At 68.7% G+C, this 113,343-nt stretch carries 107 protein-coding genes, 1 tRNA gene and 2 pseudogenes (2 of these 110 cut by a window edge); 59 read left to right on the top strand and 51 right to left on the bottom strand.

The genetic code is table 11. The features are described 5' to 3' along the window. The 9 genes and pseudogenes from ACOCEP_RS08265 to folK form a co-directional block, all read left to right on the top strand. Window positions 1-772: the 3' portion of a WXG100 family type VII secretion target gene (locus tag ACOCEP_RS08265; RefSeq protein WP_482336678.1), read on the top strand. It extends 596 nt beyond the left edge of the window; 772 of the gene's 1,368 nt are visible here — the last part of the coding sequence; its start codon lies beyond the left edge, outside the window; it ends in the stop codon at window positions 770-772. A gap of 65 nt (window positions 773-837) precedes the next feature. After that, window positions 838-1,632 (top strand): ESX secretion-associated protein EspG, encoded by a 795-nt coding sequence (locus ACOCEP_RS08260; protein WP_482336677.1) that lies wholly within the window; start codon window positions 838-840, stop codon window positions 1,630-1,632. Window positions 1,633-1,818: 186 nt separating this feature from the next. Next, on the top strand, window positions 1,819-2,652 hold the full coding sequence (locus tag ACOCEP_RS08255) for an ESX secretion-associated protein EspG (RefSeq protein ID WP_482336676.1): 834 nt from the start codon (window positions 1,819-1,821) through the stop codon (window positions 2,650-2,652). Between the two features lie 190 nt (window positions 2,653-2,842). After that, window positions 2,843-5,260: an ATP-dependent zinc metalloprotease FtsH gene (ftsH, locus tag ACOCEP_RS08250; RefSeq protein WP_482336674.1), complete on the top strand. Its 2,418-nt coding sequence runs from the start codon at window positions 2,843-2,845 to the stop codon at window positions 5,258-5,260. Beyond that, a pseudogene (locus tag ACOCEP_RS08245) lies at window positions 5,229-5,501 on the top strand (GTP cyclohydrolase I); the annotation flags it as partial. The gene ftsH and the pseudogene ACOCEP_RS08245, both read left to right, overlap by 32 nt. A gap of 972 nt (window positions 5,502-6,473) precedes the next feature. Continuing rightward, a pseudogene (gene folE / locus ACOCEP_RS08240) lies at window positions 6,474-6,818 on the top strand (GTP cyclohydrolase I); the annotation flags it as partial. Next, on the top strand, window positions 6,815-7,657 hold the full coding sequence (gene folP, locus ACOCEP_RS08235) for a dihydropteroate synthase (protein ID WP_482336673.1): 843 nt from the start codon (window positions 6,815-6,817) through the stop codon (window positions 7,655-7,657). The pseudogene folE and the gene folP, both read left to right, overlap by 4 nt. Then, window positions 7,650-8,009 (top strand): dihydroneopterin aldolase, encoded by a 360-nt coding sequence (gene folB / locus ACOCEP_RS08230; protein WP_125694967.1) that lies wholly within the window; start codon window positions 7,650-7,652, stop codon window positions 8,007-8,009. The genes folP and folB overlap by 8 nt, the downstream gene beginning before the upstream one ends. Beyond that, entirely contained in the window at window positions 8,006-8,494 is a 489-nt protein-coding gene (folK, locus tag ACOCEP_RS08225) for a 2-amino-4-hydroxy-6-hydroxymethyldihydropteridine diphosphokinase (RefSeq protein ID WP_482336671.1), read from the top strand. Before folB ends, folK begins: the two co-directional genes overlap by 4 nt. Before the next feature lie 189 nt (window positions 8,495-8,683). On the opposite strand, the gene ACOCEP_RS08220 is transcribed toward folK, so the two are convergent. After that, window positions 8,684-9,625: a MerR family transcriptional regulator gene (locus ACOCEP_RS08220; RefSeq protein WP_482336670.1), complete on the bottom strand. Its 942-nt coding sequence runs from the start codon at window positions 9,623-9,625 to the stop codon at window positions 8,684-8,686. 60 nt (window positions 9,626-9,685) lie between these two features. On the opposite strand from ACOCEP_RS08220, the gene ACOCEP_RS08215 reads away from it, so the two are divergent. The 7 genes from ACOCEP_RS08215 (at window position 9,686) to ACOCEP_RS08185 (ending at window position 16,654) form a co-directional block, all read left to right on the top strand. After that, a complete protein-coding gene (locus ACOCEP_RS08215; RefSeq protein WP_126730147.1) occupies window positions 9,686-10,147 on the top strand; it encodes a DUF3180 domain-containing protein in 462 nt (153 codons plus the stop codon). A 69-nt stretch (window positions 10,148-10,216) separates the two neighbouring features. Continuing rightward, window positions 10,217-12,202 (top strand): DUF6779 domain-containing protein, encoded by a 1,986-nt coding sequence (locus tag ACOCEP_RS08210; protein WP_482336669.1) that lies wholly within the window; start codon window positions 10,217-10,219, stop codon window positions 12,200-12,202. Between the two features lie 28 nt (window positions 12,203-12,230). After that, complete coding sequence (locus ACOCEP_RS08205; RefSeq protein ID WP_482336668.1) at window positions 12,231-13,400, top strand: PrsW family intramembrane metalloprotease; 1,170 nt, start codon at window positions 12,231-12,233, stop codon at window positions 13,398-13,400. A gap of 134 nt (window positions 13,401-13,534) precedes the next feature. Then, window positions 13,535-14,461: a Rossmann-like and DUF2520 domain-containing protein gene (locus ACOCEP_RS08200; protein WP_482339643.1), complete on the top strand. Its 927-nt coding sequence runs from the start codon at window positions 13,535-13,537 to the stop codon at window positions 14,459-14,461. Further along, window positions 14,458-15,363, top strand: coding sequence for a pantoate--beta-alanine ligase (gene panC, locus ACOCEP_RS08195; protein ID WP_482336667.1), 906 nt, complete (start codon window positions 14,458-14,460; stop codon window positions 15,361-15,363). The genes ACOCEP_RS08200 and panC overlap by 4 nt, the downstream gene beginning before the upstream one ends. 12 nt (window positions 15,364-15,375) lie before the next feature. Continuing rightward, window positions 15,376-15,870: an aspartate 1-decarboxylase gene (panD, locus tag ACOCEP_RS08190; protein ID WP_016337767.1), complete on the top strand. Its 495-nt coding sequence runs from the start codon at window positions 15,376-15,378 to the stop codon at window positions 15,868-15,870. 4 nt (window positions 15,871-15,874) lie between these two features. Further along, a complete protein-coding gene (locus tag ACOCEP_RS08185) occupies window positions 15,875-16,654 on the top strand; it encodes a type III pantothenate kinase (protein WP_482336666.1) in 780 nt (259 codons plus the stop codon). Window positions 16,655-16,700: 46 nt separating this feature from the next. Here the strand turns inward: ACOCEP_RS08185 and ACOCEP_RS08180 are convergent, their stop codons facing one another. Together ACOCEP_RS08180 and ACOCEP_RS08175 are read right to left on the bottom strand one after the other, a co-directional pair. Then, a complete protein-coding gene (locus tag ACOCEP_RS08180) occupies window positions 16,701-17,465 on the bottom strand; it encodes a class I SAM-dependent methyltransferase (protein WP_482336664.1) in 765 nt (254 codons plus the stop codon). Beyond that, window positions 17,462-18,235: a class I SAM-dependent methyltransferase gene (locus ACOCEP_RS08175; RefSeq protein ID WP_482336663.1), complete on the bottom strand. Its 774-nt coding sequence runs from the start codon at window positions 18,233-18,235 to the stop codon at window positions 17,462-17,464. Before ACOCEP_RS08175 ends, ACOCEP_RS08180 begins: the two co-directional genes overlap by 4 nt. Before the next feature lie 96 nt (window positions 18,236-18,331). Between ACOCEP_RS08175 and lysS the strand changes: the two genes are divergently transcribed. Together lysS and ACOCEP_RS08165 are read left to right on the top strand one after the other, a co-directional pair. Then, a complete protein-coding gene (gene lysS, locus ACOCEP_RS08170) occupies window positions 18,332-19,843 on the top strand; it encodes a lysine--tRNA ligase (protein ID WP_482336662.1) in 1,512 nt (503 codons plus the stop codon). A 152-nt stretch (window positions 19,844-19,995) separates the two neighbouring features. Then, window positions 19,996-20,349, top strand: a complete 354-nt coding sequence (locus tag ACOCEP_RS08165; RefSeq protein WP_005165380.1) for a histone-like nucleoid-structuring protein Lsr2 — start codon at window positions 19,996-19,998, stop codon at window positions 20,347-20,349. 6 nt (window positions 20,350-20,355) lie between these two features. Here ACOCEP_RS08165 and ACOCEP_RS08160 read toward each other — a convergent pair whose 3' ends face one another. Beyond that, window positions 20,356-21,195 (bottom strand): AraC family transcriptional regulator, encoded by an 840-nt coding sequence (locus ACOCEP_RS08160; protein WP_482336661.1) that lies wholly within the window; start codon window positions 21,193-21,195, stop codon window positions 20,356-20,358. 66 nt (window positions 21,196-21,261) lie between these two features. Between ACOCEP_RS08160 and ACOCEP_RS08155 the strand changes: the two genes are divergently transcribed. Further along, a complete protein-coding gene (locus ACOCEP_RS08155; RefSeq protein WP_482336659.1) occupies window positions 21,262-21,843 on the top strand; it encodes a TIGR03086 family metal-binding protein in 582 nt (193 codons plus the stop codon). On the opposite strand, the gene ACOCEP_RS08150 is transcribed toward ACOCEP_RS08155, so the two are convergent. Continuing rightward, entirely contained in the window at window positions 21,840-22,598 is a 759-nt protein-coding gene (locus tag ACOCEP_RS08150) for a (2Fe-2S)-binding protein (RefSeq protein WP_482336657.1), read from the bottom strand. The two genes, ACOCEP_RS08155 and ACOCEP_RS08150, sit on opposite strands and share 4 nt — an antisense overlap. 406 nt (window positions 22,599-23,004) lie before the next feature. On the opposite strand from ACOCEP_RS08150, the gene ACOCEP_RS08145 reads away from it, so the two are divergent. The 4 genes from ACOCEP_RS08145 to ACOCEP_RS08130 all read left to right on the top strand — a co-directional run bounded on the left by ACOCEP_RS08145 (window position 23,005) and on the right by ACOCEP_RS08130 (window position 28,440). Then, window positions 23,005-25,563 carry an ATP-dependent Clp protease ATP-binding subunit gene (locus ACOCEP_RS08145; protein WP_482336656.1) on the top strand — a complete coding sequence of 853 codons (2,559 nt, stop codon included), beginning with the start codon at window positions 23,005-23,007 and terminating at the stop codon, window positions 25,561-25,563. 346 nt (window positions 25,564-25,909) lie between these two features. Next, window positions 25,910-26,275 (top strand): type II toxin-antitoxin system RelE/ParE family toxin, encoded by a 366-nt coding sequence (locus tag ACOCEP_RS08140; RefSeq protein WP_482336655.1) that lies wholly within the window; start codon window positions 25,910-25,912, stop codon window positions 26,273-26,275. A gap of 1 nt (window position 26,276) precedes the next feature. Next, entirely contained in the window at window positions 26,277-26,615 is a 339-nt protein-coding gene (locus tag ACOCEP_RS08135) for a helix-turn-helix domain-containing protein (protein ID WP_482336654.1), read from the top strand. A gap of 61 nt (window positions 26,616-26,676) precedes the next feature. Then, window positions 26,677-28,440: an Hsp70 family protein gene (locus tag ACOCEP_RS08130; protein WP_482336652.1), complete on the top strand. Its 1,764-nt coding sequence runs from the start codon at window positions 26,677-26,679 to the stop codon at window positions 28,438-28,440. On the opposite strand, the gene pcp is transcribed toward ACOCEP_RS08130, so the two are convergent. Both pcp and ACOCEP_RS08120 read right to left on the bottom strand, forming a co-directional pair. Beyond that, window positions 28,441-29,076: a pyroglutamyl-peptidase I gene (gene pcp, locus ACOCEP_RS08125; RefSeq protein ID WP_482336650.1), complete on the bottom strand. Its 636-nt coding sequence runs from the start codon at window positions 29,074-29,076 to the stop codon at window positions 28,441-28,443. Window positions 29,077-29,102: 26 nt separating this feature from the next. Next, window positions 29,103-30,518, bottom strand: coding sequence for a M1 family metallopeptidase (locus ACOCEP_RS08120; RefSeq protein ID WP_482336649.1), 1,416 nt, complete (start codon window positions 30,516-30,518; stop codon window positions 29,103-29,105). Window positions 30,519-30,758: 240 nt separating this feature from the next. Here ACOCEP_RS08120 and ACOCEP_RS08115 point away from each other — a divergent pair, with 240 nt between their 5' ends. After that, complete coding sequence (locus ACOCEP_RS08115; RefSeq protein ID WP_482336647.1) at window positions 30,759-33,944, top strand: ATP-binding protein; 3,186 nt, start codon at window positions 30,759-30,761, stop codon at window positions 33,942-33,944. 61 nt (window positions 33,945-34,005) lie between these two features. On the opposite strand, the gene ACOCEP_RS08110 is transcribed toward ACOCEP_RS08115, so the two are convergent. Beyond that, the gene (locus ACOCEP_RS08110) at window positions 34,006-34,797 is read right to left on the bottom strand and encodes an ABC transporter permease (protein ID WP_192743942.1); all 792 of its coding nucleotides are present in this window, start codon (window positions 34,795-34,797) and stop codon (window positions 34,006-34,008) included. Beyond that, window positions 34,794-35,771, bottom strand: a complete 978-nt coding sequence (locus ACOCEP_RS08105; RefSeq protein WP_378370214.1) for an ATP-binding cassette domain-containing protein — start codon at window positions 35,769-35,771, stop codon at window positions 34,794-34,796. The genes ACOCEP_RS08110 and ACOCEP_RS08105 overlap by 4 nt, the downstream gene beginning before the upstream one ends. A gap of 191 nt (window positions 35,772-35,962) precedes the next feature. On the opposite strand from ACOCEP_RS08105, the gene ACOCEP_RS08100 reads away from it, so the two are divergent. Continuing rightward, the gene (locus tag ACOCEP_RS08100; RefSeq protein ID WP_482339641.1) at window positions 35,963-36,937 is read left to right on the top strand and encodes an endonuclease/exonuclease/phosphatase family protein; all 975 of its coding nucleotides are present in this window, start codon (window positions 35,963-35,965) and stop codon (window positions 36,935-36,937) included. Between the two features lie 49 nt (window positions 36,938-36,986). On the opposite strand, the gene ACOCEP_RS08095 is transcribed toward ACOCEP_RS08100, so the two are convergent. Then, complete coding sequence (locus ACOCEP_RS08095; RefSeq protein WP_482336645.1) at window positions 36,987-37,814, bottom strand: SIR2 family NAD-dependent protein deacylase; 828 nt, start codon at window positions 37,812-37,814, stop codon at window positions 36,987-36,989. Continuing rightward, entirely contained in the window at window positions 37,807-38,115 is a 309-nt protein-coding gene (locus tag ACOCEP_RS08090; RefSeq protein ID WP_192743939.1) for an antibiotic biosynthesis monooxygenase family protein, read from the bottom strand. The genes ACOCEP_RS08095 and ACOCEP_RS08090 overlap by 8 nt, the downstream gene beginning before the upstream one ends. Before the next feature lie 40 nt (window positions 38,116-38,155). Here ACOCEP_RS08090 and ACOCEP_RS08085 point away from each other — a divergent pair, with 40 nt between their 5' ends. Beyond that, window positions 38,156-39,364 carry an FAD-dependent monooxygenase gene (locus ACOCEP_RS08085; protein WP_482336644.1) on the top strand — a complete coding sequence of 403 codons (1,209 nt, stop codon included), beginning with the start codon at window positions 38,156-38,158 and terminating at the stop codon, window positions 39,362-39,364. Window positions 39,365-39,523: 159 nt separating this feature from the next. On the opposite strand, the gene ACOCEP_RS08080 is transcribed toward ACOCEP_RS08085, so the two are convergent. Next, entirely contained in the window at window positions 39,524-40,681 is a 1,158-nt protein-coding gene (locus ACOCEP_RS08080; protein WP_482332473.1) for an IS30 family transposase, read from the bottom strand. A gap of 313 nt (window positions 40,682-40,994) precedes the next feature. After that, window positions 40,995-42,437 carry a M1 family metallopeptidase gene (locus ACOCEP_RS08075; protein WP_482336643.1) on the bottom strand — a complete coding sequence of 481 codons (1,443 nt, stop codon included), beginning with the start codon at window positions 42,435-42,437 and terminating at the stop codon, window positions 40,995-40,997. Between ACOCEP_RS08075 and ACOCEP_RS08070 the strand changes: the two genes are divergently transcribed. Further along, entirely contained in the window at window positions 42,436-43,218 is a 783-nt protein-coding gene (locus ACOCEP_RS08070) for an alpha/beta fold hydrolase (RefSeq protein WP_482336642.1), read from the top strand. The two genes, ACOCEP_RS08075 and ACOCEP_RS08070, sit on opposite strands and share 2 nt — an antisense overlap. Here ACOCEP_RS08070 and ACOCEP_RS08065 read toward each other — a convergent pair. The 4 genes from ACOCEP_RS08065 to ACOCEP_RS08050 form a co-directional block, all read right to left on the bottom strand. Continuing rightward, window positions 43,208-44,170 (bottom strand): peptidoglycan recognition protein family protein, encoded by a 963-nt coding sequence (locus tag ACOCEP_RS08065; RefSeq protein ID WP_482336641.1) that lies wholly within the window; start codon window positions 44,168-44,170, stop codon window positions 43,208-43,210. The genes ACOCEP_RS08070 and ACOCEP_RS08065 overlap by 11 nt on opposite strands. 88 nt (window positions 44,171-44,258) lie before the next feature. Continuing rightward, complete coding sequence (locus ACOCEP_RS08060; protein ID WP_482336640.1) at window positions 44,259-45,134, bottom strand: HhH-GPD family protein; 876 nt, start codon at window positions 45,132-45,134, stop codon at window positions 44,259-44,261. Between the two features lie 131 nt (window positions 45,135-45,265). Continuing rightward, window positions 45,266-45,757: a beta-class carbonic anhydrase gene (locus ACOCEP_RS08055; RefSeq protein WP_482336639.1), complete on the bottom strand. Its 492-nt coding sequence runs from the start codon at window positions 45,755-45,757 to the stop codon at window positions 45,266-45,268. Between the two features lie 51 nt (window positions 45,758-45,808). Continuing rightward, complete coding sequence (locus ACOCEP_RS08050) at window positions 45,809-46,909, bottom strand: LacI family DNA-binding transcriptional regulator (RefSeq protein ID WP_482336638.1); 1,101 nt, start codon at window positions 46,907-46,909, stop codon at window positions 45,809-45,811. Between the two features lie 200 nt (window positions 46,910-47,109). On the opposite strand from ACOCEP_RS08050, the gene ACOCEP_RS08045 reads away from it, so the two are divergent. The 3 genes from ACOCEP_RS08045 to ACOCEP_RS08035 are packed head-to-tail and all read left to right on the top strand — an operon-like array spanning window position 47,110 to window position 49,759. Next, a complete protein-coding gene (locus tag ACOCEP_RS08045) occupies window positions 47,110-48,039 on the top strand; it encodes a metal ABC transporter solute-binding protein, Zn/Mn family (RefSeq protein WP_482336637.1) in 930 nt (309 codons plus the stop codon). After that, a complete protein-coding gene (locus ACOCEP_RS08040; RefSeq protein WP_482336635.1) occupies window positions 48,039-48,872 on the top strand; it encodes a metal ABC transporter ATP-binding protein in 834 nt (277 codons plus the stop codon). The genes ACOCEP_RS08045 and ACOCEP_RS08040 overlap by 1 nt, the downstream gene beginning before the upstream one ends. Before the next feature lie 5 nt (window positions 48,873-48,877). Beyond that, window positions 48,878-49,759 carry a metal ABC transporter permease gene (locus tag ACOCEP_RS08035; protein ID WP_482336634.1) on the top strand — a complete coding sequence of 294 codons (882 nt, stop codon included), beginning with the start codon at window positions 48,878-48,880 and terminating at the stop codon, window positions 49,757-49,759. A 69-nt stretch (window positions 49,760-49,828) separates the two neighbouring features. Here the strand turns inward: ACOCEP_RS08035 and ACOCEP_RS08030 are convergent, their stop codons facing one another. The 3 genes from ACOCEP_RS08030 to ACOCEP_RS08020 are packed head-to-tail and all read right to left on the bottom strand — an operon-like array spanning window position 49,829 to window position 53,609. After that, window positions 49,829-51,052, bottom strand: coding sequence for a DUF445 domain-containing protein (locus tag ACOCEP_RS08030; protein WP_482336633.1), 1,224 nt, complete (start codon window positions 51,050-51,052; stop codon window positions 49,829-49,831). Window positions 51,053-51,102: 50 nt separating this feature from the next. Continuing rightward, window positions 51,103-52,329, bottom strand: a complete 1,227-nt coding sequence (locus tag ACOCEP_RS08025; RefSeq protein WP_482336631.1) for a DUF445 domain-containing protein — start codon at window positions 52,327-52,329, stop codon at window positions 51,103-51,105. Between the two features lie 50 nt (window positions 52,330-52,379). Next, window positions 52,380-53,609 carry a DUF445 domain-containing protein gene (locus tag ACOCEP_RS08020; RefSeq protein WP_482339639.1) on the bottom strand — a complete coding sequence of 410 codons (1,230 nt, stop codon included), beginning with the start codon at window positions 53,607-53,609 and terminating at the stop codon, window positions 52,380-52,382. Window positions 53,610-53,733: 124 nt separating this feature from the next. On the opposite strand from ACOCEP_RS08020, the gene ACOCEP_RS08015 reads away from it, so the two are divergent. Continuing rightward, window positions 53,734-54,687 carry a coiled-coil domain-containing protein gene (locus ACOCEP_RS08015; protein WP_482336629.1) on the top strand — a complete coding sequence of 318 codons (954 nt, stop codon included), beginning with the start codon at window positions 53,734-53,736 and terminating at the stop codon, window positions 54,685-54,687. 4 nt (window positions 54,688-54,691) lie between these two features. Here the strand turns inward: ACOCEP_RS08015 and ACOCEP_RS08010 are convergent, their stop codons facing one another. The 4 genes from ACOCEP_RS08010 to ACOCEP_RS07995 form a co-directional block, all read right to left on the bottom strand. Further along, window positions 54,692-56,131: an FGGY-family carbohydrate kinase gene (locus ACOCEP_RS08010; RefSeq protein ID WP_482336628.1), complete on the bottom strand. Its 1,440-nt coding sequence runs from the start codon at window positions 56,129-56,131 to the stop codon at window positions 54,692-54,694. Then, complete coding sequence (locus tag ACOCEP_RS08005) at window positions 56,128-57,462, bottom strand: MFS transporter (RefSeq protein ID WP_482336627.1); 1,335 nt, start codon at window positions 57,460-57,462, stop codon at window positions 56,128-56,130. The genes ACOCEP_RS08010 and ACOCEP_RS08005 overlap by 4 nt, the downstream gene beginning before the upstream one ends. Window positions 57,463-57,822: 360 nt before the next feature. Further along, complete coding sequence (locus ACOCEP_RS08000; protein ID WP_482336626.1) at window positions 57,823-58,617, bottom strand: DeoR/GlpR family DNA-binding transcription regulator; 795 nt, start codon at window positions 58,615-58,617, stop codon at window positions 57,823-57,825. A gap of 4 nt (window positions 58,618-58,621) precedes the next feature. Further along, window positions 58,622-59,239 (bottom strand): histidine phosphatase family protein, encoded by a 618-nt coding sequence (locus tag ACOCEP_RS07995; protein ID WP_482336625.1) that lies wholly within the window; start codon window positions 59,237-59,239, stop codon window positions 58,622-58,624. 77 nt (window positions 59,240-59,316) lie between these two features. Between ACOCEP_RS07995 and ACOCEP_RS07990 the strand changes: the two genes are divergently transcribed. From ACOCEP_RS07990 to ACOCEP_RS07965, 6 genes are read left to right on the top strand one after another with little or no spacing between them, the layout of a single operon-like run. Then, on the top strand, window positions 59,317-60,003 hold the full coding sequence (locus ACOCEP_RS07990; protein ID WP_482336623.1) for an HAD family hydrolase: 687 nt from the start codon (window positions 59,317-59,319) through the stop codon (window positions 60,001-60,003). Further along, entirely contained in the window at window positions 60,000-61,685 is a 1,686-nt protein-coding gene (locus tag ACOCEP_RS07985) for a dihydroxyacetone kinase family protein (RefSeq protein WP_482336621.1), read from the top strand. Before ACOCEP_RS07990 ends, ACOCEP_RS07985 begins: the two co-directional genes overlap by 4 nt. A gap of 1 nt (window position 61,686) precedes the next feature. Continuing rightward, entirely contained in the window at window positions 61,687-62,142 is a 456-nt protein-coding gene (locus ACOCEP_RS07980) for a ribose-5-phosphate isomerase (protein WP_063274682.1), read from the top strand. Between the two features lie 37 nt (window positions 62,143-62,179). Beyond that, the gene (locus tag ACOCEP_RS07975) at window positions 62,180-63,214 is read left to right on the top strand and encodes a 2-hydroxyacid dehydrogenase (protein ID WP_482336620.1); all 1,035 of its coding nucleotides are present in this window, start codon (window positions 62,180-62,182) and stop codon (window positions 63,212-63,214) included. Then, a complete protein-coding gene (locus ACOCEP_RS07970) occupies window positions 63,211-64,659 on the top strand; it encodes an FGGY family carbohydrate kinase (protein ID WP_482336618.1) in 1,449 nt (482 codons plus the stop codon). Before ACOCEP_RS07975 ends, ACOCEP_RS07970 begins: the two co-directional genes overlap by 4 nt. Window positions 64,660-64,661: 2 nt before the next feature. Continuing rightward, window positions 64,662-65,312, top strand: a complete 651-nt coding sequence (locus ACOCEP_RS07965) for a class II aldolase/adducin family protein (protein WP_482339637.1) — start codon at window positions 64,662-64,664, stop codon at window positions 65,310-65,312. A gap of 243 nt (window positions 65,313-65,555) precedes the next feature. Here the strand turns inward: ACOCEP_RS07965 and ACOCEP_RS07960 are convergent, their stop codons facing one another. The 5 genes from ACOCEP_RS07960 to ACOCEP_RS07940 form a co-directional block, all read right to left on the bottom strand. Then, window positions 65,556-66,248: an HD domain-containing protein gene (locus ACOCEP_RS07960; RefSeq protein WP_482336617.1), complete on the bottom strand. Its 693-nt coding sequence runs from the start codon at window positions 66,246-66,248 to the stop codon at window positions 65,556-65,558. A gap of 66 nt (window positions 66,249-66,314) precedes the next feature. Beyond that, entirely contained in the window at window positions 66,315-66,953 is a 639-nt protein-coding gene (locus tag ACOCEP_RS07955) for a hypothetical protein (RefSeq protein ID WP_482339635.1), read from the bottom strand. A gap of 40 nt (window positions 66,954-66,993) precedes the next feature. Beyond that, a complete protein-coding gene (locus ACOCEP_RS07950; RefSeq protein ID WP_482339633.1) occupies window positions 66,994-68,040 on the bottom strand; it encodes a hypothetical protein in 1,047 nt (348 codons plus the stop codon). 149 nt (window positions 68,041-68,189) lie between these two features. After that, window positions 68,190-68,795: a transglutaminase domain-containing protein gene (locus ACOCEP_RS07945; protein ID WP_482336616.1), complete on the bottom strand. Its 606-nt coding sequence runs from the start codon at window positions 68,793-68,795 to the stop codon at window positions 68,190-68,192. Next, entirely contained in the window at window positions 68,792-69,352 is a 561-nt protein-coding gene (locus tag ACOCEP_RS07940) for a TetR/AcrR family transcriptional regulator (protein ID WP_482336615.1), read from the bottom strand. Before ACOCEP_RS07940 ends, ACOCEP_RS07945 begins: the two co-directional genes overlap by 4 nt. An 87-nt stretch (window positions 69,353-69,439) precedes the next feature. On the opposite strand from ACOCEP_RS07940, the gene ACOCEP_RS07935 reads away from it, so the two are divergent. Further along, the gene (locus ACOCEP_RS07935) at window positions 69,440-70,159 is read left to right on the top strand and encodes an alpha/beta fold hydrolase (RefSeq protein WP_482336613.1); all 720 of its coding nucleotides are present in this window, start codon (window positions 69,440-69,442) and stop codon (window positions 70,157-70,159) included. On the opposite strand, the gene ACOCEP_RS07930 is transcribed toward ACOCEP_RS07935, so the two are convergent. From ACOCEP_RS07930 to ACOCEP_RS07880, 11 genes are all read right to left on the bottom strand, one after another. After that, window positions 70,087-70,566: an HIT family protein gene (locus ACOCEP_RS07930; RefSeq protein ID WP_482336612.1), complete on the bottom strand. Its 480-nt coding sequence runs from the start codon at window positions 70,564-70,566 to the stop codon at window positions 70,087-70,089. The genes ACOCEP_RS07935 and ACOCEP_RS07930 overlap by 73 nt on opposite strands. Before the next feature lie 9 nt (window positions 70,567-70,575). After that, window positions 70,576-70,920: a hypothetical protein gene (locus tag ACOCEP_RS07925; RefSeq protein ID WP_482336611.1), complete on the bottom strand. Its 345-nt coding sequence runs from the start codon at window positions 70,918-70,920 to the stop codon at window positions 70,576-70,578. A 12-nt stretch (window positions 70,921-70,932) separates the two neighbouring features. After that, window positions 70,933-72,366: an MBOAT family O-acyltransferase gene (locus ACOCEP_RS07920; protein ID WP_482336610.1), complete on the bottom strand. Its 1,434-nt coding sequence runs from the start codon at window positions 72,364-72,366 to the stop codon at window positions 70,933-70,935. 83 nt (window positions 72,367-72,449) lie between these two features. Then, the gene (rlmB, locus tag ACOCEP_RS07915) at window positions 72,450-73,406 is read right to left on the bottom strand and encodes a 23S rRNA (guanosine(2251)-2'-O)-methyltransferase RlmB (protein ID WP_482336609.1); all 957 of its coding nucleotides are present in this window, start codon (window positions 73,404-73,406) and stop codon (window positions 72,450-72,452) included. Window positions 73,407-73,441: 35 nt separating this feature from the next. Next, a complete protein-coding gene (cysS, locus tag ACOCEP_RS07910; RefSeq protein ID WP_482336608.1) occupies window positions 73,442-74,833 on the bottom strand; it encodes a cysteine--tRNA ligase in 1,392 nt (463 codons plus the stop codon). A 46-nt stretch (window positions 74,834-74,879) separates the two neighbouring features. Beyond that, window positions 74,880-75,566 carry an HAD family hydrolase gene (locus ACOCEP_RS07905; protein ID WP_482336606.1) on the bottom strand — a complete coding sequence of 229 codons (687 nt, stop codon included), beginning with the start codon at window positions 75,564-75,566 and terminating at the stop codon, window positions 74,880-74,882. Window positions 75,567-75,673: 107 nt separating this feature from the next. Next, window positions 75,674-76,069, bottom strand: coding sequence for a PPOX class F420-dependent oxidoreductase (locus tag ACOCEP_RS07900; protein ID WP_482336605.1), 396 nt, complete (start codon window positions 76,067-76,069; stop codon window positions 75,674-75,676). A 14-nt stretch (window positions 76,070-76,083) separates the two neighbouring features. Further along, complete coding sequence (locus ACOCEP_RS07895) at window positions 76,084-76,479, bottom strand: PPOX class F420-dependent oxidoreductase (RefSeq protein WP_482336603.1); 396 nt, start codon at window positions 76,477-76,479, stop codon at window positions 76,084-76,086. 28 nt (window positions 76,480-76,507) lie between these two features. After that, window positions 76,508-76,978, bottom strand: coding sequence for a 2-C-methyl-D-erythritol 2,4-cyclodiphosphate synthase (gene ispF / locus ACOCEP_RS07890; RefSeq protein WP_482336601.1), 471 nt, complete (start codon window positions 76,976-76,978; stop codon window positions 76,508-76,510). A 169-nt stretch (window positions 76,979-77,147) separates the two neighbouring features. Continuing rightward, window positions 77,148-77,783, bottom strand: a complete 636-nt coding sequence (locus ACOCEP_RS07885) for an IspD/TarI family cytidylyltransferase (RefSeq protein ID WP_482336599.1) — start codon at window positions 77,781-77,783, stop codon at window positions 77,148-77,150. Between the two features lie 74 nt (window positions 77,784-77,857). Beyond that, window positions 77,858-78,349, bottom strand: coding sequence for a CarD family transcriptional regulator (locus ACOCEP_RS07880; protein ID WP_005165253.1), 492 nt, complete (start codon window positions 78,347-78,349; stop codon window positions 77,858-77,860). Window positions 78,350-78,646: 297 nt separating this feature from the next. Here ACOCEP_RS07880 and ACOCEP_RS07875 point away from each other — a divergent pair, with 297 nt between their 5' ends. Together ACOCEP_RS07875 and radA are read left to right on the top strand one after the other, a co-directional pair. Continuing rightward, window positions 78,647-79,366, top strand: a complete 720-nt coding sequence (locus tag ACOCEP_RS07875) for a copper chaperone PCu(A)C domain-containing protein (RefSeq protein ID WP_482336596.1) — start codon at window positions 78,647-78,649, stop codon at window positions 79,364-79,366. A gap of 112 nt (window positions 79,367-79,478) precedes the next feature. Then, window positions 79,479-80,837 (top strand): DNA repair protein RadA, encoded by a 1,359-nt coding sequence (radA, locus tag ACOCEP_RS07870; RefSeq protein WP_482336594.1) that lies wholly within the window; start codon window positions 79,479-79,481, stop codon window positions 80,835-80,837. Here radA and ACOCEP_RS07865 read toward each other — a convergent pair. Both ACOCEP_RS07865 and ACOCEP_RS07860 read right to left on the bottom strand, forming a co-directional pair. Then, window positions 80,834-81,967, bottom strand: coding sequence for a CU044_5270 family protein (locus tag ACOCEP_RS07865; RefSeq protein WP_482336592.1), 1,134 nt, complete (start codon window positions 81,965-81,967; stop codon window positions 80,834-80,836). The genes radA and ACOCEP_RS07865 overlap by 4 nt on opposite strands. Further along, window positions 81,954-82,604, bottom strand: coding sequence for an RNA polymerase sigma factor (locus ACOCEP_RS07860; protein WP_482336590.1), 651 nt, complete (start codon window positions 82,602-82,604; stop codon window positions 81,954-81,956). The genes ACOCEP_RS07865 and ACOCEP_RS07860 overlap by 14 nt, the downstream gene beginning before the upstream one ends. 158 nt (window positions 82,605-82,762) lie before the next feature. Here ACOCEP_RS07860 and ACOCEP_RS07855 point away from each other — a divergent pair, with 158 nt between their 5' ends. The 4 genes from ACOCEP_RS07855 to ACOCEP_RS07840 all read left to right on the top strand — a co-directional run bounded on the left by ACOCEP_RS07855 (window position 82,763) and on the right by ACOCEP_RS07840 (window position 86,039). Beyond that, on the top strand, window positions 82,763-83,428 hold the full coding sequence (locus ACOCEP_RS07855) for a C39 family peptidase (protein WP_482336588.1): 666 nt from the start codon (window positions 82,763-82,765) through the stop codon (window positions 83,426-83,428). Window positions 83,429-83,544: 116 nt separating this feature from the next. Beyond that, window positions 83,545-84,501, top strand: a complete 957-nt coding sequence (locus tag ACOCEP_RS07850) for a glycoside hydrolase family 6 protein (RefSeq protein ID WP_482336587.1) — start codon at window positions 83,545-83,547, stop codon at window positions 84,499-84,501. A gap of 212 nt (window positions 84,502-84,713) precedes the next feature. Continuing rightward, window positions 84,714-85,766 carry a WD40/YVTN/BNR-like repeat-containing protein gene (locus tag ACOCEP_RS07845; protein ID WP_482336586.1) on the top strand — a complete coding sequence of 351 codons (1,053 nt, stop codon included), beginning with the start codon at window positions 84,714-84,716 and terminating at the stop codon, window positions 85,764-85,766. After that, window positions 85,767-86,039: a MoaD/ThiS family protein gene (locus ACOCEP_RS07840; protein ID WP_482336584.1), complete on the top strand. Its 273-nt coding sequence runs from the start codon at window positions 85,767-85,769 to the stop codon at window positions 86,037-86,039. A 184-nt stretch (window positions 86,040-86,223) separates the two neighbouring features. Here the strand turns inward: ACOCEP_RS07840 and otsB are convergent, their stop codons facing one another. The 3 genes from otsB to ACOCEP_RS07825 all read right to left on the bottom strand — a co-directional run bounded on the left by otsB (window position 86,224) and on the right by ACOCEP_RS07825 (window position 91,896). After that, entirely contained in the window at window positions 86,224-88,752 is a 2,529-nt protein-coding gene (otsB, locus tag ACOCEP_RS07835) for a trehalose-phosphatase (protein WP_482336583.1), read from the bottom strand. A gap of 36 nt (window positions 88,753-88,788) precedes the next feature. Beyond that, window positions 88,789-90,240: an alpha,alpha-trehalose-phosphate synthase (UDP-forming) gene (locus ACOCEP_RS07830; RefSeq protein WP_016337688.1), complete on the bottom strand. Its 1,452-nt coding sequence runs from the start codon at window positions 90,238-90,240 to the stop codon at window positions 88,789-88,791. Between the two features lie 81 nt (window positions 90,241-90,321). After that, window positions 90,322-91,896: a threonine/serine exporter family protein gene (locus ACOCEP_RS07825; RefSeq protein ID WP_482336581.1), complete on the bottom strand. Its 1,575-nt coding sequence runs from the start codon at window positions 91,894-91,896 to the stop codon at window positions 90,322-90,324. Window positions 91,897-92,045: 149 nt separating this feature from the next. Between ACOCEP_RS07825 and ACOCEP_RS07820 the strand changes: the two genes are divergently transcribed. From ACOCEP_RS07820 to ACOCEP_RS07800, 5 genes are all read left to right on the top strand, one after another. Continuing rightward, entirely contained in the window at window positions 92,046-93,617 is a 1,572-nt protein-coding gene (locus ACOCEP_RS07820) for an alkaline phosphatase D family protein (RefSeq protein ID WP_482336579.1), read from the top strand. A 44-nt stretch (window positions 93,618-93,661) separates the two neighbouring features. Beyond that, a tRNA-Thr gene (locus ACOCEP_RS07815) sits at window positions 93,662-93,734 on the top strand. A gap of 706 nt (window positions 93,735-94,440) precedes the next feature. Then, window positions 94,441-95,070, top strand: coding sequence for a hypothetical protein (locus tag ACOCEP_RS07810; protein ID WP_482336578.1), 630 nt, complete (start codon window positions 94,441-94,443; stop codon window positions 95,068-95,070). A 590-nt stretch (window positions 95,071-95,660) separates the two neighbouring features. Continuing rightward, on the top strand, window positions 95,661-96,788 hold the full coding sequence (locus tag ACOCEP_RS07805) for a hypothetical protein (RefSeq protein ID WP_482336577.1): 1,128 nt from the start codon (window positions 95,661-95,663) through the stop codon (window positions 96,786-96,788). Between the two features lie 486 nt (window positions 96,789-97,274). Beyond that, window positions 97,275-98,099 (top strand): hypothetical protein, encoded by an 825-nt coding sequence (locus ACOCEP_RS07800; protein WP_482336576.1) that lies wholly within the window; start codon window positions 97,275-97,277, stop codon window positions 98,097-98,099. A 240-nt stretch (window positions 98,100-98,339) separates the two neighbouring features. Here the strand turns inward: ACOCEP_RS07800 and ACOCEP_RS07795 are convergent, their stop codons facing one another. Next, window positions 98,340-99,104, bottom strand: a complete 765-nt coding sequence (locus ACOCEP_RS07795) for an alpha/beta fold hydrolase (RefSeq protein WP_482336575.1) — start codon at window positions 99,102-99,104, stop codon at window positions 98,340-98,342. Between the two features lie 118 nt (window positions 99,105-99,222). On the opposite strand from ACOCEP_RS07795, the gene ACOCEP_RS07790 reads away from it, so the two are divergent. From ACOCEP_RS07790 to ACOCEP_RS07775, 4 genes are all read left to right on the top strand, one after another. Beyond that, a complete protein-coding gene (locus ACOCEP_RS07790; protein WP_482336574.1) occupies window positions 99,223-99,570 on the top strand; it encodes a winged helix-turn-helix transcriptional regulator in 348 nt (115 codons plus the stop codon). Window positions 99,571-99,682: 112 nt separating this feature from the next. Then, window positions 99,683-100,474, top strand: a complete 792-nt coding sequence (locus ACOCEP_RS07785; RefSeq protein WP_482336572.1) for an ArsR/SmtB family transcription factor — start codon at window positions 99,683-99,685, stop codon at window positions 100,472-100,474. A gap of 33 nt (window positions 100,475-100,507) precedes the next feature. Continuing rightward, window positions 100,508-101,287 (top strand): DUF3800 domain-containing protein, encoded by a 780-nt coding sequence (locus ACOCEP_RS07780; RefSeq protein ID WP_482336571.1) that lies wholly within the window; start codon window positions 100,508-100,510, stop codon window positions 101,285-101,287. A gap of 106 nt (window positions 101,288-101,393) precedes the next feature. Next, on the top strand, window positions 101,394-103,541 hold the full coding sequence (locus ACOCEP_RS07775) for a terpene synthase family protein (protein ID WP_482336570.1): 2,148 nt from the start codon (window positions 101,394-101,396) through the stop codon (window positions 103,539-103,541). Window positions 103,542-103,629: 88 nt separating this feature from the next. On the opposite strand, the gene ACOCEP_RS07770 is transcribed toward ACOCEP_RS07775, so the two are convergent. Beyond that, window positions 103,630-104,817, bottom strand: a complete 1,188-nt coding sequence (locus tag ACOCEP_RS07770) for a glycoside hydrolase family 64 protein (protein WP_482336568.1) — start codon at window positions 104,815-104,817, stop codon at window positions 103,630-103,632. A gap of 305 nt (window positions 104,818-105,122) precedes the next feature. Here ACOCEP_RS07770 and ACOCEP_RS07765 point away from each other — a divergent pair, with 305 nt between their 5' ends. From ACOCEP_RS07765 to ACOCEP_RS07750, 4 genes are all read left to right on the top strand, one after another. Beyond that, entirely contained in the window at window positions 105,123-105,743 is a 621-nt protein-coding gene (locus ACOCEP_RS07765; protein WP_482336567.1) for a sigma-70 family RNA polymerase sigma factor, read from the top strand. 440 nt (window positions 105,744-106,183) lie between these two features. Further along, window positions 106,184-106,840: an ANTAR domain-containing protein gene (locus tag ACOCEP_RS07760; RefSeq protein WP_482336566.1), complete on the top strand. Its 657-nt coding sequence runs from the start codon at window positions 106,184-106,186 to the stop codon at window positions 106,838-106,840. A gap of 16 nt (window positions 106,841-106,856) precedes the next feature. Then, window positions 106,857-107,570, top strand: a complete 714-nt coding sequence (locus tag ACOCEP_RS07755) for a GAF and ANTAR domain-containing protein (protein WP_482336564.1) — start codon at window positions 106,857-106,859, stop codon at window positions 107,568-107,570. Window positions 107,571-107,622: 52 nt separating this feature from the next. Continuing rightward, entirely contained in the window at window positions 107,623-108,537 is a 915-nt protein-coding gene (locus ACOCEP_RS07750) for a LysR family transcriptional regulator (RefSeq protein ID WP_482336563.1), read from the top strand. Here the strand turns inward: ACOCEP_RS07750 and ACOCEP_RS07745 are convergent. Continuing rightward, window positions 108,519-109,508 (bottom strand): small ribosomal subunit Rsm22 family protein, encoded by a 990-nt coding sequence (locus ACOCEP_RS07745; RefSeq protein ID WP_482336561.1) that lies wholly within the window; start codon window positions 109,506-109,508, stop codon window positions 108,519-108,521. The two genes, ACOCEP_RS07750 and ACOCEP_RS07745, sit on opposite strands and share 19 nt — an antisense overlap. A gap of 152 nt (window positions 109,509-109,660) precedes the next feature. Between ACOCEP_RS07745 and ACOCEP_RS07740 the strand changes: the two genes are divergently transcribed. Together ACOCEP_RS07740 and ACOCEP_RS07735 are read left to right on the top strand one after the other, a co-directional pair. After that, the gene (locus ACOCEP_RS07740) at window positions 109,661-110,077 is read left to right on the top strand and encodes a YciI family protein (RefSeq protein ID WP_457959514.1); all 417 of its coding nucleotides are present in this window, start codon (window positions 109,661-109,663) and stop codon (window positions 110,075-110,077) included. Window positions 110,078-110,107: 30 nt separating this feature from the next. Continuing rightward, on the top strand, window positions 110,108-111,382 hold the full coding sequence (locus ACOCEP_RS07735) for an RNA polymerase sigma factor (protein WP_482336560.1): 1,275 nt from the start codon (window positions 110,108-110,110) through the stop codon (window positions 111,380-111,382). 56 nt (window positions 111,383-111,438) lie between these two features. On the opposite strand, the gene ACOCEP_RS07730 is transcribed toward ACOCEP_RS07735, so the two are convergent. From ACOCEP_RS07730 to ACOCEP_RS07720, 3 genes are all read right to left on the bottom strand, one after another. Then, window positions 111,439-111,834, bottom strand: a complete 396-nt coding sequence (locus ACOCEP_RS07730) for a sigma factor-like helix-turn-helix DNA-binding protein (protein ID WP_482336559.1) — start codon at window positions 111,832-111,834, stop codon at window positions 111,439-111,441. A 120-nt stretch (window positions 111,835-111,954) separates the two neighbouring features. Beyond that, on the bottom strand, window positions 111,955-112,827 hold the full coding sequence (locus ACOCEP_RS07725; RefSeq protein ID WP_482336557.1) for a nuclease: 873 nt from the start codon (window positions 112,825-112,827) through the stop codon (window positions 111,955-111,957). 107 nt (window positions 112,828-112,934) lie between these two features. Further along, on the bottom strand, window positions 112,935-113,343 hold the end of the coding sequence (locus ACOCEP_RS07720) for an L-lactate permease (protein WP_482336556.1). Its footprint extends 1,265 nt past the window's final position; 409 of the gene's 1,674 nt are visible here — the last part of the coding sequence; its start codon lies beyond the right edge, outside the window; it ends in the stop codon at window positions 112,935-112,937.

Below are 113,343 nucleotides of genomic sequence, written 5' to 3'. Positions count from 1 at the left end.
GTTCCTGGAGGCCTACACCAAGGAGATGAGCGAGGTCGACAGCTCGACCCCGAGCTTCGGCCCCGAATCCCTCGGCATGAAGCCGACCGCGACGCACAACAGCGCCGGGTTCAGCGGCGTCGGCAACCTCGGCGGCGGAGGCCTCAACTCCGGCGCCGTCTCGGGCACTCCCGTCTTCGCCGGCACGCACGGCTACGGCGCGCACGGCGCTGTCGGGGCTCCCGTCCACGCCGGTGCGGATCCGGGCATCGTCACGCAGGCCGGTTACAACCCGGCCGCGAGCCCGGCCGCCGGTGTCGCGCCGGGTGCGGGCGTCGCCTCCGGCGCCGGTGCCCCGATGACCCCGCACGCCCCGGCGAGCGGTGGCAACGGGCTCGGCCAGGCCCTCACCGCGGCCGCGCTCGGCGGCGGCCTCGGCTACGCGGGCGCCAAGGCGCTCGGCCAGGGCAACAAGTCCGGCGCCAAGGACGCCGACAGCACCGACGCCGCCGCGACCGAGAAGGGCGGGCCCGCGCAGAGCGCCGCGTCCCAGGCCGTTCCGCAGCAGGGCATCGTGTCCTCCAGCGGCACCATCGGTGGTGGCGCCACCCCGCCGATGCACGGCATGGGCGGCGGCATGGGCATGGGCGCACACGGCGCGCAGGCGGAGCAGGAAGAGGAGCACACGCACGCGTCGTTCCTCATCGAGCCGGACCCGGACGACGCCTTCGGCGCCAACGAGGCGACCCCGCCGCCGGTCATCGGCGCCTGGACCGAAGACGACGAACGCTAGAGCGGTTTTCACCGGGCGCGCGGCCGATCCGGCCGCGCGCCCGCTGACTTGTTTGGGGGCGGAAGATGGCGAACGGTGACCTGCTCACCCCGGTCGAGCTCGACTTCCTGTGGGAGAGCGCGAACGCCGGAGAGCTGCCCTATCCGCTGCGGCTGCGCTCGCACGGGGCGACCATGGACGAGCGTGGCGCCCTGCGGACGCAGACGCTCCAGTCGCTGAACCAGCGTCGCCTCGCCGACGAACGCGGACGCCCCGAGCCGCACATCGAGGACTACTTCGGCGTCCTCGCGAGGCCGGACCTGAGCCTGGACTGCGTCCAGCTCACCAATCCCAACACCGAACCGCTGCTCGCGGTCGCGTCGGTGCTCGGCGGCCAAGGCCTGCTGACCGTGCAGGATCCGCGCGGATTCCATTTCCACCCCATCGCCCCGGACGGCCTCGCGAGCGCGATCGTCTCCCTGCTGCCGCCGGGTTCGCGCGGTACCGAGAAGTCGATCACCCTGCCGCTGGACGGGCTCGTCGGCGCTTCGGGCGCGGACTTCCTCCAGCGCCGTCAGCCGCAGGTCGACGGCTCGGCGACGTCCGACGAGGACCGCAAGGCCCTGTCGAGGCTCCAGGCGCAGCCGCGGCTTCGCGGTGGCCAGTTCGGCGCCAACGCGCGCAGCAAACACGGCACGCGGAGCCGGTCTTCGGTGCTGAGCTGGTTCGACACGCAGTCCGGCCGGTACTTCACCCAGGCCACCCGCGGTTCCGACGGCCGGGACTGGATCACCGTCGCGCCCGCGGATCCGGCGACGTTGCGGCAGCGCCTCACGGAGCTGCTGGGGAAGATCGCTTCCGAGGCTTCCCTCGCGCGCTGACCGCTCTTCGAAATGTCATGAAAGGGTCGTTCCTGACATTTTTCGTCCTGAACGACCCTTTCATGACATTTGGCGACCCGGGCACTTAGCGCATCCGGACGACGACTGTCGTACCCCTTCGCTATCGTGAACCCGCTGGGCGTCCCGAGGCCCAGAAGCCGAGGTGCCGGGAGGGCACGGAGCAAAATGCACCAGGAACACTTCACACCGATGGCGTTCGACTTCCTCTGGGAGTCCGCCGAGCTCGGCGACCTGCCGTACCCGTTGCGCGTCCGGTCGCACGGAGCGACGGAGCTCGAACGCCGGGCCCTGCGCCAGCGCGTCGACAACGAACTCCAGGCCCGCGGCGTCCGCGACGGCCGGGGAAGGCTGGACCGCAAGATCGAGGACTGGCTGTACCTCCTCGCCCGCGGCTCGCTGACCATCGACGCGCTGCACATCCCCGAATTCCAGGCCCCGACGATCGCCGTGCTCGGCGCCACCGACGGCCGCGACGCCGTGATCGCCATCCAGGACCAGTCCGGGATCTGGCTGCGCGAAGCACCCGCCGACGGGCTCCCGACGGCGGTCGTCGACCTGCTGCCCCCAGGTCAGCGCGGTTCGGAGGCGTCCGTCACGCTGCCGATCGACGACGCCCGCCGCACCGAGCCGATCCGCGGCGCCATCAACGCCACGAAGCAGTCCGAAGAGCCCGAAGCGGCGAAGACCCGCCGCAAGGACAAGCCGCGCGTCTCGCTCAGTGAGCGCATCACCGCGGATCCGCGCGAAGCGTTCGGCAAGCTCACCGGCCAGCCGAGGCTGCGCGGCGGTCAGCTCGCAGCGAACAGCCGGTCCCACGTCGGCGCCAAACAGCGGTCCCGGGTCCTCGGCTGGTTCGACACCGCCAGCGGGCGCTATCTCAGCACGTCACAGGCCGGTCCGGACGGGCGCGAGTGGGTCACCGTCTCGCCCGCCGACATCAAGACGCTCCGGACGCGGCTGGGTGAGATGGCCGCCGGTGTGGCGGTCGACACACGCTAGGGTCCCGCTCCGGGAACCCTCACGAGGCGTCCGCCGTTTACGTCCGAGAGGCTCACCACCCTCATCCGTCCAGGCGGGCGGTATCCTGAGGGGCGGGTGTCGGAGCACCATGGGTCGTCAAGATCGTGATGGCGGGTAACAGCAGGAGCCGCCCAACCAGGAAGGGTCGAGGCCACCAGGGCCGAGTCGTATGAACCGGAAGAGCGTGCTCAGGAACCCAGTGCTCTGGATTCTCGCGGCGGTACTGGCGTTTCTCGCATACAACACGATCTTCGACAGTGATCGTGGCTACACCCAGGTGCCGATCTCGATCGCGAACCAGCAGATCACCGCGAACAACGTCAAGGAAGCCTCGCAGGAGGACAAGGAGCAGCAGATCAAGCTGCTCCTGAACAAGAAGATCGAGGTCGAGGGCCAGCAGGTCGACCAGATCATCGCGCAGTACCCGGCGAACGTCGCGGGCACCATCTACGGCCAGCTCATCGGCCTCAAGAGCGGTGACAACCCGGTCAAGTTCACCACCAAGGTCACCCAGCAGAACGTCCTCACCCAGATCCTGATCTTCGCCATCCCGCTGGCGCTGGTGCTGGGCCTGCTGATGTGGATGATGAACAACGCCCAGGGCGGCGGCAACCGCGTCCTCAACTTCGGCAAGTCGAAGGCCAAGCAGCTCAACAAGGACATGCCCAAGACGACCTTCGGGGACGTCGCGGGCGCCGACGAGGCCGTCGAAGAGCTGTACGAGATCAAGGACTTCCTGCAGAACCCGGCGCGCTACCAGGCGCTCGGCGCGAAGATCCCCAAGGGCGTTTTGCTCTACGGGCCGCCCGGTACCGGTAAGACGCTGCTCGCGCGCGCCGTCGCCGGCGAGGCGGGCGTGCCGTTCTACACGATCTCCGGTTCCGACTTCGTCGAGATGTTCGTCGGTGTCGGTGCCTCGCGAGTCCGAGACCTGTTCGAGCAGGCGAAGCAGAACGCGCCCTGCATCATCTTCGTCGACGAGATCGACGCGGTCGGCCGCCAGCGCGGCGCCGGCCTCGGCGGTGGCCACGACGAACGCGAGCAGACGCTGAACCAGCTCCTCGTCGAGATGGACGGCTTCGACGCGCGCGGCGGCATCATCCTGATCGCCGCGACCAACCGTCCCGACATCCTCGACCCGGCCCTCCTGCGCCCCGGCCGCTTCGACCGCCAGATCCCGGTGTCCGCGCCGGACATGCGCGGCCGCAAGGCGATCCTCGAGGTGCACGCCAAGGGCAAGCCGATCGCGCAGGGCACCGACCTGAGCAGCCTCGCCAAGCGGACCGTCGGCATGTCCGGCGCGGACCTGGCGAACGTGCTCAACGAGGCCGCGCTGCTCACCGCCCGCCAGAACGGGCACGTGATCACCGACGCCGCGCTGGAGGAGTCCGTCGACCGCGTCGTCGGCGGCCCCGCCCGCAAGAGCCGGATCATCTCCGAGAAGGAGAAGAAGATCACGGCCTACCACGAGGGCGGGCACGCGCTCGCCGCGTGGGCGATGCCGGACATCGAGCCGGTCTACAAGCTGACGATCCTGCCGCGCGGGCGCACCGGCGGGCACGCCCTGCTCGTCCCGGAGGACGACAAGGAGTTGATGACCCGCTCGGAGATGATCGGGCGCCTGGTCTTCGCGATGGGCGGCCGCACCGCGGAGGAGCTCGTCTTCCACGAGCCCACCACCGGTGCCTCCTCCGACATCGAGCAGGCGACCAAGATCGCCCGCGCGATGGTCACCGAATACGGCATGAGCGCCCGGCTCGGCGCCGTCAAGTACGGCCAGGAACAGGGCGACCCGTTCCTCGGCCGCTCCGCCGGTCGGCAGGCGGACTACTCGCTGGAGGTCGCGCACGAGATCGACGAGGAGGTGCGCAAGCTCATCGAGACCGCGCACACCGAGGCGTGGCACGTGCTGAGCACCTACCGCGACGTGCTGGACGAGCTGGTCATCGAGCTCCTCGAAAAGGAGACGCTGACCCGCAAGGACCTCGAACGGATCTTCGCGACCGTCGAGAAGCGCCCGCACATCACCATCTTCAACGAGTTCGGCGACCGCAAGCCGTCCGACAAGCCGCCGATCAAGACCCCCGGCGAGCTGGCGATGGAGCGCGGCGAGCCGTGGCCCCCGCCGGAGGAGAAGAAGGAACAGCCGGTGCTGCAGCCGGCGCCGACCCCGGTCGGCACCGCGCAGGGCGGCGGCGACCTTCCCGGTGGCCCGCCGTACGCGCAGCCCGCTCCGCCGCCGGACCCGAACGCGAACCCGTACGCCCCGCCGCCGCCGGGCGCCTACCCCAACGGTGGTCGCCCCAACGGTGGGCCGAACGGCACCGGTCACTGGCCCCAGGCATATGGTGGGCAGCAGCCGGGCGGACCGGCAGGCGGTTACCAGGGTGGGCCCGTAGGCGGCCCGCCGAACTACGGGGCTCCTCCCGGATGGACCCCGGCCACGCAGCCGGGCGGCCAGCCGAACCAGCCCTGGCGTCCCGCCGAAGACCGCCCGCGCGACGGCTGGTTCGCTGACCAGCCCGGCGGTCAGCAGGACGAAGGACAGCAACGGCGTGACGACGGACAGGACGACACCAAGCGGTAACGGCGCAAGCCCGGTCTTCGACCAGGACCGGGCCGAGAAAGCCGTACGCGAACTCCTGCTCGCCTGTGGTGAGGACCCGGACCGGGACGGTCTCTTGGAGACCCCGGCCCGGGTCGCTCGCGCTTACCGGGAAATGTTCGCCGGTCTCTACACCGAACCGGACCACGTCCTGGACCGCACGTTCGACGAGGCCCACGAAGAACTCGTGCTCGTGACGGACATCCCGATGTTCAGCACCTGCGTGCCCAGCAAGCAGACGGTGAACGCGGTCGGAGGCCGTAAGCAGGCGGCCGAGGTCGAAGTCGGTGACAAGCTGTGGACTCTGTCGGGTGGCAAGGTCGAGGAGACCACGGTCACCGAGATCAGCTCGCACCAGACTCGTGAGCTTGTCGAGGTCACGACCGCAGGCGGAAGTTTCAAGGTCACTCCTGACCATCCTTTGGCGACACCCAAGGGCTGGGTGGAGGCCAAGGACGTCGAGGGTTCTTTCATCGAGTGGACCCACGCGCGCAAGCTGAACCGGGATCGGTGGAAGCCGAAGTTCGACTACGACTTCGGTTATGTCATCGGTGCGACCTGCTCCGACGGGACCGTCGCCGAGCGTTACGTCTCGCTGGTGGTGAACGACCGCGACTTCGCGAAGAAGTACGCCGAGTCGCTCTACCGTGCCTTCGGGATCGAGGCGAAACTCGAACCGGTCACGCGGCCTTCGGGCTACCTGGAGCGCGATGTTCCGGGATTTCGGGTGCGAGTCGTCTCGTCGTTCCTCGCGGATCTGATGCGGCAGTACGTCGGTGGCGATGCCCACCATCAGCGACAGCGATTCCCCATGGTCGTACTCAACGACTTGAGCACCTTCAACGGCTTCCTCGACGGGTATGTGGACGGGGACGGCTTCCGTCACAAGAAGATCGCCGGCCGAACCGTCGTCAGCGCGAACGTGCCCTTCCTGGAGGATCTGGCCACGGTCATCGGCGCGCGTTTCACTCCCAAAAGTGGTGGGATCGCGTCGCAGTTATACATTGCCGACAGCTGGTTCCGGCGACACGGCTTCCCTCAAGACGACTACTCAACGGACCTGATCGAGTCGGAGTACGTGGAGGTAGAGTCCGTCCGACCCGTGAAGGCCACAGGAACCAAGCCCTATACGGTGTACAGCTTCAAATGCGAGCCACACCCGACCTTCCTGATCGCCGGGCACCTGACGCATAACTGTGAACACCATTTGCTTTCATTCCACGGCGTCGCTCACATCGGGTACATCCCCAACGAGCACGGCAAGGTCACCGGCCTGTCCAAACTGGCCCGCCTCGTCGACCTCTACGCCAAGCGCCCGCAGGTCCAGGAGCGGCTCACCTCCCAGGTCGCCGACGCGCTCATGCGCAAACTCGAACCCCGCGGCGCGATCGTCGTGGTCGAGGCCGAACACCTTTGCATGGCCATGCGCGGTATCCGCAAACCCGGTGCCAGGACGACGACGTCCGCCGTGCGCGGGCTGCTGCAGTCTTCGGCGTCCTCGCGGGCGGAGGCGCTGGACCTGATCAAGGGCCGTCGATGACCGCCCTGCCCCGGCCCGGCCGGTGTGCGGTGATGGGCATCTTGAACGTCACCCCCGATTCCTTTTCGGACGGTGGCCGCTACCTCGGCGTCGAGCAGGCACTGGAGCACGCGCACGAGATGTGGGCGCGCGGCGCGGATCTGATCGACGTCGGCGGGGAGTCGACGCGTCCGGGAGCGTCCCGGGTGGACGCCGCGACCGAGATTTCCCGGATCATGCCGGTGATCCGCTCGCTCGCCGCCGACGGTGTCGCGATGTCCGTGGACACCACCCGCGCCGAGGTCGCCCTCGCCGCCGTCGAGGCCGGCGCTTCCGTGATCAACGACGTCTCCGGTGGGCTGGCCGATCCGAACATGGCGAAGGTCGCCGCCGAGACGGGTGTCCCGTATGTGCTGATGCATTGGCGCGGGCACAGCAAGGACATGAACGCGCTGGCGTCCTATGAGGACGTCGTCGTGGACGTGCGTGCCGAACTGCTGTCCCGAGTGGACGAAGCGCTCGCCGCGGGCGTCGACCGCAGTGCGATCGTGCTCGACCCAGGGCTCGGTTTCGCGAAGAACGCCGAGCACGACTGGGCGCTGCTGAACGGACTGGATTCCTTCCTGTCACTGGGTTTCCCGGTTCTCGTCGGCGCGTCGCGCAAACGGTTCCTCGGGCGCCTTTTGTCCGGAAAGGACGGAAAGCCCGCTCCGCCGGACGGCCGGGAGAACGCGACCGCGGCCGTGTCCGCGCTCGCCGCGGCGGCCGGTGCCTGGGGTGTGCGGGTGCACGAGGTCGGCGCGAGTATCGACGCCGTGACCGTCGCGGCGGCTTGGCGGAAGGGGAGTCCCGTTGTCTGACCGGATCACGTTGACCGGATTGAGGGTCTTCGGCAGGCACGGCGTCTTCGACCACGAGAAGCGGGACGGGCAGGAGTTCGTCGTCGACATCGTGGTGTGGCTGGACCTCGGTCCGGCCGCCGCGTCCGACGACCTGACCAAGACCCTGCACTACGGCGAACTCGCGGAGCTCGCCGCCGGGATCGTGGCGGGCGAGCCGTACGACCTCATCGAGAGTGTCGCCGGGAAGATCGCCGACGAGGTGCTGCGCGACGAGCGGCTGTCCGCCGTGGAGGTGACGGTGCACAAGCCGTCGGCGCCGATCCCGCTGAACTTCGACGACGTCGCCGTCACGGTGCGACGCGAACGATGAGCCGCGCGCTGCTTTCGCTCGGCTCCAACCTGGGTGACCGGCTCGCGTACCTCCGGTCCGCCGTCGACGCGGTCCGGCCCTCGGTCGTCGCGGTGTCGTCGGTGTACGAGACCAAGGCTTGGGGCGTCGAGGACCAGCCGGACTTCCTCAACGCCGTCGTCCTGGTCGACGACCCGGCGCGCGATCACTGGGATTGGCTGCGCGCCGGGCAGGCCGCCGAGCAGGCGGCGGAGCGCGTGCGCGAACTCCGGTGGGGTCCGCGCACGCTGGATGTCGACATAGTGACCGTGGACGGGGTGCGCTCCGACGACCCCCAGTTGCTGCTTCCTCATCCCGGCACGCCGGAGCGCGCGAGCGTGCTGATCCCCTGGCTGGAGATCGAGCCCGACGCGGTGCTTCCCGGCCACGGTCCCGTCGCCGGCCTCCTCGCCGCCCGCCCCGCCTCGGACCGCGACTCCGTCCGCCTCACGCATTTCGTCCTCTAGTTGCGGTAGTTCGCGACGCGAACCACCGCAACTAGAGGACGAAACGCGTGGCGGCCACCCGGTGACCGTGTGGATTTTGGTGCGTTGGATGACCAGAAATCCACACGGTCGCGATCCAGGCCCGCGTTTCGTCCTCTAGTTGCGGTAGTTCGCATCGCCAACCAGCGCATTTAGAGGACGAAACGCGCGCTAGCCCAGCGCGGAGCGCAGGGCGGCGACGATCCACTCCGCCTGCGGCATCTGTGAGGGGAACGACGGCCAGCCGTTCATCTTCCCCAGCAGCAACCAGTACCGCTCGGCCCGCGGATCGGTGCTGATCGCCATCCCATCGGCCAGTCGCTTTCGCCAGGCGGGGTCGCCGGGGTCCCGGCCGTTGCGCGAAGACTGCGTGAAGATCGTCTCCGCCAGTTCGCGGCCCTCGGGCGAGTCCGGCGCGAGGCCGGCTTCGAGCGCTTCGGTCGCCCGAGCGCTCCACGCCATCCACAGCTCCTGCTGCTTCGCGCCGAAGTCCGCCCCGTCCTCTTTCCGGAGCTGCGAGTGCCACTCGCTCATCCGCCGGATCGACGCGCGGAACTCCTCGTCCCGCACGAGCTCGGCGAACTCGATCCACGCCTCCAGCTGCTCGGGCGTCGGGTCGTCGGGCAGTTCCGGTTTCGCCGAGACCATCCGCTCGTAGAACTGCGGATCCAGTTCGAGCCCCTCGACCATGTCCGCCCAGAACTCGTCCAGCAAACGTTTGCGGTCTTCGTCCGACATCGACGCGAGCTTGTTCATCAGTTCGACCTCCTCCAGTGGTGAGTCCCGTTTGGCCACCGCTCGCAGGACCGCGCGGCGCAGCTCCAGCCGCCGGATCTGCTCGTCCAGGGCGGCGACGTGCTGGACCGCGAGGTCCCCGATGGTCGCTTCCCTGGTCAGCGCCCGCTCCACGTCGGCGAGGCCCAGCCCGAGTTCCCGCAGTGTCCGGACCAGCTCCAGGCGCGCCATCGCGGTGGCGTCGTAGAGCCGGTAGCCGGAATCGGTGCGGTCGGTCGGCGGCAGGAGCCCTTCGTCGGAGTAGAAGCGGATGGTCTTCACCGGCAGGCCGGTCCGTTTGGCCAGCTCTCCGATGGTGAAAACCGCCGCGGTGCCCATATGCTTCATCGTCGACTCTCCAGTTGGTGGAGAGTCAAGCCTGCCAGGTAGCGTTGGACCATGCACTTCACCCGGCCACGTGAGCTGGCGGTGGCCGGCCTCCTGGGATTGGTCCTGGCCTATCTGCTCTTCCAGGTCGCCTACGGATCCATCCCCGCGCTTCCGCTCTTCGCCGGAATCACGCTGCTCGTCCTCGCGCTCTGCGAGTTCGTGCTCGCCTTCATCATCCGGTCGCGGATCAAGGAGGGCCGCGTGCTCTCCGCGATCTCCGTCGCTCGATCGGTGGCCCTCGCCAAGGCCTCTTCGCTCGCCGGATCCGCCATGACGGGCGTCTGGCTCGCGGCTTTCGCGTATCTTTTTCCGCGACGTGACGAACTCCTCGCGGCGAGCGGTGATCTCCGCTCGGCCACGGTCGGGATCGTCAGTTCGGCGGCGCTGGTAGCTGCGGCTTTATGGCTCGAACACTGCTGCCGGACCCCCGAGGGCGGTGATCGGGACACCGATCCCGAGCCGACCGGTTAACGCTCGAGAGCCACCGCTCGAAGTACCGACTAGGTCTCGTTCGGATTACTAGAAGGTACGGTGTTGGGCATGACCGGGGTGGGTGACGACTCGCGCGGCCGCCTTGCGGGTAGGCCGTGGCTTGTCGTCGGCTTGGTTCTCGCCGTCGGCGCGACTCTCGCATTGGTGCTTTCCGACGACCTCCGCTACTTGCGGCTGGGCATCGTCGCGGCGCTGTGGGCCGCCTTGATCGGTGCGTTCCTCGCGGTCCGCTACCGCAAGCACGTGTCGCAGAGCGAAGACGCCGTCGCCGAAGCGCAGGCCGTCTACGAGCTGGAGCTGGAACGCGAGATCGCCGCCCGCCGCGAGTTCGAGCTGGAGATCGAGGCGGAGACCAGGCAGGCCGCCGAGAGCCGCTCCCAGGAAGAGCTCGAAGCGCTCAGAGCCGAGGTGAGCGCCCTGCGGGAAAGCCTCCAGTCGCTCTTCGGCGGCGAGGTCCTCCTCGAACGCGTCGCGCTCACCGCGCAGGCCACCCGGATGCGGTCCCTCGACAACAAGCAGCTGATGAGCGCCGGATCCGAGAACGGCAACGGCAAACCCCAGCTCATGGCGGCCAAGGGCACCACGATCGACGTCGACGAGCGTGAACGCGAGCGCGAACGCCCGACGGAGATGATCGACCGCGTTCTCGAACCCGCCGCCGCGCGGGCCGGGACGCCGCCCGCCGCCCGCCGTAAACCGGCGAACGGCCAGGTCAACGGCGCGGGCGGCTACGGCCAGAGCAATCAGGTCCAGCGGCCGAAACCGGTCGACGAGTCGACTCGCCGCAGTATGCGCAAGGCGGACGCCCGCGCCTCGAAGGCGGCCGAAGCGCTCGCCGCCGAAGCCGCCCGCCGCGAGCGGATGGAGATGTCGAACCCCGGGATGTCGCCCGCCGAGGTCTCCCGGCCGATGCCGAGGGTCGACGCCCAGCGCAAGACCCCGCCGCCGGTGACCCCGGCCGAGGTGTCCCGCCCGTCCATGCCGGGGGTTTCGCGCGCCGAGGTCTCACAGCCCTCGATGCCCACCGTCGCCCGGCAGCCCCAGCGCAACGAGCCGCCCCGCCGCCCTCAGCAGTCGTCGCTGCAGCAGCGGCTCGACGCCGGCACCGTGCAGCGTCCCCCCGCGCCGCGGCCCGAGGAGCAGACCCGGAAGCAGACGCCGCCGGTGAAGCCGCCCGCGCCCGCGAAGCCGGTCAAGAAGGTCGAGCCGGACCGTCCCCGGCCGAATCGCGAGCTCGGCCTGACCCGCCCCGGGATGAAGCCGGTCGAGCGGTCCCGTCCGGCCGGCGGCACGCCGCCGCCCCCGAACAAGCCGGCCGCGCCGGAGCCCATGGAGGCCACCGGCGAGTGGAAGCCGTCGTGGACGCAGGAGCGCCCGGTCTCCGACCTGAGCGCGGCGTTCCCCAGGAAGGACGACTTCCAGGACAGGCTGCGTCCCAAGCCCCAGCAGCCGCAGCCTTCGGTGTCCCTGCCCCGGCCGGAGCCGCGTCCCGAGCCTCGTCGTGAGCCGGAGCCGCCGACCCCGCCGTCGATCCCGGCCGTGTCCGAGCCGCCTCGCCGGGCCGAGCCCGTGCGGAAGCCCGAGCCCGAACCGGTGCGCCGTCCGGCGGCCGAGGCGCCGTCGCGGCACGGCTCGCCGCCCGTCGAGGAGCCGCTCGCGGTCAACCCGACGCTGCCCGAAGAGATCCGCCTGGCGCAGAACGGCGGCGGTGGACGCCGTCGCCGCGCGGCGGAAGACTCCTCGGTTTCGCTCACCCCGGCCCCGAACGTTCCCGAGCCCACCGGTGGCGGTCGTCGCCGACGGCCGGACGGCGAGCCCCCGGCCTGGCAGAGCGCCGAGTCCTCGGGCGGCCGTCACGGCGGCAGGCGGGCGAAGCCGGACGACGAGACGCCGTCCCGCAACGGCTCTTCGCACAGCCGTCCGGAGACCTCCGACGCGGGTTCCCACGCGTCCGGCCGGTCGGTGATGGATCTGCTCGCCGCCAACGGCGCGAACGAATCCACTCCGCGGCGCAGGCGGCGTGCCGAAGACTGACCCCGTACCGACGGTAGGGTGACCCGCTGTGAGCGAGCCTTCCTCCCCGGCGCCCGGCCCCGGACCGACCCGCCGGTCCCGGTCGATCACCGTGCTGCTGCCGGTGCTCGGGCTGATCGCCGTCGCGTTGTGCGGGCTGTTCGTCTTCGGCACGGTGACCGAGAAGGTCGGCCCGCTCGCGGTGGGGATCGGCGTGCTCGCGGCGCTGGTCCCGGTCGCCGTGGTGGTCACCGCGTTCCTGTGGGTCGACCGCTGGGAGCCCGAACCGCCGAAGCTCCTGCTGCTCGCCTTCGTCTGGGGCGCGTGCGTCGCGACGATCATCGCGCTGCTGCTCAACAGTGGCGCCGAAGCCGTCGGTGATCTGCTGCTCGGTACCGGTGTCGGCGGCAAGATCAGCGGTCTCGTCTCCGCGCCGCTGGTCGAGGAGGCCGCGAAGGCCGCTTTCATCCTCTTGCTGTGGTGGCGCCGCCCGAGCGAGTTCGACGGCGTCGTGGACGGCATCGTCTACGCCGGGTTCACCGCGGCGGGCTTCGCCTTCACCGAGAACATCTACTACTTCGGCCGCGCCTTCGCCGAGCACGGCTTCGGTGACGGCACGAGCGCCGGTGTGCTCGCGGCGTTCTTCCTCCGCGGTGTGCTTTCGCCGTTCACCCATCCGCTGTTCGCCGTGATGACCGGGATCGGGCTCGGCGTCGCCGCGAGCAGCAAGGTGCGCTCGCTGCGGATCCTGGCGCCCATCGGCGGGTACGTCGTCGCGGTGCTGCTGCACGCGCTCTGGAACGGCGCCGCGCTGCTCGGCGGCGCGAAGACCTTCCTGAACGTCTACTTCCTGATCATGGTGCCGCTGTTCATCGGGGTCTTCTCGGTGGTGGTCATGCAGCGGCGCCGTGAGCAGCGGATCGTCGCGGCCGCGCTGCCCATGATGGTCGACGCGCGCTGGATCGCGCCGTCCGAGGTCCCGCTGCTGGCCAGCCTCTCCGGACGGCGGTCGTGGCGGAAACAGGCGCGGAAGCAGTCGGGACGGGAGGCGGCGAAGGCCGTCGGCCGCTACCAGGCCAGCGTGACCGAGCTCGCGTTCCTCCGGCGCGGACGGAAGCTCACCGACGACGCGAAACAGCGCCAACGTGAGCTGCTCCAGGTGCTCAAGACGTCGCGGGCCGAGGCCGTGCGGCTGGCCGACGGCGCGCCGCGCGGATGACCACTGTCAGGTGAAGCTGGTCACGGGGGCCGGTTCAGACCCGTGCCGGAGGGTTACCCTCGCGCCGTCGTCTGGTACCCGCGACCGCAGAGCGGGACTGGAACGAGTTGAGGAGTTTCGACCATGAGCGTCCACTGGCGCGCGCCATGATGAGGCCCGCTCGCCTGGCCGTAGGCGTCGTTTCCGCGGGGCGCGTCGGCAGTGTCGTCGGCGCCGCGCTCACCAGGGCCGGGCATACGGTCGTCGCCGCTTCGGGCCTTTCCAACGCTTCGGTGCGCCGGGCGGAGCAACTGCTCCCCGACGTGCCCCTCCTGCCGCCCGACGAGGTCGCCCGCCGGGCCGACCTGGTCCTGCTGGCCCTTCCGGACGACGCGCTCGCGGGGATGGTGCGCGGTTTCGTCGCCACCGGATCGCTGCGGCCAGGGCAGATCGTCGTGCACACCTCCGGCGCGCACGGGATCGACGTCCTCGCGCCCGCCGCCGAGGCCGGGGCGCTGCCGCTGGCCCTGCACCCCGTGATGACCTTCACCGGCCGCGCCGAAGACCTCGAACGGCTGGCCACCTGCAGCGTCGGCGTCACCGCGACGGAGGGTGACGAAGCGGCGTGGAACGTCGGCGAGGCGCTGACCGTGGAGATGGGCGCGGAGCCCGTCCGGGTCCCCGACCAGGCGCGGGCGCTCTATCACGCGGCGCTGGCCCACGGCGCGAACCACCTGATGACACTGGTCGCCGACTGCGGGGAACTGTTGCGGGAGGCGGGAATCGCCCAGCCCGAACGCCTGGTGGCTCCGTTGTTGTCGGCGGCGTTGGATAATGTTCTGCGACACGGGGACCGGGCGCTGACCGGGCCGGTGGCCCGTGGTGATCTCGGCACCGTGCGTAAGCATCTCGCGGTGCTGGCCGAACGTGGCCCCGACATCGCCCCGAGCTACCGCGCGCTGGCCAAGCGCACGCTGGCGCGCGGCGACGCCGCCGGGCTCCTGGACGCTTCGGCCGCCGCCGAGCTCACCGAACTCCTGAGTGATCCCGCAGATCCCGCCGAAGGGCAGCAAAACCAGTGACCACACCGAAATTCGCCCGAGGCACGCTGCACACCTTCCAGCCGCCCGAGCAGGTCAGCCAGGTGACGCGTGCCCTGCACGGCGTCGGCCGGAAGGTCGCGCTCGTGCCCACGATGGGCGCCCTGCACGCGGGGCACCGCGAGCTGATCCGCCGGGCGAAGCGCCTGCCGAACACGGTGGTCGCGACGTCGATCTTCGTGAACCCCCTGCAGTTCGGGGAGGGCGAGGATTTCGAGGCGTACCCGCGTCCGCTGGACAAGGACCTCGAGGTGCTGAAGGAGGACGGAGTCGAGCTGGGCTTCCTGCCCAAGGCGTCGGATCTGTATCCCGAGGGGGCCACCGTCACGGTGCATCCCGGCGCGCTCGGCGACGAGCTGGAAGGCGCGGCGCGGCCGGGGCATTTCGCCGGCGTGCTGACCGTGGTGGCGAAACTGTTCAACATCGTGCGGCCGGACTACGCCTTCTTCGGGGAGAAGGACTACCAGCAGCTGGTGCTGATCAAGAAGATGGTGCGTGACCTGAACTTCGACACCCGTGTCATCGGGGTGCCGACGGTCCGGGAACGCGACGGGCTGGCGTTGTCCTCGCGCAACGTCTACCTGACCCCGGAACAGCGCGAGGACGCGATCGTGTTGTCGGCGGCGCTCACCGCGGGTGCCTTCGTCGGACGCGACGGCGCGGAAGCCGTGCTGGCGACCGCCAGGCAGACCCTCGCCGCGCGTCCCGCGGTCGAGGTCGATTATCTCGAGTTGAGGGGAACCGACCTCGGGCCCGCGCCCGTGGACGGTGAAGCGCGGTTGCTGATCGCGGCCAGGGTGGGGAGTACCCGGCTGATCGACAACGTCGGCGTGGTGCTCGGCGCCGCCGACCATCCGGAACACGCGCTGGACGCAGGGGAATAGGGAGAGTCCACGATGTACCGCACGATGCTGAAATCGAAGATCCACCGGGCGACGGTCACCCAGGCCGACCTCCACTACGTCGGCTCGGTGACCGTCGACGAGGACCTGATGGACGCGGCGGATCTGCTGCCGGGCGAACAGGTGTCCATTGTGGACGTCACCAACGGCGCGCGGCTCGAAACGTACGTGATCGCGGGCGAACGCGGCAGCGGGGTGCTCGGTATCAACGGCGCCGCGGCGCATCTGGTGCACCCCGGTGATCTGGTGATCCTGATTTCGTACGCGCAGATGGAGAACGCCGAGGCGGCCGCGTTCCGGCCGCGGGTCGTCTTCGTCGACGCGGACAACCGGATCGTCGAGAAGGGCGCCAACCCCGGGCACGCGCCGGAGGGTTCGGGTCTGCTGAGCGGCACCGTGACACTGGCCGACGACGACACGATGACCTTCCCGGTCGCCGAAACCGCCGACGCCCGCCGTCTCGACGCGCTGTTGCACGCCGAAAGCTGAGCCCTTGCTGCTCACGGTCGACGTCGGCAACACCAACATCGTTCTCGGGCTGTACGACGGCCAAGAGCTGGTCGGCGACTGGCGCATGCGCACCGACGCGCGCATGACCGCCGACGAGCTCGCGCTGACCATGCGCGGGCTCCTCGGTTCGCACGCGGACGCGATCACCGGGATCAGCGCGCTGTCCACGGTTCCCGCCGTGCTGCGGGAGCTGCGCGTCATGCTTTCGCGGTACTACGCCAAGGTGCCGAAGATCGTCGTCGAGCCGGGGGTGCGCACCGGTGTGCCGCTCCTGGTCGACAACCCCAAGGAGGTGGGCGCGGACAGGCTGGTGAACACCCTCGCCGCGCACCATCTGCACCCGGACACCGCCTGTGTGGTGGTCGATTTCGGGACTTCGACCAATGTGGACGCCATCTCCGCCAAGGGCGAGTTCCTCGGCGGCGCGTTCGCGCCCGGGATCGAGATCTCGGTCGACGCGCTGGCCGCGCGGGCCGCGGCGCTGCGCAAGGTGGAGCTGGTGCCGCCGCGGTCGGTGATCGGGAAGAACACCGTGGAATGCCTGCAGTCCGGCATCCTCTACGGTTTCGCCGGCCAGGTCGACGGCCTCGTGAAGCGGATCAAGCGCGAGCTGTCGCCCGGCGGGACGGAGCCGGTCGCGGTGATCGCGACCGGTGGCCTCGCGCCCCTGGTGCTCGGCGAGTCCGAGACGATCACCGAGCACGCGCCCGATCTGACGCTCCTCGGCCTCCGCCTGGTCTACGAGCGCAACCACCGCGTTTAGTCCTCTAGATGCGGTCCTTGCGTGTGCAACTACCGCATTTAGAGGACTAAACGCGGCGGGAGGCGACCATCAGCACCCGCCGCGTCATCAGGTCCTGGTTCCGCAGCGTCTGTTCGAGGCTCGCCCGCAGCCGAGCCGGATCCTGCCCCGATTCCGCGGCCAATTCCTCCACCCGCGCGAGCGAGAGCTCGACGGTCCGCCGTTGCCGCGCCCGCCAGTCCGGGGTCTCCTCATAGGAGAGGACGTCGAACCCCGCCGCTTCCAGCAGCGGCCGGTGGTCGGCCACCTGAGGCGGCCGGTTCACCGGCTGCCCGTCGAAGTCCCAGGTCGTGACGAGCAGACGTCCGCCTGGCACGAGGATCCGCGCGAACTCCGCGCAGGCACGCCGTTTGTCGGGCGCGAACAGCAGCGCGTCGACGCTCATCACCGCCTCGAACGACGCGTCGTCCAGGCCGGTGTCCTGAAAGTCGCCGACCAGGAACTCGGTCGCTTCGACGTCCATCACCTCCGCACGACGCCGCGCCGCCGCCAGCGCCGTCTCGGCGATGTCGATGCCGGTGAGCGTCGCGTAGGTGCGCGCGGCGACCCACAGCCCGGGGCCGCCGCGCCCGCAGCCGATGTCGGCCAGCCGCCCACCCGGCTCCAGGCGGGCTTCGGCCGCGATGCGGCGCAGGTCGGTCCGGGTCACGAAGCTGTAGGTGTCCAGCTCCGCGGGGTACTCGTCGCCGTACGCCTCGGCCCAGATCCGCGCGGACACCGCCGACGCCGGAGCGCCGAACGTCGCGGTGAACGTCGCCTTCCAGTCGGTCATCGCTTACCCGCCCGGAAGACGGTGGTGGTGATCGGCAGGTCGAATTCCCCCGAGGCGGTTTCCGGATTCCGGTCGAGGAATTCCCGCGCCGTGCGAAGTCTGGCCTCACGTTCCTCCGCCGGGGCGACCAGCATGTGCGAATGGGTGGCGAGCGTCGCCACCAGGGTCTCCGCGGTCCTCGGCTGTTTGTGGCCGAACGTCTTCTTCTCGAACGGCTCGAAGGCCTCGTGTTCCGGCAACGATTCGTAGTCGCTCAGCCAGCGCCTGCTCGCCGAGGTCTTGATCAGGGCGTTCAGCTCCGCCAGCCAGCCGGACGACTCGTCGTCGTGATTCCACAGCGCGGCGACGACGCCGCCCGGTTTCAGCACCCTGGCCATCTCCGGATACGCCCGGTCGAGGTCGAACCAGTGGACGGCCTGGCCGACGACCACTGCGTCCACGGAGCCGTCCGGCAGCGGGATCTCCTCGGCCGTCCCGATGAGCGGGGTCACGGAAGGGAGCGCCTTCTTCAGTTCCGCGAGCATCTTCTCGTCCGGCTCCACCGCGGTGACCTCGACACCCAGCCCGAGCAGGCCTTCGCTGACCTTGCCGGTCCCCGCCGCGAGATCGAGTACCCGTACCGGCGCGTGCCGGGCGCCGGCCAGCCCCCAGGCCAGTGCCTTTTCCGGATAGTCCGGCCGGTGCGCGGCATAGGCGGCCGCTCTCGCGCCGAACGAGGCGGCGCGGCGGGCGTGCAGTTCGGGTTCGATGCCGGGACCGGATGAGTTCACGCGCTCAAGGTTAATGGACAGAAAACCGGCCGGTCCGGACCCGGAAAAGGTAATCCGGTTGGCGTAGGGAAGCGGCGGGTTCGTACGCTGTGCGCCATGACTGAAATCCCCGCATCCGAGGGCGTGAGCCCCGACGAAGACCTGCCGGAACAGATGCGGGTGCGCCGGGACAAGCGCGACCGGATAATCGCGGAGGGTATCGATCCGTATCCGGTAGAGGTGCCCCGGACGCACTCGCTGGCCGAAGTCCGCGCGAAGCATTCCGGTCTTCCGGCCGACACCGCCACCGGCGAGATCGTCGGTATCACCGGCCGGGTCATGTACATGCGCAATACCGGCAAACTGTGTTTCGCGAGTCTCCGTGAAGGCGACGGGACCGAGTTGCAGGCGATGCTCAGCCTCGCGAAGGTGGGCGAGGACGCTCTCGCGGCTTGGAAGTCCGATGTCGATCTCGGTGATCACGTATTCGTCTCCGGCGAGGTCATCACCTCGAAGCGTGGTGAGCTTTCCGTGATGGCCACCTCGTGGCGGATCACGTCGAAAGCATTGCGCCCGTTGCCCGTGGCGCACAAAGACCTCGCCGAGGAAACGCGGATCCGGCAGCGTTATGTCGATCTGATCGTGCGTCCCAAGGCGCGGGACGTGGTCCGCACCCGCGCCGGTGTGCTGCGTTCCCTGCGTGACTCGTTTCACGGCCGGGGATTCCTCGAGGTCGAGACCCCGATGCTGCAAACGCTGCACGGCGGCGCGGCGGCCAGGCCATTCGTCACGCATTCGAATGCCTTCGACCTCGACCTCTACTTGAGGATCGCGCCGGAGCTGTACCTCAAGCGTTGTGTGGTCGGCGGTATCGAGAAGGTCTTCGAGATCAACCGGAACTTCCGGAACGAGGGCAGTGACTCCTCGCACTCGCCCGAGTTCGCCATGCTCGAGTACTACGAAGCGTATGCGACCTATGACTCCAACGCGGTGATGACGCGTCAGCTCATCCAGGAGGCGGCGCAGAACGTTCTCGGTACTCAGGTGGTCACTCTGGCCGACGGTTCGGAGTACGACCTGTCCGGCGAGTGGACCACGCTCGGAATGTACGAGTCGTTGTCCGAGGCGTTGTCGGAAGAGGTCACTCCCGAGACATCGGCGGACAAGCTGCGTTCCTATGCCGAAGCGCGAGAGCTGGAGCTCGACCCGAAGTTAGGTCACGGCAAACTCGTCGAAGAACTTTGGGAACATCTCGTCGGCGATCATCTCCACGAACCTACTTTTGTCCGTGATTTTCCGGTCGAGACATCCCCGCTGACCAGGCAACATCGCAGCAAGCCGGGGGTCGCCGAGAAGTGGGATCTGTACGTGCGCGGATTCGAACTGGCCACCGGATACTCGGAGCTGGTCGATCCCGTCGTGGAGCGCCAGCGTCTGGTGGAACAGGCTCGGCTGGGTGCGCAGGGCGATAGTGAGGCCATGAACCTGGATGAGGATTTCCTCCGTGCGCTGGAGTACGGAATGCCGCCGAGCGGTGGTGTCGGAATGGGGATCGACCGGTTGCTGATGGCGCTGACCGGCCTTGGTATCCGGGAGACCATCCTGTTCCCGCTCGTCCGACCCGAATAACCCGTCCGCGTGACAGAGATACCTCGATCGTTCTCGTAAACAAGATTTGCGTTATGAGTCGGTAGCGGGTATTAATGTCGCTAGACAAAGTCTTCTGTCCGGGGCATGCCCCGTACCAGATCATTCGTGTAAGCCCCAGCAGGAGGAAACAGATGGCACAGAAGGTGCTCGTCTCGCTCGTCGACGACCTCGACGGCACCGAGGCGGAAGAGACCGTCGAGTTCGGTTTGGACGGTGTGAGCTACCAGATCGACCTTTCCGCGGAAAACGCGGAAGAGCTTCGTGACGCGCTGGCCCAGTATGTGGAGCACGCCCGTCGCGCGGGTGGCCGTAAGCGCACCGCCATTCGTCCGGTCGCCGGCGTGAAGGCCGCCGCCCGTCCCGCGACCGTGGACCGCGAGCAGAACCAGGCCATTCGCGCCTGGGCCCGCAAGAACGGCTTCCAGGTTTCCGACCGCGGACGTATCCCGTCCGAGGTCGTGGAGGCCTACCACAAGAAGAACTGAGGTCTTTCAGACTCCACGGCCGCCGGGAATCCGTTCCCGGCGGCTTTCTTGTTCTTGTACACGGTTCAACCGGGCGTACTCGGTGGGCGCCCATCCGGTCACGGAGCGGAAATCCCGGGTGAAGTGCGCTTGGTCGCTATAGCCCAGCGCGGTCGCCAGTTCCGCGTAGTCCGGCCGTTCCTCGGCGGCGATCCGTGCCGCCGCTTCGTTCAAGCGGTATACCTGAATCGCCCATTTGGGGGCGGCACCGACATGTTCGGCGAACAGGCGTTGCAGGCTTCGCTGAGACAGGCCGGTCCGGCTTGACAGCTCGCCGACTCTGGTAATGGCCGGATCGGCCGCGATTGTTTCCACCGCTTCGACGGCCGTCCTGGCCGCGGTGGTGAGCACGGGATCTCCGCCGAGTAGCAGTTCCTCGCAGCGGCGGACCATTTCGAAGTCGTCCGTCGCATTCCGTACCGATTCCGTCACCGGCCCGGCATCGGGGAAGAGATCGGTGAGCGGAACGGAACCGCCGGAGATCATCGAGACCGGACCGGTGAGGAATGCCCGGAAAGCCCCCGGCCGGAATCGCACGCCGATACCGTGGTCCCTGCCCGCGACGGTGTAGCGGAAAGGTCGTTTCCCGGGGCCGAACGCGCCGGCCGCGTCGCGGAAGAACGTGACGTTCACCGCGAGATTGGGCAGCACCACCTGTTCATGGGGCGGGCGGCCGGTCAGATCCCAGCGCAGCACCCAGTGATGGTCGACGAACGGGCGCAGCTCCGGCGCGGGCCGGTGCCGGACGAGGCTGAACTTCGCCTCCCGCAGGTTGACGATCCCCGCCGGGATCCGGTGCCCGCTCATGGGAGCAACCTAACCCTGTCGCGTTTCTTCAAGACAGCGCGCCGGGTTCCGTGAACTCATGCCCACATGTCCGAACACGCTGCCCTGATCGCCCCCGCCGCCGCGGAATTCGCCGGAATCCTGCGCGGGATCGGCGAGCCCGGCCTCTCCGCGCGCACCCCGTGCGCCGAATACGACGTCCGAGCGCTGCTGAACCACCTTCTCTACTGGGGCCCCTGGCTCGAAGCCGCCGGACGCAAGGCGGCGCCGCCCGAGGCGTCCTCCGGAGTGGCCGAGGCGGACCTCGTGGGCGCCGGATGGCTCGCCGCCATCGAAAAGCAGACCGCGCGGCTCGTGGACGTCTTCGGGGCGCCGGAGGCGTGGCGGGGACAGACCACCTTCGGCGGCAGCCCGATGCCCGCGTCGATGGCGGGATACATGGTGCTGGACGAGTTCGTCTTCCACGGCTGGGACCTCGCCAGGGCGACGGGCGCGAAGTTCTCCGTCCTCCCCGAAGTCGCCGACGCCGTGTACGCCATCGCGCTGGAGATCGGCGACCAGGCGCGCGCCATGAAGGTGTACGGCGAAGAAGTGACCGTCGCGGAGAATGCGACGACGTTCGAGCGCGCCTTGGGTGCGACGGGACGTGACCCCGGCTGGAAGCCTTAACGCGCTCTCGGGCAGCCGCCGCATTCCGATTCCGCGGGCAACAGATAGTTGAAACAGCAGCCCTCGCGGTTTCTCGTCCACTCGCGGCGTCCGTCGGCTCCCATGGTGAGCGTCAGCTTCGACGGCGAGGTCAGCGGTGGGAACCGGGCTTCGAGGACCAGGGCGGCGTCCGCGACGCCCGCGCCCTCGGACTCCGGGGTCCCGCCCAGCCGCCCGGCCGACCACAGCGCGTTGTCGAGCGCGTCCGTGGCCGCGGCCCACAACTGCCGTCGCCCGAGCCTCGTCAGCGGCCCGTAGACGTCGATGAACCGGCTCGCGTGGGCGACGTACCTGCCCCGCAGCACCGTCGCCAGCGCCCGCTCGTCCGGGACCACGACGGCCCGCGGATGCGCGGAGCCCGGGTCGGTCGGCAGGCAGTGGAACGTTTCGCCGAGGACGGCCACCGAATCGGGGTGGGGCCGGTCGGCGCCGATCCGGAACGCCAGCGCGGAGGGCGCCAGCGACGGGACGCGGCGTCCGTGATGGAGCAGCATCGCGCCGGCCAGGGCCGGGACGTGCAGGTACCAGGACAGGATCCAGCTCGCCGGGGTCCGCTCGGGGATCGTCTCCGCCTCGGGATACGCCTCGGTCAGCCAGCCGGAGAGCCGCTCCCGCCAGCGCACGAGCCGGGCCGGTTCACCGAGCAGATCGCCGCAGCGGACCCAGCCCGGCTCGCCTGCCGGCACGGCCGCGCGGAGCCGGGCGTCTTCGGGCATCCTGGAGAGGGAGTCCCGAAGCCCGCCTTCGGGTGACGTGAGTGTCCGAGGGTGCGACACGCCGGCCTCCCGTCATTAGGTACGCCTTACCTTACATACGGTCCGTGACTACTCCGGACGGGTGTCCATCCACTGGGCAGACCCGTGTTCGCGCTCAGCGGACAACGCTCGTCCGGCGGAATCCGAGCGCGCCTCCGCACGTTGGGCTTGACGTAAAGGTGCAGGGCAACCGGAAGATGAAAGAGCGCACGGCCGGAGAACGGCCGGGGCGCGAACGGGCCGCAATCAGCCGTAGTGGTACGCCAGCGCGACCGCATGGCTACTAGAGTGGTCTCACGGTGCTGAATCCATCGCGGTGAAAGCACGATGGAAACGGGCCGCCGTCGCAGCAGTCGAGGGAGTGCACATGTTTGAGAGGTTCACCGACCGCGCGAGGCGGGTGGTCGTCCTGGCCCAAGAAGAGGCCAGGATGCTCAACCACAACTACATCGGCACCGAGCACATCCTCCTGGGTCTGATCCACGAGGGTGAAGGTGTCGCCGCCAAGGCGCTGGAATCGCTGGGCATCGCGCTGGAGGGCGTCCGCCAGCAGGTCGAGGAGATCATCGGCCAGGGGCAGCAGGCCCCGAGCGGGCACATCCCCTTCACCCCGCGGGCCAAGAAGGTGCTTGAGCTGTCCCTGCGCGAAGCGCTGCAGCTCGGCCACAACTACATCGGCACCGAGCACATCCTGCTCGGGCTGATCCGCGAAGGAGAAGGCGTCGCCGCACAGGTGCTCGTCAAGCTCGGCGCGGACCTCAACCGGGTGCGTCAGCAGGTCCTGCAGCTGCTGTCGGGCTACCAGGGTGGCAAGGAGTCGACCGAGACCGGCTCCGGACGCGGTGAAGGCACCCCGTCGTCGTCGCTGGTGCTCGACCAGTTCGGCCGCAACCTGACCGTCCAGGCCCGCGAAGGCAAGCTCGACCCGGTCATCGGCCGGGGCAAAGAGATCGAGCGGGTCATGCAGGTGCTGTCGCGGCGCACCAAGAACAACCCGGTCCTCATCGGTGAGCCCGGCGTCGGCAAGACGGCCGTCGTCGAGGGGCTCGCGCAGAACATCGTCAAGGGCGAGGTGCCCGAGACGCTGAAGGACAAGCAGCTCTACACCCTCGACCTCGGCTCCCTGGTCGCCGGTTCCCGGTACCGCGGTGACTTCGAAGAGCGCCTGAAGAAGGTGCTCAAGGAGATCAAGACCCGCGGCGACATCATCCTGTTCATCGACGAGCTGCACACGCTCGTCGGCGCGGGTGCCGCCGAGGGCGCGATCGACGCCGCGTCGATCCTGAAGCCGATGCTGGCCCGTGGCGAGCTGCAGACCATCGGCGCGACCACGCTCGAGGAGTACCGCAAGTACATCGAGAAGGACGCCGCGCTGGAGCGCCGCTTCCAGCCGATCCAGGTCGGCGAGCCGTCGCTCGAGCACACGATCGAGATCCTGAAGGGTCTGCGTGACCGGTACGAGGCGCACCACCGCGTCTCGATCACCGACGGCGCGCTGGTGCAGGCGGCCACCCTCGCGGACCGCTACATCAACGACCGCTTCCTCCCGGACAAGGCGATCGACCTGATCGACGAGGCCGGCGCCCGGATGCGCATCCGCCGGATGACCGCGCCGCCGGACCTGCGCGAGTTCGACGAGAAGATCGCCGACGTCCGCAGGGACAAGGAGTCCGCGATAGACGCGCAGGACTTCGAGCGCGCCGCCCGCCTCCGCGACGAGGAGAAGACCCTCCTCGGCCAGAAGGGCGAGCGGGAGAAGCAGTGGAAGGACGGCGACCTCGACGTCGTCGCCGAGGTCGACGAGGAGCAGATCGCCGAGGTCCTCGCCAACTGGACCGGTATCCCGGTGTTCAAGCTCACCGAGGAGGAGACCACGCGTCTGCTCCGCATGGAGGAGGAGCTGCACAAGCGGATCATCGGCCAGGAGGACGCGGTCAAGGCCGTCTCCCAGGCGATCCGCCGCACCCGTGCCGGCCTGAAGGACCCGAAGCGCCCGTCCGGCTCGTTCATCTTCGCCGGCCCGTCCGGTGTCGGTAAGACCGAGCTGTCCAAGGCGCTCGCGGCGTTCCTGTTCGGCGAGGACGACGCGCTCATCCAGATCGACATGGGCGAGTTCCACGACCGCTACACCGCTTCGCGGCTCTTCGGTGCCCCTCCGGGCTACGTCGGCTACGAAGAGGGTGGCCAGCTGACCGAGAAGGTGCGGCGCAAGCCGTTCTCGGTGGTGCTGTTCGACGAGATCGAGAAGGCCCACCAGGAGATCTACAACACGCTCCTGCAGGTCCTCGAAGACGGTCGTCTCACCGACGGTCAGGGTCGTACGGTCGACTTCAAGAACACCGTGCTCATCTTCACCTCGAACCTGGGCACCTCGGACATCTCCAAGTCCGTTTCGCTCGGGTTCTCGTCCGGCGGTGACAGCACCAACCGGTACGAGAAGATGAAGCAAAAGGTCAACGAGGAGATGAAGAAGCATTTCCGGCCGGAGTTCCTGAACCGGATCGACGACATCATCGTCTTCCACCAGCTGACCAAGGAACAGATCATCGAGATGGTCGATCTGATGATCGCCCGCGTCGAGACGCAGCTCAAGGCCAAGGACATGGAGCTGGAGCTCACGCCCAAGGCCAAGTCGCTGCTCGCCAAGCGCGGCTTCGACCCGGTGCTGGGCGCGCGGCCGCTGCGTCGCACGATCCAGCGCGAGATCGAGGACCAGCTGTCGGAGAAGATCCTGTTCGGCGAGGTCCAGGCCGGGCAGATCATCCTGGTCGACGTCGAAGGCTGGAACGACGAAGAGGGCGAGAAGGACGACAAGGCGCACTTCGTCTTCCGTGGCGAAGCCCGGCCCTCGTCCGTCCCGGACGCCCCGCCGGTGAGCATCGGTGCCGGCTCGACCGAAGAGAACGGTGAAACCGAGGGCGAGTAAGTCCTTTCGGTTCCGGAAGTGCCCGTCGCGGTTCGCCGCGGCGGGCACTTCCGCGTTCGCGGCCGTGTCGTCCGTCTGATCACGTGAGTTACGCCTTCAATCACGCGAGTTCGCCTCCCAATCACGTGAGTTACGCCTTCAATCACGCGAGTTCCGTCTTTCCGTACGGACGCCATTCGTGTGTGGGTGGACGACACGCGTGATTGGGCGCGGGACTCACGTGATTGGAGGCGGAACTCGCGTGCGGTCCTTGCGGTTGCGGAAGGTGCCAAGGCGGAAGCGCACCTTCGTGGGAACTCTGGTCTTCGGGCCTCGACCGATATAAGGTCTACATTATGGTCGGCTGATGCAGTGGGAGATCGAACTTCACGAGGAAGTGGATCGCTGGTTCGCGGTGCTGTGTCGGGAAGAACCGCGTACGGCCGACCGGGTCGAAGAGGCGATCGACATGCTGGCTCGTGAAGGTCCCCGGCTCGGGCGGCCGCTGGTCGACCGGATCAGCGGATCGCGAAGACACAACTTGAAAGAGCTACGCCCGGCGTCGGCCGGGCATACCGAGATCAGGATCTTGTTCGTCTTCGATCCGGCGCGCAGGGCCGTGCTCCTGGTGGCCGGTGACAAGGCCGGAAACTGGAAACGGTGGTACGACATCAACATCCCGATCGCGGAGGAGCGATACCGGCACCATCTGGACGCGATGGAGGAAGGCTGAAATGGGTCGGTCCTGGAAAGAGGTCAAGGCCGAAAAGCTCGCCGCGGACCGTGACGCCGGCCGCGACGTCGAAGCAGCGCGGGCCGAGGCGCGAGAAGCCACTCAGGCGTACGTTCTCGGCTTCCGGCTGTCGCGACTGCGTGAGGACGTCGGACTGAGCCAGGCCGAGGTCGCCAAGCGGATGGGCGTCAGCCAGCCGCGGATCAGCCAGCTCGAGCAGGGTGATCCGAGCCAGATGGAATTGGACACGCTCCGCAGGTACATCGGCGCCTTGGGTGGCCGCATGCGCGTGGTCGCCGATTTCGACGATCGCGACGTCACCATTTCCACCGCCGTCTGAACCCGCCCCGGTCTCCCGATCTTCGCGTGAGACGATGCCCTCGGGTCCGGGAGGGGGACAGGTGGACGTTCTGGCGATCGATTTCGGTACCTCCAGCACGGTGGGGGTGCTTTCGATCCACGGCAGGGGGACGCAGGTCGTCGAGATCGACGGGTCGGTGACGATGTCGTCCGCGATCTACGCCGACAAGGACGGCACGGTCTTCGTCGGCCGCGACGCCGAACGCCGGGCCCGGCTGGATCCGAGCCGGTTCGAGCCGAACCCGAAGCGCCGCATCGACGAGGGCGCGCTCCAGCTCGGTGACCTCTCGCTCCCCATCGCCGACGCCTTCGCCGCGGTCCTGCGCCGGGTCGGCGAAGAGGCCGAGCTGCTGCTCCAGCGTCTGCCCGCCCAGGTGCGCATCTCGCATCCCGCGGGCTGGGGCCCGGATCGCAAGCAGATCCTCCGCGACGCCGCGCTCAAGGCCGGTTTCGGTACGACGATGCTCATTCCCGAGCCGGTCGCCGCCGCCGCGCATTACGCCTCGCTGAACAACGGTCACCGGCCGCCCGGTCCGATCGCGGTGTACGACCTCGGGGCGGGCACCTTCGACTGCGCGGTGGTCGGGGTCAGCGCGCAGGGTTTCGCCGTGCTGGCCGAGGACGGTCTGCCCGACCTCGGCAGTCTCGACATCGACCAGGCGCTCCTGGTGCACATCGGCCGCGAGGTCTCGCATTCCGAACCCGCGCGCTGGCAACGGATCCTGCGCCCGCAGTCGGTCAGCGACCGCCGGACGCGCCGGTCGTTGCTGCAGGACGTCCGTGACGCCAAGGAAAGCCTGTCCCGCCATCAGCAGACCGAGATCCCGATGCCGGAGCCGTTCGGCGACGTGCGGGTGACGCGGATGGAGCTCGAGGCGCTCGTCCGCCCGAGTTTCCTGCGCAGCGCCGAGCTGCTGGCCACCACGATCCGCCGTGCCGGGCTGTCCCCGGACCGCCTCGGTGGCGTCTACCTCGTCGGCGGGCCGAGCCGGATGCCGTTGCTCGCGAGCCTGCTGGCGAATCAGCTCAGGATCGCGCCGACGACCCAGGATCAGCCGGAGACGGCGGTCGCGTTCGGGCTGCTCCACGTGCCCGCCGGTGGCGAGGATTCCCAGCTGACGGTGCCCGCCTTCGCGCCGGTCGCGCCGCCGGTGCGGCAGCAGCCCGTTCAGCAACCGCCGCCGGTCCGGCAACAGCGCCCGCAGCCACCACGCTGGACGCCGCCACCGCCGGGCCGGAACTGGCAGAAGCCCACGACCTACGGCGTCGTCGCGCTCGCCCTCGCGGCGATCGTGACGACGATCGTCCTGCTCAGCGGCGGCGAAGACGAGCCGGTCGCCGGACCCGCCCCGGCGAAACCGGTGAGCTGCGATCAGCCCGGGACGAAGGACGCGCAGGGGTTCACGGACTGCCTCCGCCGGATCGCCGCCGTCATCCCGCAGCGGGACGAGTGCCGGGACGCGCCCGACGCCGCCGCCACGGTGGGCGCGTCGTCGGCGGTCACCTGCGTGTTCAAGGACGACAAGGGGTCGAACGCGATCAACTACTACCAGGGCGTCGCGATGACCGGCCTGGAGGACGGCGTCCGGCAGCGCATGACCAAGGGCAAACCCGCGGAGGGCACCTGGGCGGCCGACGGACTCCGAGGGCGCTACGTGGCGGGCGTAGGCGCGCGAAGCGGCATCGTGCTCTTCGGGACCGAAGACGCGCCGCTGAGCGCGATGCTCGTCTCGACCCGCAGCGACGGCTCCGCGCGGACGACCGCGGAGATGGTCGAGTTCTTCACCGCGCAGCTCAAACCTTGATCAGTGCAGGGTGCCCGCCGGTGTCGAAAGGTCTTCGGTCACCGACAGCGAGGTCTCCACGATGATCTCCAGCGCCTCGGCGGCGCGGTGCACGGCCAGGCTCGGCGCGGTCGTCCGCGCGGCCTGCTCCGGCGTGTACGGCACGTGCACGAAACCGCCGCGCACCCCGGGAAAATCGTTGTCCAGCAAGTGCATCAGCCCGTAGAAGACCTGGTTGCACACGTACGTCCCGGCGGTGTGCGAGACCGACGCCGGAAGCCCCGCGGCCTCGATCCCGGTGACACACGCCTTCACCGGCAGCGTGGTGAAGTACGCGTTCGGCCCGCCCGGGATGACCGGGACGTCGACGGGCTGCGACCCCGCGTTGTCCGGGATACGGGCGTCGATCAGGTTGATCGCGACCCGCTCCGGGGTGACGTCGGGACGCCCGCCCGCCTGGCCGACGCAGATCACCAGATCCGGGCGGTACTCGTCGATCGCGTCGCGCAAGGTGACCAGCGAACGCGAGAACACGCACGGCAGTTCGACGGCGACGGTGTCGTGCCGACGGCCGGTGAGCAGGGAAACCGCCTGCCACGACGGGTTCACCCGCTCACCGCCGAACGGTTCGAAACCGGTGAGGAGCACTGACGTCATGCCCTCACCCTAACGTGTGACGCGCCTCAGGCGGCCGGCTTGAGGTCCCCCGGGTAGAGGAACTCGGGCGCCGGTTTGGTGTTGCCGTAGAACCACGCGTCGAAGAAGCCCTGGAGGTTCTTGTGCGCGACGCGTTCGGCGAACTTCTGGAACTCCGGCAGGCTCGCGTTGCCGTCGCGGTGGATGGCCGGCCACGTCTTCAGGACGCGGTCGAACGGCGCCGCGCCGATGTAGTTCTTCAGCGCGTGCAGCGCCACCGGGCCCTTCGAGTAGACGTAGGTGAATTCGTTGCCGGGCCCCATGTCGTACAGCTTCCCGGCCCAGAACCGGTCCGTCGCCTTCTGCACGGCGGTCAGGTAGCGCGCCTTGAGGTCCTGGCCCGATTTCGCTTCCGACCACAGCCATTCCGCGTACGAGGCGAAGCATTCGTTGAGACAGACGTCCTTCCACTTGTCGACGGCGACCGAGTCGCCCCACCACTGGTGGGCGTTCTCGTGCACGATCGTCGGGACGTTGCCCGCCGCACCCGAATAGATCGGCCTGCTCAGCGTCTCCAGCGAGAACCCGATCGGCTCGGCGAGGAAGATGCCGCCCGCCGCGTCCACCGGGTAGCGCCCGAACTTCGACGCCAGGAAGTCGATGATCTCCGGCAGCCGCGCCTCGGCCTGCTTGGTCGACGCGGGGGTGCCGGGGGCGTAGGCGTTGACGACCGGGGTGCCGTCGGACAGCTTCGTCCGCTCGAACTCCCATTTGTCGATCGCGACGGTCGTCATGTAGGGAACGGCCGGGGTCTCCTCGGCCCAGACGTACGTGGTGTTGTTCCCCGAAGCGAACTTCCCGCGCTCGCGGCCGTTCGAGATGACACCCCATTCCGACGGCACGGTGACGGCGAGGTGGAAGGTCGCCTTGTCGCGCGGGGTGTCGTTGACCGGGTACCAGGTGGTCGCGGATTTCGGCTCGCCCGCGACGAACGCGCCGCCGGATTTCGCGTACTGCCAGCCGTTCTCACCCAGCGCCGGATCCTCGATCGGTTGCGGGACACCGTGATACGCGATTTCGGCGGTGAACCGCTCGTGGTTCCGCAGCGACCGCGCCGGGGTGATCACGAGTTCGTGGTCGCCGGTGCGGGTGAAGGCCGCCTTCCGTCCATTCACCTTGACCGAGTCGACGGTCAGCCCGCGCAGGTCGAGGTTGAACGAGCTCAGCGCCTGCGTGGTCCGTCCGGTGATCGTCTGCAAGCCGGTGAGCTGCTTGGTGGCGGGCTCGTAGCCGATTTTCAGGTTGTAGTCGCCGACGTCGTAGCCGCCGTTGCCGTCCTGCGGGTAGTAGCTGTCGCCCGCGCCGTCGGCGCCGGGTTTCCCGGTGTCGGCGAGGGCGGTCCCGCCGCCGAGGACACTCGCGGCCAGAACGGCGGCGATGACGGCCGTACTCCGGTACCTCATTCACGCTCCCAGTCGATCGGCTGTGACTCGGTCACGAACGTAGCGCCGTGACCACGGCCGTCCGCCCGGAAAGATCCTTCGTGCCCGGATAATCCCCACTTCCGTCGCCTGAAAGAGGTCTGGAGTCGAGAGCGCGCTCTGATGAACACAGCCTGAAAGAGGTCTGGAGTCCGAGAGCGCGCTCTGATGAACACGGCCTGGACGGGCTATCCGTTTGCGGCTTCTGGAAAGCTGGGGGTCGTGCGTGTGACGCTGCTGGGCCCGGTCGGTGCGGAGGCCGGTGACGGCACCCCGGTCGACATCGGCGGTGCTCGCCTCCGCATGCTCCTGGCCAGGCTCGCGCTGGAGCCCGGCCGTGCCGTCCCGGCGACGTCCCTCGTCGACGGTCTCTGGGGCGCGGAGCCGCCCGCCGACGCGGCGAACGCGCTGCAATCCCTGGTCTCGCGGTTGCGCAAGGTGCTGCGTGCCGACGACGTCACCCTCGACTCCGGCCCCGGCGGTTACCGCCTGGACGTCGCCCGCGAGGACGTCGACGTGTGCCGCTTCGAGCGCCTGGCCGCGGAGGGCCGCGCGGAGCTGGCGGCCGGCCGGGACGCCGGTGCGGCCGCGATTCTCGCCGAAGCGCTGGGCCTTTGGCGAGGTCAGGCGCTGTCCGACGTGCTCGATGCCCCGTTCGCGCGGGCACCGGCGACCCGGCTGGAGGATCTGCGTCTCGAAGCCGCCGAAGATCGTTTCGAGGCGGAGATCCGCCTCGGCGGGCACGACCGGGTCCTGGCCGATCTCAAGGAGGCGGCCACGCGGCATCCGCTGCGTGAACGCCTCGCCGGGCTGTGGATCCGGGCGTTGTGCGCGGCGGACCGGCAGTCCGACGCCCTCGCCGTCTACGAGGAGGTCCGGGCGGCGCTGGCCGATCAGCTCGGCGTCGACCCGTCGGCCGAACTCCGGGAGATCCATCTCGCCGCGTTGCGCGGTGAACTCGGCCCGCCGCCCGCGGCCGCCGATCATCTTCCGGTGCGGCTCACCAGTTTCGTCGGCCGCGACGACGAGCTGAAGCTGGTCGCGGAGCTGCTCGCGGGTGCGCGGCTGGTGACGCTCGTCGGGCCCGGCGGCGCCGGGAAGACACGGCTGGCCACCGAGGTCGCGACGCGGCATCCGGCGCACGCGCGCGGACGTGTCTGGTTCGTGCCGCTCGCCGGCGTCCGCGATCCGGGAGACCTGCCCGGCGCGGTCTTCGCCGCGCTGGAGCTGTGGGATCTCGGCCTCTCGCACGGCGGCGATCCGATGCGCCGCCCGGTGGACGCGCTGGCCAGGGTCGTGGAGACGCTGGGCGCCGGTGAATCGGTGCTGGTGCTGGACAATTGCGAGCATCTGGTCGACGCGGCCGCGGAACTGACGAACACCCTGTTGCGCCGCGTGCCGACTCTGCGGATCCTCGCGACGAGCCGGGAAGCGCTGGCCATCGACGGTGAGACGCTGTGCCCGCTCGGTCCGCTGTCCGTCCCGGAAGGCACACCGACCGTCTCCCAAGCGGCCGAGGCGGGCGCGATCCGGCTGTTCGTCGACCGTGCGGTGGCCGTCCGCCCGGACTTCGTGCTCGACGAGTCCACTGTGGACGACGTCGCGCAGATCTGCCACCGGCTGGACGGGATGCCGCTGGCACTGGAACTGGCGGCCGCGCGGCTGCGCTCGATGACGGTCGCGCAGATCTCGCGGCGGCTCGACGACCGGTTCCGCCTGCTGACCTCCGGCAGCCGCACCGCGCTGCCGCGGCAGCGCACGCTGCGGGCCGTCGTCGAGTGGAGCTGGGACCTGCTCGACGACGCCGAACGCGTGCTCGCGAGGCGGCTGTCGGTCTTCGGGGCCGGTGCCGAGGTGGAAGCGGTCGAGAGCGTCTGCGCCGGTGACGGCCTGCCCGTCGAAGACGCCCTGTACGTCCTCGGCTCGCTGGTCGAAAAGTCCATTGTGGACGCCATCGCCGGAGACCACGGCGAGCCGCGCTACCGCATGCTGGAGACCATCCGGGCGTACGCGGCGGAACGTCTCGACGAAGCCCAAGAGCGAGAACAGCTCACAAAGGCATACCACCGCTACTACGCCCAGCTCGCCGAGCGGCTGGAGCCGATGCTGCGGACGGCGGATCAGCTCATCGCGATCTCCCGCTACGACGCGGAGCACGGCAACATCGTGACCTCGCTCCGCCAGGCCATCGACGCCGGCGACGTGGAAATGGCGACCCGGCTGTACGGCGGCACCTTCTGGTACTGGCTGGTCAAGGGGGACAACGACCGGGGCGAGGCCTTCGTCGACGAAGTGCTCACCTTCGGAGAACGCCTGGAGGACGACTTCGCGGCCGCGTTCCGGGCGATGCGCGCGATCACCGGCATGGTGCCGGGTATCGGCGACCCCGAGGCCGTGCGGGAGCTCATCGACGACTGCGTGCGGACGAACGCGCACACCCGGTTCGCCGGGCTGGCGATCGGGCTGCCCATGCTGGCCTTCTTCAGCCAGAACAAGGAACTGGCGCGTCGTGAGGTCGAGCGGGCGCTGGCGAGCCCCGACCCGTGGGCCAGGTCGGCGGGGTCGTGGGCGCACAGTTTCCTGCTCGCGGACGACGGAGACCCCGACGGCGCGGACAAGGCCAGGGACAAGGCGTACGAAGGATTCACGGCCGTGGGCGATCGCTGGGGCACCGCGATGGCCGTGGGCATGAAGGCGGGCGACATCTCGATGTCGGGCGATCACGAGGCCGCGATCGCGCTGTACCGGCGAGGTCTCGCCCTCGCGCTCGAACTGGGGTCGCAGGACGACGTGATCCAGCAGCGCTGGCGGCTCGCGACGGAGTACGCCCGGGCCGGGGACCTCGAGACGGCGATGCGCGAGATGCGCGAGGCGGAGCGCTACGCGGTCGACACGGGCAACGACCAGCTCGCGGTGATGGTGCTGGTGGGCAAGGCCGATCTGCTCTGCCGCGCCGGGCGGATCGACGAGGCACGCGCGGTCGGCGCCCGGTTCCGGGAGCGGATGGCGTCGGTGCCGATGCCGGGCCTCTTCGGCGACGAGTTCGGCGGGTACATCGACACCGAGATCGCGCTGGCCGCCGGGGAGCTGGACGAGGCCGCGCGCGGTGCCGGGATCGTCGTGAAATCCACCGCGGAACGCGGTGACATGCCCGATCTCGGCCGGATCGTGGAGGTCTGCGGCCTGATCCGGTTCCGGCAGGGGAAGCCCGAGACGGCCGTCCGGCTGCTCGGCGCGGCGAACCTGCTGCGCGGCAGGCTGGACCTCGGGGAACCCGGTATCCGGCAGCTCATCGACGACCTTCGCGAGCATTTCGGCGAGGAGCGCTACCAAGAGCTCCTCGTCCAGGACGCCGGTCTGTCGCGCCCGGACCTGGTCGCCTGGATCCGTCAGGAGGCGAGCGCGTGAAGAAGAGCTCCTCGCCCGGCAGCGGCGAGGAGCCCTTCACGCGCGTTCCCCCTGACCCCCGTCAGACGCGCTTCCGGTAAGCCCACGTGGCGAGCGGGAAGAAGACCGCGATCGCGGCCGCCATCCAGATCAGCGAACCGGTCAGCGGCCCGGCGATCGGCCCGCCGTTCATCAGCCCGCGCAGGACGTCGGACATCTGCGTCACCGGGCTGATGTCGGCCCACGCCTTCAGCCAGCCGGGCATGGTGCCGGTCGGGACGAAGACGTTGCTGCCGAAGGTCAGCGGCATCAGCACCACGAACATCAGGCCCTGCACCGCGCCCGGGCTCTTCACCAGCATCCCGACGAACACCGAGGCCCAGCAGAACGACAGCGCGAACGCGATGACGAGCGCGATCGCCAGGGCGAACTCGGCAGGCCCGGTCTGGACGCGGTAACCCATGATCGTCGCGACGACCATCAGCACGACCAGGCACACCAGGTAGCGCACGATATCGGCCAGTACGGCGCCGATCAGCGGCGCGGACCTGGCGATGGGCATCGCGCGGAACCGGTCGAACACGCCCTTGGTGACGTCGGTGTTCAGCTGGACGCCGACGGTCATGCTGGCCTGCAGGATGTTGAACACCATGATGCCGGGCACGATCATCTGGAGATAGCCCTCGGTGCTGCCCATGATCGCGCCACCGAACAGGTAGACGAACATGACCAGGAAGATGATCGGCGCGATGGTGACGTCGGCCAGCTGCTCCGGGTTCTTGCGGATCTTCAGGATGCCGCGCCAGGCGAGGGAAAGCCCGTGCCGCACGCCGCTCGACGGTGAAACGCGCCGTGGTGCCGCGATGGTCGTCATACCAGGCTCCCTTCCGGAGTCGTGTCCTTGGTGGACTCGTCGGTCTTCTTTCCGGTCAGCGCGAGGAACACCTCGTCGAGGCTGGGCAGCCGCAGCGCCAGCTCGTCCGCGGTGATCCCGGCCTCGTCCAGCTTGCGGACCAAAGTGGACAGCAGGACCGGGTCGGCGACGGGCGCGGTGAGCAGCCCGGTGTCGTCGTCCCGGTGCGGCCGGGCCCCGGTGAGCCCGGCCAGGATGCGCTCGACGGCGTCGAGGTCGGCGAGCGCGGACGGCCGCACCTGCAGCGTCTGGCCGCCGGTCCGCCGCTTGAGCTCGTCGGCGCGCCCGTTCGCCACGACGTGCCCGTGGTCGAACACGGTGATCGTGTCGGCGAGCTGGTCGGCCTCCTCCAGGTACTGCGTGGTGAGCAGCACCGTCGTCCCGTCCGCGACCAGCGTCCGGACCACGGCCCAGACCTCGTTGCGGGCGTGCGGGTCGAGCCCGGTGGTCGGCTCGTCCAGGTACAGCACCTTGGGACGGCCGACCAGGCTCGCGGCGAGGTCGAGCCGCCGCCGCATCCCACCCGAGTAGGTCTTGATCGCGCGGCCGGCGGCGTCGGTCAGCTCGAACCGCTCCAGCAGGTCGGCAGCGCGCTTCTTCGCGTCCGCCCTCGAGAACTCCAGCAGCCTGCCGATCAGGACGAGGTTCTCCGTACCGGAAAGGTCCTCGTCGACCGACGCGTACTGCCCGGTCAGCCCGATCATGCTCCGGACCGCCATCGGGTTCTTGACGACGTCGTATCCGAAGACGCTCGCGTGGCCGCGGTCCGGCCGGATCAAGGTGGCCAGGATCCGGACGGCGGTCGTCTTCCCCGCGCCGTTCGGCCCCAGCACCCCGACCACCTTGCCCGCCGGGACCTCCAGATCGACCCCGTCGAGCGCCTTCGTCTCCCCATAGTGTTTGACCAGGCCCTCGGCCCTGATCGCGTGAGTCATCGTTTCCTCCTGTGGATCTCGCCCCGCGGATCAAGATGCGCCCCAGGCCTGGCAGACCGCGCACAGCGCGCTGGCAGCGGCTGACAAGACCTGACAGGAGCCGATATGCGCTGGTAGACGCGGTGTGGGGAGGTTGTGAAGGTGTTGTGGAGACGATCGCCGGAGTGCTCTTGATCGGCATACTCGACGGCATGGTGATCGAAGAACGCGTGGTGCCCCAGGGCGCCGGGCGGAAGCTGGTCAGCGGGCTGCTCATCGGGGCGGTCGTGCCGTTCGCGGTGCTGACGGCGTTACGGCTGGTGGGCTACGACGGCAACACGTACACGATCGCGGCGCTCGCGCTCACGCCGTACGCCGGGATCGCGACGCTGCTGCTCGCCGTCCTCGCGCTGGGGCTGCGCCGCTGGTGGATCGGCGTGGTCGCGCTGGTGCTGACCTGCACGATCGCGTCCCTGGTCCTGCCGAGGGCCTTCGCGAACGAGCAGAAGGCGCTCGACGGGAAACACGTGCGCGTGCTGGCGTCGAACATGCTCGGCGGGCAGGCGGATCCGGCGCGGATCGTCGGCTACGTGAAGGAGCACCGGGTCGACGTCCTGAGCCTGACCGAGCTGACGCCCGAGGCGATCACCGGTCTCGACCGGGCCGGGTTGTTCCAGGTCCTGCCGTATCACGTGCTGCACCCGGCCGAGTGGGCGTCGGGCTCCGGGCTGGTGTCGAGGTATCCGCTGACGCCGCTGAAGCTGAGCGGCGCTTCCGACTACAAGCAGCCCAGCGCGAGCGTGGACCTCGGCGACGGTGTCCGGATCGAGGTCGTCGCGGTCCATCCGGCGGCGCCGATGTGGGACCGGCACGTGTGGGTCGACGAGGCGAAGGACCTGCCGTACGCCGACGCCGAGCACGACATCCGGATCCTGGCGGGCGACTTCAACGCGAGCCTCGACCACGCGCTCTTCCGTGAGCTGCTGACCAGGGGATACGTGGACGCGGCCGATCAGCTGGGGAAGGCGCTGGAGGGCACCTGGACGAACGGGCTGGTGCCGCCGGTGCCGATCGACCACGTGCTCGCGGACAAGCGGACGGCCATCGCGGACTTCAAGGTGCTGGACACGCCGGGCAGCGATCACGACGCCGTCTACGCGGAAATCGTCCTGCCCAGAGCGGGCTGAAGGGAGCTTTCGCCGCATGACACGCGGCGAAAGCTCCCTTCGCCGCGTCTTATGCGGGCATGGTTCCCTTCAGCAGCGCGTCCAGTGCCTGGAGCGTTTCGAGACCGTTGGCAGCCAGGGAAACGCCGCGGCCGTGCCGGATCCGCGGCTCACGCGGATTGACCCGCACCAGGGCGCCGGTCGCGGCGCTGGCCAGCTCCGAGTACCGCCGCACCGTCGGCACGGCCTGCCCGGCGCCGAGTTCCACCACCACGAGGTCGCGATGCTCGCGGCGCCACGCGTTCAGCTCGTCGAGCTGGGCCTGGCTGCGCTGCCCGAGCCAGTCGTAGTCGCCGAACATCAGGATGTTGGGCCGGGCGAGACCGCCGCAGCGCGGGCAGGACGGCAGCGGCTCCAGCGCGCGCATGCTGTCTTCGTCGATCGGGACCGCGACGTCGTCCGCGGGCCAGATCTCCTTGGTGCACCTGTCGAGGCACTGCAGGTGATGGATGGACCCGTGCGCCTCGGCGACACCCGGGTAGCCCGCTTTCTGGAACTGTCCGTCCACATTGGACGTGAACGCGCGCGTGCCGCCCGGCTTGCGCGCGCCCCAGGACAGCAGGAGCCCGAAGCCGTCGTGCGGGACGGTAGCGCGGTACAACGCGAGCCGGTGCCCGTAGAAACCCCAGGCCAGCTCGGGATCTTCGGCGAAATGCCGCGGGTCGGCGAGCTCGACGAAGCTGATACCCAGCCGCTCGTACGGCGGATACGCCTTCCAGAAACCTTCGTCACCCCGGAAATCGGGCAGGCCGGAGTCGACGCCCATCCCGGCACCGGCGCAGACGAGCAGCGCGCCGGCGCCGTCGATCAGTTCCGCGGCTCGTTCGAGCTCACTCACCCGGCTTCGAAGCCTGGACGACCTCGAATTCCAGCAGGTTCGCACCGGTGGAAACCGGCTTCGCGCGCTCGCCCGCGTGCGCCTCGCGCGCCGGGCCGGATGCCCACGCCTGGTACGCCTCTTCGGACTCCCACTTGGTGTAGACGAAGTAGCGCGTCTCGCCGGAGACCGGGCGGAGCAGCTCGAAGCCGAGGAAACCGGGCTGATTGTCGACGGCGTGCAACCGCGCGGCGAACCGCTTCTCCAGCTCGGGGCCAGCGCCTTCGGGGACCTCGATCGCGTTGATCTTCACGACAGCCATGCCGCCAGCCTACGACGAAATCGTTTTGCGCCGCGATGTGATGCGTGGGACCTTCCCAAGGGTGGCCGACACCAAGATCCTCATCTCCGGAGCGAGCGTCGCCGGGCCGGCGCTCGCCTTCTGGCTCGCGCGGCACGGCTTCCAGGTGACCGTCGTGGAGCGCGCGCCGTCGTTGCGCCCCGGCGGCCAGGCCGTCGACCTGCGCGGAACGGCCAAGGAGGTCGCGCGCCGGATGGGCCTTGACGAACGTATCCGCGCCGCCTGCACGGACACGAAGGGCGAGACGCTCGTCGACCGCAAGAACCGCACGAAGGCCACGATCCGCGCCGACGACTTCGGCGGTGACGGCGCCGTCGCCGAGATCGAGATCCTGCGCGGCGACCTGACCGAGGTGCTCTACGAGGCGACCAAGGACACGACGGAGTACGTCTTCGGCGACCGGATCACCGCGCTGGACGAGCGGGCCGACGGAGTCGACGTCACCTTCGCCGGTGGTGCGCGGCGGACGTACGACCTGGTCGTCGGAGCGGACGGGCTGCATTCGGGAGTGCGTGCGCTGGCCTTCGGCGACGAGTCCCGGTTCGTCCGGCATTTGGGCTCGTACCTGGCGTTCTTCAGCGTGCCGAACCGGCTCGGGCTGCGGAACTGGGCCGTCGGCTACGACGACGTCGGCCGGTCCGCCGGGATCCGCGCGGTCCGCGACGGCGACGAGGCGATGGCCTACTTCGGGTTCGCCGCGGAGAAGGTGGACTACGACTATCGCGACGTCGAGGCGCAGAAGGCGCTGGTGCGCGGGTTCGCGGCCGGGATGGAGTGGGAGGCGCCCTGGCTGCTGGACCGGATGGACGAGGCCTCCGACTTCTACTTCGATTCGTGCGCGCAGGTGATCATGGAGTCCTGGTCGCGTGGCCGCGTCGGGCTGCTGGGTGACGCCGCTTTCTGCCCTTCGCCGCTCTCCGGACAGGGCACGAGCCTGGCGTTCGTCGGCGCGTACGTCCTCGCCGGGGAGCTCGCCGCCGGTCTCGACACCGGGCTCAAACGCTACGAGGCGGTCATGCGCGAGTTCGTCGAGAAGACGCAGGAGATGGGACGGGAGAACGCCGAGTCGATCTTCGCGAAGTCGCGTGCCGCGCTGCGGATGCGCTACGTGATGATGCGGGTGATGCGGCTGAAGCCGGTCGCCGCGCTGGCTTCGCGGAAGATGCGGGACGTGGTGAACGGCATCGACCTGCCCGACTACCGCGTTTAGTCCTCTAAATGCGGTAGTGGCGTGCCCCGAGAACCGCATTTAGAGGACTAAACGCGCCGGGCGCACGTCACCCGCGGGCCGTGTCGCGAAAGCCACTTTCGGGACGCCTGGTGTCCCGAAAGTGGGGCGGATTCATGCGGTGGTCGCAACGTGCTCTGTTTAGGACAGTAGCGTGGTGAGTTTTTCGAGTGGGGTGTGCCAGTCCAGTGTTTTGCGGGGGCGGCTGTTGAGTCGTGCGGCGACTGCGGTGAGGTGTTCTGCGGTGTGCTGGTGCAGGTTGGTCCCTTTGGGGAAGTACTGGCGAAGCAGGCCGTTGGTGTTCTCGTTCGTCCCGCGTTGCCATGGGGAGTGCGGGTCGCAGAAGTAGATGGCCAGGTCGGTGGCGAGGGTGATGTCGGCGTGACGGGCCATCTCGTTGCCCCGGTCCCAGGTCAGTGACCGCCGCAACTGGTGCGGGAGGGTCTGGATCGCGTCGATCATCGCGTCCCGGACCTGGATCGCATCGTGGCCGTGGGGCAGGTGCAGCAGTATGACGAACCGAGTGGAGCGTTCCACGAGGGTGCCGATCGCGGACTTGTTACCGGCACCGGTGATCAGGTCGCCTTCCCAATGCCCCGGGACTGCCCGGTCCTCGGCTTCGGCCGGCCGTTCGCTGATCTCGACGAGGTCAGGGATCCGTGACCGTCGTGCCTGTGCTTGCTTGCGCGGGCGGCGCAGCGCCCGTCCTGTCCGCAAACACGCGGTGAGCTCGCGGCGCAGCGCTCCCCGGCTCTGCACATACAAGGACTGGTAGATCGTCTCGTGTGACACTCGCATCTCCGGCCGGTCGGGGAACTCCATCGCCAGCCTGGCTGTGATCTGCCCCGGAGACCACTCCTGCAGCAACCGCGCCTGCACATGATCCCGCAACTCGCGATTACCGGCCTCGGCCAGCTTCGCGGTCTTCGGCCGCCGGGCCCGATCCCGCGCCGCCGACTCCGCCCGATGCGCTCGATACCCGCCCCGGCCACCGTTGTTCGTCACCTCCCGGCTGATCGTCGACGGGGCCCTGCCCAGCTGCCGAGCGATCTCCCGATACGAGAGACCCCCGGACAGACCACGAGAGATCTCCTCCCGCTCAGCCAAACTCAGATAGCGCTCACCCAACGAGCCAGGTGCGTTCCCGATCACCCCACCAGCCTGCGCGAACCACCGCCGCCCGGTCTCGTGCGACACATCCACCAAACGGGCGGCACGCTTAGGCAGACACCCCGCCCGCACCGCATCCCAGAACCGCACCCGCACCACACGCGGCAACACCAACCCACCAGCCACCACAACTCCCAGCTCACGAAGGATGTTGCAACGACCCCATGAATCCGCCTGGCTTTCGCGACATCCAACCTCGGTGCCCACGCGCGCGAAGGCGACACCGCCCCACGCATTTAGAGGACTAAATGCGTGGGGCGGGTGTTCGACCCACCCGGCCGATGCGCGCCTGTGGCCCGGTCAGCTGGGAAGGGTTGCGAAAGCCACTTTCGCAACCTTGAGCGTTGCGAAAGTGGCTTTCGCAACGCGCTCGCGTCGAGAGGGTGGTGGTGGGGACGACCGCCGCTTCCCGCATTTAGAGGACTAAATGCGGGAGGAGTGGTCAGCCGCGCAGGGTGCCGGGGAGGAGTTCGGCGTCCGGCGGGATCGTCGTGCCGTGGAACCACGCGTCGAAGAACGGCCGCAGGTCCTGCTCCGAAAGCTTGATGGTGAACGCCTCGAAATCCGCCCACGAGGCGTTGGCGTTCCGGTACGCCGCCGGCCATTCCTTCAGCAGCCGCGTGAACGTCCCTTCGCCGATCTTCCGCCGCAGCGCGTGGATGGCCAGGATCCCCTTGTCGTAGACGCCGTGGAACTCCTGCCCGGCACCCATGTCGACCAGTTTCGGCGTCCAGAAATCCTGGCTGCCGCGCATGATCTCGAGGGCGGCGCGGTAGCGGTCGTCCAGGTTCTCGTGGTCCCGCGACTCCTGCCACAGCCATTGCGCGTACGACGCGAGGCATTCGTTGAGGCAGATGTCGGACCACGATTTCAGGGTCACCGAATCGCCGAACCACTGGTGCGCGGTTTCGTGCACCACGGTGACCAGGTCGGCCCATTTCGCGTAGGTCGGCCTGGTCTGGGTCTCCAGCGAGAAATGGATGTCCTCGTCGAGATAGATGCCGCCCGCCGCGTCCACCGGGTACGGCCCGAATTTCGAGCTCAGGAAACCGATGATCTCCGGCAGCCGCCTGCCGGTGTCGCGCCGGTCCTCGGCGCCCGGCGCGTACGCGTTGACCACCGGGGTCCCGTCCGGGAGCGCCATCCGGTCGACGGTGAACTTGTCGATCGCCACCGTGGTCAGATACGACGCCACGGGCGTGCGCTCCTGCCAGGACGTCGCGGTCCAGCCGTTCGCCGAGCTCTTCTGGATCTCGCGCCCGTTCGAGATGACGGTCCAGCCGTCCGGCACGCGCGCGGTGAGGGTGAACATCGCCTTGTCACGCGGGGTCTCGTTGACGGGGTACCAGAACGACGCCGAATGCGGCTCGCCGACGATGAACGCGCCGCCGTCCTTCGACTTCTGCCAGCCGTTCTCGCTGCCGCCCGCCTTGGGCGTCGCCGACGGGTCGCCGCCGTAGAGGACCTTCGTGCGGAATTCGGTCCCGTTCCGGATCGGCTCGGCGGGCGTCACCACCAGCTCGAAGTCGCCCTCGCGCGCGAACTTCGCCGGTTTCCCGTCCACTTCGACCGATTGCACGGTCAGGCCGCGTAAGTCCAGGTTGTACCGATCGAGGTCCTGCGTCGCTTTCGCGATCACCGTGGTGTCGCCGTCGAGACGCCCTTTCGCGGGGTCGTAGGTGATCCCGACCTGGTATTCGGTCGCGTCGTAACCGCCGTTCCCGTCCATCGGGTAGTACGGGTCGCCCGCGCCCGAAGCGCCCGGAGCCGGGTTCATCGGCGGCGGCGGTGGGGGCGCGGCCGGCGCGGGATCGGCGGTGCAGCCGATAATCAGGGCGCAGACGGCCCCCATGACCAGACCGGCGGCGGGGACACGGCTGCGCATGGAGGGGAGCTTAGTGGTGATCCAGCGCGACGGGTTGATCACTTTCGGCGGTGACGGGCCGCCGATCGTCCTTCTGCACGGGCTGATGGGCAGGGCGACGACGTGGTGGCGGGTCGCGCGGAGACTCCAGCCGTACGGGCGTGTCCACGGCCTCGACGCGCGAGGTCACGGACGCGGACCACGCGGCGGGCCCTGGCGCACCGAGCGGTTCGCCGAAGACGTCGCCGCGGTGCTGCGGACCTTCGACGAGCCCGCGGTCCTGATCGGACATTCGATGGGCGGCCTGCACGCCTGGGTCACCGCGGCCACGTATCCCGGGCTCGTCCGCGCCGTGGTCTGCGAGGACTTCGCGCCGGACCAGCGCGGCCGGACCGTGGACACCTGGCGCGGGTACTTCGAATCGTGGCCGGTCCCGTTCCGCTCGCTGGCCCATGTGCGCGAGTTCTTCGGCGACACCGGTGACTACTTCGTCGAATGCGTCGAGGAACGCGAAGACGGCTACCACCTGATCGCCTCCCTGCCGGACCTGTACGAGATCGCGGCCGAATGGGGCAGGCGCGACTTCTGGGAGTTCGTCGAACGCGTGAAATGCCCGCTGCTCGCGATCGAAGGCGAACGGACCGCGATGCCCCACGGACAGCAGGCCGAGCTGGCCGCGCGCGTGCCCGGCGGCCTCGGACGGCATGTCGTCGTCCAAGGCGCCGGGCACGTGGTGCACGACGAAGCGCCGGAAACCTATCTCGGTGCCGTCGAAGCGTTTCTCTCCGACGTCATCGGCTGAGCCGTTCCTTCAGCGCCCGGAGGTCGGTGCCGGATCCGACGAGGAGCGGCCAGACGTCGGAGCCGAGGAAGCCGGTCTCGTCGGTCGCCGCCGTCGCGCCGCAGGCGTCGCGCTCCAGCCCGTGCCGTGCCGCCACCGCGGCGACGGCGTCCTTTGTGGACTGTCCGAAGAGGCCGTCGGTGGGCACGGCGAAACCGCGGGCCCGCAGGAGTTCCTGGGCCATCCGCACCCGTGGCCCGCTGTCTCCGGGTTTGAGCAGCGGCCACTCCGGCAGATCCACCTTCGGCGACGAGGAACCCAGCAGCTTCCCGACCTCGGTGCGCAGCTCCGGAAGCCGGTTGTACAGCACGGTGCCCGGGCATTCGGTGGAGTTGAAGTCCCGGTGTCCCTTGATGAATTCCGGCGAGATCCCGTACTGCGAGGCCATGTACGCCACCAGCTTCACCAGCGAGTCCCAGAGCGCGGGCGTGACGTCCTCTGTGCTGTAGAGGCCTTCGTTCTCGATCCCGATGCAGGTGCTGTTGTTGTTGCCCACGTTCGCGCCCAGCACGTGCCGGGTTCCGCCGCGCAGGATCTCCAGGCTGCGGTGCCGCCCTTCGGTGATGTGCCCGCCGCGGCTGTTCGTGAACTGCTGGCCGGTGTCGACCCAGCCACGGGTGTCCATATGGAAATTCTGGATCGAACGCGACGCCCAGAAGGCGTGTTCGAGGGTGTAGTCGGTGACGTTCCCCGGTTCGACCGTGTGGTGCACGACGATGTACGTCGGCTTGTGGTTCTGCACCTCGATCGTCCCGCTCGGCGGCCGCGCGTTCCACGCGGCCGTTCCGTGGATCTTCGGTTCGGTCACCCCGGACGCCGCGTCGGCGGCGGAAATCGTCGTTGTCCCCAGTAGCCCGACGGCGCTCACCGTCAGGCCGCCCTTGAGCGCGGTACGTCGGTCGAAGTCGGCCACGGGCGAAACTCCCATCATGCGCGTTGGCCGGAAAACTAACCCGCCATCGCGCCGATGACAACCATTGACCAACTTTTGTCGTAATGCGTTAGTGTTCGCCGGGCAGGGCGAACAGGCCGTCCCCGGTCTGTTCGAGCAGCCCGTCCACCAGCAGGGAGTCGAGGCAGCGGTCGCGCTGGCCGGATTCGTGCCAGACGAGGTCGAGCCGTGCCTTCTCCACCGGGCCTTCGCTGCCGCGCAGGACGTCGAGCAGCAGCCCGCGCACCTGACGGTCGGTCCCGGCGAACTTCTGGACCTGCTTCGCGGGCCCGGCGTACGCGGGCCGTCCGGCGTGCTGCCAGGCGCAGTCGTCGTAGATCGGGCAGTCGGCGCAGCGCGGCGAACGCGCGGTGCAGACGAGCGCGCCGAGTTCCATCAGCGCGGCCGAGAGTTTCGCGGCGGGCGCGTCTTCCGGCGGCAGCAGCGCCTCGACGTCGGCCATGTCGCGGGTGTTCGACGGCGGCCCGGCGTCACCCGCGCCGTGCACCGCCCTGGCCACCACGCGCCGGACGTTCGTGTCCACCACCGGTGCCCGCTTGCCGTAGGCGAAGGCCGCGACGGCGCGCGCGGTGTACGCGCCGATACCCGGCAACGCGAGCAGAGTGTCCACATCGGACGGAACGACGTCGCCGTGTTCGGCGGCGATGACGGCCGCCGCGGCGTGCAGCCGCAACGCGCGCCGCGGGTAGCCGAGTTTGCCCCAGGCGCGCACGACCTCGCCCTGCGACGACGCCGCCAGCGCCGACGGCACCGGCCAGCGCGCCATCCATTCGAGCCAGATCGGCTGCACGCGCGCGACCGGTGTCTGCTGCAACATGATCTCGCTGACGAGCACGCCCCAGGCGGTGCATTCCGGCTCACGCCAAGGGAGGTCTCGCCCCACTTCGTCGAACCAGCCGGTCAGCACTTCCGCGTCGACGCCCACCGGGTCAGCTTAAAAGGTGCGCCCGCGCGTCGAACGTGGGCCCAGGGCGTAGCTGAAGGGGACTTTCCCCTCGTCTTACGCGGTGAAGGGCGCTTTCCTCACATCGCATGCGGGGAAAGTCCCCTTCAGCTCTACGCGACCTCGGTCAGGCGGCCCAGCTTCACGTCGTAGACGAACCCGCGCACGTTGTCGGTGTGCGGGAGGAAGTCGCTGCGCCGGACCCGCTGCACCGACCGGCGCACGCTGTCCTCCACCACCCGGAACGCCTCGACGGACCAGGTCGGACGCAGTCCGCTGGCGGCTTCGAGCTCGTCCTTGAAGTCGTCTTCGGTGACCATCGACAGGCCACAGTCGGTGTGCTGCACGATCAGCACCTCGCGCGTGCCGAGCTTCCGCTGGCTGAGCGCGAGCGAGCGGATCATGTCGTCGGTGACGACTCCGCCCGCGTTGCGCAGGATGTGGGACTCGCCCTGGATCAGGCCGAAGATCTCGAACACCCGGATACGGGCGTCCATGCAGGTCAGGATCGCCACCTGGAGTGATGGCCTCGGAGACGAGCGGTCACCAGGAGTGACGTCACCCAGCTCCTGGTTGCGCTTGAGCAGTACGTCGATTGAGGTCACACGTTCATTGGAACCGACACGCCGGGGGAGAGCAACGCGAGCGGACGCAGATCACGGTCCGAACCAGCGTTCTTCGGCCGTTCGTGGCGGCGCCGAGGTGCGGCCGACCCGCAGTTCGGTGTTCAGGGTGATCACCTTCGGCCCGACCCGGTCCGCCGAGCTGAGCAGGAGCTTGCCCGCCGCCTTGCCCTTTTCGAGCACCGGCTGGTGGACCGTGGTGAGCCCGGAGCGTTCGGCCTCGGTGATGCCGTCGAATCCGGTGACCGTCAGGTCCTGCGGCACGCGCAGGCCGCGGCGCTCCGCCTCGGCCAGTGCGCCGAGGGCGAGGATGTCCGAGGTGCAGATCACGGCGGTGACCTGCGGATACGCGTCGAGCAGCTGGCGTGCGGCCGACGCGCCGTCGTCCACGGTGTGGTCGAAGCGTTCGACCACCGGCACCGTCGCCCAGTCGACCCCGGCCGCCGAGAAAGCGGCGGCCAGCGCCTCCAGGCGGATGCGCTGGACGTGGAAGTGCGCGGCGCTCTGCCGCTGGATGGAGACGAAGTCGTCGTTGCGTTCGCGGGCCAGCCGCATGCACAGCACGCCGATCTGCCGGTGGCCCAGCGAGATGAGGTGCTCGGCCATGGCGGTGACCGCGGCCGCGTCGTCCGGGCCGACCCGGTCGACGCCGTCCACGCGGGGCTGGTCGACGATCACCGTCGGCACCGGGCGCTCCAGCACGGCGCCGAGATGCGGGTCGTCGTCGGGCACCGAGTAGACGACGAAGCCGTCGACGCCGGCGCGGTGCACGGCCGCGACGTCCTCCCTGCCCGGGCTCGCCGGGACCAGGTGCAGGCCGACGCCCGCGTCCTCGCAGGCCAGCGCGAGCCCTTCGAGCACGCCGACGGCGGCGGGATCACGGAAGGCGTAGGAGAGGTTCTCGGTGAGCAAAAGACCGACAGCGCCGGCTTTGCGTGTCCGCAGCGAACGGGCCACCGGGTCCGGGCCCGGGTAGCCGAGGCGGCGTGCGGTCTCGAGGACGCGATGGCGCAGCTCAGGGGACAGCTGGTCGGGTCGGTTGTAGGCGTTCGAGACGGTGGTCCTCGACACACCGAGCTCTGCGGCCAACGACGCCAGTGTCGCCTGCCTCCTGGTGCGGATAGGACGGCCCATCCGCAAACCGTAACGGTTCAGAACGTTTTGCAGAAGCATCACCCGACGTGTGGCAGGTCTCGATTCAGAGTGACCCTGGGTACAGCTCGGACCAGGACCGGAGGCGTCGTCATCCGGATGGGGTACAGTTGAATCTGACAACGGTTTCCATTACCCGGCATTGGGAACACCTGGCCAGGGCATCCGCAGGAGTGCAGTAAATGAATTCCCGCCGTACCAAGAGTGTTTTCGCGGCCGTCTCGGCCCTGGCCGTCCTCGCGCTCGGCGCGACGGCGTGCGCGTCGGGCGACAAGGCGTCGACGGGCTCCGGTTCGCCGAACGCGTCCGCCGCGAACCCCGGCGGCGAGAAGATCAAGGTCGTCGCCTCGACCGACGTCTGGGGCAGCGTCGTGACCGCCGTCGGCGGTGACAAGGTCGAGGTCACCTCGATCATCCACGACCCCTCGGCCGACCCGCATTCCTACGAGACCACCGCGAGCGACGCCGTCGCCGCGAAGAACGCGAAGCTGACGCTGTCCAATGGCGGCGGCTACGACGACTTCTTCGGCAAGCTGGCCGACCAGGCCACCGGCGCGCAGAAGCTGGTCGCCGTCGACATCGCCGCGACCGGCAACGAGAACGAGCACGTCTGGTACAGCCTGCCCGGCGTCGAGAAGGTCGCCGACCAGGTCGCCGCGAAGCTCGGCGAGATCCAGCCCGCGTCGAAGGACGCCTTCACCGCCAACGCGACCGCGTTCAAGGGCAAGACCCAGGAGCTGCTGAAGAAGGTCTCGGGCCTGGGCGCCTCGAACGCGAAGGTCGTCGCCACCGAGCCCGTCGCGCACTACTTGCTCGACAGCGCGAAGGTCACCGACGCGACGCCGCCGGCCTTCGCCGAGGCCGTGGAAGCGGAGCAGGACGTGCCCGCCGCCGCGCTCAACGAGGTCAAGCAGCTGATCTCCGGCAAGCAGGTCAAGGCGCTGGTCAACAACGCGCAGACCACCACCCCGGTCACCCAGCAGGTCGTCGGCGACGCCAAGAACGCCGGTATCGCGGTCGTCGACGTCACCGAAACGCTGCCCCAGGGTGTGACCGACTACATTGCATGGATGACCAAGGAAGTGGACGCGCTGGCCGGAGCACTGAAGTAGTGACCTCCGTACCCGCCGAAGCTCGCCCCGCGGTCCGTGTCCGCGGGGCGAGCCTCGCGTTCGGCACCAGGACCCTCTGGTCCGGGCTCGACCTCGACGTCGAGCCCGGCGAGTTCCTCGCCATCCTCGGGCCGAACGGCTCCGGGAAGAGCAGCCTGCTCAAGGTGCTGCTCGGCCAGCAGGGGCTGCCCGAGGGCACGGTCGAGATCGCGGGGCGGCGCCCCGGCGGGACGAACCGGCGGATCGGCTACATCCCGCAGCAGCGCGCCCTCGACGAGGGCCTGACGATGCGCGGGGTGGACCTGGTCGGCCTCGGTCTGGACGGGCACCGGTGGGGCACCGGGCTCTTCGGGATCTCGAAGCGGCGTCAGCTGGTGGCGAAGGCGATCGAGTCCGTCGGCGCGCAGGCGTACGCGAGGCAGCCGGTCGGCCGGCTTTCCGGTGGCGAGCAGCAGCGGCTGCGCGTCGCGCAATCCCTGGTCGGCGACCCGGAAGTGCTGCTCTGCGACGAGCCCCTGCTCTCCCTCGACCTGGCGCACCAGCGCGCGGTCAGCGAGCTGATCGACGAGCGGCGGCGTTCCGCCGGGACGGCCGTCCTGTTCGTCACCCACGAGATCAACCCGATCCTGTCCTATGTGGACCGGGTGCTCTATCTGGTGAACGGCCAGTTCCGGGTCGGCAAGCCGGACGAGGTGATGAACTCGGAGACGCTGTCCGAGCTGTACGGCACGCGGATCGAGGTGCTCAAGGTCGGCGGGCAGATCCACGTCGCCGGGGCGCAGAGCGCGCTGTGCGAGGACGAACCCCACCACATCGACGAACAGGCCGGCTAGCACCCGTGGACAAGATGTTCGACTTCGCCCTGACCGGCGAACTCCTCGGTCTCGATTTCGTGCAGACGGCGTTGCTCGCGGCCGCCGTCCTCGGCCTGGTCGCCGGGGTGCTCGGCCCGCTGGTCGTCATGCGGCGGATGTCGTTCGCCGTGCACGGCACCGCCGAACTGGCCTTCACCGGCGCGGCCGGCGCGCTGCTGCTGGGGGTCGGCGTCGAACTCGGCGGCCTCGCGGGCGCGGTCATCGCCGCCCTGCTGATCGGGCTGCTCGGCGGCCGTGAGTCCGAACGCGACTCCGTGATCGGCGTGATCCTCGCCTTCGGCCTCGGCATGGGTGTCCTGCTGCTGTCGTTCTACGAAGGCCGCAGCGCCAACAAGTTCGGCATCCTGGTCGGGCAGATCATCACCATCGACTCGACCAACCTGAACCTGCTCGTCGGCGCCTCGGTCGTCGTGCTGGTGGTGCTCGCGGTGATCTACCGGCCGCTGCTGTTCGCCACGGTCGACCCGGCGGTCGCGACGGCGCGCGGTGTGCCGGTGCGGCTGCTGTCGCTGATCTTCGCGGTGCTGGTCGGCATCTCGAGCGCGCTCGGCGTGCAGATCGTCGGCGCGCTGCTGGTGGTCTCGCTGATGGTGACGCCGGCCGCGGCGGCCGCGCGGGTCACGGCGAGCCCGTGGAAGGCGACCGTGCTGTCGATCGTGTTCGCGGAGATCGCCGCGCTCGGCGGGATCGTCCTTTCGCTGGCGCCGGGGAAGCCGGTGAGCGCCTTCGTCACGACCATCTCGTTCGTGATCTACCTCGTCTGCCGTCTCATCGCCTGGCTGCGCGGGCGTTCGTCGCGGGTCCGCGTCGAGCCGACGGCGGTGGCGCAGCCCGTCGCGCCCTAGCGGACCTGCGTTTCGCGGGCTAATCGCGATCTGCCACCCCCAAATCGCGTTTAGCCCGCTAACCGCAGGTCAGTGGAGCATCAGGAGAACCTGCAGCTCACCGACCACGAAACCGATGACCCCGCCCACCGCGATGAGCTTCCACTCGTCCTGCCGGAACGCCGGCCTCAGCAGCCCCTCGAACTCCAGCGGCGTCAGCCCGAGCATCCGCCGCTCGACGATCTTCGCGACGTCCATCGCCTCGGTCAGGTAGCCCTCGGCGTGGCGGATCGTCGGCGGCAGCCGCTCCAGCGCCTTCCGCGCGGCCGCCTGCTTGATCTCCTGCAGCCGCTCCCCGCCGACGGCCATCGCGACCACCGGTTTCGCGACGCTCGCCTGCTCGTCGACGGCCCGCGCCACGAGCCGCTCGACCAGCGCGTACAACCGATCCGACCGCGGCCCGCGCAGGACGGCGTCGAGCAGGTTCGGCACGGTGAGGATCTCGTTCGCGATCATCTCGCCGTACTGGCGCGCGACCTCCGCCCGGCGTCGCTGGAACTTGCCCTGCAGGATCACCCGGCCGACCCGCACCGGCTCACGCGGCACGAAGATCAGCTTGATCGCCAGCCAGTCGGTGACCAGCCCGATGCAGCCGCCGAAGATCGGCAGGACCCACGGTTCCTTCGTCGCCGCCCAGACGATCGCCTGCACGATGCCGAGCCCGAAGCCGAAGTAGATCCCCGTGCGCGCGATGAACGCCATCTCCGGCCGCGACGTCTCGCGGATCAAGCGGACGAGCAGCTTCTTGTCCCTGGTCAGCCGCTGCACGGTCATGTGCTGGAAGTCGAGCACCTCGTCGAGGTTTTCGGTCATCTCTTCCATGAACTCGCGCACCAGCGGCGGCGTCGACGACTGGACCTGCTTGATCAGCAGCTCCTGCGCCATCGTCGGCATGACCTCCCAGAGCCTGGGATGGTGCTTTTCGAGCACTTCGCGGGCGACCTCGTCCACGGCACGCAGCAGCGGCTGCTCGATCTCGCGCGTGATGATCGCCGGGTCGACCCGCCGGAAGACCTCCTTGACGTCCAGCAGATTCGACGTCAGCAGCTCGGTCGCGACGGCCGCCATCCGCCCGCCGTGTTTGGGGACCACGCCCTGCCAGCCGAGGAACGGCTTGATCCCGGCGAACTCGAGCGGTTTGAACATCATCTCGATGGCGACGCGTTTGGTGACGTAGCCGATCAGCGCGGCTACGAACGGGATCGCGGCGTACAGCCACCAGTGCCGCGCGAGGTCGTCCAGGACGGCGTCCACACGACCTCCTCGCTTCGCTCAGGGAAGGGGGAAACCGTATCGGTTGGCCTTCAGTGAAGCAGTAGAAGCACCTGAAGTTCACCGACAAGGCCTCCGATCACCGCGCCGACGGCGATCAGTTTCCACTCGTCCTGCCGGAACGCCGGGCGCAGCAGCTGCTCGAATTCGAGCGGGTTCAGCCGCCGCATTCTGTCCACAATGGTGTTCCGGACGTCGAGCGCGTTGACCGCGTAGCTCTCGGCGTGGCGGATCGTCTCCGGGATCCGCGCCGCCGCCTTCGCGGCCGCGGTCTGCTTCATCTCCTGGAACCGCCTGCTCCCGACGGCCAGCGCGACGAACGGCTTCACGACGCTCGCCTGAGCGTCGATCGTCCGCTGCACCTCGCGGGTGATCATCGTGAACAGCTTGTCCGATTTCGGCCCGCTCAGCACGGCTTCGAGCAGGTTCGGGATGGTGATGATCTCGCGCGCGATCATGTCGCCGTAGTCGGCGGAGACCTGGTCCTTGCGCTTCTGGAAGACGCCTTGCCAGGTGTAGAGGCCGAAGAACCGTTTCGGCTCGCGCGGCAGGAAGATCATCTTCAGGGCGATCCAGTCGGTGAACCAGCCGATGCCGATACCGAACAGCGGCAGCACGATCGGCGATTTCGTCAGCGCCCACACGAGCAGCTGCACACAGCCGAGGGAGAACCCGAACACGATCCCCGACCGCGCGATGAACCGCATCTCCGGGCGCGAGATGTCGCGGATCAGCCGGTTCAGCAAGGCCTTGTCGCGCACCAGGTTCGTCACGACCATGTGCTTGAGGTCGAGGACGTCCTCGATGTTCTCCGAGATCTCGCCCATGATCTTCGTGATCGCGCGCGGCGCCTCGGCCTGCACGCGTTTGAGCAAGAGTTGCTGGGCGGTGTTCGGCAGTACTTCCCACAGTCTGGGCTGGTACTGCTCCATCACTTCGCGGGTGACGTCCTCGACGATCCGGAGGAGCGGCTGCTCGATCTCCTTCGCCACCTGGGCCGGGTCGAGCCTGGCGAAGATCTCCTTCGGGTCGACGAGGTTGGTCGTCAGCATTTCGGTGGCGGTCGCGGCCATGCGTTCGGCGTTGGCGGGCAGCACGCCCTGCCAGCCGAGGAACGGCTTCACACCGACGAATTCGACCGGTTTGAACATCATCTCGATGGCGACGCGTTTGGTGACGTAGCCGATCAGCGCGGCGATGAACGGCATGGTGACGTACACCGGCCAGTGCTCGCCGAGATCGGCGATGACGGCGTCCACTTTCCAGCCCCTCCCGCGTCTTGCTTGAAGGGCAACCTAGCCGCCTGTCCTCAATGGAGGAGTAACAGGACCTGAAGTTCACCCACGAGCCCGCCGATCACCGCGCCGACCGCGATCAGCTTCCATTCGTCCTGCTGGAAGGCGGGACGGAGGATCCCTTCGAACTCGAGCGGGGTCAGCTGCTGCATCTTCGTGACGATGGTGTTGCGGACGTCGAGCGCGTCAGTGGCGTAACTCTCCACGTGTTTCACCGTTTCGGGGAGATACGCGATCGCCTTCTCCGCCGCGGCCTTCTTCATCTCCTGGTACTGGACCCCGCCGACGGTCAGCGCCACCAACGGTTTCGCGATGCTCGCCTGCGCGTCGATGGTGCGCTGCACCTCGCGGGTGATCATCGCGAACAGCTTGTCCGCCTTGGGCCCGGTGAGCACGGCCTCCATCACGTTCCGCACGGTGAGCACCTCGTCCGCGATCAGCGCGCCGTAGTCCTTGGCGACCGCCTGGCGGCGTTTCTGGAACATGCCCTGCCAGCTGAAGAACAGGAACCGGCGCGGCTCACGCGGGTAGAAGATCATTTTCAGGGCCAGCCAGTCCGTGACGAAGCCGGTGACGAAACCGAAGATCGGCATGATCAACGGCTGCTTCGTCAGCGCCCAGGCGACGAACTGGATCAGGCCGATGACGAAGCCGAACCAGATGCCGGACCGGGCGATGAAGCGCAGCTCCGGGGTCGCGACCTCCTTGATCAGGCGGCAGGTCAGCGATTTGTCGCGGACCATCGCGTTGATCAGCATCTCGTTGACGTCGAGGACCTCGTCGATGTTCGTCGACACCTCGCGCATCAGCCTCGCGACGACCTTCGGCGCCTGCGCCCGGACCTGGTCGACCAGCATGCGCTGCGCCCGGGTCGGCAGCAGTTCCCACAGTCTGGGCTGGTACTGCTCCATCACCTCACGGGTGACGTCCTCGACGGCCTTGAGGAGCGGCTCTTCGAGTTCCTTGACCATTTCCTCGGGATCGAGCCGGGAGAAGATCTCCTGCGGATCGACGAGGTTCTTGGTCAGCAGGTCGACGGCGGTGGTCGCCATCCGGCGCGAGTTGGCCGGGATGACCCCCTGCCAGCCGAGGAACGGTTTGATCCCGACGAACTCCAGCGGCCGGAACATCATCTCGATCGCGACGCGTTTCGTGATGTACCCGATCAGCGCGGCGATGAAGGGCATCGTGGCGTAGACGTGCCAATGCTCGCGGATGTCCTCGAGGATCGCCGAGATGTCCAACCGGGCCTCCCCCTGCTTACGAGCCGTCAACAAAGCAGGATGCCATGTGATCGCCCTGCCGCACGCCGAGTGCAGCCGTTTGGCGGTACTGCCCCACGGGCCCCCGCTCATTAAGGTGGCCGCCATGGTCGCTCCTGAGAAGACGGCGCCTCAGGCGCCCTCAGCGAAATCGTCCCAGTTCGCGGGCGCTGTCCGCGGTTACGACAAGCGTCAGGTCGACGAGCGTCTCGCCGAGCTGGCGGCCGAGATCAAGCAGGCCTCACGCAGCCGAGACGAGGCCGTGGCGACCGCCGGTGAGCTCACCAAGGCGCTCGGCCACGCCCAGAAGGAACTGGACGAGACCAAGGCCGCCCTCGTGCGGATGAGTTCGAGCCCGTCCGGTGCCGGCGCGATGGCCGAACGCGTCCGCATGATGATGCAGCTCGCCGAGGAGGAGATCGCCGACCTCAAGGCCGCCGCCGAAGCGGACGCCAAGTCGACCCGGGCCGAAGCCGACAAGTACGCCCACGAAACGCAGCGCGCGATCGACAAAGCGGCCAAGGACGCGCAGGCGGAGCGGGAGAAGCTGCTCGCGGACGCCAAGGCCGAGATCGACCGGCTGAATTCCGAGGCGGCGCAGAAGCGCAAGGAACTGGACATGGAGAGCGTCCGGGCCCGCGCCGCGGCGGACAAGAAGGCCGAGGAGGCATCGGCCGCTCGTCGCGCGGACGCGGAGAAGGCGTCCGCGGACAAGATCGCGGAAGCCGACCGGGTGTCCGCGGCCAAGCGTGCCGAAGCCGAGCGGATCTCGACGGAGAAGATCGCCAAGGCCGAGAAGTCTTCGGCGGAGGACATCGCCGCGAAGCAGGAGCAGGTCGCGGAGGCCCTCGCCGACGCAAAGACCCAGCAGGCCGAAGCTCAGCAGGCGAGGAAGCTCGCGCTGGAACTCCGGTCGAAGGTCGCCGACCGGCTTTCCGCCACGGACGTCGCCGTCCAGGAGGCCATCCGGCTGCTGGCTCCCGCCCCTGACGCCACCGAGGCGTCCAAGCCCGCACCGAAGCCGGCTCCCGAAAAGTCCAACGGCCCACGCCCTTCCTGATCTCTTATCGCTGGGAGACGGCGAACAGCTCGTCGTCGATCCAGCCCCTGGTGTGCAGTTCGGTGCAGAACCGCCGGTACGACTCGGCGAGCGCGGCGCTTTCGTGCTCGTCGGGCTCGACCAGCATCCCTTTGCCGAGCCCTGCGGACGCCTCCGTGAGCCCGCCTGGCAGGACACCGGCCGCGGCGAGCAGCGCGGCGCCGAATCCCGTTTCGGCCTGTGGCGAAACCCGCAGGCCGAGACCGGTGACCGTCGCCCGGATCCGTGTCCACAAAGGACTCTTACTGCCGCCGCCCGCCGCCAGCAGCGGATCGGTGATCGTGACGCCGAGGCGACGGAGGTGATCCAGCGCCAGCCGCTCGAGGAAGGCGACTCCCTCCAGCCTGGCCCGGTGCAGCTCGACGTCGTCGGCTTCGCCGGACACGAAGCCTTCGGCGTCCGCGCTGGCGAAGGGGAAACGTTCCCCCTTGCGGCGCAACGGGTACGCGACCACCTTCGCCGGGCCCCGCGCGGCCGCCGCGGCGTCGAGTTCGGGCAGCCGGACCTGCCCGGCGACGGCCTCGCCACCGGTGTTCGACGCGCCGCCCGGCAGCCACCAGCCGTCCGGATGGCGATGGCTGTACATCGCGCCCGTCGGATCCGGCACCAGTTCCTCGGTGACCCCCTTGAGCACATAGGTCGTGCCGAGGATGCCGACGAAGCTCCCGGGGGTGACCGCCCCGGCCGCGAGCTGACCCGCGCAGCCGTCGGTCATCCCGGCCACGACCAGGCAGCCCACCGGGAGCCCGGCGACCGGACTGGCCACCTCACCCAGCACGGTGGCCGGCGCGACCACCGAGGGAAGCAGGCTCTCCGGTACGGCCAAGGCGTCGAACACCTCGCCAGGCCATTCGACGGCGAGCGGGTCGTAGCCGCTCTTCAGCGCATGCGACCAGTCGGCCGCCACCGGCCCGCCGGTGAGCTCCGCCGCGATCAGTTCGGGCGTGTGCCGGATCCCGGCGACGCCGGGGACACGCTCGGCCAGCCAGGCGACGCGGCCGAGCGCGGCCGTGGCGGACACGCCGAAACCGAGGCGCCGCCAGCGATCCGCGCCGAGCTCGGTGGCCTTGCGGTTGAGCTCCGCGCCACGCCGGTCGTCGTACATCAGGGCGGGCGTGACCGGCTCCCCCGAGGCGTCGACCCCGACGATCGTCCCCGACGTCGCGGCGACGGCCACCGCGGCGACCTCGCCGCCCCTGCCCGGCAGCTCGCCGGTGACCTTCGCCAGCACCGTCTTCACCGCGGGCCACCAGGACCGGGCGTCCTGCTCGCTGCGACCGCGGCCGTCACGGACCGGTGCGGGCAGCGGCGCGGCGGCCGAAGCGAGGACGGTGCCGCCGCGTACCGCGAGGGCACGGACCCCCGCGGTGGCGACGTCGATGCCGATCGTGACGGGCTGGTTCACGTGGTGACGACCTTCTCTCCGACTTCTTGCAGGCTCTTGTCCTCTTCGATCGCCTTCGCCGTCTCATCGGGCAGTTTCAGGTAGCGCACCATGACCGCCGCGACCAGGTACAGCGCGGCGAAGACGATCACCACTCCGGCCGCGCCCAGCGGGCCGAGGAACAGGCTGACGATCGCCGGCCCGGCGAACGCCGCCGCGCCCGCGCCCAGGTTCAGCAGCGCCATCGCGCCGCCCTTGTTCTCCGGGGCGAGAGAGGGGAGCAGCGCCGAGATCGGCACGAACCCGGCGAGCGTGGCGCCGTACAGCGCGCCGACGAGCAGCGCGAGCCAGTAGTACTCGGCGCCCATGGCGATCGGGACGAAGTACAGCAGCAGGATCGAGATCGCGCAGCCGATCGCGCCGAACCAGAAGATCGTGGTGCGCCAGCCGATCCGGTCGCTCAGCACGCCGAAGATCAGGTTGAAGAAGATGTTCGTCCCGTAGATGACCGAGACCAGGAGGAGCCAGCGGCTCTCCCCGAACCCGATGTCCTCGATGAAGATCGTCGGGAAGAACACCAGCATCCCGAACTCGGGCGCGGTGTTGATGACGCGGACGAGCATCCCGACGCCGACGCGGGGCTTCTTCCACGCGATCGACACGCTGGACACCAGGCTCTGCACCGGTTTCACGTCCGGCGGCGCGAGCCGTGTGTACCCCGTCCGCTGCCGGACCCCGAAGATCGCCAGCAACCCGCCGAGCCCCAGCAGCGCCACCGACAGCCAGAGCGTGCCGTACTGGCCCAGCACCGGATTCGTGAAGCTCGCGACCAGCGCGCCCAGCGTCGGCAACCCGCCGGTGAACGCGAAGTAGAACCAGCCGACGGCCGCGCCGAGCCTGGCGACCGGCGCCACCGCGGTGATCCAGACCAGGAAACCGAACGCGAACATCGGATAGCCGAAACCGCGGAGACCGTAGAACACCAGCATCAACGGGTAGCTCTCGCCGGAGACCGCGACCGCGAGGAACAGCACGTCGAACACCAGCCAGATGGCCAGGCCGATCATCATCACGCGCCGTGGCCCCCACAGATCCGACAGCGCGCCCGACAGCCACGACGCCAGCATCACGGCGACGCCGTACACGGTGATCACGTACGAGGCCTTGATCTCGGTGCCCGCACCGTTGTCCGCCATGAACGGCGCGATGAAGCCCGACTCGACCCCGTCGCCGATCATGAACAGCAGCAGCCCGGCGTAACCGAGGAACAGCGGGGCGGGCAGGCCCCAGCGGTTCAGTACGCGGGCGAACCCGCTCCCGGATCGCGATAACGGCGGTGTTACCTGGTTCATGCACGCCTCCATGACGTCGTGGTCAGCGTATCATGGATCGTGTTAACTTAACTTTCAAGATGTTACATCGGTCGATTTTCGTGTTAGCCTCGCGCGCCCGGGTGGCGCGGACCAAGCCCATGCCATGGGGATCGGGCAACCCTGCGAAAACGCGTTGCGAAAGCCACTTTCGCAACCATCAACGTTGCGAAAGTGGCTTTCGCAACTGCGCCTTCGGTCCATGAGTGCCTAGGGCGTACTCGGCTCGGCCGAGCCATCGATCGCGGCCATCCGCCCGACCTCGAGTACGTGAAGGCCCCCTTCATTGCGCTAGACGCAATGAAGGGGGCCTTCACGTACTTCATGCAGGTCCCGGAAGCCTCACAGTTCCGCGAGATCCACTTCCACCTGGCTTCGCATCTCCTCGGCCAGATGCTCTTCCACCCCGTCGTCGACGATCAGCACGTCGAAGTCGCTCAGCGGCGCCAGCCGGTGCAATGCCGCGCGTTCGGTCTTGCTGTGGTCCATCAGCAGCACCTTCGTCCGGGCGCTGGCCAGCATCGCGCGTTTCAGCATCACGATCTCCGGCTCCTGGTGGAACGTCATCCGCGTGTTCATCGCCGAGGTCGAAACGAAGGTCGCGTCGACGTTGATCCGCTCGATCGCCTCCAGGCTCTGCATGCCGAGGAACGAGTCGTGGGTCGCCGAATAGTCGCCGCCGATGCAGATGAGCCGCAGGTCGGGGACGCCTTTGAGCAGTTCGATGGCGCCGAGGTAGTTCGTCGCGACGGTCAGCGGGGTGACCCGGTGCAGCATCTTCGCCAGCGCGAGCGCGCTCGTGGAGTCGTCGAGCAGGATGGACATCCCCGGTTCGACGCGGGCGAGCGCGTGCGCGGCGATGGCCATCTTCTCCTCCGAATGCACGTTCATCCGGTAGTCGGCGTTGCTTTCGAAGACCGTCGACGGCATGGCCGACACGCCGCCCCGGTACTTCCGGAGCAGGCCGCGACGGGCCAGTTCGTCGACGTCGCGGTGCACCGTCATGGTGCTGACGCCGGTGAGTTCCACCAGTTCGGCGATGCTCGCGGAGCCGGTCGTGAAGACGTGTTCGGTGATCAGCTGCTGACGCGTGTTACGAGAGTGTGCGCTCGCACCGGTCGTCTTCTCATCGCTCATACCGTCAGTATCGCGTGCTCGCCGGCTGGTTGAAGCGCAGCAGGCCGGTGCGCGTGCCGTCGATCGCGATCTCGGTGACGGCCGCGTTGTCCAGCCGCGGGAACACCGTGCGGTAGGTCTCGAGCGGGATGCCGAGCAGCGCGCACAGCGTCAGCCTGATCAAGGTGTTGTGCGCGACGACCAGCACCGTCTCGCCCGGTGCCTCTTCGGCGATCCCGCGCAGTGCCCCGGCTCCGCGGGCGGCCGCTTCCCCCGGGGGCTCCGAGCCGGGGAAGGCGCCGGCCACGGGATCGGCGAGAAATCGTGCGACCACCTCGGGATCCGTCGCCGCCAATTCCGCTCGGGTGCGCCCTTCCATCAGTCCGAAGTGGACTTCACGCAGACCGTCGACCACTCGCAAGGGCAGGCCCAGTGCCTCGGCGGAAGGCTCCGCCGTGCGACGGGCCCGGCTCTGCGGCGAGCAGAAGACGGCCGCCGGTTCGACCGCGGCGGCGAAACCGGCGAGTTCGTCAGCCTGGCGCAGCCCTGCCTCGGTCAGCGCGACGTCGCTGCTGCCCGCGTAGCGGTTCTCGGCGTGCCATTCGGTCTGGCCGTGCCGTGCCAATAACAACCGTGCGACCACGGGATCCCTCCTCAGGCCTTGTTCAGATCACATCATCGATGTTAACTTAACAGCATCGATGTGAAAGGAGATGCCGGATGGCACTCGCCGCGGTGGTGTTCGACCTGGACGGTGTCCTCGTCGACAGTGAACACCTTTGGGAGGAGAACTGGGTGGCGTACGCCGCCCGGCACCGCACCGGATGGACGGCTGAGGACACCGCGTCCGTACAGGGGATGAGCGCGCCCGAATGGGCCGCGTATCTCGCGAAGCGGTCCGGCACCCCGGAAAGCGCGGCCGAGGTCGAGCGTGCCGTGGTCGACGGCATGATCGCCGCGATCGAGGCGGGCGAGGCGCCCCTGCTGCCGGGCGCCGGCGAGATGGTCCGCGAAGTGAGCGCGAAGGTGCCGGTCGCGCTGGCGTCGTCGGCCGCCCGCCGGGTGATCGACGCGGTACTCGGCAAGCACGGGCTCACCGGCGAGTTCTCCGCGACCGTGTCCAGTGCCGAGGTCGCCAGGGGCAAGCCGAGCCCGGACGTCTATCTCGAAGCCGCGGCCAGGCTGGGCCGGTCCGGCGGGGAATGCCTTGGAGTCGAAGATTCCAGCAACGGCATCCGCGCCGCCGCGGCGGCCGGGCTCACCGTGATCGCGCTGCCGAACCCGGTGTATCCGCCGAAGCCGGACGCGCTGGAGCTGGCCGCCCACGTCGCGGAGGACAACGACGACGTGCGGCGCAAGCTGCTCGCGTACCTGTCCGGTGAATTCGCGGAAGCGAGCGGGCGATGACGGTCCTGGGTACCGCGGAGACGTTCAAACGCGACTGGCTGGACGGGTTCGTCACCGCCTACGGGCGTTCGGTGCGCAAGGTGCCCGATGCCTACGGCGTGCTGCGCCGGGAAGACTCCGCGCCCAAGGTCGCGGTGGTGATCGGCGGTGGCTGCGGGCACTATCCCGCGTTCGCCGGGCTGGTCGGCCCCGGTCTCGCCGACGGCGCCGTGGTGGGCGACGTGTTCACCAGCCCGAGCGCCGAGCAGGTCTATCGCACGGCGCGGGCCGCGGAGAGCGGTGCCGGCGTGCTCTTCGGTTACGGCAACTACCAGGGCGACGTGCTGCATTTCGGGCTCGCCGCGCGCAGGCTGGCCGCGGAGGGCGTCGAAAGCCGGACGATCCTGGTCACCGACGACATCGCCAGCGGCCCCGCCGACGCACCGGAAAAGCGGCGCGGTGTCGCGGGCGACTTCCTGGTCTTCAAGATCGCGGGCGCCGCCGCCGAACGCGGTGACGATCTGGCCGCCGTGCACGCGGTGGCGGAGAAGGCGAACGCGAACACCCGGACCTTCGGCGTCGCGTTCGGCGGGTGCACCCTGCCCGGCGCCTCCGAGCCGCTGTTCACCGTCGGCGAGCGCGAGATGGAGCTCGGGCTCGGCATCCACGGCGAGCCCGGCGTGCGCACGGTCGGCAGGCTGAGCGCGCGGGAGCTGGCCGACGAACTGGTCGACGGCCTCCTCCCGGAGCTGCCCGCCGGTGACGGCCGGGTGGTGGTCCTGCTGAACGGGCTGGGCCGCACCAAGTACGAGGAGATGTTCGCGACCTACACCCGCGTGCACGAGCGGCTCGCCGCGGCGGGGCTCAGCCCGCTGCACACCGAGGTCGGTGAATTCGTCACGTCGCTCGACATGGCCGGTGTCTCGCTGTCGATCCTGGTCCTCGACGACGAACTGGCCGAGCTCTACGCGGCTCCTTGCGACACCCCTGGCTACCGGAGCACCGGCGCCGCGCTGGCACCGGTGCCACTGGAGTCCACAGTGGATTCACCGCTGGCCGGGACGGCGCCGGGCCAGGGCATCGTGGACCGGGCGCTGACGGCCGCCCTGCACGACATCGAGGCCAACGAGGCCGAGCTCGGCAGGTTGGACGCGGTCGCGGCCGACGGTGACCACGGGCTGGGCATGACCAGGGGGATGCGGGCCGCGGTGGCCGCCGCGCGGCGCGACGAAGACTCGCTGTCCACCGCGCTCCTGTCCGCCGGCACGGCGTTCGCCGACGCGGCGGGCGGCGCGTCCGGCGCGCTGTACGGGGTCCTGCTCGCCGAGACCGGTGCGGGCCTGCGGGGTCTGGCGGGCGGCGACGTCACCACCGGAGCTCTCGCGGACGCGGTGGACGGCGCGGTGAAGGCGTTCGTCGAACTGGGCAAGGCCGAGCCCGGCGAGAAGACCATGCTCGACGCCATCGAGCCGTTCAGGCTGGCGTTGCGCGAACAGGCCGAGGCGGGTGCCGACGTCCCGCAGGCCTGGCAGAAGGCGGCCCAGGTCGCGGTGAGCGCGGCCGAGGCCACGGCGGACCTGCTGCCCGCCAAGGGGCGGGCCGCGCGGTTGGCGAAGCGGAGCAAGGGGCACCCCGATCCCGGGGCCACTTCGTTCGCGCTGCTCGTCACCGCGGTCGGCCAGGCTCTGGGAAAGGAAGACTGAAATGCGGATCGTGGTGGCGGCGGACAACGCCGGGGTCGCCCTCAAGGATCAGCTGCGTGACCTGCTCCTCGCCGACGACCGGGTGGACGAGGTCACCGACCTCGGCGTGGCCGACGGGTCCGACGACAAGGCGTACCCGCTGCTCGGCCTCGCGGCGGCGGAGACGATCGCGCGGGGCGAGGCGGATCGCGGCGTGCTGGTCTGCGGGACCGGGATCGGCATGGCGATCTCGGCGAACAAGGTGCCGGGAGTGCGGGCCACCGTCGCGCACGACTCGTACTCCGCCGAACGTTCGGTCAAGTCGAACGATTGCCAGGTGATCACCTTCGGCGCCCGGGCGATCGGGCCGGAACTGGCGAAGAAGATCGTCGCCGAATGGGTCGGCCACCGCTTCGACCCGTCCTCGGCCAGCGCGAGCAAGGTCGCGCACATCACCGAATACGAGCAAGCACACTGAGAAACGCCCGATTCGGGCACGGAGAGAGGACGCAGAGTTGCGGATACTCGCTGCGGGAGACCATTTCGTCGGCACCGGCCTGCTGGCCGACGCCGTCCGTGCCGAGATCGGCGCCGGGCACGAAGTCTCGGAACTGACGCTGCCGTGGCCGGTGGAGCCGTTCGGTCCGGTCGCGAACGTGCACGAGGCCAGCGGCACCGAGGAACAGGTGATCGAGGCCTTGGCGGGAGCCGAGGTCGCGGTGACCCAGATGGCGCCCTTCACCAAGCAGGTGTTCGCCGCCGCGCCGGGGCTCAAACTCGTTTCGGTGTGCCGGGGCGGCCCGGTCAACGTGGATCTCGCGGCGGCCACCGAGGCGGGTGTCGCGGTGACGTACGCGCCCGGCCGGAACGCCGGGGCCGCCGCCGAGTTCGCGGTGGGGATGATCCTGGCCGCGATGCGCCGGATCTCGACGTCCTCCGCCGAACTGCTGGGAGGCACCTGGCGCGGCGACTACTACGCCTACGACCAGGCCGGTCTCGAACTCGACGGGACCACCGTCGGCCTGGTCGGGTACGGCGCGATCGGCGGGCGGGTGGCCAAGGTGCTCGTCGCGTTCGGGGCGAAGGTGCTGGTCGCGGATCCGTTCGCGGATCCCGCCAAGGTCGCCGCCGACGGTGCCGAGCTCGTCGAGCTGGACGACCTGCTGCGCCGCAGCTTCGTGGTGAGCCTGCACGCCCGGCTCACCGAGGAGACCCGGCAGCTGATCGACGCCGCCAAAATCGCGCTGCTGCCGGAAGGCGCCGTACTGGTCAACACCGCCCGCGGGGGCCTGATGGACTACGCCCCGCTGCCGGAAGCCCTGCGCTCGGGACGGCTCGGCGCACTCGCGCTCGACGTGTACGACGTCGAGCCCCCGCCCGCGGACTGGGCACTGCGGGACGCGCCGAACGTGATCGCGACCCCGCACCTCGCCGGAGCCAGCAGGCAGACTGCGGAGCGGGCGGCGGCCATCGTCGCCGCCGAAGTCGGCCGGTACGCCCGCGGGGAGGCGCTCGCGAATCTGGCGAACCCCGAGGTCCTGCGGCCATGATCATCGGCGTCGACATCGGCACGTCACTGACGAAGGCGGTCGTCTTCGACAAGGCCGGGATGTCCGTGGCGAGCGCGTGCACCACGTCCGAGGTGCACCATCTGCCGGGCGGGCTGGTCGAACAGGATCTCGACCAGGTACTCGGCACCGTGGCGAAGGTGGTGCGCGAGGTCGCCGCCGGGCTCGGCGGCCCGGTCACCGCGTTGGCCCTCACCGGTCAGGGCGACGGATTGTGGCTGCGTGACGAGTCCGGCGAAGCGGTCCGCCCGGCGATCTCCTGGCTCGATGGACGGGCGAACGCGTTGCTCGCCGAATGGCAGGCCGCCGGAGTGACCAGGGAGGTGTTCCGTCGCACCGCGTCGGGAATGTTCCCGGGCTGCGCCGCGGCGATCATGTCCTTTTTGGACACTCGTGAGCCGGAGTCGCTGGACCGGGCGGCGGTGGCCGGTTACTGCGTCGACGCGGTACTCCAGCGGTTGACCGGCGAGATCACCGTCGACGCGTCGGATGCTTCACTGCCCTTCCTCGACCCGAGGAACCGGCGCTACGACGAAGACGCCATCGCGGCCGTCGGGCTCTCTCACCGCCGGAGGCTGTTCGCGGAGCCCGCGGCGCCGAAGACCGTCTTCCGGTTGGACGAGCGCGGAGCCGCGCTGCTCGGCCTTCCCGCCGGGTTGCCGGTCACCGCGGGGCCGTTCGACCTGCCCGCGAGCGCCATCGGCGCCGGTGTGCGACGGCCGGGTGACGGCATCCTCACGGCGGGCACCACACTCGCGTGCCAGGTCCTGACGGATTCGGCCGAGTTCGATCCGGAGGGCGAGCCGGCGGGCATGTTCCTCTGTACGCCCGAGGAAGGGGAGTTCCTGCGGGCGATGCCCGCGATGGTCGGCACCGCGGGCATCGACTGGGTGTGCCGCCTGTTCGGCATCGCGGTCGAGGAGATCGGCCCGCTGCTCGACGCGAGCAGGCCGGGCGCGGGCGGGGTTCGCGCGCTGCCGTTCCTCTCCGCGTCGGGCGAGCGAGCCCCGTTCGTCGACGCTTCGGCGAGGGCGCAGTTCTCCGGGCTGAGCCTGGAGAGCGAACGTGGTGACATCGTCCGGGCGCTGTGCGAGTCGATCGCTTACGCGGCAAGGCATTGCTTCGACGCCGCCGGGCTCACCGGCACGTTGTACGCCTGCGGTGGCGGGGTTCGCTCGCTCGAATGGACCCGTGTCTTCGCCGACGTTCTCGGGCGGCCCATCGTGATCCCCGGTGATCCCGGGGTCGGCGCGCGGGGCGCGGTGATCGTCGCGGCGGACGCCCTCGGTGAACCGGTCGACAGGGAGCTCTGGGCGGAAAGCGCTCGTGTCGTCGAGGTCCGGCCAGGGAACGTAGAGTTCTACGCGCAGGGCTACGCCGACTATCAGGCCTCATTGGCCGCGGCCCGCGGACTCTGGAGGTTGTGACGGTGATCCTGGCCAAAGAACGCTTGGCGGTCTGCGAGTTCGCCCGTCGGATGACCACCGACGGGCTCGTGGTCGGCACCTCCGGGAACGTCTCCGCGAGGCAGGGCGCCTTGATCGCGGTGACCCCGACAGGAGTCGACTACGCCGGTTTGCGGCCGGAAGACGTACCGGTCGTGGGGCTCGACGGAGAAGCCGTCGACGGCTCGCTCAAACCGACGAGCGAACTCCCGATGCACCTCGCCGTGTACCGGCGGGCGGCGGATCCCGACGGCAAACCGGTCTCCGCCGTGGTGCACACGCATTCCGTGCACGCCACGGCTGTCTCGACCCTCGTCACCGAGGTGCCGCCGATCCACTACATGCTCGCCGCGATCGGGCCGACAGCCCGCGTCGCGGCGTACGCGACGTACGGCACCGATGAGCTCGCCAAAGTGATGCTGGAGGCGCTGGAAGGCCGCCGCGGCTGCCTGCTGGCGAACCACGGCACCATCACCTTCGGCGACAGCCTCGGCTCCGCCTATAGCCGGGGGCAGCAGCTCGAGTGGGTCTGCCAAGTGTGGCTGACGGCCCGGGCGGCGGGAACGCCGAACCTGCTCCCGCCCGCCGAGATCGGGCACGTCGTGGAGAAACTTCGCGGCTACGGCCAGCGCTGACGTCACGCGTGTTACGGCGCTGATCACGCGAGTCGCGCCTTGGATCACGTGTGTTGCGGCTCTGATCACGCGAGTTGCGGCTTGGATCACGTGTGTTGCGGCTCTGATCACGCGAGTTGCGGCTTGGATCACGTGTGTTGCGGCTCTGATCACGCGAGTTGCGGCTTGGATCACGTGTGTCGCGGCTCTGATCACGCGGGATCCGCCGTTCGTCAGATGGGGAGCCAACGGCGGACGAGATCGCTACGAGGCAGCGGGCTCGACCTCGAAGTCGGTGGCGTCCACTGCGTGCACCGCGTCGAGGAGTTCGACGACCGTCGGATCGTCGACGGCTTCCTTGATGCACTGCCACAACTGAAGATTCGCCAACGCCCAGCGGGAGTAGCTCTCCGCCGCCTTGGGGTTGTAGAAGTAGTAACCATTGTCGTGGACATCGCGCTGTTCGCCGACGATCTTGTGTGCCAGTTCGCGGAGGCTCAACCCGTTCTCCCGCAGATAGCGGTGGGCGAGCACGACGGGCGTCACCGGCAGCGCCTTGAACAGCGTGTCGGCGTCGCTCAGCGCTTGAGCCTCGAGTGAGATGTGACGGCCTCTGGTGGCCATCTCGGCTTCGTCGATGATCTCGTCGATCCACTCGGCGACGGTTTCGCCGACACCGCATTCCCGCAGGATGCCCATCCGGAGGTCTCGCCCGGCGGCCGCGGGGGAGTTCCGGTGCACGATGTAGTTCACGTCGTGCACCAGTGCCGCCACCTCGACGACGGCGCGATCCGCGCCGTTGTGGTCGGCGAACCCCGCGGCCTTGGCCCGGACGAAACTCACGTGATGCCAGCCATGGAACTGCAGTTTGTCCGCATAGCGCCAGCACAGCCGCCGGACGTGGTGTTCGACGGCTTCGATGGTCTGGGAAGGAATCGTGCTCTTTCGCGCGCGCATACACCTCTCCGATCCCGTTTACAGACGGGTGGAGTAAGGGTATGCGCCCGCAACGCCGGTGTGTAGTCAGATACGGCCGGCCAGATCCCCCAATCGGACCTCTACCGGAACGTGACGATGCCCGATTCCGGTCTTCGGATCGAAGGAAAGACTGAACTCGCTCACCGGACGTGATTTCACCAGGAACGTCATAGTCCCTTCAGTGGCCTCGGGAATCCGATGGAACTCGTCCGCGTACATGACGCCCGCGGACCCCGTCTGGCACAGGGTGCTCCGTCGTAACCGAACCGATGTGATCAAACCGGAAAGTTGATCTCGCAGGGTCGAATAACGCTCGTGGACGTAGTTGCCACGGAGGATCGTGGTGCAGAAGTGATATCTGTGATTGTGCACGGAATCGGCGTAACCCTCACGCCAGTCCGACGGAGCCTTGTACTCGTGCAGCCAGATCGAGAAGGGATCGGCCGGGCAATCGAGCAGGCACCAGGCGAAATGGGTGGTGGTCTCCCGCGACCGTTCGAGGACCGCGCTCGCCTCGTCCGGGCTCAGCGAATCCAAATGCCGCCGGAGGTCGTCGCGCAGTTCTGGTCTCGACGTCCAGTCGCGGAAGATCCCGTCGGCGATCCGCCAGTGCTGCGTCAGCGGCACGTCCGTGGTCCGGAGCAGCGCGGAGAGCTGGGTGAGGGGGGACAAGCGAGTGAGCAACATCAGCTCCTCAAATCTAGTGCCGTGCGACGCCGAGCGGTCAGGGGTTCAGCTCGGCGAGTGTGGTGAACTCCTTCCGGAAGGTGTGGAATTTTCCTTCCAGTTCGAGGAAGTTCTCTTCGGACAGGGGAGAACCGGTGATTTTTTCGTACAGAGCGAGGAAATCCGCCCGCGTCGTCGTGGTCGAGATGCGAAAGTGCCGTCCGGAGCGGGATTGGGACACGCGCAGGAACTCCGAGCGTTCCTTGTTGTACAGGAACGAACCTTCGCTGAACCGCAGCGTGCGCGGATACAGTGTGGTCGCGCCGCGGATGTCGCTGTACAAGGTCACCCAGACGCTCTCGTCGAACACTTCGAGCCGGTCCAGTGGCGGATCGGCGACGACGGTGATGTCCACCAGCGAGCACCGGCTGCGCGCCAGGAACAACCCGACGAGACCGATGCTGATCTCGTCGTCGAGCCGCTTCTGGATCGTCTCGTAGTCCATTCCCGCTTCTTCGCTGCGCAGGAGATAGCGCGCCCTGCCACCGATCGCGCCCTCGTCGCGCGGGTCGGCGATGACCACGCGAAGCTCCCTTTCGGTGCGGGACAACAACAATCGGGCGGCAGCGTGCCTTCCGGAGAATCCGCGGAAGAAGTAGTGCCTGGTCGCGTCGAGGTCTTCGGTCATGACCCGGTTGAACAACGGATCCGGATCGGTGGTCGCCTCGAAGACGTGGGTGGGGAAGAATTCCTTGTTGAGCGAACGGTATTCGGCGCTGAGCGCTTCCAGCGCCCGGCGGCTCTCCTCGATCACCGGGGTCACCATCGCGCGTTGTGACGCGGTGGCGGTGATCAGGGTCTGGCCGAAGCCGACCACCGCGGAGATCAGGGTGCCGGTGCCCACTGAGGTGAGCAGTGTCTTGCCGGCGCCGGGATCCATCATGCTGGAGATCCACAGGCTCAGGCCCGCGACGACGACCAGTACGGTGAGCAGCAGACTCGTCCTGGTCCAGAAGATCTCTTGCAACGGGGTACGGCGGAGCCGATCGGCTTCCGCGGGCACGAAGGTCACCTCCTCGATCAGCACTCGAACGGACGAACGCAGTGCGTATCTGTTCGAGTGCGGGGAGTTACTCTACGCGCATCGTGACCAGGTCGAAATAAGAAATTCGGGGGAAAGCGACCGGCGACGAATGTGACGCTCGGCTATGCCGGTTTCGCATCGGAGGTTTCACCGGATCACGGAAAAACCACTCACGGAGCGTGCGGAAGAATCCCTTCGTACCACGCGGGTCCGGGTTCGGCCGAGGACAAGGTTTCGACGACCGCCGAAGACGGCGCGGCGTACACCGTGGGGAAGTCGATCTCGCCCTTGCCCGGGTCCAGTGTCCACGCGAGCCGCTCATCTTCCACCAGGCTCCCTTGTATCAAAGGAAAGCGCGCGTCCGCGCCCTTTTTGTTGCCTCTGGGGTCGAGCCGGATCCACCGGTCCAGGCTCGCGAGGTACACGCCGTTGAGCCCGTGCAGAACGCCGATCCGCTGATAACAGAACCCGGCCGGGATGCCTTGGCTGCGAAGCAAAGCGGCGAGGAGATGAGCCTTCGCATAGCAGAGCCCGACTCCTTCGCGCAGAACCTCGGAGGCCATAAGAGTGACCCGGGAATCGGCGGCGTCCACCGTATGGTCGATCTCGTCGCGCACGAAGTGAAACATCGAACGAATCACGTCGACGTCGGTGCCGCCGGCCGGTGACAGTCCGTCAGCCGTTTCGCGGATCAGCGGATGATCGTGATCGACGATCGCGTCGGCGGCGAGATAATCCTCAAGCCGCTCGGATTCGATCTTCAGCGTGATTTTCACGCGGCACCACCCAGTACGGTGTCGACGGCTTCTTCGAGGAATTTCGGGCCGGCTTCGCCGCCGCGCAGGAGCAGCCGGAACCAGATCGCCCCCGCGAGCAGATCCATCACCAGCACCGGATCGACGCCGGCGCGCAGTTCGCCTCTCGCGGTGGCGCGTTCGAAGATCGGTTCTTCGCGTGCCATGCGGTCGGCGAAGAAGCTCCGTGACACGTCGCCGAGTTCGGGGCGCCGAGGGCCCGCGGTCAAGGCCGCCGTGACGACCGGCGCGGTGTGCTCCGAGGTCAGCAACCGGTGGATTTGCGTCGCCACGGCGAGAAGATCGCCGCGGAGGCTGCCGGTGTCCGGGACGTCGACGGCGAACAGGCCCGAATCGCGCAAAGCGGCGGCCAGGAGCGCGTCCTTCGACGGCCACCACCGGTACAGCGTCGTCTTGTTGACGCCGGACCGGGCGGCGACGGCCTCGATGGCGAGCTTGTCGTAGCCGTGCTCGGCCAGCAGTTCGAGGGTGGCGGCGAAGATCGCCTCGGCCTTGCGCGGACCGTTCTGGGTGGTCACCCGGCAACAATACAACGCACCGTTGCGTTGCGCGCCGAGGGCGCGTACTTTGCAGCGCAACGGTGCGTTGCATTCAGGAGGTAGTCCATGGTCCCCGTCGTCTTCGTCCACGGCATCCGGCTCAGCGGCGCCGCCTGGACCGAGCAACTCGAGCTGCTGGGAGAGACCGCGAAAACAGTCGATCTCCCTGGCCACGGCGCGCGTCGTGGAGAGCGGTTCACGCTGACCGAGGCGGCGGACGTGATCGCCGGAGCCACCGACGAGCCCGCGCTGGTCGTGGGGCACTCCCTCGGTGGTTACGCCGCGATCGCCGCGGCCGCGCGGTATCCGGAGCGCGTGGCCGGCCTCGTCGTCGCGGGTTCGACCTTCCTGCCCGGCCGTGCGCTGGAGGCTCCGTTCCGGATAGCGCACCGCTTGCTCATGCGGCTGCCGGACCAGGGCGAACGTCTGAGCCGGTGGCAATTCCGGAGCGTCCTGCCGCCGAAGATCGCCGATGCGGTGATCGGCGGCGGCATCGCGACCGAGGTCGTCCCGGACGTCGCCAAGGCCTTCGCGGACTTCGACGTGCTGGCGGAACTCGCGGCCTATCCGGGCCCCACCTGGCTCGTCAACGGCTCACGCGACCACTTCCGCCGCCACGAACACCGCTTTCTCGACGCCTGCGCCGACGGCAGGCTGGTCAACGTCCCGAAGGCCGGGCACTACCTGCCGATGGTGCGTGGCAAGGAGTTCGCTCAGCTCGTCCTCGACGCGGCACGCAGCCTGTCGATCTCCGCGACCAGCTCGGCACGCAGCGGATCATGCTGAGATCCGAGCGAATCGGCCCAGTTCTCCACCGGATACAGCCAAACCGGCCGTCCGGCCACGTCGGCCGGTTCCCAGTCGTAGCGCGGCCAGACGTGCGCGTGCAGGAACGGATCCGTGTTCCCGAGGATCTCCAGATTCACCCTCCGGAAGCCTGGATCCCTACGCGCGCAGACGTTTTCGACGGCTTCGCCGAGCAACTCCATGTCCGAGAGGAATTCCAGCCGCCTCGGCCTCGGCAGATCGGTCAGCCTGCCGACGGCGGGGGTGTCGGTCAGCAGGACGCAGTAGCCCGGGAGGAACTGCGTATCGCCGATCACCGCGAAGCCCGCGTCCAGCCTCCGCAGTACCGTCGGGTTCTCCCCGCGCAGAGCCGCACCGATCCGATCCCGCTTCCATGCGCCGGTCATCGGCCCAAACTAGCCGACCGGGAGGATCGACCCGCCCTGGCTGGTGAGCTGGGTGGCCAGCCGGACCGGCTCGTGATGCGGCGCCAAGACGATCGAGGCGAACGGCGTCGCACTGGACCCAGCCCCGTAGTTGGTCTGCATGTGGACGCTGACGTGCACGTTCCGGTCGGCAGGGATCTCGAACACGACAGACCCCCACGAGACCACGTACTGCCTGCCGTCGATGCTCGCGAACGGCACGTAAGTCAGCCTCATGTTGGGAAAGGGACGCATGTCCACTGTGAGCAGACGGCGGGGGCCGTCGTGGTTGTCGACGTAGGGGATCACTCCGGGCTGCGCGGCCAGGTCGGTCATTCTCGGGCTCCCTCAGAACTGGTAGTAGAGGAACGGGCTGAAGGTCCCGGTCGCGATCAGCATGGCCGCGTACACCAGCCCGACGGTCATCACGCCGATCCGCAGAGCCGTCGCCGCGCGGCTGCGTGAGGACTCCAGCAGCGGCCCGGTCACCGGATGCGCGGGCAGGAACACGACCGCCAGCGCGCACAGCAGGATGATCAGCCGCTGGTTGGTCACCGCGCTCTCGACGACGTCGGTGAGGCCCGTGAAGTCCGGCAGCACCATGTGCCCGATCATGCCGAGCGCGTGCGGCAGGTCCTTGGCGCGGAAGAACACCCAGCCGAAGATCACGAGCACGAGCGTCAGCGCGCGGCGGCCGATGCGGGCGGCCTGGGACTTCGGGGTGACGTCGTAGCCGAAAGCGCGTTCCACGATCAGGATCGCGCCGTGGTAGATGCCCCAGATCAGGAACGTCCACTGGGCGCCGTGCCAGAACCCGGTCAGCACGAACACGATGCACAGGTTCCGGTACGTCTTCCCCGCGCCGGCGCGGTTGCCGCCCAGCGGGATGTAGACGTAGTCGCGGAACCAGCGCGACAGCGACATGTGCCAGCGCCGCCAGAACTCGGTGATGGTCACCGCCGAGTACGGTCTCGCGAAGTTCTCCGGGAGCCGGAAGCCGAGCATGCGGCCGAGCCCGATCGCCATGTCGGAGTATCCGGAGAAGTCGAAGAACAGCTGGAGCGTGAACGCGATCGCGCCGAGCCAGGCGATCGCGAAGGTCATCTGGTCCGGTGGCGTGTCGAAGCAGGCGTCCACCATCGGGCTGAGCGAGTCCGCGATGATCGTCTTCTTGCACAGCCCGAGCGCGAACCGCGGGAAACCGGCGGCGATGTCGTCGAGGCGGTGGGACCGCGGCTGCGGCAGCTGGTCGGCGATCTCCCGGAACCGCACGATCGGCCCGGCCACCAGCTGCGGGAACATCGCGATGTACGCGGCGAACGACACGGGGTCGCGCAGGGCGCGGCGTTCACCGCGGTAGATGTCCACCACGTAGGAGATGTGGTGGAACGTGTAGAACGAGATGCCGATCGGGATGATCAGGTCGGCCACCGGGAAATCGCCGCCGAACCAGTGCGTCACGGCCGCGATCTGCTGTGTCGCGAAACCCGCGTACTTCCAGATCAGCAGCATGCCGACGTTGAGGCCGATGACCCCGAGCAGCAGCCGCTTGCGCCGCTTGTTCCGCAGGTCCCACGCGTTCGGCTCCAGCGCGGGCCCGGCCAGGAAGTTGACCACCATGCAGCCGAGCAGCACCAGCGTGTACGGCCCGGCGCCGGTGGCGTAGAAGATCAGGCTGCCGACCGCGACGATGCCGTTCCGCCAGCCGCGCGGGCACACCAGCACGGCGAGCAGGACCGCCGGCATGAAGTACCACAGGAACAGCGGTGAAATGAACGACATCGGTGCGGGGTCCCCCAGGGCGGTTACGCTTATCCGCTGGTGACCTTAGCCTGAGGTTCCCGCACCGTGTGACGAAGTTCGGGTCAGACACGTCCCGTGAGCCGGCGGCGGCGCGCCACCTCGGCCAGCAGCACCCCGGCCGCGACCGACGCGTTGAGCGACTCGACGCCCGCCGCCATCGGGATCGACACGGTCGCGTCGCAGGTCTCGCGCACCAGCCGGGACAGGCCGCGGCCCTCCGAGCCGAGCACGATGACCAGCGGATCCGCCGCGAGGTCGAGTTCGTCGATGTCCACCGAGCCGTCCGCGTCGAGGCCGACGACCATCAGGCCCTCGTCCTTCCACGCCTTCAGCTGGCGGGTGAGGTTGGTCGCGACGGCGATCGGCAGCTTGGCCGCGGTGCCGGCGGAGGTCCGCCACGCGACCGCGGTCATGCCCGCGCTGCGCCGCTCCGGCAGGAGGACACCCTGCGCACCGAACGCGGCGGCCGAGCGGATCACCGCGCCGAGGTTGCGCGGGTCGGTGACGCCGTCGAGCGCGACGAACAGCGGGGTCTGCCCGGAGTCCTTCGCGACGGCCATCAGGTCGCGCGGGTCGGCGTAGACGAACGGCGGGACCTGCAGGCCGAGGCCCTGGTGCATGGCCCGGTTGGTCTTGCGGTCCAGTTCCTCGCGCGGGATCTCCAGGATCGAGATGCCCTTGTCGCCGGCGAGCCGGACGGCCTCGTTCACGCGGTCGTCGATCTCGATGTTGATCGCGACGTACAGCGCGGTGGCCGGCACGTCGGCGCGCAGCGCCTCGACCACCGGGTTGCGCCCGGCGATCAGCTCCGGCTTGTCGGCCTTCTTCTGCCGCGCCTGGTCCTTGCGGTCACGCGCGTTGGCCATCCGGTACGCCTTGTGGCCGGGCCGGTCCTCGGCCTTGGGCGTCGGGCCCTTGCCTTCGAGGCCCTTCCGGCGCTGGCCGCCGGAGCCGACGACCTGACCCTTCTTCGTGCCGGGCTTGCGAATAGCGCCCTGGCGCCGGGAGTTGCCTGCCATCAGTGAGAATCCTTGAGCTAGAAACCGAGTAAGTGTCAGACGTCCTTGACGGTCCACTGTGGACCGTTCGGGGTGTCCTCCACCACGATGCCCGCCTGCTGGAGGCGGTCACGCGCGGCGTCCGCACGGGCGAAGTCCTTGTCGGCGCGGGCCTGCTGCCGTTCGGCCAGCAGCCCTTCCACGAGTTCGGACAGCGCCTGCCGGGTGGGCGTCTCATTGCCGCCCGCCTCGGACCAGCGCGCGGAGAGCGGGTCGAGGCCGAGCACGTCGGTCATCGCGCGCACGGAGGCGGCGATTTCGAGTGCCTTGGAATTGTCGGCCGCGTCGAGGGCGGCGTTACCGTCGCGGACGGTGTTGTGCAGCACTGCGAAGGCCTGCGGGGTGGCCAGGTCGTCGTCGAGCGCCGCGGCGAACCCGTCCGGGATCTCGCCGAGGTGGACCGCGCCGGCGATGCCCGCCGTGCGGCGGAGGAACTGCTCGATCCGCCGGTAGCCCTGCGCGGCTTCGGCGAGCGCGCCGTCGGAGTACTCGATCGTCGACCGGTAATGCGGCTGGACCAGGTAGTACCGCAGTTCCGGCGCCCGGTAGCCCTTGAGCATCTCCGGGATCGAGACCGTGTTGCCCAGCGACTTCGACATCTTCTCGCCGGACATGGTCACCCAGGCGTTGTGCAGCCAGAACCGCGCGAACGGGTCACCGGCCGCGTTCGACTGGGCGCGCTCGTTCTCGTGGTGCGGGAACACCAGGTCGACGCCGCCGCCGTGGATGTCGAACTCCGCGCCGAGGTACGTGGTCGCCATCGCCGAGCATTCGAGGTGCCAGCCGGGACGGCCGGAGCCCCATGGCGTCGGCCACGACGGCTCGCCCGGCTTCGCGGCCTTCCACAGCGTGAAGTCGCGCGCGTCGCGTTTGCCTTCGCCGAGGCTCTCGCCCTGCTGGACCTCGTCGAGCTTCTGCCCGGAGAGATCGCCGTAGCCGTCGAACGCCTTGACCGAGAAGTACACGTCGCCGCCCGAGGCGTACGCGTGCCCGCCGTCGATCAGCCGTTGCATCAGCTCGACCATCTGCGTGACATGCCCTGTCGCGCGCGGGGCGATCGAAGGCGGCAAGCAGCCGAGCGCCTCGTACGCCGACTCGAAGGCGCGCTCGTGCGTGGCCGCCCACTCCCACCAGGGACGATCCGCCGCGGCGGCCTTGGTGAGGATCTTGTCGTCGATGTCGGTGACGTTGCGGACCATCAGCACGTCGAGTCCACTGTGGACGAGCCAGCGGCGCAGGACGTCGTAGTTCAGCGCGCCGCGGACGTGGCCGATATGGGGAACGCCCTGCACGGTGGCACCACACACGTACATGGACGCCGTTCCGCTACGGGCGGGATGGAATTCCCGCACGCTCCGGGTCGCCGTGTCATAGAGGTGTAGTGCCACCCTAAAAGGGTACGGGGTCCGCGTGAGCGGTGTCGCAGTGACCGTGTTACAGCACGTTATGGGCGCGCATGGCGTTGAGCAGGGCGTCCGGCCGCTCGGTCGTCGGCAGCGGCTCTACCAGCGCGAACGCGCAACCGATCTCGCGCGCGGCGCCGTCGGCCTCCTCGCTGTCGCCGACCATGAGCGTTTCCGCCGGGCTGACCCCGAGCCGCTCGACGGCCGCGCGGAAGATCTCCGGCTCCGGCTTCACCGCTCCGACCTCGAACGACAGGATGAACTCGTCGACGTAGGCGTCCCAGCCCCGGCGGCCGAACGCGGGCCGGATGTCGAAGGCGATGTTGCTCAGCACCCCGAGCTTCACGCCCTTGCCGGAGACGCCCTTGAGGACGGCTTCGGTGTCCGGGTACGGCGTCCACTGGGTGGGATCGATCAGCCGGGTGTAGAGCGCGACGGCCTGGTCGGCGTGCGGCACCCCGGACTGCTTGAGGACCTCGAGATACACCTTCCGGTGCAGCACCGGGTCGCGGTCGCGGTGGTTCCAGGCGTGCAGGTGCTCCTCGTCGAGATCGACGACCTGGCCGACCGGCGCGGTCATCCGGCGCATCAGTTCGGTCTGGGCCTCGATGTCGAGGCTCTCGCCCTCGTGGTCGGTGAGGTCGGCGAGCCAGGTCTCGTCCTGTTCGAGCCGGAAGACCGTGCCGGAGAAGTCGAACAACACAGCGCGAAAGGTCACGAGGTCCACATTAGCCACGATCGTGGGGTTCCTGCCGCCCCTCGCGTGTGAGATGAACGGTCCGTTCCTTGCGAAATTTGCCAGGAACGGACCGTTCATGGCGCGTGTCAGGCCGCGTTGCCGGTGATCTTGGTCGGCGTGATCCGGACCAGTACCCGGACGACGTCCGCCGGCTCCTCCGGGTAGTCCTTGCCGAGGTACTTGTGCGAGAGCTCGTTGATCAGCTCGCGCCCGCCCTCGTCGGTCATCTCCACGGTCCCGCGGATCTCGACGTAGTCGTACGGGTTCCCCTGGTCGAAGACCGAGACGGACACCCGCGGGTCCCTGGCCATGTTCCGCTCCTTGAGACGGCCGCGGACGGTCGCGAAGACCACCGTGTCGCCGTCCCGCTTCGCCCACAGCACGGACGTCTGCGCGGAGCCGTCGGCGTTGAGGGTCGCCAGTACCGGGAAGTTGTTGCCGTCGAGGAGTTTCTTGGTCGCGTCGTTGAAGGTCACACCCATGCCGGAGAGCCTAATCACCGGACGTTCCCGGCGATCCGCTCGACGCGCAGGCGGACGATCACCCGCTGGACCTCGTCGCCCTCCGGCGGCGGGTCCTGGCCGAGGTACTTGTGGCTGAGCGTCTTCGGCAACGTCTTCCCGGGGTCCGGGGTGATCGTGACCGTGCCGCGCAGCTGCGTGTGCCGGTACGGGTTCTCCGCGTCGGTGATCGAGACGCTCGCGCGAGGATCGCGGCGCAGGTTCCGCACCTTCAGCCGGTCTTCGGTGGCGCTGAAGACCAGATCGCCGTCGTCGAGGCCCACCCAGATGACCGAGGTCTGCGGGCCGCCGTCGGCGTCCAGCGTGGCCACGGTCGCGAAGTTCTTGCCGTCCACCAGTGCTCGGACCGGTTCGGGAAGTGTGACTGCCATGACAGCTCGAACCGGCTCCCGGCGGAGGCTATTCCTGAGAGGGCAGGAGCAGCGCCGTCGCGAACGCCGCGATGCCCTCACCGCGTCCGGTCAGGCCGAGCCCGTCGGTCGTGGTCCCGGAGACGCTCACCGGCCCGCCGACGGCCTCGCTCAATACTTTCTGGGCTTCTTCGCGGCGCTTCCCGACGCGCGGCGCGTTGCCCACGATCTGGACGGTCGCGTTCCCGACGGTCCAGCCGCCGGCTTCGATCAGGCGCCGTGCCTCCGCGAGGAATTCGACGCCGTGCTTGCCCGCCCAGCGCGGATCGCCGGTGCCGAACACCGCGCCGAGATCACCGAGCCCGGCCGCGGACAGGAGCGCGTCGCACAACGCGTGCGCCGCGACGTCGCCGTCGGAATGGCCCGCGCAACCGTCGACGCCGGGCCAGAGAAGACCGGCGATCCAGCATTCGCGGCCCGCCTCGACGGGGTGGACGTCTACGCCGTTCCCGATCCTCACAGGGTTTCCTCTTTCCTCGCCGTTCGCGCGCGACCGCGATCGCGTCGCCAAGGCGCACGTTAGCGATCTGCCTCGGGAATCCGGGGGAGGCGCCCCGCCGCCGCGATAGCGGGGCCTCGCGGCGATCCGCGCGCTCGTCGGCCCGCTCGGGTGCCGCGGCGCGCGCAGATCACAGCACTTCCTCCGCTTCCCCGGCCCGGGCGATCGCCTCGGCCAGTTTCAGTTCGAACTCATTCGTGACGCGCATCGCGTCGGGATGTCCGGGGACGGTGTGCGCGCCGTCGAGAGACGGCTCGGCGGCATACGAGAGAAATGTCTCACGGGTGAAGCCGAGCGGGGTTTGGGCCGTGCGCAGATACGCGCGGTCTTCGGTCCCCGTGATCACTTCCGCCGCATCGGTCACCTTCACGGTGTCCGCCATCGGCAGCACCGGGACCACGAAGGGAGAGCCCGCGCGGACCGCGTCCGCGACGGCACGGACCGTGTCCGGCGGAGTGAAGGCGCGCAGGGCGTCGTGCACGAGGAAGACCGGATTCCCGGTGATCTCTTTTTCGACGGAGTCGAAAGCATGCTCGAGTGACGAGCCGGGTACTATCCGGCAACGTTCTTCGAAGCCGCCCAAGGCGGCCGAAAACAAATCAGCACACCGCTCGGGGGCCGCTACGACCACCAGATCGAGATCCGGCAGGGCGAGCAGCCCCCGCACAGTGTGCGTGAGTAACGCTTCACCATTGACCGGCGCGAGAGCGAGCTCCGCGTCGGAGGCATGGTGACGAACGACAGTGACGAACACGATCGTGCTCATAAGGACGGTGCTCATATGTGCGCGATCGTAGAGGTATCCCCCGCAGCCTCACCTGGCGTGGGACACCCGCCGGTTCAGACTGCCGCGGTTTCCAGAACTTCGTCGAGGAGGACTTCAGCCTTGTCCTCGTCGGTGCCCTCCGCGAGCGCCAGCTCGCTGACCAGAATTTGCCGCGCCTTCGCCAGCATGCGCTTCTCGCCGGCTGAAAGTCCGCGGTCCTTCTCTCGCCGCCAGAGGTCGCGCACCACTTCGGCCACCTTGTTCACATCGCCGGAGGCGAGCTTCTCGAGGTTGGCCTTGTACCGACGAGACCAGTTGGTGGGCTCTTCGGTGTGCGGAGCACGCAGAACGTCGAAAACCTTGTCCAGTCCTTCTTGCCCGACGACATCACGAACGCCGACGATCTCGGCGTTGTCAGCGGGCACGCGAACCGTAAGATCCCCTTGCGCGACTTTGAGGACGAGGTACTTCTTCTCCTCGCCCTTGATCACGCGGGTCTCGATGGCTTCGATGAGTGCGGCACCGTGGTGCGGGTAGACGACGGTCTCTCCGACCTTGAAAACCATGTGTCCTCTGCCCCTTTCGCTGAATTCATCTTAGCACGTGCCGACGAGGCCCACCTAGCGGCCCGCGATCGTCGTCGCAGGTCAGCGGCCTGACGGTGCTCCGCCCGGGGGTTGACAAACCCAATTCGCCCATGCTCACGCTGGTGAGAAGCGAACGATTTCCAAATCCTTTGTGGACGGTTGATCTTGGGCACGTCACCGCATTGGTGGGGTGTCAACACGCACCGGGTTCTCCGCCCGCCGAGGCGCCCGGCTAGTCTTCGCGGTGAAGAGGCCGTGAGATGGAAGGACTCCGACGTGAGGCTGCAGAATCGTCGCGTGTTCGGCGCAGGTGTGCTGGCGCTCGGCGCCGCGCTCGTGCTCGCCGGCTGCGGTGCTGGTCAGATCACCCAGACCGACTCGCAGCAGCCCGCGGTCAACGGGACGTACGCGCAGGCGAAGGACCTGGTGCTGCGGAACGCCGCGCTCCAGTTCCCGACCGAGGGGCAGGCGTACCCGGCCGGTTCCGCCGCGCCGCTGACGCTGACCATCGTGAACCAGGGCAAGCTGGACGACGAGCTCGTCTCCGTCTCCTCCGAAGCCGCCGCCGGTGACGCCAAGATCGCCGGGTCCAAGGTCATCGCCGCGGGCCACGCGCTCGTGATCGGCCCGTCCGACGCGGTCGAGTCGACCAAGGAGGTCGCGCCGTCCTCCGCGCCGGCGTCTTCTTCGGGCGCGCCGTCGTCCTCGGGTGCCCCGTCCTCGGGTGCCCCGTCTTCCGGTGCCCCGTCGAGCTCCGCCGGGACGGTCACGCCGTCGGCCGGTCCGGAGACGACCAACGCGCCGGACCAGGTGGGCAAGGCCACGATCGAGCTGCAGGGGCTCAAGCAGCCGGTGTGGGCGGGCCAGACCATCAAGGTCACCTTCGTCTTCAAGAACTCCGGTTCGGTCACGGTGGACCTGCCGGTCGCGGCGCCCTCGCACCCGGGCAGCCGGGCGCCCGCGCCGGAAAAGGAAGCCAAGGGCGGCGGGCACTAAGTTCTCCCAAGTACGTGAAGGCCCCCTTCATTGCGCCAGGCGCAGTGAAGGGGGCCTTCACGTACCTGCGTCGTTGCCCGGGTTTGTCGGTGGTGGCCGCTAGCCTCGCGGGGTGGTCAAGAAAGGCAGCACCTACCGCTGCGGTGAATGCGGGTACGAGGCGCCGAAGTGGGTCGGGCGCTGCCCCGAATGCCAGGCATGGGGGACCATCGAGGAACGCGGCGACGCCCGCCCCGCGATAGCCAGGGTCGCGGCGGGAGCGCCCAGCGCCCCGGCGCGCCCGATCGGCGAGGTCGACGTCGAGACGGCGCGCGCGAAGCCCACCGGAGTCTCGGAACTGGACAGGGTGCTCGGCGGCGGGTTCGTGCCGGGCGCGGTCATTCTGCTCGCGGGCGAGCCCGGTGTCGGCAAGTCGACCCTCCTGCTGGAGGTCGCCTACCAATGGGCGGCCACCGCGGGCCGGGCGCTCTATGTCACCGGGGAGGAGTCGGCGGGGCAGGTACGCCTGCGCGCCGAGCGCACCGGCAACGTCCACGACGAGATGTTCCTCGCGGCCGAGAGCGATCTCTCCGCCATCCTCGGCCATGTCGACGCGGTCAAACCGGGGGTGCTGATCGTCGACTCGGTCCAGACCATGGCTTCGCCTCAGGTGGAGGGCTCGCCGGGCGGCGTCACCCAGGTCCGCGCGGTCACCTCCGGGCTGGTCGCGCTGGCCAAGGAGCGCGGGCTGCCGATCGTGCTGGTCGGGCACGTCACCAAGGACGGGTCGGTGGCCGGGCCGCGGGTGCTGGAGCACCTGGTCGACGTGGTCCTGCAGTTCGAGGGTGACAAGCATTCGACGCTGCGGATGCTGCGCGGCATCAAGAACCGGTTCGGCGCCGCCGACGAGATCGGCTGCTTCGAACTGGTCGAGGAGGGCATCGTCGGCGTGCCCGACCCGTCGGGCCTGTTCCTCAGCCACACCGCGGAGCCGGTCGCGGGCACCGCGGTCACCGTGACCATGGAGGGCAAGCGGCCACTGCTGGGCGAGGTGCAGGCGCTCGTTTCGGCGACCCAGTCACCGCAGCCCCGGCGCGCGGTGAGCGGCCTCGATTCGGCACGTGTCGCGATGGTGCTGGCGGTGGTCGAGAAACGGGCGAACATCAAGGTCGGCGACAAGGACGTCTACGTGGCGACGGTCGGCGGCATGAAGATCACCGAGCCCGGGATCGACCTCGCGGTGGTGCTGGCCCTGATCTCCTCAGCGCGGGACACGCCGCTTTCGCCCAAGCTCGTCGCGATGGGCGAAGTCGGGCTGTCGGGCGAGGTCCGGCGGGTACCGAGCGTCGGGCGGCGGCTCGCGGAGGCCGCCCGGCTCGGCTTCACCCACGCGCTGGTGCCGCCGGATTCCGGCAAGATCCCGCCGGGGATCCGGGTGCTGGAGGTCCCGGACGTCGGAAGCGCGCTCAACGCCGCCAAGCACGCGCGTTAGCTGGGCTCGGGGCCGTCGTCGTCGGTGATCGCCACGGAGATGGTCGTGTCGAACAGGGTCAGCCCCGGCCAGTCCTCGTCCGGCCCGGTGGACCGCACGGCGCGGTTCCCGACGACGGCCGCCGTCGCCCTGTCGACGACGAACGTGCGTGTCCGGTCCGGCAACTCGACCGTGAAGGACACCGCGGGCCGTCCGCCGGGAGTGGCCACGCTCGCCACGGCGATGCCGGGCATCCTCGCGAGCGCTTTGCACAGTGCCACCCGCATCGCGCCGAAGCCCTGGGAGGAGCGGAGGACGTTGAAGGCCATCACGAACATCTCGGGGGTGGAGTTCAGCTGCTCCGGCGAGCGGCCGTCCGGCCAGAGGCCGTCACGGCGGAGCCGCTCGGCCAGCTTCGCCGGGTCGGCGGGCAGTTCGGCGAGGAACTCCGGGGTGGGGTCGGTCCACCCGCTTTCCGACGGAAGCCGATCCTCGGAGGTCCTCACCGGAGGAGGAGGTCCAGGTGACGTGGTGGTGGTCGGCGGCCGTCCTTCCGCCAAGGTGACGTGGGACGACGGGCCCGGAAGTGTTTCGCCCCTGGACTTGGCCGTCTGGTAGTCGCCCTTGATCCACCGGACCTCCCCGGTACCGGTGAAGCGCGTCTTGACCGGCATCCAGCTGTGGGGCGGCAGCCATCGTTCGAGGATCTCGTGGGTCTGGTAGACGAGCCCCGACCCGGTGACGTGCGTCGTCCAGGTGGATTCGGTGACGAGCCGGTACTGGCCGTCCCGGATCGGGAAGTCGTCGCCGTGGAGGGCATCGAGCGCGTCTTCGGTCCGGTCGAGGGTGGAGTGGGCCGCGGGATGCCGGCCGTCGTCGGCGGTGAGGGCGTTCGTCGCCACGATCCCGCCTCCGGACACCAGCGCCGCGGCGGCCGCCGCCGCGATCCACCGCCACGAACCCGGACGCTTCTTCACCGGGGGCGCGGTGGCGGGGAGGAGTTCGTCCTCGACATCGCCGGCGGCGCGCAGGAGCGCGGCCCTGGCGCGGGAAAGTTCGTCCTGCCGGGTTTCGGGCTCGGCGTGGAGGCCGGCCAGCGCTTCGTCGAGTTCGGCCTCGGACCACACCTTCCTGATGTTATCGCCGTGCATTTCCGCCTCCCTCCTTTGTGGACGCTGTGGACGCCGTGGACTCTGTGGACTCAGTGGTGCTCTCGGGTGCGTTGGCGCGCAGCCATCTCCGGATCCGATGCAACCGTGATCTGACCGTTCCGGCGGGAATGCCCAGTGCCTCGGCGACCTCGCCGGGGTCCAGCCCGGCCCATGAGACCAGCAGCAGGGTGTCGCGGTCCGCGACGCTCAGTTCGGCCAGTGCTCCCGCGAGCTGGGCCGCACGGGACTGGGCGTCGACCCGTTCGGCGACGCGGCCGTCGTGTCCGGCCGAGACCGTCTGGCCGGCCGCCGCGAGCCGGGCCGTCGCGGTGAGTGCCCGGGTCTCCGTGCGGACGTGGTGGCGCAGCAGGTTCGTCGCGATCCCGTAGAGCCACGCGCGCGCCGTGCCGGCTTCGGGGCGATACGTCTCGCGGCGCCGGAGTGCCACGAGGAACGTCTCGGCGACGAGGTCGTGCGCGGTCTCCGTGCCGACGCGGCGCGCGAGATAGCGCTGCAGCGGGGCCGCGTGGGCGTCGAAGAGCATGCCGAAGACGGGAGCGGGATCCGGACCACCGAGATCCGGCCTGTCCAGCCCGCCGGTGCCGGCCTGCTCGTGATCGTCTTTCATCACCTGCACGATCGCTCTTGCCCGATGGCCAGGGAAGCGTTCATCCGATCCTACTTTCGTCGTGGGCCGATCGGGGAAAGCGCAGGTGACGCCGCAGACAAAAGCCGCGGGACCGGAGACCATGTTCACTATTCACCATTCAAAAGTGAAACTGGGGAAGGATTACCATGCGCCGACTCAGGACCGCGGTCGTGGCCGCGCTCACCGTGTCCGCAGTGATCACCGCTCCGGTCGCGGCCGTCGCCCAAGGCGAGCATGTCGTACCCGCGCCCGATTTCGTGAAGTCGATGGCGCCGCCGGCCAAGGTCGAAGGGGTCAGGGCGGCCGCGGAGCTCAACATCCAGTACCAGATCCAGGAGACCGGATACTGGTGCGGCCCGGCCGCCACCCGGATCGCCATCTCGGCCAAGAACGGCAATCCGCCGAGCCAGCAGCAGCTCGCGAACGAGCTGCCGACCAGCACGAACGGCACCGACTGGATCGGGCAGGTCACCCGCGTCCTCAACAACCACGTCGCCGGTGGCTGGTACGAGACCAAGGAGATGCCGAACGACCCGCCGACCCAGGCGCAGCGCGACCTCTTGTGGCGCGACATCGTGCTGGACGTCGACAAGGGCTACGCGATCGTCGCGAACATCGTCGCCCCGGCGAACAACCACCCGCCGGGCTACCCGAACTACACGATCTACCACTACTTCACGATCATCGGCTACGACAGCGGCAACATGACGGTGAAGATCGCCGACCCGGCCAACTTCGGCGGCAACCAGATCTACTGGCTCACCTTCAACCAGCTCGCCACCCTGATCCCGCCGAAGGGCTACTCGGCCTGACCACTTCCCGCGTTTCGTCCTCTGGACGCGTTCCTTGCACGCGCAAGGATCGCGTCCAGAGGACGAAACGCGTGGGTTGTACGAATCTTGTACGGGAGGGCTCGAAGCTGGTGGGCATGCGCATCAAGACGCTCGGTCTGCTGGCCGCCTCGCTGCTGGCGCTGGTCGCCTCGCCGGCCATGGCCGCCGACGGCAACCCCCTCGAGAAGACCAACGGCTTCTACGTCGACCCGAACTCCAACCCCGCGGTCTGGGTGCGGGATCACCCGGGCGGCACCGCCGACAAGATCAAGGCCGCCATCTCCACCAAGGCGGGCGCGCGCTGGTTCGGCAACTGGAGCGGGAACGTCAAGACCGCCGTCGACGGCTACACCTACGCCGCCGACGTGGCCGACAAGCTGCCGATCCTGGTCGCCTACAACATCCCCGGCCGCGACTGCGGCGGTCACTCCGGTGGCGGCGCGGGCAGCCCCGAGGCGTACCGGACCTGGATCTCGAACTTCGCCGACGGTATCGGCGGCAAGCCCGCGGTCGTCGTCATCGAGCCGGACGCGCTCGCGCAGGTCGACTGCCTGCCCGTCGGCGAGCGTCAGACCCGGCTCGATCTGCTCAAGTACGCCGCGGAGCAGTTCGCCGCCAAGGCCCCGAACACCTGGGCGTACATGGACGGCGGCAACTCGACCTGGATCCCCGCCGGGACCATGGCCGACCGGCTCAACGCCGTCGGGGTGAAGTCGATCCGCGGTCTCGCGATCAACGTGTCGAACTACAAGACCACCACCGACTCGGCGAACTACGGCAAGGCCGTCAGCGCCGCGCTGTCGAGCAAGTACGGCTACACCAAGCCGTTCGTGATCGACACCAGCCGCAACGGCAACGGCCCGCTGGGCTCCGAATGGTGCAACCCGGCCGGGCGCAAGCTCGGGGCGACCTCGCAGACCGGCGGTGGCGCCGAGATGCTGCTCTGGGTCAAGGTGCCCGGTGACTCCGACGGCAAGTGCGGGATCGCGCCGAACGTCGAAGCCGGTCAGTTCAGCCCCGATCTGGCCCTGCGCCTGATCAGCGGGACCTGACCGCCCCTTCAAGCCCGTCGCGCCGGCTGTTCGTCTGTGACCCTCGTTCTCCCGAGAAGGCGAGGGCCACGACCCCTTGGACAGCAGCCGGCGCGACGCCTCCAACTCGCGTGAAGGCCCCCTTCCCTCGGCTGAGCCGAGGGAAGGGGGCCTTCACGCGCTTCCGGTAGTACGGTGACCTGAGTCACAGTGTCGGCCGAGAGGATGGCGTCGTGGAGTTCCAGCTGGGGATCGGTACCAGGAAGGGTTTGTTCCTCGCCCGCAGTGAGGACCGCGAGAACTGGGAACTCTCCGAGCCGAAGTTCCCGATGGAGGCCGTGCGCGCGGTCGCGCTGACCCCCGCCAAGGTCTACGCGGCCGCGGTCAACGAGCACTTCGGCCCGACCATCGCGACGTCCGGGGACTTCGGCGAGACCTGGTCCCAGCCCGATCACGCGCCGGTCGCCTTCCCCGCCGACACGGAGACCGCGCTCGAAGGCATCTGGCAGATCGTGCTCGCCGGGGACGTCGTCTACGCCGGTGTCGAGCCGTCCGCGCTGTTCCGGTCCGAAGACGGCGGCGAGACCTTCGAGCTCGTACGCGGGCTGTGGGATCACGAGCACCGTCCACATTGGACTCCCGGTGGCGGCGGCCAGATGATCCACACGATCCTGCCGCATCCCACGGATCCGGGGCGGATCACCGTCGCCATGTCGACGGGCGGGGTCTATCGCACCGAGGACGGCGGCAAGAGCTGGACGGCGGCCAACCGCGGGATCAGCGCCGGTTTCCTGCCCGGCGAAGAGCCCGAATTCGGGCAGTGCGTGCACAAGGTCGCGATGCATCCGTCGCGTCCCGAGCGATTCTTCCTGCAGAACCATGGCGGGGTCTACCGCAGCGACGACGACGCGAAGACGTGGCGGTCGATCGACGGCGGCCTGCCGAACGACTTCGGGTTCGCCATGGTGGTCCATCCGTCCGAACCGGACACCGTCTACAACTTCCCCTTGGTGGCGGACGTTCTGCGCTTCCCGCCGGAGGGCCGCTGCCGGGTCTACCGCAGCGACGACGCGGGCGAGACCTGGACAGGTCTCGGAAACGGCTTGCCGGACAAGGGGTTCTACGCGGGAGTGCTCCGGGACGGGATGTGCGTGGACTCGCGGGACGGCGTCTACTTCGGCACACGATCCGGTGAAGTGTGGGCGAGCCCCGACGAAGGCGACACCTGGCATCAGGTGGCCGCGCATCTGCCGGACGTGCTGTGCGTGCGGGCCCAGGTGGTCTAGATGGTCCGGGTCCTGCTGCCCGCGATGCTGCGGCCGCTCGCGGACGGCCGCGGCGCGCTCGAAGTCGACGCCTCCACGCTCGATGGTGTCCTGGACTCGCTCGGCGCCGGGTTCCCCGCGCTGGAACGCCGTCTGCGCGACGAGACCGGTGCGCTGCGGCGTTATGTGAACTTCTATGTGGACGGTGAGGAATGCCGCCGTCTCGACGGGGCCAAGACTTCACTCGCCGAGGTGAAGGAAGTCCAGATCATCCCGTCGGTCGCCGGGGGCTGAGCGGGGTCTTCTCCGCATCGCCGGCGGTCCGGAGTGTCGCGAAAGCCACTTTCGCGACGTCGGATGTCCCGAAAGTGGCTTTCGCGACGCTCGGATCGGACGTGCCCGGGCCGCCGGATGTCAGGAAAGGGTCGTTCAGGACGAGAAATGTCCTGAACGACCCTTTCCTGACACGTGAAGCGAGCTACTGGGAAAGCAGGTTCGCGCAGCGGATCAGCCCGATGTGCGAGTACGCCTGCGGGTGGTTGCCCAGCGAACGCTCCGCGATCGGGTCGAACTGCTCGGGCAGCAGCCCGGTCGGGCCCGCGGCGTCGACGATCTGCGTGAACAGTTCCTCGGCCTCGGTGCGCCGCCCGGTGAGCAGGTACGCCTCGATGAGCCAGGCCGCGCAGATGTGGAAGCCGCCCTCGCCGCCGGGAAGGCCGTCGTCGCGGCGGTAGCGGTACACAGTGGACCCACTGCGCAGCTCCGCCTCGATCGCGGTCACCGTGGACTGGAACCGCGGGTCGGCCGGGTCGATCAGCCCGGTCAGCCCGACGAACAGCGACGCGGCGTCGAGATCCGTGCCGTCGTAAGCGGTGGTGAAGGCCTGGACCTCTTCGTTCCAGCCCTTTTCCAGGACGTCCGCGGCGATCTCGTCGCGCAGCGTCGGCCACGCGCCCGGTACCGCACGGCCGTAGACCTCGCCGAGCTTGATCGCCCGGTCGATGGTCACCCAGCACATCACCCGCGAGTACACCCGGTGGCGCGGCACGTGCCGCTCCTCCCAGATGCCGTGGTCCGGCTCGTTCCAGCGCCGCGTGACGGCCTCGGCCATCGCGCGCACCATCTGCCAGTCCTCGTCGCGGAGCTCACCGCGTGCCGCCGCCAGCGTCTGCACGAGCTCGACGACCGGGCCGAACACGTCGAGCTGCACCTGGTGGTTCGCCAGGTTGCCGACGCGGACCGGCCGCGAACCGGCGTACCCGGGCAGCGATTCGATGACCGCTTCGGCGCCGATCACGCTGCCCGCCAAGGTGTACAGCGGGTGCAGCCGCTCCGGACCGGCCAAAGTGGACAGAACGCCATGCAGCCAGCGGAGGTAGCCTTCGGCCTCCTCGGTCGAGCCGAGGTGGACCAGTTCGCGCACGGTCATCGCCGCGTCGCGGATCCAGCAGTAGCGGTAGTCCCAGTTGCGGACGCCGCCGATCTCCTCCGGCAGCGAGGACGTCGCCGCCGCGAGCACGCCGCCGGTGTCGGTGTTGACCAGCCCGCGCAGGGTGAGCGCCGAACGGCCGACGAGATCGGTCTGGACGCTGGGCAGCTTGAGCGTCCGCGCCCAGGTGCTCCAGTAGTCGCCCGCGCGGGCCCGTCGGTCCACTTCGGACAGTTCGTGCGCGCCGAGATCCGAGGTGCCGCAACGGAGTTCGAGGACCACCGGCCTTTCCGGGGAGGGGGTGACGAGCGCCGTCGCGGTGTCGTTCATCCCGTCGGAGGTGATCTCCCACTCGACACCCGGCGAGCGCAGGGCGAACGGTTCCGAGGTGCCCTGCACCAGGATCCCGTCGCCCTCGGCGACCAGCTTCACCGGTACGCCACCGAATTCCGGCCGCGGCGCGAACACGATCTCCGCCGCCGCCTCGCCCGAGATCACCCGGACGAGATCCGTGCGGTGCGCGGGGCTCTCCGGTTCGAGGTAGTCGGTGACGAGCAGCCGTGACCAGCGGGTCTCGACCGTCATCGTGTTCGGCAGGTAACGCTGCCCGAGCGGCAGGCCGTTGCGGTGCGGTTTGATCGAGAAATGGCCGGCGCCGGCGCCGCCGAGCAGGTCCGCGAAGATCGCGGGCGCGTCGGGCCCGGGGTGGCACAGCCAGGTCAGCCGGGCGTCCGGCGTGACCAGCGCGACCGAGCGTTCGTTGGCCAGCATGGAAAGCCGTTCGATCGGCGGCGCCTGCTCGCCGTACAGCCAGTTGCGCCGCTCTTCGAGGAGGAAGGCGAGCGCCATCGCGACGTCGACGGTGTCCGGGACGCGGTACTGCGCGAGGCTTTCGCCGTCGCCGACCTTCACGCCGAGGTCCGGGCCGGAGATCCGGGCGAACGCCTTCTCGTCGGTGACGTCGTCGCCGAGGAAGACCGCGGCCGTCGCGCCGACCTGGTGGCGCAGGGTGTCCAGCGCGCGGCCCTTGTCCGTCTGGACGACCGCGAGCTCGACGACCTCCTTGCCGTCGGTGGTGGACACGCCCTCCCACAACGCGGGTCCATTGTGGACATCGCGCAGGACCCGGCGGCCCGCCTCGTGCTCGGCGCGGCGGACGTGCACCGCGATACTCGCGGGCTTGACCTCGAGCGAGACGCCCGGCACGTCGAGCACGAGGTTCTCCAGCTCGGCTTCGAGCCGTCTGTGCAGCTCGCGGGCCTTGTCGTCGAGCGCGTGGATGAAGCCGATGTCGAATTCGGACCCGTGGCTGCCGACCAGGTTCACCTCGGCCGGGAGACGGGACAGGGTGGCGAGATCACGCAGCGCGCGGCCGGAGATGACCGCGGTGGTCGTCTCGTGCAGGCCGGCCAGCGACCTCAGCGCGCCGACCGATTCGGGCAGCGGCCGGGCTTCGTCCGGGTTGGCCGTGATCGGAGCCAGCGTGCCGTCGTAGTCGCAGGCGACCAGCAACCGCGGGGTTCGCGCGACCTGGACGATCGCACGCCGCAGCTCGGCGGGCAGTGCCTCGGCGGTCAACGATTTCTCCTCGGGAACGTAGCGGGGGATGGGGAATCAGTCGGCCGGTTCGGCACCGAGCGCTTGGAGGAACGAGCGCGCCCAGCGGTCGACGTCATGCGTGAGGACCTGTCGACGCATGGCGCGCATACGGCGGCGTCCCTCTGCGGGGTCGAGCGTAATGGCAGTCTCCAAGGCGTTCTTCACCCCGTCCAGGTCATGCGGGTTGACCAGGAGCGCGCTGGTGAGCTCCGCCGCGGCACCGGCGAACTCCGAAAGCACGAGCGAACCGCCCAGGTCGTGGCGGCAGGCGACGTACTCCTTGCAGACGAGGTTCATCCCGTCACGCAAGGGAGTGACCACCATGACGTCGGCCGCGGAGAAGAACGCGGCCAGCTCCGTCCGGTTCACGGACTGGTGGAGATAATGCACGACCGGGTGACCCACGCGGGCGAACTCCCCGTTGATCCGCCCGACCATCTGCTCGATGTCGCCGCGCATCCGCTGGTAGTGCTCGACGCGTTCGCGGCTCGGGGTGGCCAGCTGGACGAACGTCACGTCCTCCGGGCGGACCCGGCCTTCGTGCAGCAGCTCGTGCAACGCCTGCAGCCGCAGGTCGATGCCCTTGGTGTAGTCGAGCCGGTCGACGCCGAGCAGGACCTTCTTCGGGTTGCCCAGGTCGCGCCGCAGCTGGGCGGCGCGTTCGGCGACGCCCTTGGTCTTGGCGAGTTTGTCGAGGCCGATGGCGTCGATGGAGATCGGGAACGCGCCGACCCGCACCGTGCGGTCGCCGACCTGCATCAGGCCGGGGCGGGTGCGGATGCCGACCGCGCCGCGGCTGGATTCGAGCCCGGCCAGCTGCCGCGCCAGCCAGAGAAAGTTCTGCGCGCCACCCGGCCGGTGGAACCCGACGAGGTCGGCCCCGACCAGGCCGCGCACGATCTCGGTGCGCCAGGGCATCTGCATGAACAACTCGACCGGGGGAAACGGGATGTGCAGGAAGAACCCGATCCGGAGGTCGGGACGCAGTTCGCGGAGCATCGCCGGGACCAGTTGCAGCTGGTAGTCCTGGATCCAGACGGTCGCGCCCTCGGCGGCGACCTTCGCGCTCGCCTCGGCGAAGCGCCGGTTCACCCGGACGTAGGACTCCCACCAGCTGCGGTCGAACACCGGCCGGGCCACCACGTCGTGGTAGAGCGGCCAGAGCGTCGCGTTGGAGAAGCCTTCGTAGTAGTCGCGGACGTCGTCCGACGTCAGGGAGACCGGGTGCAGCACCAGGCCGTCGTCGTCGAACTCCTCGACGTCGACGTCGGGCACACCCGGCCACCCGACCCAGGCTCCCTTGCGTGACCGCAGGAACGGTTCCAGCGCGGACACCAGCCCGCCCGGGCTCGCCGTCCAGCGCCTGCTTCCGTCGGCGGTCCGTTCGAGGTCCACCGGGAGCCGGTTCGCCACCACCACGAAATCCGCGGAGGCCGTTCTGCTCGTCTCGGCAATCACTTCGTCCACCAGCCGCTCCCTCGATTCGCGGGTCGCTGCCCTAAGCGGAAACCCTATCGCGCGAGGAGGCCACGGCCCGTCGGCGAGCGATCACTCCAAGCGTCGTTCGGCGGGTTCCATCGGGCCCGCCATCCTCGGCCCGGCGAACTTGCGTTCGAGCCTGCCGAGGCCCGTCCGCACCGGCTGCGCGAGGTATTCGCCGAGTACCACACCCGCTGCCAGGGCAAGCCCGATCGCGACCGCGGTCATCAGCGTCGAGATGTTCCCGCCGGGCTCGACGCCCAATTGGTATAGACCACGATAGGTGGAGAGGCCGGGGAGGAGGGGCGTGATGCCGGACACAGCCACCACCAGCGGGGTGACCTTGAGCCGCCTGGCGAGCACGCCGCCGCAGAAACCGACCAGCGTGGCGGCGACGGCGGACGAACTGACGGCCTGGAAATCCGTCAGCATCAAGGCGCCGTAGACCGCGCCGCCGATGGCGCCCGCCGCTCCGGCGACGATCATCGCGCGCAGCGTCGAGTACGAAGCCAGCGCGAAGCAGGCCGACGCGCCGACGCTGCCGAGGATGATGATCGGCAGGTCCTGCGGCGTCGACGAGACGACCTCGGGCAGCGGCGTCAGCGGGAGACCGAGCAGCAGCGCCAGCTTCAAGGCCAGCACCACACCCGCGATCAGCCCGGCACTCATCAGCGCGGTTTCCATCGTGCGCCCGGCCGCCGTGACGTAGTAGCCGGTGATGGCGTCCTGCACGGCGGAAACCGTGGAGAGACCGGACAGCAGCACGGTGACGGCCGCCGCGACCACCAGCGTGGGTTTGTCCGTGGTGAGCAGATTGCTGCTGACTATCGCCATCGCCGACAGGGTCGCGACCAGGCCGCCGATCACCTGCTGGAAGAAGAACGGCAGCGCGAAGCGGTTGAGGAAACGGCCGAGGCGGTCGATGACCGCGCTGATCACGAGCGCGACCAGCGCGACGTCGATGCTGCCGCCGAGGATCAGCGTGATGAACGCGGCCAGCCCGCCCCAGGCGGCCGTGGCCACCCAGCGGGGGTACGGGTGCGGCGCTGAGGTGATCCGCTGGAGGGCCTGCTGGGCCTCTTCGGCGCCGATGTTGCCGCGGACGATCCGGCGGACCAGCGTCTCGGTCTGGGTGAGCCGCGTGTAGTCGAGGCTGCGTGAGCGGACCACGCGCAGCGCCGTCACCGGGGCCATGTCGGTGCCTCGGTGGCAGGTCACCGTGATCGACGTGAAGATCACGTCGACCTCGCAGTGCGGGAGGCCCAGCGCGGAGGTCAGCGCGATGATCGTCGCCGTGACGTCGGAGGCGCCGGCGCCGCTCGACATCTGGACCTCGCCGATGCGCAGGGCCAGGTCCAGGACGAAGTTGACCGTCGAGTCGTCGGGCGGTTTCGGGCCCATCGCCTCGTCGGCCTCGACGGCGGGCTGCTCCGCCGTCGGCGCCTCGAGGATCTGCCACGCGCGGCGGCGCAGCAGATTCGGCCGGTGCGAGCGAGCCTGGGGGATCGATCGCTCTCCGTCACGCTGGCGCGGCGCTTCCAGCAGCCATTCGCCACGTTCGGGTGTTTCGTCCTGGTTCTTTTCGACACCGTGCTGACTGGGTTCGCCGCGCTGGGCCCCCTTGGTGTGCTCGTTGATCTTCATGATCGATCCACCTCCTCACTCTGGTTCGAGGGACTTTCCCGAGGAGCATCGGGGCCGGTGCCTCGACCGTTGCAGGAAACCCGAAGTGGCGTCCACCACGTCTGAGGAAGATCATCGCGAGGGTGCCGGTTTACGGCACACTGCATGCCATGGCGTCCTCCGTGAGCAGGCGATCCATCCTTCGTGTGGCTGGGGTCACCGCCGCCGGAACAGCGGCGACGTTCACTCTTTCGGGTGCATCTAGCGGGGCGGAGGCCCCGGTTTTCGCGCACGGGGTGGCGTCGGGCGATCCGATGCCCGATTCGGTCCTGCTCTGGACCCGTGTCACGCCCTCGCCGGACGCGGTTCCGGGATCCGGAAAAGGGGCGGCGGTGGACGTCCGGTGGGAGGTGGCCGAGGACGCCGGATTCACCCGCGTCGTCGCTCGCGGTCACCTTCGGACCGGCCCGGAACGCGACCACACGGTGAAGGTGACGGCCGGCGGACTGTGCGCGTCGACCGGGTACTGGTACCGGTTCACGGCTCAGGGGAAGGTCTCGCCGGCCGGGCGGACACGCACCGCGCCATCGCACGACGAGGAAGTCGCGAGCCTGCGGTTCGGCGTGGTCTCGTGTGCCAACTGGGCTGTCGGTCACTTCGCCCCCTACGGCTATTTGGCCGACCGTGACGACCTCGACGCCTTCATTCACCTGGGTGACTACCTCTACGAAGGGAATCCCAACCCTGCAAGTGATCTCCGGCCTTCGGTACCGCCCAACGAGTTGATCACCCTGGCCGACTACCGGCAACGGCACGCGATGTACAAGACCGACGAGCACCTCCGGCGGCTTCACGCCCGTCACCCGATGGTCGCGACCTGGGACGACCACGAGGCCGCCGACAACGCCTGGTCCGGCGGATCGCCGTCACACGACCCGGCGACCGAGGGCGACTGGGCGGACCGGATGCGGGCCGCGCACCAGGCGTACTTCGAATGGATGCCGGTGCGGCATCGCGGCGACCGGCTGTACCGGCGGCTGAAATTCGGGCGGCTGGCCGACCTCACCATGCTGGACCTGCGGACGTACCGGACGCGGCAACCCGGACAGGCTTCGGGGACGGACGGCACCATCCTCGGCGCCGATCAGTGGCAGTGGTTCCTCGACGGCCTCGCGCGCGGGACCGCGTCCTGGAACCTGATCGGGAACTCGGTGATGGTCACGCCGATCAAGATCCCCGCGCTGCCCACCCGCGAACGGCTCGCGCTCGGCGATCTGCTCGACGACCAGCCGACCACGGTGAACACCGATCAGTGGGACGGCTACACCGCCGACCGTCGCCGGGTTCTCGACACCATCGCCGAGCGGGGCCGGGGCAACACGGTGTTCCTGACCGGCGACGTCCACTCATCGTGGGCGAACGACGTGCCGCGGGACGGGACGAGCGTCGCCGTGGAGTTCGTCTGCCCGTCGGTCACCTCGGACAACATCGACGAGCAGCTCGGTGTCCCGCCGCGGACCGGCTCGCTGAAGGTGGAGGCCGCGATCCGGGCGCTGAACCCGCACGTGCGCTTCGTCGAACTCGACTCGCACGGCCCCGGCGTCCTCGAAGTGACCCCGGAAGCCGTCCGGATGAACTGGTACTACGTCGCCGACCGCCGCGACCCGGCGACCGCCGTGACGTTCGCGCACGCCTTCCGGGCGGTGGCCGGGGAGCCCCGGGTGCGCCTTGCGGACGGCTGAACGGGCGCCGATATACTGGGCCCGCCCAGGCTGTCCTGGGCAAGGCCGCTATAGCTCAGCTGGTAGAGCATCTGTCTTGTAAACAGAAGGTCAGGGGTTCGAGCCCCCTTGGCGGCTCAAGATCAAAATAGCCTTGACCTGCTGATATGTCGCGGTTCGCGAGTCTTGTTCATGTTTTCTTCGGCGCCATTGGGCTCCGTGTCTTCGACCTGCGCACCATCTTTGTGAAACCCCGGCACTGCGCGACACAGACCGGCGAAGCCGAGGATGACGGGGACGCCACTCGCGCTCTTGGTCGACAGCCTGCGTGATCGCGGCGACTGCGGATGGCTCGTATTGGCGCGACCTTGCTCACGGGCGCCGCCGCCGCGCAGGCGAAAATGTCGCGTGCCGCGAACAAACTCCTGGATAACCCTCGGCCAGACGGCCGGGCCGGAGCCTCGCCATGCCGCTGGCAAGCAGCTCTGATTCACGGGAAGGCTGGCCGGTTGTCTGGATGACGCGTCCATCGGGACTCAAGAGGCATCAGCTGTCGCTGGTGAAAGGGTACAGCCTTCCTTTATGGCGAGGCGGCGCGAAAGTTCCGGGGAAGTCTTTACAGCGGCGAATCCGGGCGGTCCAGGTTGCATTGGATTTGATGTCTTCAACTGTTCAACAAGCTGAGCTCGCGGCAGGCCGGCCCCGCCACGCATACGCTGCGGGAGGGGCGTCGCGTGATTGGTCGAACTTGAGAGATTCCGGGCCCGTGTTCCAGCTCGACGTGCCTTACTCTCAAAAGATGGATCTGGCCTCGGTGGACGATACGCGTAGGAGTTGAGGTGCTATGCCGTTACCAGGACCGAGCGAGGCGGCGGTTGTCGCGAAAGTCGGTACTGCGGTTGCTCGGGGACTGAAGCAGGCGAACCCGCCGATTCAGTGGCCGAACGCCCGCGAGTCGTTGCTTGAACTTTTCAGCCTGCTTGTCGCCTGGTGTGAGGATGCGGCTGACACGAAAGAGTATGCATACCAGAAGCTTTCCCATGGTGAAAGCGTGCTGAAGCCCCCGAGTCAGACGGCGAACAGGAAATGGTTCGGTTTTGGCTATACCGGCTATATCGAGACCACTCGGAGTGATATTAATCGAATAGTGGACGGGCACGCGCCGTTGTTGAAGCGCTGGCGCGCGTCAGGTCGCCGGCAAGCGGCGAGGCGCTCGCTGAGGACGATCCTCCAGGCTTACAGCCCGGATCTATTGGGCCAGTTCGAGTCGGCCGTGGAAGCGCGAGCGGACTGGGTCAAGAAGAATCGCAGGATCTTCGATGAGTGGTTTACCTCGAATACGGGAACCCCTCGTGAAACCTACGAGATCATCCAAGACATGAATCAGACATATGATGACCTGGTTCGCGCTGCGGAACTAGTTCGAGTTTACCTCAGTGAGAACTTTCCCTTTCCGGTCGAATCGGGCTGGTGAACACTGCGTCAGCACGGTCGGCAGCTCTCACGTCGCGTGGGTATGGCGCCCGCCGGGAACGGTGCGGGCCCCGCGGCCGCGGATGCTGGGGCGCACGCCGCGATCAGACCGTCCGGCCGCTCGAGCCCGCATCGGATGAGGGGAACTGCCGCTTTGCTCGTTCTACTGGTGCAGCGCGCGTATTCGAGCGCGTGCGCCCGTGTCAGCGATAGGTGTGACTTGCCAGGGTTGTTGTCCCCGCGTGGCAGCGGCATTTGTCGGGGATCGCGTCGGGCTCGCCTGGTTGGGTGGCGACACTCCGTCGGCTCGGCCAGTCAGCGGGACGAAGGGGAGGGTGTCTGAGGTCGTCCAGTCGAGTGCGGTGGTCTCGAAGCTGGTTTCGCCGGTGTCGGGTCTCGTCGCGGATCGGCGCTCTGCTCAGCGGGGTGGCAGTCCACCGTCGAGGCGGGGACGCGTCTGGTGGGAGCTGATCCGGCGCCTTGCGGAGAGGGAAGCCGCAGGTCGGCCCGGTCACTGTCGGCCAAGCCGTTTGCGGGTGAGCAGATCGGGCACCCGGGAACTTGACCGTGACTTCGCGGAAAGGCCCCAGTATGACTGCTCAGCGCGTGCCGGAGACCCTTGTGGTGGGCTTGGTGACCGACGACGGATTTCCCCGGCAGCTCGCCGGGAGAGTTGTGGACGGTCTGCCCGCTCGCTTGGCCCGTGACCTCGATGACGAGACGACCTGGCACGTCGAGCATGAGACGCGGTCGTTGCCGCTCGACGAGAACGGGAACATCCCGATGCTGGACCTGGCGAAGGAGCGGCGGGCGGAGCACGAATGGGACCTGCTGGTGCTGATCACCGATCTTCCAAGGCGAGCCGGTACGGTCCCGATCGCCTCGGACTACAACGTCGATCACGGTGTGGCGATGGTGTCGCTGCCCGCACTCGGTGCCCTGCGGCTGCGCGGCCGGGTGTCCCGGCTGATCGTCCACCTGGTCCGGCATCTGGTCGCGCACCGCTCGGCGAAGGCGGCCGATCCGCCGCGCCGGATCCTCGACCGGCTACGGGATCTGGTCGCGCCGACGCGGCACATTCGCGGTCGCAGCGACGCCGATGAGCACCTGGCCCTGGTGGGTTTACGCGGCCGGATGCGGCTGCTCGCCGGGATGATCCGGGACAACCGGCCGTGGAGGCTGGTGCCCAACCTCGCCGGGGCGGCCGCTGCCGCGGCGGCTACCGCCGCGTACGGCATTGTCACCACCTCGTTCTGGAAGCTCGCGGAGGCCCTTCCGGAGCTGCGGCTGGCGGGGATCACCGCGCTGGCGATCGTGGTGATGGCGGGCTGGCTGATGGTGCACAACCATCTCTGGGATTCGCCGTCCGGGCACCTCGAACGACGGAAAGCGTTGCTGTACAACGTCTCGACCGCGCTGACACTGGCGATCGGTGTTGCCTGCATGTACGTCATTCTTTTCGGGCTGGCGCTTTTGGCGTCGATCGTGTTCGTCGAAGGCACGTACTTCGCGCAGGTCCTCGGCCACCCGGCCGGCCCGGCCTCCTATCTGAAGCTGGTGTGGCTGGCGACTTCGGTGGGGATCGTCGCCGGTGCGGTGGGTTCCAGCCTCGAGGACGAGGACCGCGTCCGCCGGGCGACCTACAGCCGACGAGAACGCGAGCGGCAGCAGCGCAACCGCGAACGAGCCGACGAAGCCAACACCGAAAGCGACCGCTGAGCAGTCGCCAGAGGCTTCGCCTGACAGTGCCACCGAAGTAGACAACGACCGTCTACACCGGACGGAGCGGAGCTGGTGGCAACACCTGAGATCCCAGCAAACGAGGGACGTGTCAACCAGCTTCCGTCACTGCTGGTGCAGTGCACATATTCGAGCGTGCGATATAGCCCGACTTGGACGTGCTACTCGACCGTATGGCCGAGGGGTGCTGGGTCGTTCCGTGACGTGCTCGTCGAGCGAGGTGAGTCCGTGGATGGTCGTGACGTGCCGTTTGCCCCTTTGAGGCAACTGGCGGTCGAGGTGGGACGTGTTTCGGGTATGACCGAGAAGCAGGTGGGCAGGCCGATGAACCGTCGGCAGAGACGGGCCGCGCGGCAGCGGACGCCTGCGCCTGGACTAGGCGGCCGAGACGGCTCCCGGATCATCGGAGTTCGGGTAGGCGGGGACGTCTCCAGGGATTCGCGTTTACCACCCCGGAACGGCGCCATGGCGGGCCCCAGCGCGGTGGACGGAGTGATGCTGCGGCGCTTCCACCTGTTCTACGCCACCGTGGGCGGGCTCCTGGGTGTTGTGGTCTTCGGCGGGATGCTGTGGTCTGGCCTGAACCGGTACGGCCGATTCTGGGTGGGCGGGACCGAATTCGTCGTCGACGTGATGCTGATGTCGGCGTCGGCCCTGCTGGCCGTGGTCACCGGGCTCGCCGCTATGAAGCAACAGCGGCAGATCCGGCAGACGCCGGTGACGACCTGGCTGAGTGGAACCGGGGGAGTGGCGTTCGAGGTGGCGACCCTGCGGCTGCGTGCCGTGAGCCGTAACGCGGGTTTCTTCGCCGCGTTCTGGGTTCTTGCCTTCCTGATGGCGGCCACGAGCATTGTCACCGGCGCGGCCGGTTTCAACGGTGTCGTGGCAGCGGTTCATCTTCTCGCCGTGCTGGTCTCGGTGATCGCGGTACCGATGAGTCTGGCGGCGATGAAGGGCTGGGCACGGAGATATCGGGCGGTGCGGCAGACGGGTTGGCGCGCCACGAAGTCGATCACCGTGCGAAGGCCTTACGGCACGCCGTTCGAACCGTCCGTGATCACCGTCGAGTTCGAGGACGGCAGCGTGATCGAAGTCCGTACTGTCGAGTCGACTTATCGTGCTGGGCACAAGGAGGGGCAGCGGCTGCTCTCGGCCTGGGTTGGTGGCACGGACTCTTCGATGGTCGTCCTGTTCGAGCACGGTCCGTTGAGGCCGGGCTGGTACCCGGTGCCGGTGATGGCACTCAGAGCCAGGATCTCGCCGGAGGACGCCTCGTCCTCGAAGCCATGACTCCTCATTCGGCACAGGGTTCTCGCGCCCGCACCTCTCGACCGGCGGGCGCAGCCCGGTGGGCCGCGATCCTGATGCGCAATCGCCTGCTCCGCAGTCGAAACCTTCGCCGGTCGTGGTGGATATGCCTGCGACCTCGTCAGCGTCAGCTACCTCCGATCTCGACGCCGCGAAACCGACCGAGTCACACTGGTCGTCGAGGGCTTGATCGTGGGCCTGGGCTGCCGGACCTGGAGGACGTCACGGGTGTATGGGCGGTGGCCGACGACCGTCGGTCGGACGGTCCTGGTTGTCAGCCTTGGCAACCAGGCCGTTTTCGAGCAGCAGCGCGGTGAGTTCGATGGGCATGGTGATCATGCAGTCGTGGCCGGTGGGCAATTCTCGCGTCCGCTCGTCGGTGGGGACGGGGCGCCGGGTGATCCCCGCTGGCTGCCCCCGCGTGCAGTGGATGTGCGTTCGCGGGATCGTGCGCGCGGCCGGGGTGTCCCATCGAACGGGCTCCTGCAGGCACCGCACCGGGTGGTCCGACAGCATTTCGCGCAACCAGGCGGCGTCGGCTGGGTCGGTGACCCCGAACAAGCCGAGCGGCGGTGGCTGCTCCGGCATCGGCGGAACTCGCCAGCCGTCCACGGCGAGGTCGACGAGTTGCCGGGTGACGGGAAGGACGTCGATCGCGGCTTCGCCGTTTTCGGGGACCATCGCGTCGAGGAACACCAGGTGCGCGATCCGTTCCGGGACCCGGTTGGCGACTCCCGTGATGACCATCCCGGCGTAGCTGTGGCCGACCAGCACGACGTCGTCAAGACGCTCGCGTTGGATCAGGCCGGTGATGTCGTCGATGTGGGTGCCGAGGCCGACTTCGGGGCTCAGCAGGTGTGCTTTGTCGCCGTAACCGGTCAAGGACGGCGCGAAGACCCGGTGTCCGGCCGCCTCCAGCAGCGGGACCACCCGGTCCCAGCTCCGACCGTTGTGCCAGGCGCCGTGCACCAACAGAAATGCGACCATGGGCGAGTGGTTCCTCCTCGTGCCTCGGTACTGTTCGGTAACCGGAAATATCGTGATCCACCCGGCGCGTACCTGGCAATACGGCACTTTTCGGTGCCCTGGTTCTCAGGAGGTAACCATGCAGGACCCGTGCAAGGCCCGCGAAGTCCTCGGGATCGTCGGGGACAAGTGGGCGCTGCTGATCGTGCGCATGCTCAAGGACGGGCCGCGGCGCTTCACCGAGCTCAAACGTGCCATAGACGGCATCAGTCAGCGCATGCTCACTGTGACACTGCGCGACCTCGAGCGCGACGGGATCCTGACGCGCACGGTCCACAACGTCATGCCGCCGCACGTCAGTTACGAGCTGACCACGATGGGCCAGACCCTGCGCGAGGCCACCGCACCGCTTCTCGACTGGAGCATCACGCACATGCCGCATATCGACGATGCCCGCGCGGCATACGACAAGACCCGGCTCTCGTAGGTACGCCACCTGGACGAGTGAGCCGCCGCAAACGTGACAGCTTGACATGCAGCCTCTTGGCTGCCTAACTTGGAAAGGCAGCCAAGAGGCTGCATATTGCGAGGAGAGCGGTATGGACGAGGTCTTCAAGGCGCTGGCGGACCCCAGCCGTCGCCGGTTGCTCGACGACCTGAACGCCCGCAACGGGCAGACCCTGCGTGAGTTGTGCGCGGGGCTGGACATGGCGCGGCAGTCGGTCAGCAAGCACCTGGCCGTGCTGGAAGCGGCGAATCTGGTGACCACGGTGCGCCGTGGCCGGGAGAAGCTGCACTACGTGAACGCGGAGCCGATCAACGCGATCGCCGAGCGCTGGATCGACCGCTACCACCAGGGCCGCGTCGACGCGCTCGCCGACCTCAAGAAGGCATTGGAGCAGGAACCCATGGGCACCGACGAATTCGTGTACACCAGCTACATCAGGACGACGCCGGAGCGGCTGTGGCGAGCGCTCACCGATCCGGCCTTCACCAAGCGGTACTGGGGTTGTGAGTTCACTTCGGACTGGAAGCCGGGGTCGGCGATGGCCTGGGAGCAGCTCGGCGTGAAGCTGGAGGACCCCGGGCAGGTCGTCCTCGAAGCCGATCCGTACCGGCGCCTGTCCTACACGTGGCACACCTTCACGCCGGAGTTCGCCAAGTCGGTCGGCCTCGACGACGACGTGTCGGCGAAGCTCCAGGCCGAATCGCGGTCGAAGGTCACCTTCGATCTCGAACCCGTCGGGGACACGGTGAAACTGACCGTGGTGCACGACGGTTTCGACCCGGGCAGCACCGCGCTCGAGATGGTCAAGGGCGGCTGGCCGTCGATCCTGTCGAGCCTCAAGACGCTGCTCGAGACCGGGGAGCCGCTGCCCGAACCCGCGTAAACCCGGTCGACGTCGCCGGGGTGATCGGGCACGATGCGCGGCGTGCCCCTGGAGATCGCCTGCGACGAGTCCGGGTCCGAGGGCGGGAAACTGATCGGCGGGGAGACCGGCGTTTTCGCGCACGCGGGGGTCCGGCTGAGTCTCGAAGAGGCCGCCGCCTGCCTGGCCGAACTGCGGCGAAGGATCCGTTCGCCGGCGGTCGAGTACAAGGCCAACCATCTTCTCCGCGCGAAGCACCGGCGGGTCCTGGAATGGTTCCTCGGGCCGAGCGGACCGGTCCACGGGCGAGCGCACGTGTACCTCGTGGACAAGAAACGGCTGCTGGCGAACGAACTCCGCGCGCTCGCCGGCGCGGACCTCCGGCCGGACGACGAACTCCTCGCCGCGTTCAACGACGTGCTGCGGACCAGGAATCGCCGGAATCCGGCGGCGGGGTCGTTCTTCGCGATGGCCGGGGACACCGCGGAACTGAGGGCGAAGGTCGCCGCGGCCCGTGACGCCGAAATCCTCGATCCGCTGGTGCCCGCCATCCTCCGCGCCATCGAGTACTGGAGCGACGGCGGGGAGCAGGTCTTTCTCGTCCACGACGAACAACCGTCGCTCAAAGGGGATCGGCTCGCCCGGATCGTATCGAGCCCGGGATTGGCGGGGATGGCGTTCGTGGATTCACGGACGGATCCGCGCGTGCAGGCCGCGGATTTCCTGGCCGGTGTCGCCCGCCGGATCGCCGAGGACGAATTGACCGGGAACGGCGACGAGGTCTTGGCCGGATTGCTCGCGCCCTATGTCGACGCGGCGTCCCTCTGGCACTGAATTCACTCCATGGCACCGCGAATCGCTCGCCTGGACGGTTGCCCGGCGCGACGGCGGGCTGGAAACGTCGGAACGGATCCGACACCGGCCCGGGAGGCAGTCGCAGATGCAGGCTTTCACCTTGCCCGAGTTCTACCTGCCGCATCCGGCCAGGATGAATCCGCACCTCGAAGCGGCACGGACGCACAGTATGGCCTGGGCCAGGGAAATGGGGATGCTCGATTCGCCGTCGCCGTCCGGTGACGTCGTCTGGACCGAGCAGGTGCTGGCGAAAATGGATTACGCGCTCCTCTGCGCGCACACTCATCCGGACTGTGACGGGCCGTCCCTCGATCTGGTCACGGACTGGTACGTGTGGGTGTTCTTCTTCGACGACGATTTCCTCGCGCAATTCAAGTACACCCGGGACACCGAGGGTGCCAAAGCCTATTTGGACCGCTTGGAACTGTTCATGACCGGGCCGGGGGAAACGTCACCGGAACCGGCGAATCCCGCCGAAGCCGGGCTCGAGAACCTTTGGGCGCGCACCATTCCCTCGATGTCGGAGGCCTGGCGGCGGCGGTTCGTCACCAGTACGCACAACCTGATGGTCGAATCGCTCTGGGAACTGGACAACATCGACCGGGGCCGGATCGCGAACCCCATCGAATACGTCCAGATGCGCCGCCGGGTGGGCGGCGCGCCGTGGTCGGCGAACCTCATCGAGTACGCGGCCGGCGCCGAAGTGCCGGACGAGATCGCGGCGGCCAGGCCGATGGAGGTCCTGCGCGACACGTTCGCCGACGCCGTCCACCTTCGCAACGATCTCTTCTCCTACCAACGCGAAGTACGTGAAGAAGGAGAGAATTCCAACGCGGTCCTCGTCTTCGAGGAGTTCCTCGGCTGTCCGACGCAGGAGGCCGCCGAGCTCACCAACGACCTGCTGACCTCTCGGCTGCAGCAGTTCGAGAACACCGCGCTCGTCGAGGTGCCCGCGCTGCTGGCCGAACGCGACGTCTCGCTGGACGAGCAGATCGCGGTCGGCCTCTACGTCAAAGGCCTGCAGGACTGGCAGTCCGGCGGACACGAATGGCACGTGCGGTCGAGCCGGTACATGAACGAGGGCGCGGCCTCCGGCGCCCAGGGGACCGGCTTCGTCCAGCGGGCGCGGCAGCAGGCGCCGCCGCCGTTCGCGAAGGCGGGACCGTTGCCCCTGCCGGAATTCCGCATGCCGTACCCGGTGCGCACCAGCCCGCATCTCGCCGCCGCCCGCGAATACGCGCCCGGCTGGGCACGCGAGATGGGGATGTTCGACGACGGCGTCTGGGACGAGCGCCGGTTTCTCGGCATCGACCTGGCGCGGTGCGCCGCCATGATCGACGCGGACGCGGACTTCGAACGCCTGAAGCGGTCGGCCGACTGGCTCACCTGGGGTACCTACGGCGACGACTACTTCCCGCTGGTCTTCGGTGCGAAACGGGACCCGATCGCCGCGAAACTGTGCAGTGACCGGCTTTCCCTGTTCATGCCGCTCGACGGCGGGCCGGTGCCGAAGCCGTCGAACGCGATCGAGCGAGGCCTCGCGAACCTGTGGGACCGCACCGCCGGACCGCTGACCCCGCGCGGGCGGGCGGGGTTCCGGCGGGCGGTCGAGAGCATGACCGCGAGCTGGGTGTGGGAGGTGGGGAACCAGGCGCAGAACCGGATCCCCGACCCGGTCGACTACGTGGAGATGCGGCGGCGGACGTTCGGATCCGACCTGACGAAGAGCCTCGCGCTCCTCGAACTCGGCGACGTCCTGCCGCCGGAACTGTTCCAGAACCGGGTGCTGTCCGAACTCGACACCGCGGCGCAGGACTGCGCGGCGTTCGGCAACGATCTGTTCTCGTACCAGAAGGAGATCGAGTACGAGGGCGAGGTGCACAACCTCGTGTTCGTCGTCGAACGGTTCCTGGAGGTGGGCCGGATCGAGGCCCGTGACATCGCCGCCCGGCTGATGAACGCGCGGATGACGCAGTTCGAGCAGCTCGCCGGCGAGGACCTGCCGCGGATGTGCGACGACCTCGGGCTCGGCGACGACGTCCGCGCGGCGCTGACCGGGTACGCGGACCACCTGAAGGACTGGATGGCCGGAATCCTGGAATGGCACCGGAAATGCGCGCGGTACACCCCGGTCGAACTGGAGCGCGTCCGCGCCCCCGAGCCGCCGTCGTTCTCGCTCGTGCCGAGCGGGATCGGGATGTCGGCTTGGCGGATCGGGAGCGGGGCGCGGTAGGTGCTCTCGGCTGCCGGGGGTGTCGCGAAAGCCACTTTCGGGACGTCAGGTGTCCCGAAAGTGGCTTTCGCGACGTCGGGCCCGGCTCCTAGAACGCGGTCAGAATGATCCGCGCGGTCCGCGGATCCCCGTCGTGCACCAGCGACTCGAAGTGCCCGACGTCGTCGAAAGCGAACCCGTACGCCTTCCCGTCGACCATCTGCTCGTGCACGATCCGCGAGTAGTGGTCCGTCACGGGCTGCTTGTAGAACTGGCCCGCGTCGTACGTCGGCTGCGTGTGCAGGGTGCCGAGGGTCGAGCGGTGCAGCGCCGCGCACAGCGTCCGCGCGATCGGGCCGACGACCTGGTCGTTCGGCGCGTGCAGCCGTCCGTCGCAGTTGAAGACGTCACGGGTGCTCGGCTTGCCGAACGACGCCACCGTGGCGCCCGAGGTGTCGGTGAAACGCAGGACGTCGTCCCCGCCGGTCCGCCCGGTGAACTTCTTGCCGGGTTCGGCCTCGAACGGGACCACGGTCAGCGGTGTCGACTTGTAGGCGTTCCAGGCGCTCGTGACGTAACCGTCGAGGTAGGTCCCGCTGAACTTGCCGGTGTCGAGCCCCTTGCCCGGAGCGAGCACCCGCAGCCGGTCGTGCACCAGGTTCGAGAAACCGGACTGACCTCGGACGGCGTTGAAGACGGCCTCGCGGCCACCCGGCTTGAGGCGTCCGGCCTCCTTGCTCGCGCCCGCCCCGTTGGTGAGCCCGACGGCGTGCGGCACGCTGAACATGTCGACCTGCGAGCTGTTGATGAACAGCCCACCGTTGTCGTAGGTGAATTCGCTCCAGTCGAACAGGATGTCGCGGTTCGGGTCGCCGTCGGCCCACGGCGCGGGCTGCACCAGCCCGTCCGGGGTCAGGAAGAACTTGATCTTCTGCCCGAAGGACATGTAGACGCGACCGGAGAGCATCCGCGGGATCCGCAGCGTGGTCGAGCCGCCGTTGCCGGGACCGGCGATCGAGACGTCCGGCGCGGGGCTGGGCGGGTTCGCGCCCGCCGGCCACGGGGTGAAGGCGCCGCCGGCGTCGACGTAGCCGAGTTTCCCGGTGTTGAGGTTCGTGCCGAGCACGTAGAGGTGGACCGCTTCGGAGCGGTTCGAGTTGTTGGTGACGGTCAGTGGCAGCGGATCGGGGCCCGCGGCGGCCGCGGTGGACGCCGAAAGCGCCGAAACACCGGTGACCAGGGGGAGGGCGACCGCCAACGCGGTCAAGACGCGCCGGATCTTCTTGCGGATGCGCACAGTTCACTCCTCGGCGGAATCCCGCCGCGGTGCGTGGACGCGCCGCGGCGGTGCTTGCGGATGTCGGCCGGGGGCGCGTTCCCGGCCTGGGCGTGACCTTGGCGAGGGGTCTCAGCACGGGAAGTTACGTCGGCGGACGCGAAGTTGTCCAGACCACTGGTGGGAATCTGTCCGGTTTTCCGCCGGGCCGGACAATTCGTCGCGGGCCGTTCGCCGATTGAGGTGGCCGGATTCCTCGGCTACCGTGGGCCGGGTTCCGTCCTGGACCCCGGCGGCCGGGTTTTCTCATCCGTGGGGAGCGGGACATGAGCGACGAGTTTCCGATGCGAAGAACCGGCGGCGGTGAGACGTGGATTTCCCCCGCCTGCTGGGACGGTCTGGCCAAGGCCGCGGTGGACGGCGAGCCACACGGGATGGACGAGCTGATGGCCGCGGTCGCGAGCTGGGCGCGGCACTACGCCGGGACCCGCCTCGGCGGCCATGAGCTGACCTATCTCGAACCGGCCGACGTCGCGCAGGAGATCTGCCTCGCGGTCTTCGTCGCGCTCCCCGGATACGGCCGCCGCGGCGGCTCCTTCCTGTTCCTCCTGCGCGCCATCGCGGCGAACAAGGTCGCCGACGTGTTCCGGAAGGCCGCGCGGAGCAAGCAGGTGCTGACCGGCGAACTCCCCGAACGGCCGGCCGGGGCCGCGGAGGAACCCGAGCAGCGCGCCCTGCGGACCGATCTCGGTCTCCGGCTCGGCAGGCTGATGCGGACGCTGCCGACCTCCCACCGGGAGGTGCTGGGCATGCGGGTGATCGGCGAGCTGACGTCGGACGAGACCGCGGCGGCGCTCGGGACGACGTCGTCACGGGTGCGGGTGACCAAACATCGCGCGATCAGCAGGCTGCGCGCCTGCGCTCAGCGCCAGGACGCCTTGAGCTGAATGCGGATCAGCAGCCGGACAAACGGATTCTCCCGTTTGGCGCGGGTTTCGAGAATGCGAACGCACATGGCCCCTCCAGAGCTCGCCGTCGAGTGCCGCTGCCGGGGGCCGGGACGAGCGGTCTCGGATTCCACCCTAGGCGTGGTCCGGTGAGGCCGAACCGGCCGAACGGACCATTGACGCCTCACCCGAACCCGCCGTTCAGCTCTTCGGGCTACTGCGTTGGTGCCGAAGAAGTCGTCGAAAGCACGGCAAAGAGGGGAAACGTGCGACAATCGAGGTGGTGCGAGCGACTCGTTCGCGCTGTTCGCCCCTGACCTCGGCGATCCCGTCCGGCACCGGACAACCGCCGAGAGGCAGTCATGAGGCCTGCAAGGCCCGATCACACCGCACTGGTATGGGCGAAGTTGCGTAACCTCGCTTCGGAATCCGGTTCCGCGGTGACAGTGGAACACGCGTGCATCGTGTGCGGGGAGGTTCTCGAGGCCGCGGGAGCCGGCCTCGCCCTCGCCGCGAAAGGAGGTCCCGTCGAGCCGGTCTTCGCCACCGACGAACGCAGCAGGGAATTGGAAGACCTCCAGTTCACCCTGGGAGAAGGGCCGGCGCTGGAGGTGATGGACGGCGGGACGCTCGTCGTCGTCACCGACATGACCGGTTCGGAGGCGTCGCTCCGGTGGCCGATGTTCGCCCCCGAGGCGATCGACCGAGGCGTCAAATCGATCATCGCGGTGCCCATCCAGGCCGGGGCGATCAAAGTGGGCGTCGTCGACTGCTACCGCGAACTCGCGGGGCTCCCTTCGGTGAACGGCCAGGCGGAGGCGCTCGTCTGCGCCGAAGCCGCGATCACCCTCGCCGTCGCCGATGTCGACGGGCCCGGGCTCGCCGAACTGATCGACCTCGAATTCACCCAGCATCGTGCTCAGGTCCATCAGGCCACGGGCATGGTGTCGGTCCAGCTCGACATCGGGCTCGCGGACGCACTCGCCCGTCTGCGTGCCCACGCCTTCGCCCACGGCCGCAGGCTGAGCGAAGTGGCCGAGGACGTGGTGCTGCGACGGTTCGCGTTCGGCCGGGGTCGTGATGGGCCGTGTGCCTAAGGAGAGACCAGAAACGATGACCGACTCCGCGACCGCCTTGCGGGAAACCTTCGTTCAGCTGGCGGACACGCTTGTCGACGATTTCGACCTCATCGAGTTCCTCGATCTGCTCACGTACAGATGCGTCGAGTTGCTCGGCGTCTGCACCGCGGGCCTGTTGCTCGCCGACCCGCGGGGCAGGCTCACCATGGTGGCCGCTTACGACGAGCAGACCCGATTGCTCGAATTGTTCCAGTTGCAGAACTCCGAAGGACCGTGCCTGGACTGCTACCAGGACGGCGAGCCGGTGCGATGCGCGGATCTGGTGCGTGCGCGCGGAAGATGGCCGAAGTTCGCCCGGGAGGCGGAAAACGCCGGATTCCGTTCCGTGTACGCGTTGCCGATGCGGTTGCGGGAAGAGGTGATCGGCGCGCTGAACCTGTTCGGTACACGCCCCGCCTTGCTCGGCGAGGAGGAATTGCGGCTGGGGCAGGCACTCGCGGATGTCGCCACGATCGGCATCCTGCATCACCGGTTGCTGCAGCGGCAGGAGATCATCACGGCGCAGCTGCAAACGGCGCTGAACAGCCGGGTGATCATCGAGCAGGCGAAAGGTGTTCTGGCCGAACGGCTTCGCGTTTCGGTCGGCGAGGCGTTCGGCGTATTGCGCGCCTACGCGCGGAGCAACAACCGCAAGATCCTCGCCGTGGCGACCGGGATCATCGACCGCACAGTGGAAATCCGGCGCTGAACGATACCGATTCGGCGCTTGTCCGCCCCTCGGTGATACTTAGACTGGCTGGGTGTTTTCGCTGGAGCAGCTGGTGAGTTTCGTCGCGGTGGCCGAGGAACTGCACTACGGCCGGGCGGCGGAGCGCCTCTCGATGACCCAGCCGCCGTTGAGCAGGCGGATCCAGCTGCTGGAGCGCGAACTGGGGGTCGAGCTTTTCGACCGGACGCATCGCGCCGTCCGGCTGACCCCCGCCGGACGGGTTTTCCTCGCCGAGGCAAGGAAGATCCTGCGTTCGGCACAGGAAGCGACGCTGTACGCGCGGCGGGCGAAGAAGGGTGAGGCCGGGGTCGTCACGCTCGGGTTCACCGCCACGGCGGCGTACTCGTATCTCGAACGCGTCGTCGCCGTGGCGAACGCCGAGGTGCCCGGCGTCGATCTCGTGCTCCGGGAGATGGCGACGGCGGCGCAGGTGCAGGAGCTGCTGGCGGGCGGCATCGATCTCGGGATGATCCGGCCGCCGGTCACGGGAGACGGCGTCGTGACCCTGCCGTTGTGGCGGGAACCGCTGCTGGCGGCGTTGCCGTCGGCGCATCCGTTGGCCCGGCGGAAGAAGAATCCCGATGTCCGCGACTTCGACGGCGAGCCGTTCATCATGTATTCGCCGTCGGAGGGCCGCTATTTCCACGACCTGCTCGTGGCGGTGTTCCGCGCCGCCCGGGTGCTGCCGGAGTACACGCAATATCCCTGTCAGGTGTCTACGGTGCTCGCGCTGGTGAAGGCGGAACTCGGGATCGCGCTGGTTCCGGCGGCGGCCACCACGCTGCGCTTCGACGGGGTGGTGCTCCGTCCGGTGGCCGGTGCCGAGAACCACCCGGTCGAGCTCGAACTGATGTGGCGGCGGAGCAACGACAATCCGGCGCTGGGCGCGTTGCTCGCCGCCGTCGGCAATCAGGCGCGGCGGACTCGTCAGTCCACTGTGGACTGAGTGGGCCAGGCGTCGCCCCAACCGGCGTCGCGGGCCGCGCGGTAGGCCGTGCCGTGCCGTTTGGTGACGATCGTTTCGGTGAGGCCCGTCCCGGCGCAGAGGGAGAGACCGACCATGCCCTTGCGTTTGGCCGGATGCCGCAGGATGCGGGCTTCGGCGCGTTCCGGTGCCGTGCGTGACGCGACGACGTAGGAGAACTTCTCGTCCTCGAAGCCGAGCGTTCCGGACTTGAGCTGGCGGTGCAGGCCGGTGCGCGGGAGACGCGCGGAGAAATGGCACCAGTCCTTGCCCCGCGGGATCGGGCACGCGTCCTCGTGCGGACAGGGCGCGACCAGGGAGAGCCCGAGCCCGACGAGCTGATCCCGCGCTTCGACGATCCGTTCGTAGCCGGCCGGGGTGCCGGGTTCGATCAGGACGAGCATCCCGGCCTTCGCCGAAAGCCAGCGGACGGCGTCGGCCCGGCGGGCTTCGGGCAGCTCGCCGAGGACATAGGAGAGGGTCACCAGATCGGCCTCCGGCGCGGGCGCGGCCGGGTCGATCAGGCCACGTCGCCAGGTCGAGCCCCGGACGGCTTCGTCCTCGGCGTTCACCGCGAGCCGCCGTCCCAGCGCGATCGCGCCCGGGACCTGCTCGACGACGGTGCTCTCCGCCAGCGACGGCCATACACCGGCCGCCGCCCAGATCGCTGCACCGGTCCCGCCGCCGACGTCGATCTGTGTCCGCGGAGCGAACCCAGGAGCGCGAAGGGCGGCTTCGGCGAGAACGGCGTGTACGGCCGCGTACGTGGCAGGCATCCGGTAGCCCGCGTACGCCGCGATGTCGACCTCGGACGAGAGGATGGGGGCGCTCGCGGGGTTGTTCTCGCGGTAGCGCGTGCTGAGCCGCTCGACGGACTGCGTCAGCCGGTTCTGCGGGTACTTGCCCAGCTCTTCGTCGAGGGCGGAGCGGAGGGTTTCGGGGAGGGATGCCACGGGGGGACATTGTGACATGGGCGCTTGACCTGCGGTTTTCCGGCTGCTCGAATGACCGCGGAAAAAAGTTCGGGGACCGTGTCGAAACCCGGGGTGCCCGATCGACGCGTAGATGTGGCAGGGACGAGCCCCGCCGGGAACGGAGACCTCAGATGCGGTTCATGGTGATTGTCAAGAGCGACGAGAAGTCCGACGTGGCCGGTGCGCAGCCGAGCGCCGAGGAGCTGCAGGAGATGGGGAAGTTCAACGAGGAACTGGTGAAGGCCGGCGTCATGCTCGCGGGTGAAGGCCTGCTCCCCAGCGCCGAGGGTTTCCGCATCCAGTACTCCGGCACCACGGAGGCCAGGGTCGTCGACGGGCCGTTCGCGGAGAGCAAGGAGCTGATCGCGGGTTTCTGGATCCTGCAGGTGAAGGACCGGGCCGAGGTCGTCGAATGGATGAAGCGCGCGCCGTTCCGCGAGGGCGAGATCGAGATCCGCCGGATCGCGGAGCTGGAGGACTTCGACAACGCGACCCCGGAGATCGTCGAGCACGAGCGGAAGCTGCGGGAGCAGGCCGAGGAGAACTAGTGGTTGCGGTCGCCGCGCCGACGATGTTGATTGGTCGGCGTGACGGCAACAGCAGACCCCCGTTCGGCGATCGACGCGGTGTGGCGGATCGAATCGGCCCGCCTCATCGCCGGCCTCGCGCGGATGACGCGCGATGTCGGGCTCGCGGAGGAACTGGCGCAGGACGCGCTGGTCGCCGCGCTCGAACAGTGGCCTGAGTCGGGCGTCCCGAGGAATCCGGGCGCCTGGCTCATGACCACGGCGAAACGTCGCGCCGTCGACACCTTCCGGCGCAACGAGCGGTACGAGAAGAAGCTCGGTGAGATCGGCCGCGACCTGGAGTTCGAGGAGGATCCCGATTTCACCGCGGGGCTCGACGACCGGATCGAGGACGATCTGCTGCGGCTGGTGTTCACCGCGTGTCACCCGGTGCTTTCGACCGAGGCCAGGGTGGCGCTGACGTTGAAGATGATCGGCGGGCTCCAGACGCACGAGATCGCGCGGGCGTTCCTCGCCAAGGAGACCGCCATCGCGCAGCGGATCGTGCGGGCGAAGAAGACCCTCGGCGACGCCAAGGTGCCGTTCGAGGTGCCCGAGGGGCAGGACAGGGTCGCGCGCCTGTCCTCGGTGCTGGAGGTCATCTACCTGATCTTCAACGAGGGCTATTCGGCGACAGCGGGCGAGGACTGGATGCGCCCGGGGCTGTGCGAAGAGGCACTGCGGCTCGGCCGGATCCTGGCCGGGCTGATGCCGAAGGAACCCGAGGTGCACGGGCTCGTCGCGCTGATGGAGATCCAGGCGTCGCGATCCGCCGCGCGCGTCGGGCCGAACGGCGAACCGGTGCTGCTGATGGATCAGGACCGGACGAAATGGAACCGGCTCCTGATCGGCCGCGGTCTCGCCGCGCTGGAACTCGCCGAGTCGCTCGCGGACGGCGCTTTCGGCGTCTACGCGGCGCAGGCCGCCATCGCCGCCTGCCACGCGCGGGCGCGAACCGGCGACGAGACCGACTGGGCGCGTATCGCCGTCCTGTACGAAGGGCTCGGGAAGCTGAATCCGTCGCCGGTGATCGAGCTGAACCGGGCCGTGGCGCTGTCGATGGCCGTCGGGCCGGAGGCGGGGCTCGAAGTCGTCGACAAGCTGTTGTCGGAGCCCGCGCTGAAGTCGTACCACCTGCTGCCGAGTGTGCGCGGCGACTTCCTGGCGAAGCTCGGCCGCCTCGACGAGGCCCGCGTCGAGTTCGAGCGCGCGGCCGAGATGACCTCGAACGACCGCGAGCGCACCCTGCTGCTGAACCGGGCCGCGGAGTGCACCCGCCGCGTTTAGTCCTCTACTTGCGGTAGTTCGTGCCACGAACTACCGCAAGTAGAGGACGAAACGCGTCAGGCGGGGGCGGGGCGCAGGGCGCTCAGCGCGCGGTGCTGGCCCAGCCGGACGGCCTGGACGGAGCAGCCGAGCGCCAGCGCGGTGTCGTCGGCGGAAAGCCCGACGAGCGACCGCAGGACCATGATCTCGCGTTGCTGGCCCGGCAGGCCCGAAAGCGGGTTCGGCAGTTCGGCGGCGGTCCGGTGGAAGTCGTCCACCAGGCCGCGCATGACGTCGTAGGCGAAGGTGAGGAGCGCGGGCGCTCCCGCCGCCCCGGCGATGATCTCGCGGCAGCCGTCCCCCGCGATGGCGTCGGCTATGTCGTAGGTGCCCGAACGGCGGCCGATCCGCGCCCGGCAGTAGCGCACGACCAGGACGCGGACGGCGTCGACGAGCTTCGAGGCTGTCTCCATCCGCCCGCCGGCCTCCTCCGGCCGTCGCGAACCGTCTCCTTGCATCGGCTCCCTCTCCCACCTTTCAGATGAGCACGCCGGCGGGGGAGGGAGGTACGGTCTTTTTGCCGACACGGCGGCTCATGCCTCGATGAAGACGATCCTCTCCGGCTCGATCGTCAGGTTCACGGTCTGCCGCTTCACGCTCACCAAGGTCTCGAATTCCGTGGCGTGCCCGTCCGGGACGGTGAACAGGCGGTCGTTGCGGGAATCGAGGAAGTCGGAGAAGCCGCTCAGCGACACGCCGCCGCTTTCGTCGAGCGCGAGGTAGTCGACGAGCCTGCGGAACAGTTTCGGCAGGATCACCAGTTCGTCGGCCAGTTGCCGCCGCGAAGAGAGCTTGAACCCGGAGTTCGTGACATCGCGAGGCCACAGCCCGAGCCCGTTCTCGCGCGCCTTGACCGCGGCTTCGGCCAAAGCGTCACGCAGGTCGGGGTAAAGCAGCGAATAGAACGTCGGGTAGACGAGCCCGTCCGCGACCTGGCGGTAGTTCGCGGAGTTCTTCAGCGTTTTGACGTCGAGATGGACCTGGGAAAGGTCCGCCGAACGTCCCGGCCGTTGTCCGGGAAAGGCGAACGCGACCGCCCGTCCGTATTTGTCGGCGAATCGCGTCAGTATGTGACCGGCTACCTTGATCGGCGTCGACGAAGTGACCCTTCCCCGTTCGTCGCGTTCGACCGTCTTGAAACCGAGGGCCTTCAGCAGGTTCGCCGCGGCGGCGTCCGCGAACTCCGCGGGCTGATGCCACATCCCGCCGGTTCCCCTGGCCTGGTAATGCGTTTCGAGCGCGTCGATGGCGTCGAGCCGCAACTGCATCCCGCCCCGCGAATTGAGCCGGACCTTCAGGCCCGCCTTTTTGGTCGCCTGGGGATCTTCGGGATAGAACCGTACCGAATCGCCGTCCGGTGAGGCTCCGACAAGCTGGAACGTACCTTTGATCAGCGTCATGGGCATGAGGACAACGGTAGTTCCCATTCCGGTGAACGAACCTGGCGTTCATCCATCCAGCCCAATGGCCGGTAAAGATCGGGTGACCATTGTGGACATTCCCGTATTCGGGGTCACGACGGGATCATGAACCCCAGCACGGTCGCCTGCAGCAACGCGATGGCCCCGACCACGGCGGTCAGCACGACCGACCACAGGAAGGTCTGCCGCAGCAGCGCGCCCTCCTGCCCGGATCGCCCGATCGCGGTGGCGCCGATGGACAGGTTCTGCGGCGAGATCATCTTGCCCATCACGCCGCCGGAGGTGTTGGTGGCGCCGGCGAGGATCGGGTCGACGTGCAGCTGCTGAGCCGAAATCACCTGCATCGGCCCGAAGAGACTGTTCGTCGACGCGTCCGATCCGGTGAGGAAGACGCCCAGCCAGCCGATGTAGGCGGAGAACAACGGGAACAGCACCCCGGTGGTCGTCAGCGCGAGACCGAGTGTCTGTGTCGCACCTGAGTAGTTCATGACGAACGCGATC

It is taken from the genome of Amycolatopsis sp. CA-211722 (assembly GCF_056828465.1).
The sequence above is the reverse complement of the archived record's forward strand: the minus strand, read 5'-3'. Positions and strand labels throughout refer to the sequence as shown.

Coding starts and splice junctions, on each gene's coding strand:
- ACOCEP_RS08260 (WP_482336677.1), top strand. CDS start 838: ATGGCGAACGGTGACCTGCTCACCCCGGTCGAGCTCGACTTCCTGTGG.
- ACOCEP_RS08255 (WP_482336676.1), top strand. CDS start 1,819: ATGCACCAGGAACACTTCACACCGATGGCGTTCGACTTCCTCTGGGAG.
- ftsH (WP_482336674.1), top strand. CDS start 2,843: ATGAACCGGAAGAGCGTGCTCAGGAACCCAGTGCTCTGGATTCTCGCG.
- folP (WP_482336673.1), top strand. CDS start 6,815: ATGACCGCCCTGCCCCGGCCCGGCCGGTGTGCGGTGATGGGCATCTTG.
- folK (WP_482336671.1), top strand. CDS start 8,006: ATGAGCCGCGCGCTGCTTTCGCTCGGCTCCAACCTGGGTGACCGGCTC.
- ACOCEP_RS08220 (WP_482336670.1), bottom strand. CDS start 9,625: ATGGGCACCGCGGCGGTTTTCACCATCGGAGAGCTGGCCAAACGGACC.
- ACOCEP_RS08215 (WP_126730147.1), top strand. CDS start 9,686: ATGCACTTCACCCGGCCACGTGAGCTGGCGGTGGCCGGCCTCCTGGGA.
- ACOCEP_RS08210 (WP_482336669.1), top strand. CDS start 10,217: ATGACCGGGGTGGGTGACGACTCGCGCGGCCGCCTTGCGGGTAGGCCG.
- panD (WP_016337767.1), top strand. CDS start 15,376: ATGTACCGCACGATGCTGAAATCGAAGATCCACCGGGCGACGGTCACC.
- ACOCEP_RS08180 (WP_482336664.1), bottom strand. CDS start 17,465: ATGACCGACTGGAAGGCGACGTTCACCGCGACGTTCGGCGCTCCGGCG.
- lysS (WP_482336662.1), top strand. CDS start 18,332: ATGACTGAAATCCCCGCATCCGAGGGCGTGAGCCCCGACGAAGACCTG.
- ACOCEP_RS08165 (WP_005165380.1), top strand. CDS start 19,996: ATGGCACAGAAGGTGCTCGTCTCGCTCGTCGACGACCTCGACGGCACC.
- ACOCEP_RS08160 (WP_482336661.1), bottom strand. CDS start 21,195: ATGAGCGGGCACCGGATCCCGGCGGGGATCGTCAACCTGCGGGAGGCG.
- ACOCEP_RS08155 (WP_482336659.1), top strand. CDS start 21,262: ATGTCCGAACACGCTGCCCTGATCGCCCCCGCCGCCGCGGAATTCGCC.
- ACOCEP_RS08150 (WP_482336657.1), bottom strand. CDS start 22,598: ATGCCCGAAGACGCCCGGCTCCGCGCGGCCGTGCCGGCAGGCGAGCCG.
- ACOCEP_RS08145 (WP_482336656.1), top strand. CDS start 23,005: ATGTTTGAGAGGTTCACCGACCGCGCGAGGCGGGTGGTCGTCCTGGCC.
- ACOCEP_RS08140 (WP_482336655.1), top strand. CDS start 25,910: ATGCAGTGGGAGATCGAACTTCACGAGGAAGTGGATCGCTGGTTCGCG.
- ACOCEP_RS08135 (WP_482336654.1), top strand. CDS start 26,277: ATGGGTCGGTCCTGGAAAGAGGTCAAGGCCGAAAAGCTCGCCGCGGAC.
- pcp (WP_482336650.1), bottom strand. CDS start 29,076: ATGACGTCAGTGCTCCTCACCGGTTTCGAACCGTTCGGCGGTGAGCGG.
- ACOCEP_RS08120 (WP_482336649.1), bottom strand. CDS start 30,518: ATGAGGTACCGGAGTACGGCCGTCATCGCCGCCGTTCTGGCCGCGAGT.
- ACOCEP_RS08110 (WP_192743942.1), bottom strand. CDS start 34,797: ATGACGACCATCGCGGCACCACGGCGCGTTTCACCGTCGAGCGGCGTG.
- ACOCEP_RS08105 (WP_378370214.1), bottom strand. CDS start 35,771: ATGACTCACGCGATCAGGGCCGAGGGCCTGGTCAAACACTATGGGGAG.
- ACOCEP_RS08100 (WP_482339641.1), top strand. CDS start 35,963: ATGGTGATCGAAGAACGCGTGGTGCCCCAGGGCGCCGGGCGGAAGCTG.
- ACOCEP_RS08090 (WP_192743939.1), bottom strand. CDS start 38,115: ATGGCTGTCGTGAAGATCAACGCGATCGAGGTCCCCGAAGGCGCTGGC.
- ACOCEP_RS08085 (WP_482336644.1), top strand. CDS start 38,156: ATGCGTGGGACCTTCCCAAGGGTGGCCGACACCAAGATCCTCATCTCC.
- ACOCEP_RS08070 (WP_482336642.1), top strand. CDS start 42,436: ATGGAGGGGAGCTTAGTGGTGATCCAGCGCGACGGGTTGATCACTTTC.
- ACOCEP_RS08075 (WP_482336643.1), bottom strand. CDS start 42,437: ATGCGCAGCCGTGTCCCCGCCGCCGGTCTGGTCATGGGGGCCGTCTGC.
- ACOCEP_RS08050 (WP_482336638.1), bottom strand. CDS start 46,909: ATGGGCCGTCCTATCCGCACCAGGAGGCAGGCGACACTGGCGTCGTTG.
- ACOCEP_RS08045 (WP_482336637.1), top strand. CDS start 47,110: ATGAATTCCCGCCGTACCAAGAGTGTTTTCGCGGCCGTCTCGGCCCTG.
- ACOCEP_RS08015 (WP_482336629.1), top strand. CDS start 53,734: ATGGTCGCTCCTGAGAAGACGGCGCCTCAGGCGCCCTCAGCGAAATCG.
- ACOCEP_RS08005 (WP_482336627.1), bottom strand. CDS start 57,462: ATGAACCAGGTAACACCGCCGTTATCGCGATCCGGGAGCGGGTTCGCC.
- ACOCEP_RS08000 (WP_482336626.1), bottom strand. CDS start 58,617: ATGAGCGATGAGAAGACGACCGGTGCGAGCGCACACTCTCGTAACACG.
- ACOCEP_RS07990 (WP_482336623.1), top strand. CDS start 59,317: ATGGCACTCGCCGCGGTGGTGTTCGACCTGGACGGTGTCCTCGTCGAC.
- ACOCEP_RS07985 (WP_482336621.1), top strand. CDS start 60,000: ATGACGGTCCTGGGTACCGCGGAGACGTTCAAACGCGACTGGCTGGAC.
- ACOCEP_RS07980 (WP_063274682.1), top strand. CDS start 61,687: ATGCGGATCGTGGTGGCGGCGGACAACGCCGGGGTCGCCCTCAAGGAT.
- ACOCEP_RS07970 (WP_482336618.1), top strand. CDS start 63,211: ATGATCATCGGCGTCGACATCGGCACGTCACTGACGAAGGCGGTCGTC.
- ACOCEP_RS07960 (WP_482336617.1), bottom strand. CDS start 66,248: ATGCGCGCGCGAAAGAGCACGATTCCTTCCCAGACCATCGAAGCCGTC.
- ACOCEP_RS07935 (WP_482336613.1), top strand. CDS start 69,440: ATGGTCCCCGTCGTCTTCGTCCACGGCATCCGGCTCAGCGGCGCCGCC.
- ACOCEP_RS07930 (WP_482336612.1), bottom strand. CDS start 70,566: ATGACCGGCGCATGGAAGCGGGATCGGATCGGTGCGGCTCTGCGCGGG.
- ACOCEP_RS07925 (WP_482336611.1), bottom strand. CDS start 70,920: ATGACCGACCTGGCCGCGCAGCCCGGAGTGATCCCCTACGTCGACAAC.
- ACOCEP_RS07920 (WP_482336610.1), bottom strand. CDS start 72,366: ATGTCGTTCATTTCACCGCTGTTCCTGTGGTACTTCATGCCGGCGGTC.
- rlmB (WP_482336609.1), bottom strand. CDS start 73,406: ATGGCAGGCAACTCCCGGCGCCAGGGCGCTATTCGCAAGCCCGGCACG.
- ACOCEP_RS07900 (WP_482336605.1), bottom strand. CDS start 76,069: ATGGGTGTGACCTTCAACGACGCGACCAAGAAACTCCTCGACGGCAAC.
- ACOCEP_RS07895 (WP_482336603.1), bottom strand. CDS start 76,479: ATGGCAGTCACACTTCCCGAACCGGTCCGAGCACTGGTGGACGGCAAG.
- ACOCEP_RS07885 (WP_482336599.1), bottom strand. CDS start 77,783: ATGAGCACGATCGTGTTCGTCACTGTCGTTCGTCACCATGCCTCCGAC.
- ACOCEP_RS07880 (WP_005165253.1), bottom strand. CDS start 78,349: ATGGTTTTCAAGGTCGGAGAGACCGTCGTCTACCCGCACCACGGTGCC.
- ACOCEP_RS07865 (WP_482336592.1), bottom strand. CDS start 81,967: ATGCACGGCGATAACATCAGGAAGGTGTGGTCCGAGGCCGAACTCGAC.
- ACOCEP_RS07855 (WP_482336588.1), top strand. CDS start 82,763: ATGCGCCGACTCAGGACCGCGGTCGTGGCCGCGCTCACCGTGTCCGCA.
- ACOCEP_RS07850 (WP_482336587.1), top strand. CDS start 83,545: ATGCGCATCAAGACGCTCGGTCTGCTGGCCGCCTCGCTGCTGGCGCTG.
- ACOCEP_RS07840 (WP_482336584.1), top strand. CDS start 85,767: ATGGTCCGGGTCCTGCTGCCCGCGATGCTGCGGCCGCTCGCGGACGGC.
- ACOCEP_RS07825 (WP_482336581.1), bottom strand. CDS start 91,896: ATGAAGATCAACGAGCACACCAAGGGGGCCCAGCGCGGCGAACCCAGT.
- ACOCEP_RS07820 (WP_482336579.1), top strand. CDS start 92,046: ATGGCGTCCTCCGTGAGCAGGCGATCCATCCTTCGTGTGGCTGGGGTC.
- ACOCEP_RS07810 (WP_482336578.1), top strand. CDS start 94,441: ATGCCGTTACCAGGACCGAGCGAGGCGGCGGTTGTCGCGAAAGTCGGT.
- ACOCEP_RS07805 (WP_482336577.1), top strand. CDS start 95,661: ATGACTGCTCAGCGCGTGCCGGAGACCCTTGTGGTGGGCTTGGTGACC.
- ACOCEP_RS07800 (WP_482336576.1), top strand. CDS start 97,275: ATGGCGGGCCCCAGCGCGGTGGACGGAGTGATGCTGCGGCGCTTCCAC.
- ACOCEP_RS07795 (WP_482336575.1), bottom strand. CDS start 99,104: ATGGTCGCATTTCTGTTGGTGCACGGCGCCTGGCACAACGGTCGGAGC.
- ACOCEP_RS07790 (WP_482336574.1), top strand. CDS start 99,223: ATGCAGGACCCGTGCAAGGCCCGCGAAGTCCTCGGGATCGTCGGGGAC.
- ACOCEP_RS07785 (WP_482336572.1), top strand. CDS start 99,683: ATGGACGAGGTCTTCAAGGCGCTGGCGGACCCCAGCCGTCGCCGGTTG.
- ACOCEP_RS07780 (WP_482336571.1), top strand. CDS start 100,508: ATGCGCGGCGTGCCCCTGGAGATCGCCTGCGACGAGTCCGGGTCCGAG.
- ACOCEP_RS07775 (WP_482336570.1), top strand. CDS start 101,394: ATGCAGGCTTTCACCTTGCCCGAGTTCTACCTGCCGCATCCGGCCAGG.
- ACOCEP_RS07765 (WP_482336567.1), top strand. CDS start 105,123: ATGAGCGACGAGTTTCCGATGCGAAGAACCGGCGGCGGTGAGACGTGG.
- ACOCEP_RS07755 (WP_482336564.1), top strand. CDS start 106,857: ATGACCGACTCCGCGACCGCCTTGCGGGAAACCTTCGTTCAGCTGGCG.
- ACOCEP_RS07740 (WP_457959514.1), top strand. CDS start 109,661: ATGCGGTTCATGGTGATTGTCAAGAGCGACGAGAAGTCCGACGTGGCC.
- ACOCEP_RS07730 (WP_482336559.1), bottom strand. CDS start 111,834: ATGGAGACAGCCTCGAAGCTCGTCGACGCCGTCCGCGTCCTGGTCGTG.
- ACOCEP_RS07725 (WP_482336557.1), bottom strand. CDS start 112,827: ATGCCCATGACGCTGATCAAAGGTACGTTCCAGCTTGTCGGAGCCTCA.